Raw genomic sequence first — 115,343 nt, forward strand, 5'->3', positions numbered from 1 at the left:
TCGATTTCGTTTTTTGAAATCTTTCAGCAACTCATTTATCATAACTCATCGTTTGTTATTTGTCAACAACTTTTTTGAAGTTTTTTTCGATAGAATCAAGCTTCGCAAGCTGTTCTTTTTTAACGACTCAGTTATCTTATCATGCCGTTAGCAACATGTCAACAACTTTTTTGTTATGTTTTTGAAGAAATATTTCCTTCTGTCTTTTGGACAAGTAATAATATACCAACTAAATTTATCTTGGTCAACGAATTTTTTGTATTTTTTCAAGTTTTTTTCAATAAGCGATTATTCATTACTTTTCTTTCTTTATCGTTCGCTTTCGGCTCCATTAATGTCTGCAATATTTGATAACAGCTTTTGAACATTCGTTATTGTTTGTTGCTTTCTACATAGCAAAAGCTGCCTAAGGAGTCCCCTAGACAGCTTTTATTTGATTATCTCATTGTTGGGAATAGTAGAACGTCCCGAATGGATTGAGCGTCAGTTAGCAGCATCACTAATCTGTCAATCCCGATACCTAGACCACCTGTTGGCGGCATACCGTATTCTAATGCTTCCAAGAAGTCTTCGTCTACACCGTGAGCTTCATCGTTCCCTAGTTCACGTTCTTTTTCTTGTGCTTCAAATCGTTCTCTTTGATCAATTGGATCGTTTAGTTCTGTAAAGGCATTAGCAAATTCGCGTCCTACGATAAACAGTTCGAATCGGTCTGTGAATCGAGGATCTTCTGGATTTTTCTTCGCTAAAGGCGAAACTTCGACTGGATGTCCGTAAACAAATGTCGGTTGTGTCAACGTTTCTTCAACAAACGTTTCAAAGAATTCATTGATAACATGTCCGACTCCCATCGCTTCTGTTACTTCTACGTTATGCTTTTCAGCTAAGGCTAATGCTTCTTCCAATGTCATTTCTTTCCAGAAATCTACACCAGTTTGTTCTTTGATCGCATCTACCATATGGATACGTTTAAAGTCGCTTTCTAAGTCAACAGCTTGTCCATCATATGTGATTTTCGCTGTCCCTAGTACTTTTTCAGCTGCGTTACGGATAATACCTTCTGTCAGATTCATTACATCATTGAAATCAGTATATGCTGTGTATGCTTCTAACATCGTAAATTCTGGATTATGCGTAGTGTCAATCCCTTCATTACGGAAAACACGACCGATTTCATAAACTTTTTCCATTCCGCCGACAATTAGTCGTTTCAAATGAAGTTCCAACGCAATACGCAAATATAAATCAATATCCAGTGCATTATGGTGTGTGATGAATGGACGAGCAGCGGCTCCACCTGCCTCATTATGCAATACTGGCGTTTCTACTTCAATATAGCCATTGCCATCTAAATAACGACGGATCTCGCTGATAATTTGGCTTCGTTTCATAAATCGGTCAAAGCTTTCGCGATTACTGATCAAATCCAAGTAGCGTTGTCTGTAGCGTTGTTCAATATTCGTCAAGCCATGGTATTTATCTGGCAGTGGACGAAGTGCTTTTGACAAAATCGTGATTTCTGAAGCTTTGATAGAAACTTCGCCTGTGTCTGTTTTCATGATTTGTCCAGTTACACCAAAGAAATCTCCAAGGTCTGCATGTTTAAATACTTCATAGGCTTCATCACCTACTTGGTCTTTTCTTACATAAATTTGAATTTGGCCTTCTCGATCTTGTAGATGCGCAAACCCAGCTTTTCCTTTTCCTCGGCGAGTCATCATACGACCAGCTACACTAGCGGTCAATCCCATCTCTGCTAGTTCTTCTTTTGTTCTTGGATCAAATAGTTCATGCAATTCTTCTGAGTTATGTGTGCGTTCAAATCTTTTTCCAAATGGATCGATTCCATCTTCACGCAATTGTTCCATTTTTTGACGACGTACAAGCATTTGATCATTTAAATCTTCTACTTGATGTTGTTGTTCCTGTGTCACAAAAGTTCCTCCATTCTCATGTTAATCTCTTTCCTATAATGCCAATGAAACACAAAAAAAGCAAGCCGAACTTGGAATTTCAGCTTGAAAATTCACGAAAAACTTAGAAATCACAACGTTTGTTTCAATAGTACTTTTTCTGCTTTTTCTACAAATTGATCCAGCAGACCATTGATTTCTTGCTGATTTTCTGTCTGATTGATTGCTACTTTCACTTTTGCTGCTCGAGGAATCCCTTTTAAATAATAAGCCGCATGTGTTCTGAATTCTCTACATGCTACTTTTTCTCCTTTAAGATCTGCTAAGCGTTGTAAATGAAGTTTAGCTGTAGCAATCTTTTCGGCTGGTGTTGGCTCAGGAATCAGTTCTCCTGTTTCTAGATAATGCTGTGTACGATGAATCATCCATGGGTTTCCCAAAGCTGCCCGGCCAATCATCACACCGTCTGCACCAACATAATCAAGCATCCGTTTTGCATCTTCGGGTGTTTTGACATCCCCGTTCCCCATAAATGGGATGGTGAGATGTTTTTTTACTTCTTTTAATATTTCCCAATCTGCTTTTCCCTCATACATCTGAACCCGTGTACGTCCGTGCATAGCGATGGCACTTGCTCCAGCTGATTGTGCTGCTAATGCATTTTCTACAGCAAAGACGTGTTCTTCATCCCAACCGATACGCATCTTGACCGTTACAGGGATATCCACTGCTGAAGAAACAGCTTGGACCATTTCGTATACTTTCTCAGGATCTAAAAGCCACTTTGCCCCTGCTTCTGCTTTGATCACTTTGTTTACTGGACAGCCCATATTGATGTCTATTATATCTGCAGCTGTGTTTTCTTCGACAAATTGAGCAGCTTCAACTAGGCTGTCTTTGTTCCCGCCAAATATCTGTAAACTTAATGGATGTTCTGTTTCTTCAATGTGGAGCATCTCTAAAGTTTTTTTGTTTCTGAAATGGATACCTTGGTCACTGATCATTTCACATACGACTAAGCCTGCACCAAATTCTTTGACAGTGACTCGAAATGCTGAATTTGTTATTCCAGCCATCGGCGCAACAACGACACGATTAGGGATTTCAACATTGCCGATTTTCCATTTGTGTTCCACTTAAATTCCTCCTAAGGCTTCTTTCTTCAATCCAGCTAATTCTTCTTCACTATACTTGTATTTATTGTTACAGAAAGAGCATACCGCTTCTGCTCCATGATCTTCATCTATCATTGCTTGGATTTCTTCTGCACCTAGCGCAATAATTGCTTCTGCAAATTTTTCTTTCGAACAGTCACATTTGAATTGAACAGGCATTTTTTCTAAAACGTTCAGCTCTTCTGTATCAAGCAATCCCTTCAATATTTCTTCTGGTGTCTGTCCTTCATCTAAGAGAGTAGAGATTCTTGGTGTTGTTTTTAATTGTTCCTCAATCTTGCTGATTGTTTCTTCATCGGCACCTGGCATGATTTGAATCATGAATCCACCTGCTGTCTTGATACTGTCATCAGTATTGACCAGTACACTTAGTCCAACAGCTGAAGGAATTTGTTCTGAGATAGCGAGATAGTAAGTAAAATCTTCAGCGATTTCTCCAGAAACAATTGGCGTTTGTCCAGAAAAAGGCTCTTTTAATCCTAAATCTTTTGTGACAGTAAACATCCCTTGTGTCCCAACTGCTCCTCGCACATCGATTTTACCTTCACTATTCAAAGGAAGGCTGAGATGCGGATTTTTGATGTAGCCTTTCACATCTCCCTTCCCATTTGCATCTACTACGATTCCTGCTGCTGGACCATCGCCTTGGATTCGAACAGTTAGTTTATCTTCTCCTTTAAGTGTTGCACCAAGCAGCAGACTGCCCACTAATGTTCGTCCTAAAGCAGCTGAGGACGTATGCCAAGTATCATGACGTCTTTGTGCCTCCGCTACGGTATTTGTTGCTTGAACGGCGTATGCTCGTACGAATCCGTCGTGAGCAAGTGCCTTAACCAGATAATCTTTCATTTGTTATGTACTCCTTTTTCCGTTTTTAAACTCATAGTGAATCATACTAGCAACTCCTGCTTTTTTCAACTTTGGAATGCTTCTTTTAAAAATAATTCAGAATCATCTAGATAACAGGACATCATCCTATTTACATCTTAAATAAAGAAATCTCCCGAAAACCGGTTTTTGTTCCGGTTTTCGGGAGTCCTATCAGATCAATTGACCTATATTTTTTTATTTGTATTGATCGTCTGAATGATTATCTTCTGATCGTTGAGAATCTGAATCATGTTCTGCTTTATTTTCCTCATGCAGCTCATGTTTTGCTTCTTCAAAATCACGTTTTTCTTCTGCTTGTTTTTCAGCGTCTTTTTCTTCCAAAGCACGTTTTGCTTCTTCAAAAGTTTTCGCTTCTTTTTCGCTTGGATAATCATTTGACTCAGTACCTTCAGGCATCACACCGTGTTCGAATAACGATTTGATTGCTTTGGCATCCAATGTTTCGAATTCCAGAAGTTTTTCAGCAATCAATTTATGCTGCGCACGATGAGCTTCGATGATTTCATGAGCTTTGGCATGAGCTTCCATCAAAATCTTGCGTACTTCTTGATCAATTTCGAAAGCAACTTGTTCAGAGTAAGCTTTTGTTTGACCGTAGTCGCGGCCAACGAACACTTGATGATTTCCTTCATATTGAACGGGACCTAAACGATCGCTCATTCCATATTCTGTTACCATGCTTCGTGCTAAAGCTGTCGCTTGTTCAAAGTCATTGGAAGCCCCAGTTGATTGGACATTGAAGATGATTTCTTCAGCTGTACGTCCACCAAGCAAGCCTACGATTTGTTCAAACATATCTTCTTTTGTCATCAAGAACTGATCTTCTTTTGGTAAAGCGATCATATATCCACCGGCGCGTCCGCGAGGGATAATCGTTACTTTGTGGACGACCCGAGCGCGACTTAACACTAATCCGACAATCGTATGACCAGCTTCGTGATAAGCAACCATTTCGCGTTCTTTTTTGCTGATTACACGGTCTTTTTTAGCTGGACCTGCAATCACGCGATCTTCCGCTTCATCGATATCAGAAGCATCGATTTTCTTTTTATTTCTTCTAGCAGCTACTAGCGCCGCTTCATTCAAGACGTTTTCCAAATCTGCTCCGGCAAACCCTGGAGTCTGTTGAGCAACAACTTTCAAGTCAACATCATCGGCCATCGGTTTATTCCGTGCATGGACGCGCAAGATTGCTTCACGTCCTTTTACATCTGGACGGCCAACTAAAATTTGACGGTCAAAACGGCCGGGACGTAGTAACGCTGGATCTAGTACGTCAGAACGGTTAGTTGCAGCAATGACGATTACTCCTTCATTTCCGTCGAAACCATCCATTTCTACAAGCAATTGGTTCAATGTTTGTTCGCGTTCATCATGTCCGCCGCCCATACCGGCACCACGTTGACGACCTACTGCATCAATTTCATCGATGAAAATGATAGCCGGTGCGTTTTTCTTCGCTGTTTCAAACAAATCACGAACACGGCTTGCTCCGACGCCGACAAACATTTCTACGAAATCAGAACCTGAGATCGAATAAAATGGTACGCCAGCTTCTCCGGCAACAGCTTTTGCTAACAAGGTTTTACCTGTTCCTGGAGGTCCTTCTAAAAGTACACCTGCCGGGATACGGGCACCTAATTCAACAAATCGGCGAGGATCTTTCAGAAATTCAACAACTTCAACTAGTTCTTGTTTTTCTTCTTCCGCACCCGCTACATCAGAAAAACGTACGCGATTAGCTTTTTTGTCTGCTTCTTTGGCTTTTGATTTACCAAAGTTCATGACACGGCCGCCACCGCCACCACCGCCGCCTTGTTGTCCCATCATCATGTAGAAGAAAAAGATGATGATCACGATCGGCAAGAAGCTAAGCAATAACGAAACCCATACGCCGCTGCTTGATTCTTCTTTTACTGTTGTAGCAACTTTGTTTTCTTTTGCCAGTTCTGTTACTTGGCTCAATGTTGTATCATTTGGCAAAATGATTGTTGTGAAATGGGTAGTAGTCGTATCTGTTGAACCCAAGATAGCTAACCCGCCGCTGTTAGCGACTGTCTGCTGTTCCTTGTATTCACCAGTGATCTTATATACACCATTTGCAGGCTGCACTTCAAACTCTTTGATTTTGCCTGCTTGTAGTTGTTCTGTGAATTTTGAGTACTCGATATCTGACGATCGCTGGCCGTTATTACCAAAAATGAAATAAACGACCATTACCATCGCTAAGATTACGAGGACATAATACAAGGCATTTTTCATCATGCCATTGTTCTTTTTGTTCATAGTTGCCCTCCCTAAGCGTCAATTTAATTTAACAGTTTTTTATCAATCCTGACCATTCTATTGTACCATAATTTAATTGAGATACAGCATTAATTTGATTGATAAACAGTAGGTTTCAATACACCGATGTACGGAAGGTTACGATATGCTTCTGCATAATCCAAGCCATAACCGACAACAAATTCATTTGGTACGTTGAACCCAACATAATCTGCTTCGATGTTTACTACTCTTCCTTCGGGTTTGTCAAGCAGTGTAACGATTTTGACTGATTTTGCTTTGCGGTATTTGAAAAGATCCACTAAATAAGCAAGTGTTCTTCCGCTGTCAATGATATCTTCAACGATCAACAGATCGCGACCTTCTACATTTGTATCCAAGTCTTTGACGATTTTTACTTCCCCTGACGAGACTGTTGCATTCCCGTAGCTTGAAACATCCATGAAATCCAATTCCAAATACGTATCGATAGAACGAACGATATCTGCCATGAATGGTACCGCTCCTTTTAAGACACCTACTACTAGGGGATTGGTGTTTTGGTAAATTTCTGTTAACTCTTTGCCTAGTTCTTTGCAACGAACTTGTATCTCTTCTTGTGAGATCAAAATTCTCTCAATATCCTTTTCCAACATCAGGTTCTCCTTCCAATTGCTTCTTTTTGATATTTGTAAAGAAGTATGTAGTGTATTTTATCAGTTTCTTCACGAATACTCAAATATGAAAAGGCAAAAGGTATCAGGCTATATATATTTCTTTTGGCATCTGTAATGATCCAAGCATGCTGTCTTTGTGAATTAGGTACTTTCTGATCGATAAAATATCTAGATACTTTTTTTGTAAGTTTCTCCGTTAATTGAATACGGTCTCCTGCTTTTCTTTTTTCGACATATAGTTGCACATCGGCGGGAACCCAAATGTCATGAGAAAACAGAGACCATGAATCTGTTGTTTTGATGTCCTCTGAATGTTCAGGTTTGACCAGACCAATCCATTCTGTTTCGTTCAACTGTATCCCTTGTTCTGGAATAAGCAACAAGCGCTGATCTTCTGTCTGAGCAGTGGCTTGTTTTTCTTTTTTAGCGAGTATAACAAAATGATACTCTCTTTTCAGTACCCAGTTGTTGCCGATGCTAAGCTGCCATTGACTTTTTTTCTGTTGCCACTGATCTAAAATCGATGTCATTTGCTGCTCTTTCAAAATGACCCCTGTTTCTGAGAATACTTTGTCGAAGAAGGAGTGGAAAAAATAGTATCGTTCCGCTTCTTCCATTTTTTCTATCATTTCTGCTGAAAATTGAAATCGATCCTTTAACTGTTCGACTTCCTTTTCGATTAACTGCCCCATACATTTTTGAATGACTTGGTCTGCCCATTGAATCTGTTGCGAAAACTGTTGAAAATGTCTCATCACCTGGGTGTTTTCTTGTTTTAATTGAGGAACAACCAAATGGCGAAGCCGATTTCTTTGGACATCTAATAATTGGTTCGTCTGATCCTCAAAGTAAACAAGCTGTGATTCTGCTGCATAAGCATATAATTCTTCTTTACTGAAACTCAGCAATGGACGAACAAGTCTGCCCGTAGCAAATGGTTGTACTCCTTTGATTCCAGAAAAAGTACTTAACTGTCCTCCACGAATGATTTTCATCAACACCGTCTCGATTTGATCATCTCCATGATGAGCAGTCATCAACGTATCATATTGTCCTTCTTCCATCACTCGAGTGAATGCTTGATAACGAAAGTTACGAGCTGCTGTTTCTATGGCCGTTTTGGCCGGATTTTCCCAAACACTTACATATAAAGGTAGATTCTTCTTTTCACAATATGAGCGAAGATAAGCAGCTTCTTCTGCTGATTCTTCTCTCAATTGGTGATTGATATGGACGACGCCCAAAGAAAAACCGATTTGGCGTTGCGCTTGCAAAAGCAAATGGAGCAAAACCATCGAATCAACCCCACCTGATACCGCTGCTAAAATCCTTGATTCTTTTTGCCAGAATCCTTGTTCATTTCCGTGCCGAATAAATGACTGCTGCAATAGCGGTACTTTTTTACCGTCTTTTTCAACGTTCATTCTTTCCACACCCTTTCTTCCTAAAAAAAGAGAGCGGGAAAACGTCTAAAACGACAATTAACCTGCCCTCTGTTGATACTTTGACTAAAATAGTCGCATCATCATTATTTTCAGCTTTATTAGCTGCGGCGTCCGCCACGGCCACCGCGTTTTCCTTCTGTGTTTCGCTTCAATGAAGATAAGCGGTCATCGCTATCTTTCAAAAATGAACTCATCAATGAATCGAAGTCTTCTTTTTGAGCTGAAGGCTGACTGCGAGAAAAAGATTTTTTCTGTGCTGGACGATTGCGGTTGTCACGGGAATCTTTTTGTTGAAATTTTTTAGGACGGCTTTCTTCTCCAGATTCTACAGGTTGTTCCTGCGCTTTGCGGATAGATAGTCCGATTTTCCCATCATCATTTACTGAAATAACTTTGACTGTTACTTCATCTCCTACACTTAAAACATCATGGATGTCTTTTACATATCCATTTGACACTTCGCTAATATGAACTAGACCCGTTTTTCCAGCACCTAGATCAATAAACGCACCAAAATTTGTAATTCCTGATACTTTTCCTTGCAGTTTTGCTCCTACCTCGATTGACATAAAAAAAATGTTCCTCCTAATTATTTCCCTTTTTTATATTCCTGCTTATTTTGCAGTTGTAGAACTAGTTGATTGATCTGTTTCATTTGTCGAGCTGTCTGTGTTTGATTCTAATATAGGATAAACTTTTTCACCGTCTTTTGAGTAAAAGAATTTGCTTCTGGCAAGTTTAGCTACATATTCATCATCTTTCAGCAATGAAACATCTTGGTGCAGCTGATCAACGTCTGCGTTGACTTCTTTCATTTCAGTATTTGCTTCGACTCTCAATTCGTTCAATTGATGCATCCTTTGCATATCATGGAAAATCTGCACACCTATTATCGCGAAAATGACCAAAGCACCAACAAAAATTGCAGCCAGTCTGCGTCTTCGAAAAATCAGTTGTCGTTGTTGTTGCTGAAATTCAGCATACTTTTTCTTTGCATATTCCGTATCTAGCGCAGCGATTTTATTGCTTTTTTTCGTCACTTGGATTCGCTCCAATCTTTTTTGATTGTCTTTCTCATTATACCAATATCATGAAAGCTTGTCTAATCTATTTCTCTAGTGTTTCTGTGCGATTTTCAGAAATAATTTCGTACATTTTTTGTGCATCTTCTTTTTTGGTCGATTCATGTAATTCCGTAATTTTTACTTCCAACGTTTTATTGCCGAACTGGACTTTCAAAATGTCGCCTACTTTGACGTCACTGGAAGATTTCGCCAATTTTCCGTTGATTTGGATCCTTCCTTTATCAGCCACTTCTTTTGCTACTGATCGTCTTTTGATGATTCGGGATATTTTTAAAAATTTGTCTAATCGCATATCTTATTCCTCACTTTTTGATTTTTTTGTTTAATCGTAGAATTTTCTTACCAAATGGCAACATGAGCCACTCTCTTACTGTAAACAGACGGAGACGAATCACTGCATAAATGAACACAGATGCGCCAATCCCAACGCCTATCACACTGACAAAAAAAGCAGTGGAACGATGAGTTACAGGACCAAACACTATATTCAACACACCATAATACAGAAGCAAGACTGCTGTCATACAAAGAAGGCTGATAATCAACTTCCGCCCAAAATGTCGTTCCTTCCAAAAAGCATTTAGCTCTTTTGTTTCGATTCGGACAAAATACCAAAGCGTCACACCTAATCCTAAAAGGGTAGACAGGCTTGCTCCGGCTGTTCCTAATAAACCAGTTAGAAAAGAAGTAGTCAATCCTTTTACCAAGAGCCCCCATCCTGCTCCTTTTAAAGAAGGGCGAAAAGAGTTCTTGCTTTGAGCAATACTTTGATAGGCTTGGATGACTGCAGTAAAAGCAATGGAAAAAACAAACAATACAAGCGCTGCATTTCCTGCATAATCTTTAAACAACGCATAATTGATATAAGGAAGCAGTAAGGCTAATCCCAAAGATGCAGCTAATGCCAAAGCGGTCGTCAATCTAAGATAGATTTTGGCTGTCTGTAAAAACTGACGATAGATCCGGTTGGTCAAATGACGGGTCAATGCAGGCAGAAATGTCGCACTTAATGCGGTGGCGATCACTAAACCTAATTGAACCAAAGGCTGCCCTCGATCATAGACCCCTTTTGCTATCTTCGCACCATATTCCGATAGACCGTAAACTTCCAAAGCATTTTTTACAAAGAAAGAGTCGATCAGCTGAAAAAAGATGAGTAATCCGCTATAAATCGAAACCAGACCGCCTTCTACTAGAAAGCGCCGGATCAAAGATTTTGGTGGCTGTTTGAATAATGGGAACCGGCGGAAGCTTAATACTCCTCCATGAATCTTTTGTTCATAGTAGTGAAGGATCCCATATGCGCATAACCCGCCAAAAACGGCTCCACTCATCGCTGCCGTCCCCGTTTGGTACACCGTCCATCCGAGCTTTCTAAAAGCAAACGCACTACAGACGATTACAGAAACACGAACGAGCTGTTCAACAACTTGAGAAACTGCCGTTGGTTCCATCAAAAATCTTCCTTGAAAATTCCCTCGATAAAAAGATAAACCAGGCATCAGCAAAAAGGTAAAAGAAACTACTTGGATCAGTGGTTTCAATTGTATATCCCCCATCATCCAAGCAATCCAACTGCTAAATGAAAAGACAAACAACCACAGAAAGACACCTGTCCAAAACACCAAGGGATAAAGACTTTGCAAAGCTTGCTTTCGCTCGAAAGGATTCTTTCTTTCTGCAACGTACTTTGATATGAACTGCGGAAGACCTGATAAAGCTAAAGTCATTGCTATCCCATAAATTGGATAAACTTGCTGATAAACATAAAAACCTTCGTCGCCGACTAAGTTTTGGAGAGGAATTCGGTAAAGGGCACTTAATACTTTTGCTATGAAAGAAGCAATCGTCAGTACAAATGCTCCTTGCATGACGCGCCGCATTTCTTTATGATCCAAATCGTTGCTCCTTCCTACGCTGACAGATATTTTTGCTCACGCAATGCTTTGACAAACTTTTGGATTTCCTGAAGCCACACTGCTTCTTCCATTTGGTTTGGAATCGTCAAGCGTATTACCATCTGTTCTTTTTCAACGCCTAGACTGGCTTTTAGTTTCGTCGCCGTTAGTGCTTCGAATAATTGTTCCACGCTGTAGCGTTTCGTTCCAACTTTGCTTAGAGTAAAGACGATATGCGGCTCCTGTTTCCTTATCGTTTCCAAGAGCGCTCGATCGCCATCCATTTTAATCTGTCCGATTGTCAGGAGGTGTGCTACTTCTTCTGGGTATTCTCCAAAACGGTCGAGCAGATCATCTTCCAGTTCATCTAGCATTTCTTGCGAATCAAGTTCACGAATTCGTTTATAGATCTCGATTTTCTGCCGCTGATCTGCCACGTATGTTTCAGGTAGATACGCGTCAACACCGAGGTCGATCTCAACAGTGGTCTTCTCCACTTGACTATTCTTTCCTTGTTTACGAGACACTGCTTCGCTCAGCATTTGAGAATACATATCAAAACCGACTGCATCAATAAATCCATGTTGCTGAGCACCTAAGAGATTACCTGCACCGCGAATGGAAAGATCACGCATCGCAATTTTGAATCCAGATCCCAGTTCTGTAAAATCTTTGATTGCCTGAAGACGCTTTTCACTGACTTCATTAAGGATCTTCTGCTGCTCATACATAAAATAAGCATATGCGACGCGGCTACTTCTTCCTACCCGTCCGCGTAATTGATATAACGTGGATAAACCCATATAATCAGCGTTCTCAACAAACAATGTATTTGCGTTCGGGATATCCACTCCTGTTTCAATGATGGTCGTAGTGACAAGAACATCATACTGACCTTCAATAAATTCAAAGAGCGTATTTTCTAATTGCGCCTCTGTCATTTGTCCATGAGCATAGCCGATCCGCGCTTCCGGAACGAGTTCTTGGATTTCTTCTACTTTTTGTTCGATCGTTTCTACTCGATTATATAAATAGAATACTTGTCCACCTCGTCCCACTTCTCGATGGATTGCTTCGCGGATAGCCCCAGGATTTTTTTCCATAACATATGTTTGGATCGGATAACGATTCGCAGGCGGTGTTTCGATTACTGAAAGATCCCGCACGCCTAGCATCGACATATGCAAAGTTCTCGGAATCGGTGTTGCTGTCAGAGTCAAAACATCCACTTGTGCACGTAACTGTTTCAATCGTTCTTTATGTTTTACACCAAAACGTTGTTCTTCGTCAATAATCAATAAACCCAAATCGCTAAATTCAATATCTTTTGACAAGATTCGATGGGTTCCCACAACAATATCAACTTGACCTGTGCGCAGTTGTTCGATGGTTTCTTTTTGTTGCTTTCTTGTTCTGAAACGACTTAATAGCCCGATATTTACGGGGAAACCTTCAAATCTTTCCAGCATCGTTTCATAGTGCTGCTGTGCCAAGATCGTTGTTGGAACTAAAAAGGCTACTTGTTTGCTTTCCTTTATCGCTTTAAAGGCCGCTCGAAGCGCTACTTCTGTTTTCCCATAACCAACATCACCTACGAGTAGTCGATCCATTGGTTTTTCTTTTTCCATATCCCGCTTGATCTCCGCTGCACTTCTCAACTGGTCGTCTGTTTCAGAATAAGGGAAAGCATTTTCGAATTCTTTTTGGTAGGCGTCATCAGGACCAAAAGCATATCCTTTTTCTGATTCTCTTGCTGCGTATAATTTGATTAAATCGTCAGCGATATCTTCGATTTTCGAAGATACTTTTCGTTTAGTTTTCGTCCATTCACTTCCGCCTAGCTTATTGATGCGAGGTGCTTTGGCTTCCGAGGCGACATATTTTTGGATCAGATTCAGTTGAGTAACAGGAATAAACAGTTTGTCGTCGTTTTGATACAAAATAGTCATATAGTCTTGGTGAACGCCATCTACTTCTAGCGTTTCCATCCCAATGTATTTCCCGATACCATGATTGGCATGGACAACGTAATCTCCTGCTTTTAACTCATTGTAGCTTTTCAATCGCTCTGCGTTTGTTACTGTTTGACGTCTCGTTTGTTTTTTCGTCGTTTTTTGGAAAATTTCTTTTTCTGTGATAGCTACTATTTTTTCTTGAGGAAGTTCAAAACCGGCCTGCAAAGCTCCTTCAACTAATTGTACCTGTCCTCTGATCAATGCATTTTTTTCTGTTTCTACTACTAATATATCTTCATCTCGAAGCATTTGTTCTGCTTTACGTATTCTGTCCTTTGTCGGAATAAAGATCACAACAGTCTGTTTTTGCTTGCGCCAACGATCCATTTCTGTTTTCAGCAATGGCATTTGTCCGAAGAACTGTTGCATCGTCCGATATTGAAAATTATGGATTGCTTGGAAACGAAGATTTCCCATCCCTTTTTGGAAGAGTGAGAAAAAGGTTGTAGTAAATTTTTCCTTTTGAACGATTCTTTGTACATCTGCTGAAAATGACTGCTCAGAAAAAAACCGCAATTCGCTGATTTTTTGAGTATGCCATTCTGCCGCTTCCCTTTCGATTTCCCGATTTGTTTCCATGATCCGCTGGTAATCATCAACGACTAGTAGACTATTTGAAGGAAAATAATCCAAGATTGTTACAAATTCTTGGTAAAGAAGATCTGAGTAGAATTTTGCTTCTTCTGTCGGGATACCTGCTTGCCAGCTTGAAGTCATCTGACCGAAGTAATCTTGTAAAAACTCGCGGTCTGCTTCTTCTGTGGTCGCAGCAAGCCGTTTTTCTAGCATTTTTTGCATTTGCTCTATTCCATGTTCCAGATCCTCTGGTCCATAGACTTGTTCACTCGTTGGAGAAACCCAGATTTCTTCCGTTTTTTCGATTGAACGTTGTGTTTCTGCTTCAAAATACCGCATAGAATCTATCTCTACATCAAATAATTCTACACGAATAGGATAGTTTGTTGTTAATGGGTAAATATCGACGATGCTTCCTCGAATACTGAATTCTCCGGGTTTTGCGACCATTTCTTCTCGTACATAGCCCATCAAAGTCAATTGGCGAGGAAGATTTTCCACATCTATCTCATCACCAACATGCCAATTCAATTGCGCCTGTAGCCAAGTTTTCTTATTCGGCAGTCGCTTGTGCAAAGCTGCGACTGGCAACAAATAGATACCTGCTTTTTTTTCTTGAAGTGCGTTGAGCGTTGCGACTCTCTCGCCTCGCGCTTCTGGAGAAGAAAAGGCCATTTCAGCAGAAAGCACTTCATCCACTGGAAATAAATGGATCTGATCCTGCGGAATCACATGTTGCAGATCTTCTGCTAACTGATTGGCATAATACAAATTTGGCATCAGAATGATCATATTTTTATTTGTTTTCTTAAATGCTCGAGCAAATAGAAGCGTCTTCGCTGAGCCAGCTAATCCTGTGATTAGTTGTCTAGGCATTTTTTCTTCTAAATTGCTGATCCATTCTTTTACTTGCGGATCTTTTCCGACTAATTGAATGATATCCATTCCTTTTCCTCCTTTCTCAATTGAATTGATTCATCGCATCCACGAACGAATGCCCTTCTATGAGATATTCGACTGCTTTAACAGATTGAAATATGCTTTCTTCTATCAAAGGCTGGTTTTCTTTGCTGAAAGGACTAAGCACATGTTGGACCACTGTTTTTTTTCCTTCTGGTCTGCCGATTCCCACCTTGATTCGATCAAAGACATTCGTATTCAAATGGGAAATGATACTTTTGATACCATTATGCCCGCCGGCACTCCCTTTTTGACGGAGTCGGATCTTTCCTACTGCCAGATCCAAATCATCGTAGATGACGACTAATTCTTCTGGATAAATCCCAAAATAAGTCATTAACGGCCCGACTGCACGACCAGATTCATTCATAAATGTCTGTGGTTTGACTAGAAGGATCTTTTCTCCATTATGAAAAAATTCGGCAACTTCTGCTTCGAATGGATTTTTTTTGAAAGCAGCTTGATGTTCGCGTGCAATTTGATCCACGACCATAAAGCCGATATTGTGTTTAGTATATTGGTATTTGGTACCTGGGTTTCCTAACCCGACAATCATTTTCATTTTTGTTTTTCCACCTAATTCTAAAAACAGCACAAAAGGCTGGACTGCTAATTAGCGGTCCAGTCCATCGAGCTTTTTTTCTTTTTTATACTGTCAATGTATAGTATAACACAAAACAAAGCGTTTCGGCTAAAAGAGAATCGTTAATAAATGATAAAGAAATTAAAAATTTCTTCAAAGTTTAATGAAATAATTGAATTATAAAAATAGTGAAATAACACACATGTAAGCTTTTACATATAATACAACCTTGTTATCTGTTATATTTTATAGCCAAATAGCGTGACATGGGGCTTGAGAAATGTTAGCATAAGCATGGGAAAAAACAAATCAATGGAAGGATTGATACTAAATGACTGCAGCTGCAGAAAAAAAAGATCATCAAAAAGTTATTCTTGTTGGAGACGGCGCCGTAGGTTCTAGCTATGCCTTTGCTCTAGTTACTCAAAATATTGCTCAAGAAGTAGGTATCGTGGATATCAATACTGCTAAAACTGAAGGAGACGCAATTGACTTGTCTCACGCTTTGGCATTTACTTCACCTAAAAAAATCTACTCTGCTACTTACGCAGACGCACATGATGCTGACTTAGTTGTTATTACAGCTGGCGCACCACAAAAACCAGGTGAAACTCGTTTAGATTTAGTAAACAAAAACCTAAAAATCAACCGCGATGTTGTCACACAAATCGTTGAATCAGGATTTAACGGTATCTTTTTAGTTGCCGCTAACCCAGTAGATATTTTGACTTACTCAACTTGGAAATTCTCAGGTTTCCCTAAAGAACGCGTTATCGGTTCAGGTACGTCTCTTGACTCTGCTCGTTTCCGTCAAGCACTTGCGGAATTAGTTGACGTTGATGCGCGTAACGTCCATGCTTACATCTTAGGTGAACATGGAGATTCAGAATTCCCAGTTTGGTCACATGCAAATGTTGCCGGCTTGCAAATCTATGAATGGGTGAAAAACAACCCAGAAATCGATGAAGAAGCTATGGTTAACCTATTCTTCGGCGTACGTGACGCTGCTTACACAATTATCGAGAAAAAAGGTGCTACTTTCTATGGTATCGCAGTAGCATTAGCACGTATCACTCGTGCCATCTTAGACGATGAAAATGCTGTTCTTCCTTTATCAGTCTTCATGAATGGCGAATATGGATTGAACGACATCTACATTGGTGCACCTGCTGTTATCAACCGTCAAGGTATCCAAAAAGTAATCGAAATTCCTTTAAGCGACAGCGAACAAGACCGTATGGCTGCTTCTGCTAAACAATTAAAAGAAATTCTAGATGAAGCTTTTGCTAAACTAGACGCTGAATAATCTTTGAATATGACGGAAAACATCTAAACGGTGTTTTCCGTTTTTTTATTTTATCACTCTTATGGTTTCTAAATTTTTTCATAAAGAAGAGATAACCTTCGTCTTTTCGTCTAAATTATGCTATCATGAGACCGTTCCACCCTAAACTTTTACTTAAGGAGTTGTCGATATGACAAGATCTTCGCATCGAAAAAAATCGAAACATGTTGCTTTGCTTTCAGCTCTTGGTGTTCTCTTGGTGCTGATTAGCTTTTATACCTATCGCAGTACATACTACACAAAGCATTTTTTGCCGAATACGGAAATCAACGGAATAAATGTCAGCAATCTAACAGTCGAAAAAGCAAATGAAAAATTAAAAGAAGCTTATTCCGATAAAAAATTAGCTATTAAAGAAGATGGAAAAGTCTGGCAGGAAGTACCAAAATCTGAGCTCGGCTATAAAGATGATTTCACTTCTGAGCTTTCTCCGATCCTAAATGAACAAAACGGATGGACTTGGGGAATGACTTATGTTTCAGCAGCTGAAAAACAAGAAATCGATCCTATCAGTCAAGACCACCAGAAACTGGATACTACCGTTCAGACATTGACAACTAAACTGACTGATCTGAATAAAGACCGGACACCTACAACTGATGCAACAATTGAAAAATCAGGCGACTCTTTTGTTATCAAGCCTGAAGTCAATGGAAATACCATCAACGTCGATGCTGCGGTCAAACAAGTAAAAAGTGCAGTAAATTCCGGTAAAGATACGATTGAATTAACTGAGTTCAAAGAAAAACCAAAAGTAACCTCCGGAGACAGTTCACTGAAAGAACAGCTCGAATCCATGAATGCTATCGCAAAAGTAAAAGCTACTTACAGTATAAACGGGGAGACTTTCCAGATCCCATCAAGTGATATCATGAGCTGGCTGACCTACGACGGAAAAGTCGATTTAGATACAGAACAAGTACGTCAATATGTAACAGATTTAGGCACAAAGTATAACACAAGTACGAATGACACAAAATTTAAAAGTACAAAAAGAGGAGAAGTTACAGTCCCAGTTGGCACTTACAGCTGGACGATCCAAACAGATAGCGAGACAGAAGCGCTGAAAAAAGCTATTCTGACAGGCCAAGACTTTACTCGTTCTCCGATTGTGCAAGGTGGCACAACCGCTGATCATCCATTGATCGAAGATACGTATATCGAAGTTGATCTAGAGAACCAGCATATGTGGTATTATAAAGACGGAAAAGTAGCCCTTGAAACAGATATCGTTTCCGGAAAGCCATCTACACCTACACCTGCTGGGGTCTTCTATGTTTGGAATAAAGAAGAAGATGCAACTTTAAAAGGAACAAATGACGACGGAACACCTTACGAGAGTCCAGTAAATTACTGGATGCCGATTGACTGGACAGGTGTTGGTATCCACGATTCTGACTGGCAACCTGAATACGGCGGAGATTTATGGAAAACCCGCGGTTCACATGGCTGTATCAACACTCCGCCAAGTGTAATGAAGGAATTATTCGGGATGGTCGAAAAAGGAACACCTGTATTGGTCTTCTAACAAAAAAGAATTTATAAAAAGAACGCACCTGTACGAATCGTACAGGTGCGTTCTTACTTATTATCTCAACTATGCACTTGCTTACATTTCAGCAGCAGTAAAGACTTCTGAGACATCATCATCGTCTTCTAGCTTATCTACTAGACGTTCCAATTGCTCCCGTTGTTCCTCATTTAAATCGATCGTCGTTTGTGGGATCATCGTCAATTCTGCTTGCGCTAAAGTGAACTCTTTTTCCAGCTCATCTCGTACAGCAGCAAAATCTTCTGGTGCAGTATAAATCTCGAACACTTCAGGAGAAGTTTGCAGATATTCTGCCCCCGCCTCTAATACATCTTCAAACATCGTCTCTTCATCAACAGCCAACCCATCGCGTTCAATGACGATATACCCTTTACGATCAAACAAGTAACTGACTGAACCCGTTTCTCCCAGTGACCCACCGTTTCGAGTAAAAGCTACTCGGACATTTGTCGCTGTCCGATTACGGTTATCCGTCAATGCATGGACTAAGATTCCTACTCCACCCGGACCATATCCTTCATACGTGATTTCATCGTAATTCGTTTCATCTACGGCGCTGGTAGCCTTTTTAATTGCCCGTTCTACATTGTCGTTTGGCATATTTGCAGCTTTGGCTTTGTCCACAACAAGCCGCAGAGCTGGGTTCATGGATGGATCAGGACCGCCTGCTTTAGCTGCCATATAGATTTCACGAGAAAGTTTCTGAAAAACTTTTCCTCGTTTCGCATCTTGGGCATTTTTTCTTCCTTGGATATTATGCCACTTACTATGTCCTGACATGATTTTTCCTCCCTTGTTCTTTTGAGAATACACTTCTATTCTAGTACTATTTCACAAAAAAACAAAGCCACAGCCAATCTATAAACGCTTCTTGAATGTCGCAAAAAGCACACATAATACCACAGCAGTCAGAGCACCGATCGAATCCAGCATGACATCTTGGAACATAGGTGTTCGTCCACCGGTCAACATCTGATGGAATTCGTCCAAACCTGCGTACCCTGTTGCTGAAAGCCAAGCAAGGATCGCTGTCAGCCACCAAATCTTTAGTTTAGGGAAAACACCTAAAAACAAGCTGCCACCCAAAACAAAATAAGTACCAAAATGTGCGCCCTTTCTTAAAAAGAACTCTACAAATTTGGCGTAGCCCAGATGGTCGATACTCACGATACTTCCACCATAATTAAAACGTATACCTGCTAATGTGTCCTTAAATGGCTGATTAGGAAGCCAGCTTTCTAATCGCGAAACTTGTGATTGCTGTCCGTAAGTTTGAGAAGAACTGTAAAATAAGATGGCAACGACTATAAGTGCGATCACTAAATAAATATTTCCGTTTTTCAGTTGTTTTTTTGAAGAATTCATAAGTCACCTCTGTATTTATCTTAGACTTTTTTTGAAGAAACAACAATCATTTTCATAGAGACTTCTTCTATAAAAAAGTGCTATACTTAATTTTGTATTACAATATGAAGGGAGTTTTTTCATGAGTTATTCATTAAATTGGGATCTAGATTCTATTTTCCCCGGAGGAAGTCATTCTGATGCTTTGAACCAACGGATGAAGCAATTGGAAGACCAAACGAACGAATATTATCAACGTGTAACAAAATGGTCACCTAGTTCTGACAATGCAGAGCAGCTAAACGCGATTCTTCAATTGCAAGAAACGATTACGAACGGCTTTACCCAATGCAACAGCTATATTACTGCATTGCTTTCTGCCAATGTCAATGATTCAGATGCAAAGATCTTATCAGGGAAGCTTTACGCCATACTTCCTCGTCTACAATCAGCCGAAACAGTATTGTCGAAGAAATTTGCAGAAATATCTGACAATGATTGGAATCAGATGCTTTCCCAGGGTTCGTTTGAAACAATTGCGTTTCGTTTAAACGAGATCCGTCGTGACGGTTCACAATTATTATCAGAAGCTGAAGAGAACATTATCAACACGCTCTCATTAGATGGTCTAAATGCTTGGAGCAGTCATTATGATACGATTGTAGCCAGCATATCGATTCCCTTCGAACAAGATGGTCAAGTAGTCGAATTATCTGCTGGCCAAGCCTTCAATAAGATGATGGGCGATCGAGATCCAAAAATCAGAGAAGCACTTTTCGCAGCATGGGAAAAAGCATGGAAAGAAAAGGCCCCCCTCTTCACAGATACTTTGAATCATTTAGATGGTTTCAGACTTTCTAACTATGAACTCCATGGCATCACGGATTTTCTGCAAAAACCATTAGAATACAACCGTTTAAAAAAAGAAACATTGTCTGTCATGTGGGAGACGATCCAAAAAAACAAACAACCCCTTGTTGATTACTTGACTAGAAAAGCCAATCTTTTCGGTAAAGAAAAAATGGAATGGCAGGATCAAGATGCACCTATTATTTTAGGCGATTTGAAAGAAAAAACCTTTAGTTTTGACGAAGCAGCTACATTTATTATCGAAAACTTTAATAAATTCAGTCCAAAAATGGCTAAATTCGCACAATCTGCTTTTGAAAAGAGCTGGATTGAAGCAGAAGATCGTCCTGGAAAACGTCCTGGTGGTTATTGTACTGAGTTACCAGAAACAAAAGAATCGAGGATCTTTATGACCTACAGCAATTCTGTTAATGAGGTTGCGACACTTGCTCATGAATTGGGTCATGCTTTCCATAGCAGCACGATGTGGGACTTACCTTCTTTAAATCGTGAATACGCAATGAATGTCGCAGAAACAGCAAGTACATTCGCAGAACTGATCGTAGCCGATGCTACATTAAAAGCCGCAAAAACAAAAGAAGAAAAAATCAATTTGCTAGATACAAAACTGCAAAATGCTTTAGCTATGTTCATGAATATCCATTCTCGATTCATTTTTGAGAATCGATTCTATGAAGCACGGCAAGAAGGATTAGTCTCAGAAGATAAGATCACAGAGATGATGGTTGAAGCACAAAAAGAAGGCTACCAAGGAGCTTTAGCCACTTATCATCCATATTTCTGGGCTGCAAAATTACATTTCTTTATTGATGACGTACCGTTTTATAACTTCCCATACACCTTTGGCTACCTGTTTAGTTTAGGCATTTATGCTTACGCTAATCAAAAAGGGGCAAATTTCGAAGAAGAATATATCCATTTACTACGTGATACTGCTTCAATGACGACGGAAGATCTTGCAAAGAAACATTTGAATGTTGATCTCACTCAACCAGATTTTTGGCAAGCAGGTATCGATATGGTGATGGAAGATATCCAAACGTTCATGGAATTGACAGAAGAATTCATCTGATTTCTATTTTCTCTCAATAAAAAAGAGTTAGTCCAGAAAAGGGCTAACTCTTTTTGATTAATCATTCTTACATGCTGACAGCAAAGTCAGGTGCAAACCATTGAACTGAACCAACTTTTACGCTTTCGCCTGGTTGAGGAGCATGGATATATTGTCCTCCGCCTAAAGCAATCGCTACGTGGTAAGTTCCGCCTGGTGAACCCCAGAATAATAAGTCTCCAGCTTTTGCTTGAGAAACTGAGATTTTTGTTCCAGCTGATTCTTGAGGAACTGTCCAACCACCAATGTCACGACCAGTTACTTGCAAGTAAACATAGCGTGTGAATCCTGAGCAGTCAAATCCACTTGGATCTTTACCGCCCCAAACATATGGAGTACCAATATATTTGTAAGCTTCTGCTACGATTGCTGCACCATTCACACTTCCAGAAGGCGTTGGTGTTGGTGTTGTATTAGTTGTGTTATTAGTTGCATTACTACCAGTACTGTTCCCAGGATCAACACTTTGATCTGTTGATGGTGTTGTAGGCGCAGGTGTTGTTGATTCTTCTGTTGAAGTTTCAGGTACAGTTGTTGACTCTTCTGTTGTTGAAGATTCTGGTACAGTTGTTGACTCTTCTGTTGTTGAAGATTCAGGCACTGTTGTTGATTCTTCTGTTGTTGAAGATTCAGGCGCTGTTGTTGATTCTTCTGTTGTTGAAGATTCAGGCGCTGTTGTTGATTCTTCTGTTGTTGAAGATTGAGCAGCTGATGATGATTCTTCAGTCGTTGAAGATTGAGCAGCTGATGATTCTTCTGATGCTGAGCTTTGTGCAGTTGATGAAGCTTGAGTAGCTTGTGCTTCAGCTTCTGCTTCTGCTTGTTCGCGTGCTTCTTTTTCAGCTTTTTCTTGTGCTGCTTGTTGACGTGCTTGTTCTGCTAGACGTTGTTGTTCACGAATGCGTGCTTGTTCTGCTTCAGCTTCTGCTTTTTGGCGGTTCAAGTCAGCTTTCTTGTCTTCAGCAGTTGCTTGTTCAGCAGCTAATGAAGTTTTCAGTACGTTCAAATCAGCTTGTTTAGATAAAAGATCGCCCTTTTGAGATTCCAAAGCAGCTTGGTTTTCAGCTAATTCTTTTAGTTTAGCATCGTTTTCAGCTTTTTTGTCTTCTACAGCTTTTTTATCTTGTTTTTGTTGTTCCATCAAGTCGTTGTTTGCTTTTACCATCGTTGTCATTGCTTGAACGCGTCCGATAGCATCTGCTAATGAATCAGCATTCAATACAGCATCAATATAGTTTGAGCTTGTATTGCTTACTTGTGCTTCACGTGCTTGTTTTTGGATTGTATCTTCACGTTTTTCAATACGTTCTTGTAAATCTGCAATATCTTTTACTAATTGTGCAGATTCTTGACGCAATGTGTCTTGTTTTGCTAATAGATCTTGTGCTTGTGTGTTGATTTCAGAAACTTGGCTTTCTAGGGCATCGATTTGTGATTGTGCATCTGCTTGTTGGTTTTTCAAGTCTGCAATCTTTTGATCTTGTTGTTGTATCTGAGAATCAAAATCGTCCGCCGCGGCAGCGATCGGTGATGCTACGGCAGTCAAGGTCATTGAACATACCATTACTGCTGATATTAAACTCTTTTTCACTCTTCATTCCTCCGACTGGCTTAATTTAATAAATATCTAAATATATTTAAGTCTTTCTTAACGATATAAAAATTGTACCATAGCAGTATGTCAGCGATATAATAGTTATGTTACAAAAATGTTTCAAAACAACCTCTAAAAATGACAAAACTGTTCGTTTCAGAAAATGATCATGAAAAAGGCATGCTAAGACGGGCTTTTTTTAAGATAACAATAATTCTTTTTTACTTTCAGACGAAAAACAAAAAAAGAAATTATTCATCACTGAATAATTTCTTAAATGGAAAAATGAATAATACAAAAATAATCATGTTCAACAGTAGTGTAGGCCCTAAGAACCTTGTAATAAAATACGTGTTATTTACTACTGCTAGTTTAAAAATCAATTGGACCACCATCGTAAACAGTTCATAACCCGTGACAAAGATAATCATACTGAAAAATTCAGTAAAGATGTTGACGTGGATGACATCTTTCATTACGTACATCAACCATACGATTAAAGGGAGAGCTACTGCATAGATACCGATAACACCGATATAGTAAGCATCATAGACTGCACCGAGAACAATCGTGGTGATTAGCAAATAGCGTTTTTCAAATGCCATACTACAACATAACAATGCCAAAATCAGAAAGTGGGCATTTGACATATAGCTGCCTTTCGACCACTCTCCTAGCATTCTTGTTAAATGGCCATCTAGCAACATCAAAAAGAAAAGAACGATTGGCAGATAGTACTTCATTGTTTCTTTTTTCAACATGGACTAATCCTCCGCTAGCCGTTGGACAATCGTCACAACTGACACATCATACATTTCTGCATAAGGTTTCACATACACTTCCCGATCCAGACCATAACTGTCTGGTTTCGTTTTGATAACCGTACCGATCGGCAAGTTAGCTGGAGAATTTCCTCCAAGACCGGATGTCTGAACAACATCCCCTTCTTTGATATCCGTATCACCAGTCAATTGGGTCACCACTAATGCATGGAGTTTTTCATCATAGTTTTTAAGCAAACCGAATGCTTCGCCATTAGCCGAAGATACCCGTACTGGAAAATGATTGGAGCTTTCGTTAGAGGATGACAGTAATTCGATTTTAGACGAAGCTGTATTGACTTCGATCACTCGGCCAATCAATCCTTTTTGCGACATGACTGCCATATTTGCTTCGATACCGTCTTTAGAACCCTTGTCTACGATCAGCATGTCCTGCCAACTATCTGGTGAACGAGTAATGACATTTGCCGTTACTTTTTCGTAACTCGTCAGCGTTTGGTTCAAATCAAGTTCTTTTTTCAAAGATTCGATTTCTCTCTCGTAATTCTTGTTTTGCTGTGCAACGTCATCATAACTATCGATTTTTTCTTTTAGCCGCTCATTTTCGGCATAAGTTGAAAAAAGACTATGGACAGAATCTACTCCGTTTCTCACCCACCGTACTGGGGCAGAAATTGTTTTATCAACCATTGCAACACTGTCATTAACGATGGATTGGAAGAAATTAGGCTTTCCTTCATTCGCTCGCTGTGCAGCGGTCACACTTAGTATCGTCACCACGATGATAACAATAACCAAGGTAATAATAATATTTTTATTAGGATTGAACTTCTTCACAAAGACACCTCGAATTAATTAGACTCTTGTGTTCAATTTTATCACTAAATGCCGGGAAACAAAAGGCAAGTTGCTCCTCTTAAGCTTTTTTTTAGTAAATAATAGATTCTGTCATTTTTAGCCTGAAAGACAAAATTTTTCCTTTTGTTCATTGGTCAGTCTTTGCTTTGAATAACTGCAATCATACCATCTGAAAAAGAAAATTCAGCGGTATCTGAAAGAAACTCGTTACTTGCATAAGATGTCGGGTATTCAACTGCTTTATTTTCCAATACATACTTACTGCCTTTCAATGTAAGATCCGAGACGGGCGTCAAACAGCAATAAGCTAGATACTTCATACTTGGAACCTGTCTTACTATATGCTTTCCAGGCAAATAATAAGCCAAATAATTTTGACGATCTCTAATAATAAGCTGATGGGCAAACGGTTTGAAGCGAGGTTCCAGACCTAACCAGAGATTGGCTAAAAGATGATCCAATCTTCCGCCTGTGGCGCCGATCAAAGTGACTTCAGCTTGCGGATAACGTTCAAATGTCTTTAAGATCCCCAATTGTGTATCTGTATCGTCTTTTTCTGCGGGTGAACGGGCATACTCTTTGGCTTTTGCAAATACTTCCTCCTGCTCTTCGTTCGACAATGAATCAAAATCACCTACTGCCAGATCTACTGGGTAGCCTGCTTGAAGCAGATACAGCGCACCACGATCTATTCCGACATAGGCATCGTATTTGGTCAGTAAAGGCTGCGGCCAGTTTTCCGGATTACCTCCAGCAGCTAATAAAATTTTCATTTAATCTAATGCCTCTTTTAACCGTTCGATTTGTCCGACTGGATTTTCGGCTCCATAGATATATGATCCTGCAACAAAGACATCCGCCCCTGCATCTTTACAGACTTTTGCTGTTTCTGGAACGATTCCTCCATCTACTTCGATTGCATAAGACCAATTGTTCTCTTTACGTAGATCAGCGAGTTCTGCGATTTTTTCTACCGTTTCTTCAATAAAGCTTTGTCCGCCAAACCCCGGATTGACAGTCATGACTAGCACTTGATCAGCCAAAGGCAAAACATGTTTGATCATGGAGACTGGTGTCCCTGGATTAATAACTACTCCAGCTTTGACACCTAAGCTTTTTGTCATTTGGAGTGCCCGATGGATATGAGGAGTTGCTTCTACATGGACAGTAATGATATCTGCTCCAGCTTTCGCAAATGCTGGAATGTAATTTTCCGGATCAACGATCATCAGATGAACGTCTAGCGGTAATTTAGTGACAGGTCGGATTGCCTGAACAATATTTGGCCCTAACGTGATATTTGGGACAAATTGGCCATCCATGACATCTACGTGGATGTAATCTGCGCCTCCTTTTTCTACTAACTCAATATCTCTTTGTAAATTGGCAAAATCTGCGCTCAAAATGGATGGTGCTATTTTCATTCTTGGTTCCTCCTATTTTCGTTTACCTTCTTTTTTCGTATACATGGGTTTTCTTTTCTCGATTTCTTGTAAGAATTGCAAATAATTATCGTAACGTGTCTGTGCGATATCACCTGTTTCTACTCTTTGTTTCACTTCACAGCCAGGTTCTTTGGCATGCATGCACTCTCTAAATTTGCAATGGGCAGAAGCTTCCACAAATTCCGGAAATTGTCTTGGCAATTCTCCTGCTTCGATAGTCAAAAAGTCAATCGAGCTGAATCCTGGTGTGTCTGCTACTAATCCATCATAGATAGGGAGTAGCTCCACATGCCGTGTTGTATGCCGCCCTCTTCCAAGTGCATCAGAAATCTCTCCTGTTGCTAAATTCAGTTCTGGAGATATTTGATTCAGTAGTGTTGATTTTCCTGCTCCAGACTGTCCCATGAAGACCGATAGCCGTTCTGGAAAGTAACGAATCAATTCTGTCGTGTCACCCGCATGATTGGGTACAATCACTGGGTAGCCTATCTTAGTATAGGTTTGTTTGATTTCTTCGATTTTTTTCGGTTCGTCTAACAAGTCGGTCTTCGTCAAAAAAATGAGCGGTTCGATTGATTCATATTCCAAGGTAACTAGAAAGCGGTCAAGCAGATTATAAGAAAATGCAGGTTCCACGATACTTGTGACAATGATTCCAAGATCAACATTTGTGACTGGCGGGCGAACTAATTGATTTTTTCTCGGCAAGATTTCCAGAAGATAGCCGTCTGTTTGATTTTCACTCTCAAAGATTACCTGATCTCCGACAAGCGGCGTGATTTTCCGATTCCGGAAATTCCCTCTTCCTCTTGTTTGATAGGTCTCTCCGTCTGCGTATACATAGTAAAAACCGCTGATTGCTTTTCTGATTTGTCCTTTGATAAGTGCCACCTCCGTTTTTGTTTATTTTACCATATGAAAAGGAAAGTAGGTGTCGTTCCACGCAAACTTCTCAAAGTAAAAGGCTTGAAAACTAATCAAAAGGGATAGAAAACACAAAAAAGGAACTGTGACACAGTCCCTTTTTCCGAGTAAACGGTGTTCCAGAAGTAGCTTCTTCGAAAAATAAGCCGAAATTTCACAAAAATTTGAGAATCAATTTTCGTAAATTCCTTCTTATTTCTTGAAGCTGATCACTTCTGTCACAACCTCTTTGTTCTATTTTATTAAAAACTTACTTTGAGCTTTCTGAGGTACTATCTGATGAACTTGCGGTGCTGGAAGATTCTTCTTTGGAAGAGCTACTCGTACTGCTAGAGCTACTTGAGCTACTAGAACTGTCTGAAGAATCTTTCTCAGAACTAGAAGACACTGGGTCTGATCCTTTAGAGTAAATCACGTTTACAACCATTCCTTTGGTAATCGTCGTACCTGCCCCTGGCACTGTACGGATTACTTTGTCCTTATCCACCGTACTTGAATATTCAGAAGACTCATGACCGATATATTCTGCACCAATACTAGCCAAATAACTTTGTGCTTCGCTTTTTGTATAGCCGGAGATGTCATTCAGTTTAGGTTCTGTTCCTTGGCTTACGACAAAACTGATGTAAGTTTCTTCTGCTACAACTTCACCTGAGGCTGGATCCTGACTAATGATCGAACCCGATGGCACAGTGTCGCTATAGTCATAAGTAGCACTAATGTTATTGATATTGAATCCTTGTGTAACAAGCCAATTACGGACAGTTTCGTAGTTTTCTCCTACATGACTACTCAAAGTCACTGTTTCTGGTCCTTTGCTGACTGTGAAAGTAATCGTGTCTGTTTTAGGATCGACTTCTGTATCTTCTGATGGAGATTGCGAAATGATCATTCCGCTTTCTACCTCTGAACTGAATTCCTCTTCTTTTTGAATCAAATCAGCAGAAAATCCTAATTCTTTCAAACTTGCTTCAGCATCTTCATAACTTTTACCACTGTAATCATCTAATTTGATTTTTTTCGTGCCACTGCTGATATAAAGAGTGACTTCGCGTTTTTGCTTGACTGTGGTTCCCGCTGCAGGGTCTGTCTTCACCACATTGCCTTCTTCGATTTTGTCATCTGCAATTTCTTCTGTTTTTGTTGCTACTTCTAATTTCGCTTTTGCGAGTGTTTCTCTGGCAGAAGCTTCAGAAAGATCAGAAACATCAGGAACAACAACTTCTCCTCGTCCGCCAGAAGCAAAGAATACAGCTGTTCCGATTCCTAAAACAGCGAGGACAGCTAACAGGATCAGCCACCATTTTTTCTGTCCTTTCTTTTTAGGGTCAGGCAGATCTTCTTCCTCTTCCGGCAATGTTTCGTTTCTCGGTTCGTCTTTTGGCAGAGGCATAGATTTGAATGAATCCGGCATTGGTGTATCTGCTGCAAGCGGTGTGATAACTTTTGTTTCGTTATCCATCGCATGAGGTTGCCATTTTTCTTCGTTTGCACGAGCTGGTGATAATACTGTAGAAAGATCATCAGACATTTCTTCGGCTGACTTGTAACGGTCTGCAGGTTCTTTAGCCGTCGCCCGTAAAATCACATTTTCCAGTGCTTGCGGTACATTTGGATCAAGTGCCTTTATGGATGGAAGATCATCTTGGAAATGTTTTAAAGCAATCGTCACAGCAGATTCGCCATCAAACGGCACGCTACCTGTCAGCATCTCATAAAGAATGATCCCTAAAGCATAAATATCTGACTGCTTCGTTGCCATACTCCCTCTTGCTTGCTCAGGAGATAGGTAATGAACAGATCCCAACATCGTATTCGTCTGTGTGATCGATGTTTCAGATAAAGCAATAGCAATCCCGAAATCCGTGATTTTTACTACACCTTCGTTATCGATCAATACGTTTTGGGGTTTCAAATCTCGGTGGATGATTTGATGGTTATGAGCTAAAGAAATAGCAGAAAGAATCTGCTGCATAATATTTACTGCTGTTTCATAAGGAACAGGATAATGTGTTTGGATATATCGTTTCAAGTCCATTCCTTTGACGTATTCCATCACTAGATACTGCATATTGTCTTCTTCACCAACATCGTAAACACTGACAATATTTGGATGAACGAGTTCTGTTGCTGCTAAAGCTTCTCGCTGAAATCGTCGAATCGCGGTTTGATCATTTTGAAAGTCGAATCGTAAGACTTTGACTGCTACATCTCGATCCAAGATCAAATCGTGCGCCAAAAATACATTAGCCATCCCACCACTACCGATATTCCCCGTGATTTGATAACGGCCATTTAATTTTTTTCCCAACTCGATCATACACAGTCCTCCTTATATTCGATAAGAAGAACGGTGATATTATCCGCTCCGCCTGCTTCATTGGCACGATCAATCAGCTCAGTTACTTTATGGGATAACGGGCCTTCTTGATTAATGATCGTTCCTATTTCTTCTTCAGATAGCATATTCGTCAAGCCATCTGAACATAACAGCAAGCGATCTTTTAGCTGCCAAAGATGAGTAGAAACATCTACTTCGACTGTTCCTGGCATGCCGACAGAACGTGTTAAAATATTCTTTCTTGGATGGTTCACTGCCATTTCTTCGCTGATTTCCCCTGATTTGACTAGTTCGTTAACTAAAGAATGATCCTCTGTCAATTGCATGATTTTATCTTCGCGAATCAAATACGCTCTGCTGTCGCCAACATTCGCAATCGTGAACCAGTCATCTGACAGAGCTGCCGCTACGATTGTTGTTCCCATACCGTTATATTCCGGCTGTTCTTGTCCTCGCTGATAAATCAGCATATTTTCCTCTTGAATCGATTGAATGAACCACTGGGCGATTTTTTCATCGTCGGCAGCTTCTTGTTCTTCCCAAGCTTCGCCTAGATTTGTTACCGCCATTTGACTAGCAATGTCTCCAGCACGGTGCCCACCCATCCCATCTGCTAATACAGCAAGCTTGAGACCTGAACGGCTAGTAAATACACTGGCATAGTCTTGATTGGTGTTACGTCGTCTTCCTACATCTGATTGATATTCAATCTGCATTTTTTCACCTCATTACTTTTTGCGCAAACAACAAATGAAAAATCCATCTGTGTAAAACTGATGCGGATACAAAGTCAACATTTTCTCTACGATTGATGATTGTAGCATAGGATTGGTCAAAACATCAATCCTCTCAAAATCAGGGTGTCTTTCCAAGAAAGCAGAAACAACGTCTTGGTTTTCTTCTTTTAAGATCGTACAAGTACTATAAGTCAGAATACCGGAAGACTTTAAAGCTGGTGCGCAGCTTTCTAAAATTTCCAATTGGATTTTTGGTAAATTCGCTAATTCATCCGGCTGTTTTTTATAACGGATATCTGGTTTTCGCCGAAGGAGCCCGAGACCTGAACAAGGCGCGTCTACTAAAATCCGATCGAACTGCTCTGGTTCAAACTGCTTGCTGACTTCTCTAGCATCCATCTTTTGAGCGTAAACAGCAGAAGAGACACCCAGACGTGTTGCATTTTCTTCAATGAGTTTGACTTTGTGTTCATGTACATCTAAAGCAATCACTTCCCCACCGCATGAAGGATCCAAAAAAGAAGCAATATGTGTCGTCTTACCTCCGGGTGCTGCACAGGCATCTAAGACATGATGTTCAGGCTCGATTTGCATAGACGGCGCTACAAGCATCGAACTTTCATCTTGGATCGTCATGACGCCATCGTGGAACAATGAGCTAGAAGCTAAATGCCCTTTTTTCGCTACTATACCGTATGGACTGACTTGGCTTTTTTCAGCTGAGATCTCTTCTTCTTGCAAAACAGTGATGGCCTGATCTCTGGAAAGTCGGCGTGTATCTACTCGGGCACTAGCATGGCTAGGCTGATATAGCGATAAACCGAGCTTTTCAGTTTCTTCGTAACCGATTTGATCCACCAACCGTTTCGTCATCCATAGAGGCAGGCTGATTTTGACAGAAAGTCTTTCGATAGGATCAGCAATGCCTTGCAGATCTGGTGCTCCTTGACGCTGATAATTCCTCAAAACACCATTTACAAATTTTCCTGTTCCAGGATTTCCTTTTACTTTCGCGATTTCGACCGCCTCGTTTAAAATAGCATGTGCAGGGACTTTATCTAAAAATTCTAATTGATATACAGAAAGATACAGAAGCGTCTTGACCCAGTCATCCACTTTTTTTGCTTTAGCGATCAATGATGCAACGTAAAATTCCAATAGTCGCTGATGGCTAATCGTACCGTAGATCAATTCTGTAAATAGACCCACGTCTTTTTGATTTAGCTCGCTTTGTTTGATCATCTCATTCAGCAAAAGATTCGAGTAGGCGCCGCCCTTGTTCACTCGCTCTAATGTCAGTAATGCCATATATCGTACAGATTTTTTCATTTTTTTAGGGATTTTTTTCATTATTTCACCTGCTGACCAATCTGAACTTGCTGACCGCTTCCGTTAAGAAAATCGTGTACGGCTTGTTTTCCTTTACCAGCTGGCTGTAATTCATTGATGGCTAATACGGTCTGTTTGCCGCAAGCAATCCATAGATTTTTTTTGTCTTTTCGGATGATCGTGCCTGGTGCTTCGTCTGTACTTTCTGCCAGTACTTCAACCGATAATAATTTCCAGCGTGTACCTTCATAGGTCGTGAATGCAATCGGCCAAGGACGCATCCCGCGTACTTGGTTGTCGATTTCTTCTGCAGTTTTATGCCAATCGACCGCTTCTTGTTCACGTGTGATGTTTGGCGAAAAAGTGGCTTTTGACTCGTCTTGAGGGACTGGTTTTTGTCCATTCAAAATATTAGGCAATGTTTCTAATAATAGCTTTCTTCCTAAAAGGCTGAGCTTTTCAAACATCGTCCCCACATCATCTTGTTTAGTGATTGGCATGCTTTCTTGCGCATAGATTCCGCCTGCATCCATTTTTTTGATCATTTCCATGATCGTTACACCAGTTTCTTCCTCCCCATTCATGATGGCATAATGAACAGGCGCACCTCCCCGATATTTAGGAAGTAAAGAAGCATGGACATTGATTGCCCCTAATTTTGGCACTTGCAATAACTTTTCAGGCAAGAACTGGCCAAACGCCGCAGTGACGATCAAATCAGGTGCCAATTCAATGATTTCTTCCATTTCTGGCGAACCGGAGATTTTCTCTGGTTGCAACACACGGATACCGTGCTTTAGAGCAGCTTCTTTTACCGGTGTCGGCGTAATTACTCGTTTCCGCCCAACTGGACGGTCGGGCTGTGTGACTACTGCCTGGATCTCGTAGCCTGATTCTATCAGCCCTTCAAGAATTGGCACAGAAAAAGCAGGTGTGCCCATAAATACTAACTTAGTCATCAAGATGTTCCTCCATATATTCTTCAAGTTCTTCTTCCGGGATCTGCTGTACCATTTTCTCAATGAACAGAATACCGTCTAAGTGATCGATTTCATGCTGGAAGGCACGGGCTAAATAGCCGAAAGCTGTCACTTCTATCTCTTCTCCATCGCGGTCATAATAGCGTACAGTCACTTCATCTGCTCGCTTAACTGTTCCATAGACATGCGGGATACTGAGACAGCCTTCTACGTCCATGCTTTCACCTTTTGCTTCAATGATTTCTGGGTTTATCAGTTCGAATTTTTCGCCTTCATCTACTTCGATCACAGCGATTCTTTTGTTTTGTCCTACTTGAGGAGCAGCAATCCCTATTCCGTCATTCGCAATCATCGTCTCATATAAGTTGTCTAACAAAGCAATCGTTTCGTCCGTGATCACGTCGATTGGCTGAGCAGGTATTTTTAATTTATCATTAGGGTGGATCAATATAGGATAGCGCATAAGTTGGTCCTTTCTTAAATAAAGTTTAATGGTTCGTTGTCAATTGCCACAAAAAGACCTTGCCGCTGTTCTTTCTGGCTTCCATTCAAGATTTCATCCAAAACATGGGGCAGATTCGGTTCATGTTTATATTTGATGATCAGTTGATAATAGTATCGATTTTTCACTCTCAAAATCATGCTGGGTGTTGGTCCTAGTAACAAACTTTGAGGACTTAATACTTCTTTTAGTTGATTGGCAATCTGAAAGATTTTCTTTGCCGCCACTTGTTCTTCAGGATGGCTGGCAGTTATTTTCACAGTAAAGTAATAAGGAGGGTAGCCTCCTCGATGCCGTACATGCATTTCCTGCTGATAAAACTGTTCATAGTTTTGTTTTTTAGCCAATTCTATGGCGTAATGCTGAGGATTGAACGTTTGGATCACGACTTCGCCTGGTTTTTCCGCTCGTCCTGCTCGTCCTGAAACTTGGGTCAGCAATTGGAATGTATGCTCGCTAGAACGAAAATCCGGTAAATTCAGGGAGGTATCGGCATTCAACACGCCAACTAATGTGACTTCTGGAAAATCCAAGCCTTTAGCGATCATTTGTGTCCCTAATAAAATATCTGCTTCTTTTGCACCGAATTTTTGTAAAATCTGTTCGTGTGCCCCTTTTCTTCGGGTGGTATCTACATCCATACGCAAAATCCTAGCTTGCGGATAAAGTTCTCGGAGTTCCTCTTCTACTTTTTGGGTGCCTGTCCCATAGTAACGGATTTTGTTGCCCCTACAATTGGGACAGCGATTAGGAATAGGTTCTTCGTGTCCGCAATAATGACAGCGCATCGAACGTGTATCCATATGCAAGGTAAGAGAGATATCGCAATTAGGGCATGGGAGAACAAATCCGCAGTCTCTGCACATCACAAAAGACGAATATCCTCGACGATTGAGCAGTAGGACAGTTTGTTCTTTTTTGTCTAACCGATCTTGTATCTTTTCCTGCAAATTAGCAGAAAAAGTAGAGGTCCGATGATTCTGAAACTCTTCACGCATGTCTACGATCTCAATAGCTGGAAGTTGTGCAGCTACTTTGGCTCGGTGATTCAATTGCAATAACTGATAAACGCCTTTTTGAGCTCGTGCTCTTGATTCCAAAGAGGGCGTCGCACTTCCAAGGACTATTGGGCAATGATGGTACTTACTGCGCCAAATAGCTAAATCTCTCGCATGATAACGCGGCGTCTCATCTTGTTTATAACTTGATTCATGTTCTTCATCGATAATGATCAATCCTATATTTTTCAGCGGAGCAAAAATAGCAGAGCGTGCGCCTACTACTACTTGTGCTTCTTCACGCTCGATCTTGCGCCATTCATCATATTTTTCACCTTGGGAAAGTCCGCTATGTAAGACCGCAACAGATTCACCGAAGCGTCCTTTGAATCGCTCGACCATTTGCGGAGTCAATGCGATTTCAGGCACTAACATTATAGCCGTTTTATTTTCTGACAAAACATCAGCGATTGATTGAAGATATACTTCTGTTTTTCCACTACCGGTGATTCCCTCTAGCAAAAAGACCTGATCTTTTTGTTGCTGACCTGCTGTGATGATTTGTTCGACAGCATTTTTTTGTTCTGTATTCAGTTCCAATGCCGTCGTTTGGTCAAATACTCGGTCTTGATAAGGGTCGCGATAACGTTCTGATTCTACAAACTCCAGCCAGCCCTTTTCTTTTCCTTGATTCAAGACAGCAGTACTGATTTCTTTATCTTTGAAATAAGCGATTGGTTCTTCTTGGCTCAGTTCAGATAAACACAAAAGAAGCTCTTTTTGTTTCTTGGCATTTTGCCGTAATTTTGCCCATTCTTCTTCGATTTGCTTTTCAGTTAATAGGGAACGGACCAAACGAATTGTTTTTACTTTATTTCGTGTATGGACTTCGTATTTGATATCTACTAATTGCTCTTGGCGCCAACGAATCAATTGAGAAAGGCTGCCTTCTTCTTCTGCTTCTTTCCAGGAAATCACTTCCCGTTGACCAAACAATGCCTGAATTTCTGGTGTATCTGCCAAAGGATAGATCAATTTATCATATTCTGCTTTCATCACACTCGGAAGCATCGTTTGTAGACAAGTGATTTTGAATGCATAAGTGATTTTTTTCATGTAATCAGCTAATGAAAGTAATTCTTCATTGACCACCGGAGCAAGGTCCAGCAAACGGATCACTGCCTTCAACGATGGGTTAGCTGATTCTTCTGATTTTTGGATAGCCATAACAAATCCTTGGACATGACGATTGCCATTACCAAAAGGGACCTCTACCCGCATCCCGACTTGCAAAGCTGTTTCCATTTCAGAGGGAACCAGATAGGTGAATGGCTGATCGGTCTGCATAGTAGGTACGTCCACAATGACTTCAGCTGTTAATGTCATGGTTCGTTTCCTCCTTTTTTTGTCTTTTCATATCAAGCGACAAAAAGTTCCTTGCCTATTTTACTAGAGATCGCTGGATTTGTCTTATTTTCTGCCAAATCCTAACAAAAAATTAACAGCAGATAAGAAAAAAAAGAACTGTGTCAAAAAGTTCAGACACAGCCTTTTCTACCAGACAATAAGTGGCGAATGTTTGAAAAGGAAACAGCTGGGTTTGCTTTTCTTTTTAGATGTTCGCTCTACTTTTCTTTATTACATTTTTTGCTCTTCGCGGATACGTGATTCCAATTCGTGTTGTTCACGCTCTTTTTGAGCTTGACGTTCCTCTTCTTCCATCTTCAAACGTTCACGTTTTAATTCAGGATGAGGATCATTGACTACATTCCCTGCATCGATTTCTTCTAAAGCTTGACCAACGCTTTTTACTGAATCAAAAGAATCTAGTGTAGGTTGTGCACTTGCATCCAACTCATGTGCGCGTTTGCTTGCTAAAATTACTAGAGAATATTTTGAATTTACACGATCTAATAGTGAGTCAATTGAAGGTTTTAACATCATAAGACTACATCTCCTTTAACATTTTAATATATTTACCGATTACGCGATCTACTCGAAAATGTTCACTGGCAATAATGTGTTTGATTCGTTCAACTGCTAGCGGCACTTCATCATTTACAACAGCATAGTCGTAAAGAGCCATCATTTCGATTTCTTCTTTTGCAACTTTCATTCGTTCTTCGATTACTTCGTCTGCATCTGTTCCTCGGCCTACGATTCGTGATTTTAATTCCGCTAAATCTGGCGGAGTCAAAAAAATGAATACACCATCGGGCACTTTTTCTTTGACTTGTTTTGCTCCTTGGACTTCAATCTCCAAGAAAACATCTTTTCCTTCATCCAATGTCTTGTTGACATATGACAAAGGCGTTCCATAATAATTCCCGACATATTCTGCGTATTCCAGCATCTCTCCAGCTTCGATCATTGATTCAAACTCCTCTTTGCTTCGGAAGAAATAATCAATGCCTTCGACCTCCCCTTCACGCATTTTACGGGTAGTCATTGAGATTGAATACTGAAAATCATTATCCTCACTCTCAAAAATTGCTTTTCGTACTGTGCCTTTTCCTACACCGGATGGACCAGACAACACGATTAATAATCCACGCTCTGACATGACGACGTCCTTTCAACTAGTCTTTTTGTACTTATCGTTTATTTTGCACTTTTTTTCTGCAACTTTCAAGGTTATCTTTAATTATAGCTAGAAATTGGTAAAAAAGCTACCCTGTACCAAGAGGTCGTGAAAAAGCTGTCCTGCATCAAGTAATAAGAACGACCAAACATAAACAGCTTCTCATGTTTTTCGTTTGGTTGGGCTTATTACCGTAGATGCAAGCTTTTGAACGCCGTGTATGAGAGGTCGTGAAAAAGCTGCCCTGCATCAAGTAATAAGAACGACCAAACATAAACAGCTTGTCATGTTTTTCGTTTGGTTGGGCTTATTACCGCAGATGCAAGCTTTTGAACGCCGTGTATGAGAGGTCGTGAAAAAGCTGTCCTGCATCAAGTAATAAGAACAGCCAAACAAAAATGGCTTCTCATATTTTTGCATAAATTTGGCTCCATACCGAGAAAATGGTTTTTGAACATCACTTATTCAAAATAAAAAAAGGTTGTGACACGAATTTTGTCACAACCTTTAAATGTATTCCTAGAGCAAATAAGCTAAGCGAAGAAATTCAATTCTGATTATTTATTGTATTTCTTTGTTCAGCATCCTTGCTAAAAGCCCATATTGGACAAAGTATTCACTACACCCATGATCTCATCTTTTCGAGAACGTGCTTTTTCTGTCGGATCTTCTACCTCTTCTGTGTCGATTCGAACAATAAATTTCCGATTCATCGTCACGTAAGCACCGTCGTTGATCAAAATAAACAGTTCGTTCTCATTATAGTCTGCACAGGCATCTTTCCATACGTCAAAGCCGTTTTTTTCAGAAGGGATATCCCGTTTAACAACAGTTTTTCCACTTAATTCGTGGAACGTTACGTCATAGTATTTCATTGTCTCAACCTCTTTCGTCATTCAATATTTTGGACCTGTTCTCTGATTTTTTCTAAGATCGTCTTGGATTGGACGACTTGATTTTTAATTTCGATTGCGTTTGATTTGGAACCGATCGTGTTGATTTCCCGATTCATTTCCTGGATCAGAAAATCTAATTCCCGACCTACAGGACATTGGGCCTCGATAAGTTCATCTAGTTTTTGGACATGGATTGCCAAACGATCCAGTTCCTCGTGGATATCTCCACGTTCCAGCAAGATAGCCAACTCCGTCAGCAACCGTTGCTCATCCACTTTCGCTCCAAGAAATTCCTCCAGCTTTTTTTGATACCTTAATTGAAACTCCTGTTCATAGACGTCTACAAAACTATTGAGTTTTTTTAGTACTTGTTTGAATTCTTCCGTGTTCTTTTTCAGCACCGAAGCTAAGGCTTGTCCTTCTTTTTCTCGACTGGCTTCAATAGAATCAAGTGCACTTTTCAATGTATCTAGAGCTAACTGTGCCAATTCTTCCATGCTCTCTTCCGGTTTTTCTTCTACCGTTACGAAGTTTTCATCCAGCGCGAAGCGTTCCGCCAGCCGACGAATTGACACTTGATTTTGACTCCCGTATCGTTGTTGAATCCCGTCTGTCAATTGGGTGATAAGTGAATCAATCAATTCCCAATTGATGACGATCTGCTTTTCGTTTTTGCCAATATAAGCTAGATTCACAAATACCTCGATCCGTCCGCGGCTTAACTGCTGTTTGATAAGCTGCCGAAAATCGTTTTCAATAAAATTCAGGATTTTAGGACTTCGTATTTGGACATCTAGAAAACGCTGATTGACACTTTTTATTTCGATATCTAGCTGATATGCTTTTGTTTCGCGGATGGCTTTGCCAAAACCAGTCATACTTTTCATTCGACAGGGTCCTTCCTCATTACATATTTTCTATTGCTTTTTGCAGTTGTTCAAACTCTTCGTTCGTCAGTGTCAGCCCTTTCCCCATCTTTTCATGGTCGGGTGCCCAATCTCGAAGATCGAATTTCGGCGGACGACCATTCCAGCTGACTAAGTTCAGCTCTTTACGCCATCCTTTGTTGTTTTCTGATAAAACAGCGATTTCTTCTACGATTTCATATGAAAATTCTTGTGCCATGGTTGTTCCTCCTTGAGATAATATAAATATAGGATCAGTAATGTGTCAACTGGCTGTTCAAGCAGTTCACGCTGCAAACGATCCTTACATTTTTCTTGCAGCAGTTTTTCAAAATAAACGGCTTTCGTGCGTTCATTTTGTATTTTCTGCTGATATTTTCGATACCTCCGCCATTCTTCTGTACTTAATTGACCAACTTGTGCCAATAAATCGTCTGGCATACTTTTTCTATCTTGTTGGCAGATCATTTGAAACATCCAATCTACCTCATAGACTTTGTTTGGCAATAAAAAATGTTTTTTTGCTAAAAGTTCCAGCATCGCCAGTCCGCATGTTTCTGGTTCGACCCTGTTCTTATATATATTACGCAGTTTTTGCCAAAATTTTATGGTTTTGAAAAAAGATAGCTCTAACTGAAGTTCTTTTATTAAGTAAGATAAAAATCCACGCCAGCATGTTCCTGCTTGTTTGACAGAATCAAATGTATACCAATTCCCGTAATAACAGCCTAATCGTTTTTTCATTTCCAGATAGCCTAATTGTAAATTTAATTGGTTTCTTTGGCTATCAAAAAGCAGAAAGCTGCCAAGCGTCCACAATGTTTGACATCTCCAATGGATAAACGTATCTGGCACACGGATTCTTTTCACTGGCCCTGGTCCTTGCACATCCACGACAAACGCCTCTGTTGCGCCTTCGTTAATCGCGATGTCAATAGGGATTTTGTTACGAAATCCACCGTCTGCGTATTTATTTTTTCCGATCTTTCGGTAAGCCATAGCAGGATAAAATGAAGCAGAGGCAAGTATCCAATCTGGTATTTCTTCTGTTTCTGTCTGTTGGATAGCAGTCACTACTTCCGCTAGTTCCGGCAATTTAGTAGACACCGTGTATAAACGTATTTTGGAATTGTATTTGAGCAAAGACAAATCTAAATTTTCCTTGACCAGCTTTTCCAATGGCGCAGACGAAACCCCACCTTCAACTAGTGCCGTTTTCGTCATTTGGCGTCTTTCTTGATAGAAACGTTCACGCAAGTTTTCAACGGCAGCCATTTCTGGCAACGCAAGCACTTGTCTTGTTGATAGCTTTTTCCATAAACCCACAGCTTTTTCCATGTCTCCTTGTAAAATCAATGCGCCGTTCAGCGCACCTACCGAGGTCCCAGTAATGATTTCAAAGCGGATGTTATGTTCCTTCAGCGCCTGCCATACACCAATCTGATAGGCACCGTGTGCTCCCCCTCCTCCTAATACAAGTGCTGTGTGATAGACCAGCTTTTTATTTAGTTTCATGGTTCCTTGATAGCCGTTTTTATGAAAAATACGCAACCATTCTTCTGATAGAGGAGATTGAAATAAAAAACAACAGTTTTCTTTAATAAAAAAACGAGCACAAGCTTCCATATGCTGAAAAAGTTTTTGCCATTTAAAAGTTTCGCCTTCGATCAGCAAGTTATTAAAAATAACATCTTCTCTACTTTTATCAATAGTAAAATAGATGGTATATTTTTTTGATACTGCTTCAAAGGCACATTGCTTTTTTGCAGAACGCCAAAATGCTTCTCTACTTTCTTGATGGCTTTGAAAAAACGGAAGAGGTTGTTTTGCTTGGTTGATACGCGAATACAGCGACATTTTCTGTGAAAAGTAAACTTTTTTTATCTCCATCGCTTTCTCCTTTTTCTTCAAGTATACCAGTACGTCGAAAAAAGGTCATGAGTATCGTATTCGACTTTGGATATTCCATAAGAAAACAATTCATAAAACCTTCTTTAAATAAAAAATACAAAAATTAATTGAAAATGAGAGTATTTTCAATGAAAACGTGATTTTGTAATGGAATTTTAAAATAAAAGAAACAAGCTTTTTTTATGCAAATGTTGTAAAATAAAAGAGATTAAGAGGAAATAAGAGGAGGAACATGATGACTGAGTCAGTTTATGTACATATTGATACCACAAGTAATGCTGTTTTAACAAAAGGACTGACTGCTACTGATTTTGCAAACAGTATCGTGCATTTTCCTCAAAACTTGCTCTTACTCGATCCATCTGCTTCTGCTGGAGAATACGAATCTCATACAGGGCTGAAAGTAATCCGTGGTACAGAAAATATCCAGCGTTTCTTTTCCTCTTCTCGAAACAGGCGTGGATTCGATGAATTGAAGTGGATTGACTTTACTGATTTAACGATGCTGAAAGAATTGACACCTTTAGAAATTTCAGAATTGTTATATTTTGGCCATATGAAAACACATCTCCACTCACCATTTTTTTATAAGCTACAAAATAATTTCGTGTACTTCGACCTGAACGATCAATTGAACCGAATTTATTATCGCTATTTAGATGAATTTTACAGGATTTTTGCTAGTAAATTAAGTTCTATCCTGTCAGATAAGATCAATGTAAAAAAATCCTTTTTCAAAAAGGAAACACCTGTTGAAAAAATCAGTGTGGAATTATTGAAAGAAATGCGTAATTTAATGCAGGAAGGGATCATTTTTTCTTTTGATCAAGTTGGTTTGATCGATGACGAATACCGTATTCCTATTTATGTGATTGAGGACTATATTTGGAAATTGAAAGGTACTCGGTATCGGGAAGAAGAAGTCGTCGCTACTTTAATCTACTCTGTCAACGATCGGCGCTGGCAATTGGTAGAAGATGCCGGTCTTTCTTATCTGCCATTTAAGTGAATCTATTTCTTGCCGAAAAACAAAAAGGAAACAAGAAACTAGGACATGATTCTGTCTCAAGTTTTTTGTTTCCTTTTTATTTAAAGATTCTGTCGTTTATCTGGCACAAAAAGTGATGGAATCGTTTGTTGGATCCCTAATAAAACGATCATCGTCACAATCGCTGTGCTCAACCCGCTAGCACCATTCATTACGAAAGAAAAGAGCCAAGGATTCATTCCCCATAGTGCATAGGCTCCCCAGAAAACAACTCCCGCAATAAAATGCCAAAAATATCTGGAAAGTGCGCCAATCAATGCACCAAACACTATGTTTTTTCTGATTTGTTTCGTATTTCCATCTGCATAGCTTTTCTGGACATTTGAAGCCATGAGCCCTGCTGCACCTGCAAAAGTATAAGCAATCGGATACTCAATCAACACTTGAACGACACTTAAATAATAAACTTGTCCCAACGGAAAGTGTAAGATCCCCCAAATGAAACCTGCTAGCATACCTGCCTTTGTCCCTCTTCTTAATGCAAAAAGCGTCAACGGAATCTGCCCCAATGAAATAGAAAAACTGCTGCCAATCTGGATTGGTATCAATGACAGCACCATCGCTAACGCTGCAACAATCGTTCCTTCTACCCAAACTCTATTTTTTCCCATAAAAAAACTTCCTCCTTTGAATAAAAAAGTCACAAAGGAGGAAGCAGCTTTCGAAAAATTTCAAATAGCTGTTTTTTCACAATTCCTACGCTCGCATAACCGAAACAGGTACGAAGGGTTTAGAAATAGATTCAATCTCAGCCCAATTGGACTCCCCTTTGTGAGTTTATTTATTATTTATTTTTTGTTTCAAATAATGGACTAACTGGTTTGTTTTCATGGATACGTTTGATTGCATCTCCCATTAATCCGCCAACACTTACTTCATCGATTTTATCGATTTTACGATCTTCTGGAAGATAGATCGAGTCTGTGACAACTAGTCGCTCGATAGCTGAATCTTCTATTCTTTGTAAAGCAGGACCAGATAATACTGGATGGGTACATGAAGCATACACACTTGTTGCACCAGCTTCTTTCAAAGCATTGGCAGCCAATGTGATTGTACCTGCTGTATCGATCATATCGTCGATCAGTACACAAGTTTTACCTTTGACTTGTCCAATGATGTTCATTACTTCTGCAACATTTGCTTTCGGACGGCGTTTGTCGATGATCGCAATCGGAGATTTCAAGAATTCCGCTAATTTACGTGCTCGTGTAACGCCACCGTGGTCTGGTGAAACAACGACAACATCATCACCTTTGATTCCTTTTTCCAAGAAATAATTAGCAATAAGTGGTGCACCCATCAAATGATCGACTGGAATATCAAAGAAACCTTGGATTTGGACTGCATGAAGGTCCAAAGTCAGCATTCGTGTTGCACCGGCTTTTTGGATCATGTTTGCTACTAATTTCGCTGTGATTGGTTCCCGTGCACGTGCTTTACGATCTTGACGCGCATAACCATAATAAGGCATGACTACGTTGATTGTTTTCGCACTTGCTCGTTTCAGTGCATCAATCATGATCAGCAACTCCATCAAGTTATCATTGACTGGGCTGCTCGTTGATTGGATCACATAGACATGCGATCCACGAATACTTTCTTCAATGTTTACTTGAATTTCTCCATCACTAAATTGAGTAACAGATGATTTTCCTAACTCGACACCGACTGCTGCTGCAATTTTCTCTGCTAATGGGCGATTGGAATTTAACGCAAAAATTTTTAATCTTGGGTCAAAGTAATGTTTTGACATGGGGACCTCCACTTTCTTTTTCACAACTCTAGAATTCTACCTAATAAATAGTAGTCATATTTTTTAAATAAATCAAGTGATTTTGCAAAAGTCTTAGTTTAGATAAGGGAGTTTTTTTGCATATCCTTCTTTATTGACTTGTCTTGCTCTCGCAATTGCCAACGCATATTCTGGAATATTGTCTGTAATTGTTGACCCGGCAGCAATCGAACTGTTTTTAGCTACCTCGACAGGTCCGATGATATTCGTGCTAGAACCAATAAAGCTGTGGTCACCGACAGTCGTATGATGTTTGTTCTTTCCATCATAGTTGACGAAGACAACACCACATCCGACATTGATCTCTTCTCCCAACGTAGCATCACCAACATAAGTCAAGTGACCGACTTTCGTTCCTTTGCCGATTTGAGCATTTTTCACTTCCACAAAGTTTCCGATATGGACGTTTTCGCCAATTTCAGCTTTTGGTCGTAAATGTGCATAAGGTCCCACATCTGCATGTTTCTTGACATGGCTGCTTTCAATGACTGAGTTTTCAATGACGACGTGATCCTCAATCCTACTGTCTACGATTTTTGAATGTGCCCCGATGACACAATCAGAACCGATGACTGTATTGCCTTGGATTTGTACACCTGCTTCGATCAATGTGTCTGGACCAATCTCTACGCCTGCATCGATGTATGTCGTTGCTGAATCGACAAAGCTTACGCCATTGACCATATGCATCTGGTTGATCCGCTTTCTCATGATCTCATTTGCTTTAGCTAACGCGATTCGATCATTGACTCCCATTGATTCTTCGAAATCATCTGTTTGATAAGCAGCAACTGTATTGCCTTCTTCTTTTAAGATTTCGATGATATCGGTCAGATAGTATTCACCTTGAGCATTGTTTGTTCCGACTTTGCTTAACGCATCGAACAAAGCTTCGTTGTCAAAACAGTATGTTCCTGTATTGATTTCTTGTACAAGTGCTTCTTCTGGTGTTGCGTCTTTTTGTTCCACGATTTTTTCTACGATCCCAATATGATCACGAATGATCCGACCATATCCTGTTGGGTTTTCTGCTTGTGCCGTCAAGATTGTCGCACTTGCATTTTTTCCTTGGTGATATTCAAAAAGATTGTTCAGCGTTTCAGTAGTCAATAACGGTGTATCGCCACTGATAACTAACGTCGTTCCTTTTTTTCCTTCCAAGAAAGAAGCGGCTTGCAAAACAGCATGTCCTGTTCCCAATTGTTCTGCTTGTAACGCATATTTACTGCGTTCTCCTAGTTGTGCTTTAACTTGTTCTGCTCCGTGTCCAACGATCGTAATCACTTCATCTGGTTTCGTTTCACTGACCCGATTAATGATATGTTCTACCATAGGTTTACCAGAAACGGGATGTAAAACTTTATATAATTTTGACTTCATGCGGGTACCTTTCCCTGCCGCCAAAATAATTGCATAACGTGCGTCCAACTGCGTCACTCCTAAATATAGTTTGCTGATTTCAGTTTATCCCAGTATACCCATTTTTTCAACAAAACAAGTGATTTTCTTTTATCCCAGCGTTTTCTGGATAAAAAAATAGATAGACCATAACGGGCCTATCTATTTGGTAACCAGTGCTCTCCTGCCAACTCCTCGGTCACAAGTCACACTACTCATAAAACATGAAAAGCTGTTTTTTGAAATCGTTTCTTGTGACTTAGAGTTAAACGGTAGGCTTACAACCTCTTCATTAAACGGTTTTCAATCAGCTGACCTTCGGTATTAGCTCAATAAACGGCAAAATATGAGGAGCAATTTTTCCGTTTATTGAGCTAATACTCAGGACAGGACGCTGATTTCACAACCTCTAGATAAACGGTGTTCAAAAGCCAGTTTCTCGGTATTAAGCCAAATTTATGAAAAAATGTGGAAAGCCATTTTCACAAAATTTTTCTTACTACTCGAAACTAAGCGGCTTTTTCACAACCTCTTATTCTGAAAAATAATTTCCCGGCACAACCGTAATATTTTTCGTTTGAGTATCTACATCTTTGACATAAAGCAGTGACGTATAATCATCGATGGCGCGATGACCGTTGAATTTTGATTCGGCAAATACAGTGATGCCAACAAGTTCTGATTCGAATTCTTCAATCAAGCTCTTCATTCCGTTGACTGTTCCGCCGCCTTTCATGAAATCATCCACTACAAGGACACGTGAACCACGTTTCAAACTTCTCTTAGACAGTTCCATCTTTTCAATTCTTTCAGAAGATCCAGACACATAGTTGACACTTACTGTTGATCCTTCTGTTATTTTTGAGTCCCGGCGTACAATAACGAATGGCGCATTCAGATAATAGGACACAGCTTGGGCAATAGGTACGCCTTTTGTGGCTACAGTCATTACAGCATCGATTTTTTCACCAAGGTATTTAGAAGCAATGATTCTTCCAACTTGACGCAGCAGTTCAGGTTCTCCTAACAAATCAGAGAGATAAACATATCCTCCTGGAAGCAGACGGTCTTGTTCTGATAGACGTTCTGCTAGAGATTCAATATATTTTTTCGCCTCTTCATATGAAATTTCAGGGATGAACAATACACCACCTGCAGCACCTGGGATTGTTTCCAAGGTTCCATACCCTCGTTCTTTAAATGTTTTCTTGATGATTCCCAAATCTTCACTGATAGAAGATTTAGCAGATTCATAACGTTCGGCAAAGCTTGTTAAGGAAATCAATTCATGCGGGTGATTCAATAAATACTGTGTCATGTCAACTAGACGTTCACTGCGACGTACTTTCACCTATTCCAACTCCTTTTAAGAAATTTTATCGTTTTACATTATATAAGTTTTTCTTCAAAAATTCGAGCATTTTATGAAAAAATAAGAAAATAGTTCGGTATTTATTAAAATAAAAAGAAGCCTATAAAAAATTTTTCGTTTTTATAAGGCTTCTTTTCTTTATAATTTAGTTATTTTTTCTTCTGAAGGCAACCAATATTCGTTTGATGATATTGACAATCAGGAACAAAGCAATAAAGACTAATGTGATTGTTGCTCCTGGAGGTGTATCTAGATAAAACGAGCTAGTTAGTCCTGACAGCATCCCTAGAAATCCTACACAAACACTGATAGCAATCACGACATTGAAGCTTTTGCCTAATCGCATACCGATTGCTGCGGGAAGAACCATGATTGCGGATATCAAAAGTGCACCGGCAATCGGGATCATCACAGCAATAGCCACACCAGTAATCACATTGAACATCATCGACATCAAATGAACGGGTAGCCCATCCACGTGGGCAGTATCTTCATCAAAAGTCAGAACATACATCGGCCGTTTGAATAAAAAGAACAATATACCGATGGCAACGAATAAGATTCCTAAAAAGATGACTTGCTCCCATGTAATGGTCACGATCGAACCAAACAGATAGGATTGGATACTTGTTGCTGAATTCCCTCCGCTCAAATTCATCAATACTAACGCTAGCGCCAAACCACCAGCCATTAAAATGGCAATGGAGATTTCTGAATAGGTTCGGTAGATCGTTCGCAGATACTCCAATATCACAGCTGCTAATACAACGACTAGCATGGTCGTAAGTGTAGGATTAAGGTTCAAAAAGAATCCTAACGCTACCCCTGCTAAAGAGACATGAGAAAGCGTATCAGCCATCAGCGATTGTCTTCTGATCACTAAAAACACACCTAGCATCGGGGCGATTCCGGCAATGAAGATAGCGGCAAGAAACGCTCTTCTCATGAATTCATATGAAAGCAACGCCATTGAGAATCCTCCTTTCTCACCAGTCGGATCTGTCTGTCCGCATACTGTTTGATATCTTCATGATCATGGGTGATCATTAGAACTGATTTCCCATGGACATGCGCACTATGTCGGAGAAGACGATAAAATTCATTTCTGGATTCTTCATCCATACCTGTTGTTGGTTCATCAAGAACAAATAAGTCAGGGTCAGTAGCAAAAATACGCGCTAAACTGATTCGCTGCTTTTGTCCGCCAGACAATTCACCTATTCGCCGATTTCGCATATCCCACATCCCTACAGCTTCTAAAGCACGCTGTACATGTTGATGATCTTTTTCAGAGAGACGCTTGAACCAGCGGCCTCTTGGATATCTTCCTGAACGGACTAATTCGATCACCGTACTAGGAAAACCTGCATTGAAAGATGCAACTTGTTGAGGAATATAACCGATACTTAATTTTTTTCCTTCTTGATTTTTCTCAGCAATCTTTATCATTCCTTTTGAAGGTTTCAGTAATCCTAACGATGCTTTCACCAAGGTTGACTTGGCTGCTCCATTTTCTCCAGTTAAAATGACAAATTCACCCGCATCTACATGATAAGAGACATCTTCTAGTACAGGTTCATCATCATAGTAAAAGGTCAAATCAGATATTTCGATATAACGCACCTTACAACCTCCATTCTAAAACTTAATTGATACTTTCTTTTAAAGCTTTCAGATTTTTTTCCATGACAGAAATATAATTTTCGCCTGCTTTGATTTGTTCATTAGTCAAGCTTTCTAAAGGATTCAACACTTCTAGCTTCACTCCTGTTTCATTCGACAATGTCTCAGCTACCTTCGAAGAGGCATTTTCTTCAAAATAAATCACTTTGATGTTGTTTTTCTTCACAAATTCTTTTAGTTCAGCTAAGCGGCTTGGTGTGGGTTCCTGATCCGGTGAAACGCCCGAAATCGCTACTTGTTTTAAGTCGTATTGATTCGCTAAATAAGCAAAAGCAGCATGCTGAGTGACAAATGTGCGGTTTGTTGCATCTTTTAGCCCATCGGAGTATTTTTGATCCAGTGCTTCAAGCTTTTTGATATAAGCATCGGCATTCTTCGTAAAAGTTTCCTTTTTATCTGGATATTTTTCGCCTAATTCTTCAGCAATCGTTCTGACTTCTTTTATAGCTAATACCGGATCGAGCCAAACATGTGGATCGTATTCATGTGAATGACCATGCCCTTCTTCTGATTCTTCATGTTCGTCTGCTTCTTGCGATTCTAAACGGTCGATTCCTTTAGCTGCTTCGATCATCAAGGTCTGTTTGCTATCCACTGAATCCTTTAATGAATCCACGAAAAATTCCATGTCTGAACTATTATACACGAAAACATCTGCATCGGAAATTTCTGCTCTTTCTTTTGCACTTGGTTCGAAATCATGCGGCTCCGTTCCAGCAGGGATCAAAAGTTTCACGTTTCCTTCATCCCCTACGATTTCTTTTGTAAAATCATACATCGGATAAAAAGTCGTAACGATCGTCAAATCCTCTTTTTTGTCTGCTTCCTTGTTCATATTTCCACATGCTGCAAACAGTAAAGCACCTATCATTACCGTAGCTGTCAAAAGATATTTTTTCATTTATATGCTCCTTTCAATGAACAAATCGGAATTTTACGATTTATTAACGAGAACTAATGTATCAAAATAAAAAAACACAGTCAATAGAAATCCATCAATTTCTGATTTAAACATGTATATTCTTGATTAAATCGTAAAATGGATGAGTTGCTGCTCATATCTAGTCATTTCACTACAATAAAAAACTGAAGAATACCACTTTAGGATTCCTCAGTTTTTCATCACCTATTTTACTTTTTATGTTTTATTGCAGGGTTCGTACTAAATAAACTTCCTCACAAAAACCTTTTAACCCATTATATACTCTCTGCGCTCTTGAATAATGTTGACACAAGGCAAAAACGGTTGGTCCACTTCCACTCATTAATGCAGCATCTGCTCCGTACTTGATCATACGCTCTTTGATTTGATGGATGACTGGATGCCGCTTTCCCGTTATATCTTCTAAACTATTTCCCATTTTTTTGATCATCTGCTGATAATCTTGCTCTCGGATGGCTTCAACAAGTCCGTGGATGTCTTGATGTTGGATGGCTTGCGTATCTACTTCTCTAAACACTGTACGTGTAGAGACACTCATTCTTGGTTTGACCAACACAACCCAGCACTGTGGCATAGAAGGTAATACTTGGATTTCTTCCCCTTTGCCACCGACAAATGCCGTACTTCCGTAGACACAATAAGGAACATCTGTACCGACTTCCAAACCGATTTCTGCCAGTTCTTCTAACGAACAGCCCAAATTCCATAATTGGTTGATCCCTCTTAGAGCAGCTGCACAGTCTGTACTTCCTCCGCCTAATCCAGCTGCTACTGGAATATTCTTCTTAACAAAGATCTTGACACCGGTTTTGATATTGTATTTATTTTTTAACAATAAAGCAGCTTGATAAACATTGTTCCGTTCATCTACCGGTAAAAATGCTTTATTTGTTTCTACAATGATTTTGTCTTCTGTTATTTCTTCAAAAAATAGATGATCTGCCAAGTCTACGCTCGACATCACCATTTCCAACTCATGATACCCATCTTGCCGTCTATATAATACATCCAGTCCTAAATTTATCTTGGCTGGCGCTTTTTCAATCAATTCCATCCTCTCACCCATTCGAAAAGTCTAAGTCGCAAGTATTCTATCATAGGGAAAAATAAAAGTATAGCTTATGTCTGCCTAGTGGTTGATTTTGTCATCGTTTCAACAGCTCTCATAGAATTTTCTCTTCATAATCCAAATAAACTCTAGTGATTCTTATAATTCTGTGAGCACTTCTTCTGCCAAACTCGGCACATTTCCTTTTTCTTTCCCTATCAGACTGAGCAGCTGCATGGTAGCAAATCCGAAATTACTTCCTTTCCGATATGCAAAGTAGCGACCTTCCCAATGATCGACATATTTTAATTTCTTTTCATAAGCAGACTGGAAGGAATAGAAAAAATTACCATAATTATATACGATATGCATGACTTTTTCTTGAAAGAAAGAAAAATCTGTTTCTCCAACATTTGCTAAAGGGGCTAATCCTAGATTTGCTTCCAGATAGCCCATTTTCTCGTATACAATGAACAAATTAGCTAATAGATAATCCGCTAATTCTTCAGGCTCTTCAGGCAAGATTCGCAGTAAATCATACCCCGCTTGCTCCTTCGTCATCGGTTGAGCGGTGATGAAGCCCACGACTTTTTGCTCTTTACGGACAATACCGACGCCACTAGACAATACATAGGATTCATCGAATCGTCCCACAGAAAAGTATTTTTCTCGTGCACCGTGAAGCCATTTTTGTGAAACTTCATTTACAGCTTGATGTAATTCTTCTGGTAGTTGGTCATACCAAGTGAAATGGTATCCTTCTTTCATCAAACGTTGATATTCAAGTTGCTGACTCAGCCGAGACAAGTCTTCTGTCGCTAGATCAACAATTCCTGCTTCACCTACTTTCGTGAAATGAAAGCCCAATTCGTGAAGCATCACTACGTAGCTTTCTGATATCTTATAAAAAGCAAGCTGATAACCTAAACAATCTGCTCGTTTCATGAACTGATTCGTTGCTGCCTGCATCATTTTGGGATTACCAATTGGATCTCCTAAAACAAAGCATTTATTCCCTTTGATTTGATAGCCAAAAACGACTTGGTCATGGTCGTCTTTTTGGTAATAAAAATAACTGTATCCTGGCAAGCGAAGCTGATGGCTTGTAGCTGTGCCTCCATATGTTTCCAATAAACGGTCAAAACGTTCTTTTTCGTACTCACTGCCAAGCGTCGTAGTATCTTCTGCTAAGTATTGATAAAGCGCCACTAAAGCTAGCAATGAGATGCCCAAACCAATGAGCCCTGAGAACCACACATCATCTGAAGGAAACAAAATAAAATGGTTACCTGTTATCCGTCCAACTAAAAAGCGTCCACTATGATAACCTGCAATTGCGTAAACAATAAACAAGAAACCGAACAAGCTAGCATCAAATAGTATAGCTCCCCAAGAATAAACGAATTTTGTTCGATAAAATTCTTTTCTAGATAACCACACAGCTAATAGAATCAAGACATATACCAATAACAATTGCCAAGATAGTGTACGTGTGATCGTATTTAAAATACCAAAAGCTAGTAAAGCAATCGTAGGCAGAAATGCCTTTTTGACTTTTACTGAAAGCGCTCGAGCAAGACCGAGCAATAAAAAGCCCACTAATAGGTTCAATGTCTGGTCTAAAAAGTTGAACGAGAACGGCAATAACACCTGAAACAGCCGACTAATTGCAGACAGATTAGTGATCGTTGACAGGAGTACCATCATGATTCCTGCAAAATATACAGCACTTACGAGCACGATATGCGCAACCTTTTGGAAAAATAATCGCGGTATATTATCTAAAAATCGATTGATTTTGACTCCTGTATGTGTGATGAACAATAGAAGTCCCGTCAAAAAAGGCAGGACATAATAAAACAACCGATAATATAACAACCAAACTACTGCTACGTCTTGCCGAACAGACAATTGACTCATTCCTAAAATCATCAAAACATCAAAAGTCCCCATTCCACCTGGGACCATTGTCAACATTCCTATCAGCGTCGCAATCATGAACATAGGATAGATCGAAAACATGGAAATATCTATTCTCATCAACTTGCCGATAGTCAGAAATACCGCAAGTGCCCCTGTCCATTGTCCAAAAGATGCCAGTAGCAGACCAAACAAGCCTTTTGGATAAAACTCAGAGAACAAGGACTTTCTCTTTAGATAAGCAAAAAAGAAAATGACTGGCGCTAAAAAACTACCGCCGAAAAGCCAGATCCAATAGCTCCGAAAAATACTTTCTGACTGAATAAAAAAGACATCAATAAATGTAAGAAACGACCATACAGACAAACCAGTCAGCATAAATAGCGCGACTTTTGAAACAGTCACTAACACCATTTTCCTATTTGTCTGCTTTCCATAAAAACTAGCCCGAAGACTGGCTCCTACCACACCACCAAAACCGGCGAGATTGTTGATCGTGTTTGTTACCCACGCAGCAAGAAGGAACTCTTTTCTTTCCATTTTTGGTTTTCCTTGTTTTTCTAAGACTCTGATCGTCACCCAATCATACAACAACATCGGAGTGACACCCAGCAGTCCAGCCAGAATCATGAGTAGAATCGTCATGTGGCTTTGTTGTCCCATCCTTTGCCAAATATCTTGCCAACTCATGCCATTAGCAATATTTGCGACTTGATTTGCCACAAAGACTAACACGGAGCCGAAAAAAATCAATTTTAAAATCAGACTATGTTCCTTTATCCATTGCAGCATCAAGTATCGTTTATTTTTCACATTTTCCCATTCCTAACTTGTATACTTTTGTGTTATACCCCAATGTTATCTTATTTATTTTAATTTTTCCACTTTAGACCTGTTCTTTGCTTGCGATCATAGAAAAAGAAAGATATCCTAATGCTAAAGGAGAGGATAACATGAAAGTAGGATTTATCGGCACAGGGAATATGGCACAAGCTATTATTGATGGTTTATTGAAAACAGGAACAGTCTCGAAAGAAGAAGTGTTCGTTTCCAGTGGTCATTTTGAAAATGCACAAACATTCGCTGCTGAAACTGGCGTCCATGCGTGCAAAAGCAACCAAGAAGTTGCATCAAAATCAGATATCGTTCTTTTAGCCGTGAAACCAAAAATCATTGAAAAAGTATTGAAAGAACTAAAAGAATACAGCCAGAAGGTCTTATTCATTTCTATTGCTTCAGGAAAATCATTAACAGATTTAGAAACAGCGCTTGAAGATCCTCAGGCCTCCATCGTACGTGTGATGCCGAATGTCAATGTCAGCGTAGGAGCAGGCGTTTCTGCGATTTGCAAAAATGAAGCTGCCACGGAGGAACAGCTTCAACAAGCCACGATAATTTTTGAAGCAATTGGTAGCGTCTATCCCTTAGCAGAAGCAGATTTCAGTACATTCATCGGCCTTGCTGGCAGCTCGCCCGCATTCATTTATATGCTGATCGATGCGATGGGACGGACTGGTGTATTAAATGGTTTGTCCAAACAGACGGCCACTGAAATTGCTGCAAAAGCAATCATGGGTTCTTGTCAAAAATTCCTTTCAAGTGATAAAAATCCATGGGAACTTGTAGACCAAGTTTCTTCTCCTGGTGGTACGACCGTTGCCGGTGTAGTTGCCCTAGAAGAAGCAGGATTCATCCCAGCAATCATCAAAGGAATCAATACGACGATCGAGAAAGATCTTGAGATGTTGAATAAAAAATAATAATAGCAATGTTTTTTCGTACCTTACAAAAAAAGAAGAGCTGCGGCTTTTGCCGCGACTCTTCTTTTGTGTTTACTGTTATTTAGCATAATCAGTTGCGCGAGTTTCCCGAATAACGATTACTTTGATATGTCCAGGATAATCCAACTCTTCTTCGATTCGTTTACGGATATCGCGTACTAAACGAACAGCGTCCAGATCCGAGATTTCTTCTGGTTTGACCATTACCCGAACTTCGCGTCCAGCTTGAACTGCGTAACTTGATTCTACACCGGCGAAGCTGTTCGAAATATTTTCCAGACTTCTTAAACGACGGATGTAGTTTTCCAATGATTCACTTCGCGCACCAGGTCTTGCTGCTGAAAGCGCGTCTGCTGCAGCTACAAGGACAGAGATAACAGAAGTCGCTTCCACATCGCCATGGTGAGAAGCGATTGCGTTGATTACTACTGGGTTTTCTTTGTACTTGGCAGCTAATTCCGCACCGATCTCAACGTGAGATCCTTCAATCTCATGGTCAAGTGCTTTTCCAATATCATGAAGCAACCCGGCACGTTTTGCTAATTGGATATCTTCGCCAAGTTCTGCTGCTAAGATACCAGCTAATTTTGCAACTTCGACCGAATGCTTCAAGACGTTTTGTCCGTAACTAGTTCTGAATCTCAGACGTCCGATGATCTTGATTAGATCTGGATGAAGTGTATGGGCACCGACTTCAAATGCTGCTTCTTCCCCATATTCACGAATACGTTCATCCATTTCTTTACGAGATTTCTCGACCATTTCTTCAATTCGTGCTGGATGGATTCGTCCATCTTGTATCAGTTTTTCCAAGGTCATTCGTGCGATTTCTCTTCGGATTGGATCAAATCCGGAAAGAACAACTGCTTCAGGTGTGTCATCGATGATCAAATCGATACCAGTCAGCGTCTCAAGCGTTCGAATATTACGACCTTCTCGTCCAATGATACGACCTTTCATTTCATCATTCGGAAGGGTAACGACTGAAACAGTCGTTTCTGAAACTTGATCTGCTGCGCAGCGTTGAATCGCTAATGATAATAAGTTTTTCGCTTTGCGATCTGCTTCTTCTTTGGCACGCTGTTCAGATTCTTTTACCATTAGAGTTAACTCATGATTCAGCTCTTCTTCAGTCGATTTCATGATGACATCTCGTGCGTCCTCTTTTGATAAACCAGCAATTTTTTCTAGTTCTTTTTGTTGATCTTCAATCATTTTTTCAACGTCTTTTTCTCGCTCTTCAATTAATTGCTGTTTTGAACTAAGTGCTTCTTCTTTACTTTCAAGTGAGTTCTCGCGTTTTTCTAACGAGTCATCTTTACGATTCAGCGTTTGTTCGCGTTGAATCAAACGATTCTCTTGAGATTTTAATTCTAACTTACTTTCTCTCAGCTCACTTTCAACTTCAGAACGGTATTTCTGATTTTCTTCCTTAGCTTCTAACAATGCTTCTTTTTTTAGAGTTTCTGCTTCTTTCTTTGCACTATCGATGATCCCAGCAGCTGATGATTGTGCACCAGCTATTTCTTTCTCGTGACGTGACTTTGCGACCATAAACCCTAAACCAAGACCGACAATTAAACCGATGATAGCGAGGAGAATGTTGAATACCATAAAATCCACCTCCATACTATCTTTTTCATTTTTATCATCTATACAGCTTCTATGATAAATTATTCTAAACTTGTCAATATGCATCTTCGCATATATGTGTACAAAAAACATGCACAACTTTATTCTAATGTTTGTACCCCGTAGTGTCAACTTTAAATAAACAAAGAAACGGCTTTCCGTTCATTCATTAAACGGTGGTTTTTAGAATAAATGACACTAGTTTCATATAAGTAAACCTTTAAGTTGAGAAACTTTTTCACTAAATTACTTTTTGTAGTCGAATAGATATTTTTTATTTTATGTAGCTACTCGTATGATTAAATAACTCAAGATTTCTTTGTTCTTTATTCAATAAAAAACGGCAGATCAAGGAGAGTATCTACTCTTCAGACCAGCCGTTTTTGTTTATCATGATTTTTATTCTTCTAAAGGCAATTCTTCTTGTCCTTTTGTATCTTCTGGGACAGCCACTTCTTCACCAATGCCATAAGCTGCTCTAACTAGAGCAGAAACTTCTGCCATCATTTCAGGATGATTAGCCATATAGATTTTAGCATTTTCCCGTCCTTGACCAATCCGATCTTCTTTATAAGAATACCAAGCACCGCTTTTATCAACGATGTCTTTTTCTACTGCCATATCTAGAAGTTCTCCTTCTTGTGAGATCCCTAAACCATACATGACATCTACTTCAGCGATTTTGAAAGGAGGTGCTACTTTGTTTTTTACGACTTTGATCTTTGTACGGTTACCAACAATATCTGTACCTTGTTTCAATTGTTCTGCACGACGTACTTCTAAACGGATCGTTGCGTAGAATTTCAATGCGCGTCCTCCAGGAGTGATTTCTGGATTCCCAAACATTACGCCTACTTTTTCACGGATTTGGTTGATGAAAATAGCGATTGTTTTTGTTTTGTTGATCGAACCAGAGAGTTTACGCAATGCTTGAGACATCAAACGTGCTTGTAACCCGACATGTGAGTCACCCATTTCGCCGTCGATTTCTGCTCGTGGAACTAAAGCGGCAACTGAATCGACTACTACGATGTCTACAGCTCCACTTGATACTAAAGCATCAGCGATCTCCAGACCTTGTTCTCCTGTATCAGGCTGTGAAAGAAGTAGTTCATCGATATTCACACCTAATTTTTGTGCATATTGCGGATCTAACGCATGCTCAGCATCAATGAAAGCGGCCGTTCCGCCATTTTTTTGTACTTCTGCAATAGCGTGTAGCGCCACTGTTGTTTTACCTGAACTTTCAGGTCCGTATACTTCGATAATACGTCCACGGGGATAACCGCCGACACCTAAAGCGACATCTAACGCAAGAGAGCCACTTGGAATTGTAGAGATTTGTTGGTCGATTTTTTCGCCCAATTTCATAATAGAGCCTTTACCATAGCTCTTTTCAATTTTTTTCAGTGCAGCATCTAAGGCTGCTTTACGATCATCTGCCAATACGATAATCCTCCTTATATTTACAAATCAGAGCAACATTTCATTATCCTTATCATATCGTTTTTAGTAATAAAAAGCAAGAAAAAACCGAACAAATATTCGCATTTATCATTTTCTTAAAAGCTGTTTTCTCAAAAGATCAAATCCTTGCATAACCGTATTATATCTGATAGCCGCACGGTCTCTGGCAAAATGATATTTTTCTGAAACCACGCCATCTTTAGATGAAATAGCGATCCATACTGTTCCTGCAGGGTGACCTTCTAATGTGTCCGGTCCAGCCACTCCGGTGAAAGCTACACTGTAATCTGTTCTTGCTATCTCACGTGCTTGAATGGCCATCTGCTCCACACATTCTTTGCTGACTGTTCCATATTCTGCTAATAGCTCCGGATCAATCTCCAGAAAACCAGCTTTTGTTTGGAGCGAGTAGGTAACAAAGCCGCCTGGAAATACTTCAGATACACCAGCAATATCGCCCAATGCGGCTTGGAAGGCACCGGCTGTCAAGCTTTCCGCCGCTGTTACAGTCTGCTTGTTTTCTTTCAGCAGTTCCACTACGACTTTTGCTAACGAATTATCATCGCCATATCCATAAAAATATTCTCCTACTCGTTCTTGAATCTTTTCTTCCAATGCTAAAAGAGCTTGATTTCCTGCCTGAACATCCTTTGTTTTTACTGTTAGACGCAATGTCACTTCATTTGGTTTGGCATAAGGAGCGATCGTTGGATTAATCTGTGTCTCGATTAAATCTTTTAGTTCAGTGACCAGTCGCGATTCACCAATCCCATAAAAGCGCAAAACTTTAGAAATCAGTTTTTCTTCAGAAGGAAAACGTTCCTCTAGTAAAGGACGTACTTGTTCCACAAACATTGGTTTCAACTCATTAGGCGGACCGGGAAGAAGGATATATGCATGTGTATCTGTTTGATAAAAAGTCCCTAAAGCAAGCCCTGTACGATTTGGTAGAGGAACCCCACCTTCGATGATTTGAGACTGTTGCAGATTGTTTTTGGTCATTTTTCGATGGGTTGTTTCAAAATATGCCAATAATTTTTTGTATCCTTCCGTATTTTGTATGAGAGACTTACCGAGGTGAGCCGCAGTTGCTTCTTTTGTCAGATCATCTTCTGTCGGCCCTAATCCGCCACATAAGAGTATGAGTTCACTTCTTGTTTCAGCTAGAGCAATCAACTCTTCTAAACGCTGCTGATTATCTCCTACGACGGTCTGATAATAAACTTCGATACCTAGATCAGCTAGCTGTTCTGACAAGAAAGTGGCATTCGTATTCACGACTTGTCCTAGTAAAAGTTCTGTTCCGACAGCTATTATTTCTGCTTTCATTACTTCCCGCTCCCTTATATAGTATACGCTGTACTTATATATTTTTTTATTTAAAAAGAGGGCAAGGCTGATCCATGGACCAGCCTCTCCCCAGTTCTTTTTTCATTATATGATCAAATTATTTTCACTTTATCAAGAACCGACGAATCTGACCATCCACAAAACAAGACCTACATTGATCCTTTGAACACGCCGCTATTTTTGATGAAGTAATCCGCACCTGAATAGATAGTAAAAATCAGACAAGCATAGAGCATGATTTGGTCTACTGGAATACTAATCAGATTGAATGGGATATTATTGATAAACAGCAAGATAATAGCAACCATTTGTGTAGCCGTCTTGACTTTTCCCGGCCAAGCAGCAGCCATGACTTCTCCATGTTCGACAAGTAGTAAACGTAAGCCTGTGACGGCTAATTCGCGGCAGACAATAATCGCGACTACCCAACCTGGGGCCTTTCCTTGGTCAACCAACATGATAAAAGCGGTCATAACTAGCATTTTATCTGCCAGTGGGTCCGCAAATTTGCCAAAGTTAGTGACAAGACCTCGTGCACGGGCAATTTTTCCGTCTAACCAGTCTGTGATGCTGGCTAATGCAAAAATAACTGCGCCTACTAGCTGCGTGACAGCCAGTGTGGTGTCCCCTACGTTAAGTTGTCCCCAATCTAACGGTAATCCTACAACCAAAATGAAAATCGGGATCATACAAATTCTAAGTACAGTTAATTTATTTGGTAAATTCACATTATCGACTCCTTTCTTCCCTATTCTACGTGACTATCCGCGAAGTTTCCACCGATATTATTTACTTTTCCAAACGAATTTATTCAACGGAGCATTTTTATTGAAACTGATCTTTTTAAAATAATGAAGAAGGACCGCGACACAGATTTGTCACGATCCTTCTTTTTTATGCCACAAGTAAATAGATGAATAAACTCATTTGTACGATCACTCTGCGTATTGGAGAGTCAGGTTCACATTTTTAGGACTCTGATTGTTTTCCCCTGGATTAACTGGTACGGATTCTCCATTCGCTTTGATCGTCGCATTGCTTGCTGCACCGATCGTAATGGTCGCATTGGCCGCTGTTTCCGGTAACACGGTACTTTGTGTTTCATTTGCTGCCAGTGTTCCTTGATAAACATAAGCATTGTCTACTAGTACACCGATCCACACACGATTAACAGCGGTAAACTCAAGAGTGACAGGCTTGGTAGCATCTGTAATATTTACTGCGATGGCACTGCCGGAATCCTCTCCTGCAGCTATTGCCATTTTCTTTTCTTCACTTGATTCTGTTGTTGACTCTACTGTAGAAGACTCTTGGGTCTGCGTGCTTTGCTCTGAGGAAGAGGACTCCTCAACTGATCCTTCTACTTTGAGCGAAGAAGCTGTATCGCCGATTATTGGATCAGCTTGACGATCTTGCCAAGTCATATAGCCTACGACAACGACGATTGCCAAAGCGACCAATCCTAATAAAATGACAGGAAGACTTGTCCAAAAACGACTTGGATGCGATTCTTCTTGATGTATTGCTTTTCTGGAAGTACTTACTGTTTCAGGCTGCGGACGTTCAGGGACCGATCCTGTCAATTTGCTTTTTCCATCAAAAACATCGACTAAATGGTCTCCATCTTCTCCTACAGCTTCAGCGTATTGCCTAATAAACGCCCGTACGTAAAACTTACCAGGCAATTGATCAAAATCATCATTGTCGATTGCTTCCAAATAACGTTTTTGAATTTTTGTAATCTGCTGTAATTCATCTAAAGATATCTTTTTATTCAGGCGTGCTTGCCGTAATTTTTCTCCGATGGTTTCAAAAGCCACTCGTTCATCTTCTCCAGTCTGTTTGATTCTCCGAAGCATCTGCTGTTGCAACGAAAGACGTTATGTTTGGGGCTGTGACAAAAGTCATGTCACAGCTCCTTTTTCCGTATAAACGGCGTTCCAGAAGTAGCTTCTTCGGCAATAAGCCGAAATTTCACAAAAATTTGAGAAGCAATTTTCGTCAATTCCTTCTTATTTCTTGAAGCTGACCACTTCTGTCACAGCCTCTTTGATTACTTCGTTTAATTTTATTTTAATATAAGTTGATTAAAAGAGAGCATGATTTGTTTTATTTTCTCATTAATATTTCCAACACATCTAAGAATACCATAAAAGCTGGTTTTGGAGGAGGTTCTTGCTACAAGTCTAAAACGAAATTTAAGACTTTTCTCCATAAAACACTGGTTTATTTTGGTCTCATATAAAACTCACTGAAGGCCTCTTCACTTATAAATGCTTCTCCAGCTGCCAGTACGTCTTTCATTTGGATCGAATCGATGATTTCAGGAAGATCAAATAATGTTCGATCACCAAATAAACTTTGCGTAAATTGATTAGCAATATATTCGATTGAATTCAATGATTGGAAATACTGTCCAAGCATTTTCTTCTTCAGCAAATCGAGATTCATTTCTGACACTTCAGGATCATCAGCGAATCCAAGAACGATTTCTTTGATTTTTTCTGCTGCTTTCTCTGGTTCATCCGTATCTCCGCTGAAGTCCGCAAAGTGAAATTCACGATCCAAGCTGAATTCAAAACCAAAGCTGTCATCGATAATTCCTTGATTGTACATAGCTAAATAGTTTCGAGAAGTATTACCTAAAATCATTTGGAACAACAGATTGATAGCTGTTTTATAACGTAGTAGTTCTGTTCCTTCTTGCGGCAATGTGTCTAATCCTTTAATACCAAGTACAAATTTATTTCGTGTAATGGCTGCTTCCAATGCACTTTGTTTGATGATTTCTTTTGTGTTTTCTGGGAAATAACGTACAATTTCTTGCTTTGGCGGGAAATTTTTTTCTTCTTGGTTTTCCCGAATAAGTTTCATCAATTTCTCAGGCTCCATCTTACCAACTACAAATAAAACCATATTGCTTGGCTGATAAAACGTCCGATAGCACGTATACAAATCTTGAGCTGTGATTTTGTCGATACTTTCAACCGTGCCCGCAATATCGATATGCAACGGGTGTGTAGGATACAAGTTATTTAGGATACCAAAAAACATCCGCCAGTTAGGGTCGTCTTCATACATTTGGATTTCCTGACCAATGATTCCTTTCTCCTTGTTTACAGTTTCTTCTGTAAAGTAAGGTGCTTGTACAAAGTCGATCAGGGTCGTCAGATTCTTTTCTACCTGATCAGTCGTAGAGAACAGGTAACTAGTTTTCGTGAAACTCGTGAAAGCATTAGCGGAAGCACCTTGCTGTCCAAATAATTGAAAGACATCACCGTCTTCTTTTTCAAACAGCTTGTGTTCTAAGAAATGAGCGATGCCATCTGGGACTTTCACTTTTTCTTTTTCACCATAAGGAATAAATTCGTTATCGATCGAACCATAATTCGTACTGAACAAACCATATGTCTTGTGATAGTCGTTTTTAGGTAACAAATACACGGTCAAACCGTTTGGCAGTACTTCATGATAAAGCGTTTCATTGATTTGCTCATATTCTGTTTTATTCATTTGCATTTCCTCCTGCTAAAAAGAAGATTGCTTGCAATTCGATTTGCTCAGCTACTTGTTGTATCTCTTTGATCGTTACACTCTCCATACGTTTCAACCATTCTTCATCAGATAATTTTGTTTCCGGCAGCCAGCTGTCCAAAAAAGAAGCTTCGATTGCCGCTTGCGGAGAGTCTAGAGAAAGCAGGTATTGGTTTCTTAGCATCGCTTTTGTCTGAGCTAGTTCCAAATCTGTTATTTCACCGTTTCGCAAACTTTCTAATTGCTCGTGAATCAGGCGAAGTACTTGATTTCGTTTTTTTTCGTCGATACCAGTCTGGACACTCATGAACCCTCGGAATGTATCCACGCTGCTAGAGGCATAATAAGCTAGACTTTCTTTCTCTCTCACATTCATGAACAGTTTGGAGTGAGGAAACCCGCCAAATAAACCGTTGAAGACCATTAGCGCAAAACGTTCTGGCTCATCATAATACACATTTGTCTGATAAGCTAGATTCAGCTTTGCTTGAACGATTGGCTCACGGACTTGTCGTTCCTTGACGATATTCACTTGAGGCTGAGTATAAAACAATTCTGGATGAGCTGTTTCACGCGGCTCAAATGGTAATTGCCCAACAACTTCGGCTGCTTTGTCCGGATCAACATCGCCGACAACAAAAATGTCAATTTGATCGTTCGCCATCATTTCTTGATAGTAAGCCGCTAGTGAGCGAGCAGTGATCTTGTCTAGTTCTTCCACTACGCCTAAACTTGGGATTTTTTGTTCCGGGCTGTTTTCAAAATAAAGTTCTTGCAGTGCATAGGAAGCAAAAGTTTGTTTATCTTCCTTCAAACTTTCCAAATAGAGACGCAGATTGTTCTTTTCCAAGTCAAACGTCAACTGATCAAACTGTTGATTTTTGATATTTGGATAAAATAAAACCTCTTTTAAAAAATCCACCGCTTGAGAGAAAAGGTTAGGATCATTGACATATTCGCCGTTCACAAAGCTGATTCCTGCGTTTAGCCAATGCAAGTTCCCTTTTTTTCTTACTGATAGTCCGAAGCTTGCACCATAAAGCTCAGCAAGTTTCGCACTTAACTTTGTCTGATCCGGATAATTCAAACTATTTGATTCCAGCATACTGCTGAGTAGTGAACGTTTTGTAATGACTTCTTGTTGCAGACGTGCCGTAAAACGGATAAAAATCCGAATCGTTTTATATTGTTTTGTTGGTAAGACATGAAGATTCACGCCTTCTGCCAATTGATACACCATATTTATATGCTCCTTTTCATAGATGATTGCCCCTTACTCTTTTAGTAGGACAATCGGCCTTTTTTACTTATGCATCTGCTTGAAATATATATAAGTTCAGACAATTCGCCGATTTTTCTAAATGATGTTACACTTTATAGTATAGCATAGAAGTTTTTTATCAAAAGGGACAGACAGCTAAAAGCGTATATCGTTTTTTTATTTTTTATTTTTCGATATACTAAAGACATACAAAAGAAGGGAGGGTCATTCATGATAAAAGAATTCAGAGAGTTCATCATGCGTGGAGATGTCTTGGATCTTGCTGTCGGTGTTGTTATCGGGAGTGCGTTTACAAGTATCGTAAACCAAGTGGTGCAAGGATTAATCACTCCGCTAATTGGTTGGATTGTCGCTATGATCACAGGAACTTCTGATTTAGAAGGAGCACTTTCAATTCTTGACTGGTCGCCGACAAAAGGTGTCACATTTGCGTTTGGTAACGTTATTAGTGCTATCATTACATTCCTGATTACTGGTTTTGTCTTATTCTTAGTTGTCAAAGCGGCAAACCGTGCGAAGAATTTACGCGCCAAAGAAGCAGAAGAAGAAGTGGAAGAAGCACCTACTGCAGAAGATTATCTTAGTGACATACGCGATCTTCTTGCCAAACAAGTGGCAGAAGACAATACGCATCCGGTAGAGCAAACAAATCTTTCAGATACTTCTATTTCAGATACTTCTAAATAATGAAGAATCTAAAAAAAGAAAGCCGATTTTCAGTGTCGGCTTTCTTTTTTTAGATTCTTAACTTGTTACCTGTTCTTTTTTCATGTCTATATGCGGAATATCATCTTCCAAATACACATCTGAGATTGCCTTGAATCCAAAAGACTCATAAAAGGCCTGTAGATATTCTTGTGCACCAATCACAATTGGTTTTTCTGGAAATTTTTTCTGGATCATGTTGATCGTTTCTTGGACAATCTTTCTTCCTAAGCCGTCTTTACGGTTATTTTGATGAACAAGAACGCGACCAAAATGGATGCTGTCTACTTCTTCATATACCCGCGTGTAGGCAAGGATCTTCCCATCAGTATCTTGGAAATACGTATGCCAAGCTTGTCCATCGATATCATCAACTTCTTGATAAGGGCACTGTTGCTCCACAACAAAGACTGCAATCCGTTCTTTGACGATTGCATAAAACTCTGCTGTCGACAATTCTTCAAATTTCTTTACCTGATATTCCACTAAGTAAACGCCTCCTACTTTTTTATTATTAGCATACCGATTCATACACAAAAAAGCAAACGAACCTTACGAATCTCAGGCTCGTTTGCTTTTTAAACTGCTTCAGTTAAAAATTCGATCTCAACTGTTCGAGTAAGTACATCTGAATAGCTGTAAGATACTCGTTCAAAAGAATTTTCTTCAGGATCCAAGTCAACAACGAATACTGAAGGATAGGTTTCTGTTAAAACGCCGCGGCGTTCTGTTTGACGCTTTCTTCCTGTCTGAGCAACCAACATGATTGGGCTGCCGATACGGCCTTCTAAGTCTTTCTTGATTGAAGCTAAAGTTGTTGGCATACAGTTCACCTCTACTACCAACTATACCACATATTTTTAAAATTTTCAAGTTTACCATAAAAAAAAAAGAAATGCAATAAAAATAAATAAGAAGCTCATTAAGATTTTTCTAAATTATTCCTCATTATAAAATTTCAAGTGTTTTTTTATTTTGAGTTTTACCCTTCCATATGCACTCATCACTTGCTTGTGATCCATTGACAACCATTCAGCCATCTCCGCAAAATCAACCCCTTGCATGTAATAATGAAAAATTTGTGCTTCTTTTTTTGAAAATCGGATCTCGCAATTTTCGATTGCTTCTTTTAACAAAAGATGCTGAATCGCTAAAGGTTCCTGCAAGGTAATCTCTGCTAAAAAATCTGGTCCTTCTGTCTCTATTTTTTGGTCGATCGAGACTTCATCTTTTTGGTCACGGCGCTTCAGCGCGTTCTGTTTTCTCAATAAAGAATAAATTTGATTGCTTATAATACTTTTATAATAACTTCCAAAGCTAACTCCTTTGCTTTTTTCGTAAGTTCTCAATGCCTGATATAAAGCGATCCTCGCTTCTTGTTCCCAATCCTCAGTAACATAATTTCTTAAATAATAAGTGTTTTTCAAACGTAGTAAGAGTGGAAAATATTTTTGATACAGGGCAGCAAATGCTTCTTCGTCACCATTACGTGCAGCGCGCAATAACTCCTCAGACATAAAATAATTCCTCCATAAATTCGTTTATGGAGGAATCTTATCATCAATGATTCATCGAACTGATTAGAACGATATGTTATTTATTTTTTCTCATTAAATCGTCCAATTTTTGGGACAATTTTTTTAACTGCTCTTCATTCCACGGAGAATTACGTCGGAAATCAACAAAATGCATATCTTTATTTTCTTGGGCTATTGTTTTTTCCGTTTTTTTAATCGTTTTATATAATTCATAAGCAGAAGTCCGCAACGCCCCCTGAGAAAAAATCATCCACTGTTCTGCTAGATCGCTTGTCGCCACTGTTACTTGTGTCAAACGATCATTCAGCTGCCCAGCGATTCTTTCGATATAACTGTCAGCCGTTTCATCTTCTTTCGTAAAAACAACATCCAACTGATATTTCCTATAATTTTGCTGGATGCCCGGTACTAATTGAGCATCGAAGACAACGATGACTTCCAGTCCTTCATATTTCGCATAATTTGATAAACGATGCAAAAGAGCTTCTCTTGCATCTGCCATTTTGTCCTGCTTTTTAAGCTGGACCAGTTCCGGCCACGAACCGATCATGTTGTAGCCATCTACAATCAACAGCTGTTTTTTCATGACCTACTCCCCCTGACGTTGGGAAAAAGCCTGATACATCAGCAATCCAGCGGCAACACTGGCATTTAAACTTTGGACGTGCCCAGTCATTGGAATCGTCAGTAATTCATCCATTTCTTTTTTCAATCCTGGACTCATTCCTTTGCCTTCATTACCAATGACTAAAGCAATGGATCCTTTGGCATTCCATTTTTGGAAGTTTGTGCCAGTCATATCTGTGCCAAATACCCAAAATCCTGTCTCTTTGAGCTGTTGCACAGCTTGTACCAAATTCGTCACACGTGCAACAGGCACATATTCCACTGCACCAGTGGAAGTCTTTGTTACGATAGGCGTGATTCCAACTGCTCGGTGTTTTGGTATGATCACACCATCGACGCCACTTGCGTCTGCTGTCCGTAAAATCGACCCAAAATTGTGTGGATCTTCGATGCTATCCAAAATCAAAAAGAAGGGGGCTTCTTTTTTCTCTTTTGTTCGTTCAATCAGTTGGTCAAGGGATAAATATTCATAAGGTGTAATCGCAAGAACGACTCCTTGATGCACGCCATGATCGCTCAAAGTTTCTAACTTTTGTTTAGGGACCCATTTGACCGGTACAGCTTGCTCACGTGCGATTTCTTTCAGTTCTTCTACTTTTTCTCCTCGTGAATCTTCTTGAAGAAAGAGTTTATTCCCTCGCCCTTGTTGTAGCGCTTCTACTGCGGCGTGGTGTCCAAAGACGAAATTATCTTCTAATGCTTCTTCGTTTTGATCAGAAACTGACTGATTTCGTCCAGTTCGCTTTTTATTTGGATATCTATTTTGTTTTTTGTCTTCAAATCCACGTTTCGATTGATGTTTGTTTGTTCTTTCTTTACCCATTTTTTTCACCAACTTTCTGAATACACCAGCGGATCAATTCTTCCATCCGCTCGGTTTGTTTTGTCAAATGCAGATAGCCCATCAGTGCTTCGAATCCTGTTGCGACCCGGTAAGTCGTAACATCAGCATTTTTTGCACTCGTATGGCTTTTGGCATTTCTTCCTCTGCGATAATAAAGCTCTTCTTCTTCTGTCAAAAGATGTTCCTCCAGCATTTGCTGAATCAAAAAAGCTTGTGCATTTGCAGAGACATAATTCGTTGCCGCACGATGCAACTTATTGGGTTTTGTTTCTCCTTGATTGATCAGGTGGTCACGAACATAGATTTCGTAAATCGCATCTCCCACGTAAGCCAGGGCTAAACCGTTCAATTGTGTGTAATCTCTCATGCTTCTCTTCTCCATCGGGTTCCTTGGGGTGTATCTTCTAATAAGATCCCTTTTTCTTTCAACAAATCACGGATTTCGTCGCTTCGGGCAAAATCACGATTGCTTCTTGCTTGATTTCGTTCTTCGATCAATTGTTCAATCTCTTCATCCAATAATTCTTCTGCTGTAAATAAAATACCGAAGATCGAAAGCCATTGCGAGAATAAAGCTTCTCCCTGTGCCAAGACAGCGGCAGAAACTTCCGCTTGGTCTAGATAAGTGTTCAGCCATTTAGCAAGCTCATAGACCACTGTGATCCCATTTGCTGCATTAAAATCATCATCCATTTCTTTGATGAATCGCTGTTCCAAATTTTCTAACAAAGTGATTTTATCCGCATCATCTGCCAAATTCTCTGAGGCAGTTTCTTGGCGGAATTTCAAATTGTCAAACGTATTCTTCAGTCGTTGTAAATTGGTGGCTGCTTCTTTCATCGTCGTTTCACTGTAACGGATCGGACGACGGTATTGTGTGGTCGCCATGAAGAAACGCAAGACTTGTGGATCAACGTTTTGGATCATTTCATGTACAGTGATGAAATTCCCTAGAGATTTACTCATTTTTTCATCGTCTTCGCCAATCGTTACATAGCCATTGTGCATCCAGTAATTAGCGAATTTTTTCCCTGTTTTCGCTTCACTTTGTGCGATTTCATTTTCGTGATGAGGAAATTCCAAATCTTGCCCACCACCATGGATATCGATTGTTTCGCCTAAATGTTTTGTCGCCATGACGGAACATTCGATGTGCCAACCGGGACGCCCTTTGCCCCATGGTGAATCCCAAGAAATCTCGCCAGGTTTTGCTTGTTTCCATAAAGCGAAATCTAATGGGTCTTCTTTTTGCTGCTGTTCTTCACCAGTACGCTGACTTGCGCCGACTTCCAATTCATCGATGGATTGGTCACTTAATTTCCCATAGTTTTCAAATTTACGGGTACGGTAATACACATCACCTGAAGATTCATAAGCATAGCCTTTTTCAACCAACACTTGAATAAATGCTAAAATATCTGGCATATGGTCCATGACTCTTGGATGCAGTGTAGCAGGCTCGACATTCAACGCTTTCGTATCTTCTTCAAATGCTCGGATGAAACGATCAGCGACTTCTGGTGCTGTGATGCCTAATTCGTTTGCTGTACGGATGATTTTATCGTCTACATCCGTGAAATTCGATACGAAATCGACTTTATAGCCTCGATATTCAAAATAGCGTCGAATCGTATCGAAAGCAATGGTGCTACGAGCATTTCCAATATGGATATAGTTATACACAGTCGGTCCGCAGACATACATACCGACATGTCCCTTTTGTATAGGGATGAATTCTTCTTTTTTTCTGGTCAATGTATTGTAGATTTTTATCATTCTGATCTCCTCACTTTTTCTCCTTTGATTCGAACGACTTTTGCTGGTACTCCTACGGCTGTAGCGTCGTCTGGAACATCTTTCAACACAACGGCACCTGCGCCGATTTTTGCGTTTTTTCCGATCGTTACCGGTCCTAATATCTGCGCATTCGCAGAGAGCATGGCTCCTTGTTTGACCGTTGGGTGTCTTTTACCTGTTTCTTTTCCCGTACCGCCTAATGTTACGCCATGGAACAAAATCACATCATCCTCGATTTCTGCGGTTTCGCCAATGACGATCCCCATTCCATGGTCGATGAACACACCTGTTCCAATCGTTGCTCCTGGATGGATTTCAACACCTGTCAGGAAACGCCAAAATTGAGCATTGATCTTCGCCAATAAAAAGAGCCGATGCTGATATAAAAAATGAGAGAAACGATGCCAAAACAAGGCATGAAAACCGGGATAGGTCAAAACGATCTCCGCTGTCGAACGTGCAGCCGGATCGTTTCTCTTTGCTGCATCAATCGCTCGGGCAAACCAACTCATGACTTTCCACTCCTTTCGTAAGTATTTTATGTAGGAAAACAGCTTATAAAGAAAAGAAGCGCCTTTTAAATAAGTTTCCTTATCAAAAGACGCTTTCCGCGTGGTTCCACTTTTCTTCATAATCAACGATTATCTCTGACAGCTAACGCCTGTTATACGTTCTTGGCTACTTCGTTTCCTGTAAAACAGTTTTTCCTGTTTTCTGTGTTTTCGCCAAGACCACTCCCAGAGGCATTTCGGCAACTATTCATTGACGCCTTGCACCACCCGGCATCTCTCTTGTAATGATCAGCTGCTTACTTTTTTCTGTTCATCGTGTTTAGTTCAGTACTTGATTTAAATGTGCTAATGATTTTTCACGACCAAGCAATTCGATCGTTTCAGGCAATTCTGGGCCATGCATTTGTCCTGATACAGCTACACGGATCGGCATGAAAAGATTTTTCCCTTTTACGCCAGTTTCTTTTTGAACAGCTTTGATGGCAGCTTTTACAGTTGGAGCATCTACTACTTCCATTTGTTCTAGCTGTGCTTTAAATGCGTGGAGAACAGTAGGAACTGTTTCACCAGCAAGTACTTCTTTTGCTGCTTCATTCAATACAGGATGTTCATTGAAAAATAGCGTAGACAGATCAACGATTTCTGCAGCATAGCTCATTTGAGGTTGATACAGGCTAACGATCTTCTTCACCCATTCGATTGTCTTTTCATCTGGGTTTTCTGCTACACGTCCGTCAGCGATTAGATAAGGCAGACACATGTCAGTAAATGCATCTAGATCCATTGCTTTGATGTAATGGTTGTTTACCCATTGCAGTTTTTTCGCATCGAAAGCTGCGGGTGATTTACTTAGGCGTTTTGGATCGAACATTTTGATCAATTCTTGGTGTTCGAAGATTTCGTCTTCGCCCACAGGTGACCAGCCCAATAATGCAATAAAGTTGAACATTGCATCTGGTAGATAACCTAATTCGCGATATTGTTCGATAAATTGTAAGATTGATTCGTCACGTTTGCTTAGTTTTTTGCCTGTTTCACTGTTGATGATCAACGTCATATGTCCGAATGTTGGTGGCGTCCAGCCAAATGCTTCATAGATCATCAGTTGTTTTGGTGTATTGGCAATATGGTCATCTCCACGTAAAACGTGAGTGATTTTCATCAAATGGTCATCGACCGCAACAGCAAAGTTATAGGTTGGCATACCATCGCGTTTTTGGATGACAAAGTCGCCGCCGATATTATCGGATTCGAACGAAATAGCGCCTTTTACCATATCTGTAAATGCGTATTCTGTATTGCGAGGCACACGGAAACGTACAACAGATTCTAGACCTTGTGCTTCTTTTTCTGCTTGTTCTTCAGGTGTCAAGTTCGCACATGTTCCTGCGTAATGAGGCATTTCTCCTCTTGCGCGTTGTGCTTCCCGTTCTGCTTCTAATTCTTCTTCTGTGCAATAGCATTTGTATGCTCGATTGCTAGCAAGCAGCTGATCAATCAGCGGTTGATAGATTTCTTTACGTTCAGATTGACGGTAAGGGCCGTATTCTCCAGGATTTTCAGGAGATTCATCCCAATCCATTCCCAACCAAGCAAGGTTTTCCAACTGGCTTTTTTCGCCATCTTCGATATTACGTTTTTGGTCAGTATCCTCAATACGAATAATAAAGTCTCCATCATTGTGGCGGGCAAACAAATAATTGAACAATGCAGTTCTTGCATTTCCAATATGCAGGTGCCCAGTTGGACTTGGTGCATAGCGTACGCGTACTTTCGTCATTTTCTTCCTCTTCTTTCAAACTAGACTTTGACTAACAGTAAAAATTCCGTCAGTTACGGCTTCTCAAATATCATTTATTTAAAGCCACTCAGCACAAATTTTACCTTTTCTAAGGTAAATAGTAAAGCCAACTGGTTGAATTTCCTTACCAGTTGGCTGAATTTCTTTTTTATTTTGATTGTTTTGTCTTTTTCTCTGTCTCTTTTTTATTGTCGATCCCTCGTCCTGCATGGGCAGGTTTAGCAAAGATCATGCGTCCAGCAGCTGTTTGAAGAGCGCTTGTCACAACAACTTCGATACGTTCATTCATGTAATGCTGTCCATCTTCTACGACAACCATCGTGCCATCATCAAGATAGGCTACCCCTTGTTGGCGTTCTGTTCCGGCTTTTACTACTAGAACATTCATCGTTTCGCCAGGAATGACGACTGGTTTCACGGCATTTGCCAACGCATTGATATTAAGAACAGGTACATTTTGGAATTCAGAGACTTTATTCAAGTTATAGTCATTGGTTACGATGACACCGTCTAAAAGCTTGGCTAATTTAATCAACTTGCTGTCTACTTCGCTGATATCTTCAAAGTCTCCATCGTACATTTCGACAGATATACCTTCTTCTTTTTGCAAAGCATTTAGGATATCTAATCCGCGACGACCACGCACACGTTTCAAACTATCCCCTGAGTCCGCGATGTATTGTAGTTCGTAAAGAACAAAATTAGGGATCATCAAGGTTCCTTCTAAAAATCCAGTCTTTGTAATATCATAAATCCGACCATCAATAATCACACTTGTATCCAAGATTTTATATTTATGGAAATTTTCTCCTGATTTTCGTTCTAACAGTTGGCTCTCCACTTGGCTAGCTGTTTCTTGCTCGATTTTTTTGCTTCGTGAACCAAAGACTTTCTTCCATTCTTCGATTCGTGTCGTTCCCATTCTCAATCCCAAATAACCTAAGATGATCATCAGTAAAATCGGCAATACACTATTGACGAATGGAATTTCCATATTGTAAAGAGGGGTTGAGATCACAACGCCTAAAGTCAATCCGATGATCGCACCGATCGCACCGAAGAGAAGATAAGTCAAGCTGACCTCGCTTAGTTTTTGTTCTACTTGTTTGATAATAGCTGAGATATGTTTGGCCAACAGCAAAGATAATAAAAAGAAAATAAGTGCGCCTAACAAACTGTTGGTAAATGTATTATTCAGCCACCCATTTGACTGTTGACCGATTGCCTGCCAAGCTGAGGGTAAAAATGAAATACCCAAGCTTGCGCCGACAATGATCATCAGCAACGTAATGACACGTTTTTGCATCGTTTTTCCTCCGTTTCGACAATCATTTATTATTTAGTGGAACACACGCTTCAACGTTTCAGCCAAAGTTGCTACTCCAACGATCTCGATTCCTTTTGGCGCTTCCCAGTTGCCTAAGTTGTTTTTAGGCAGGTAAACTTTTGTGAAGCCGAGTTTTTGGACTTCTTTGACCCGTTGTTCAATATGACTGACACGTCTGATTTCTCCAGTCAGTCCGATTTCACCGATGAAACATTCCGTCGGCTGTGTTCCTTTTTCTTTGTAGCTTGAAGCAATACTGACAGCGATAGCTAAATCAATCGCTGGTTCATTTAATTTTACCCCACCTGCAGCTTTTAAGTAAGCATCTTGATTCTGAAGAAGTAGTCCAGCTCTTTTTTCCAGCACTGCCATGATTAGAGATACACGATTGAAATCAAGACCTGTTGTTGTTCGCTTAGCATTTCCGAACATAGTAGGTGTGACTAATGCTTGGATCTCTACCAAAATTGGGCGTGTTCCTTCCATTGCTACAACGATAGCAGAGCCAGTCGCACCGTCTAGGCGTTCCTCCAAGAAAATCTGTGAAGGGTTAGCGACTTCTTCCAATCCATGCTCATGCATTTCAAAAATCCCAATCTCGTTCGTTGAGCCAAATCGGTTTTTTACCGCTCGTAAAATTCGGAAACTATGATGTTGTTCACCTTCAAAATATAACACTGTATCCACCATATGCTCTAACATTCTTGGACCGGCGATCGAACCTTCTTTCGTAACATGACCGACGATAAAAATGGCAATTCCATTCGTTTTAGCGATTTTGAGTAATTCTGCAGTGGTTTCTCTTACTTGGCTGACGCTTCCTGCCACACTTGTGATGTCTGGCTGCGTCATCGTTTGGATGGAATCAATAATAACATAATCAGGGGAGATATGTTCGATGGCACGACTGATTTCATTCATATCTGTTTCAGCGTATAGATAAAATTCTGTGTTGATACTTCCGAGGCGCTCCGCGCGTAATTTTATCTGTTCTGCGCTTTCTTCGCCGGATACATACAAGACTTTCCCGCCTATGGCTGCTAATTGTTGAGAAACTTGTAACAGCAAAGTAGATTTACCAATACCTGGATCTCCACCAATCAAGACCATGGATCCCGGAACCACGCCTCCACCTAGCACACGGTTCAGTTCTTCTAATTTCGTTTTGACCCGAGGTTCTTTTTTAGGGACGACGTCTGCGATTTTTGTTGGTTTCGCTTTTTCTCCTGTCAAACTTGTCCGCGTTCTGCGGTCTGTTGTATCTTGTTCGATTTCTTCGACCATCGTATTCCATTTTCCGCAATTTGGGCAGCGTCCCAAGAACTTAGGCGACACATACCCGCAATTTTGGCAAACAAATTGTACTTTTGATTTTTTTGCCATTGTACCGCCTCCTCTTATTCTAACCATGAGACATTAAATCAAGCTTAAATTTCTTTATCGTTTTATTTACTGGAAGAACCAAATCCGCCTTGACGTTGAGCAGTCGTTTGATCTTGATCTGCTTTTAAAAATGGCAAGAAGATCCCTTGACCGATACGCTCACCTTTCTTGATCACTACATCCTTGAAACCAAAGTTGGTGAATTGGAACATGATATGTCCTTCATTTGCCTCATTATTGTAATAATCACTGTCAATCACACCTACGCCGTTCGTCAACACTAAAAACCGCTTCAACGGATTGCTTGAACGGTTAGCAAGCTGCAAAAATTCATCTTCTCCCATGTAGGCTTTGACCCCAGTAGGCACAAGGATCGGTTTTAACTGTTTTTCATTTTCTGATACGTCTTTTTTCAATGCATCTGCGATTGTTTCCAATCCTTTTTTCCAGCCTGCTTTCCAGATACTTGGAATCACGACCTCTTCTGCTGCTTCAAAATCATAGCCAGCAGCATGATGTGTAGCGCGCTGCGGTAGATTGATATTTTGCTCTTTATATTTAGAAATAACTTCAAATCCTCTTTTTCTCACCGGTTTTCCTCCCTAAATAAACTACTCCTATTCTAACATATTCGAGGCTATAAAAGACTCTCTTTACAAATTCTTCAAGAAATTCTGCTATCCTAAAGTCAACCATTAACGCGTTCTTTTACCGAACAACTGCAAGTTGTACAAAAAAACTATTTTTTACATGACTTTACTCGTCAAAACAAGTAGAATAGAACGAAATTAATGAGTGGATATTTGATTGAGGTGTCACATGCGTAAAGAAATAAAAAATGCAAAACGAATTATTGTCAAAGTAGGAACAAGTACATTGATCTATCCCAATGGAAACATCAATCTTGCAGCGATCGATCAGTTAGCTTTTGTCCTTTCCGATCTTAGAAATCGTGGAAAGGAAGTGATCCTAGTCTCATCAGGGGCTGTAGGCGTCGGTATGCATAAATTACATTTGTCAGAACGTCCGACTTTGATCCCTGAACAGCAAGCGGCGGCGGCTGTTGGCCAAGCCGAATTGATGAATATCTATAATCAAAGATTCAGTGTATATAATCAGCAGACAGCACAAATCCTCGTGACAAGAGATGTGGTAGATTACCCTGAAAGTCGTAAAAATGTGAGGAATACATTGGAACAGCTTTTGATCATGGATACGATTCCTATTGTGAACGAAAACGATACTGTCGCAGTAGATGAATTAGATCATCTGACCAAATTTGGTGATAATGATCAGCTGTCAGCAATCATGGCAAAACTTGTCGCGGCAGACCTTTTGATCGTTCTTTCTGATATCGACGGTTTTTATTCAGATAATCCGGCTACAAATCCCGAGGCTCAGATGTATCGCTATATCGATAAAATCGATGAAAAGATTCTGGCACAAGCAGGTGGTGCAGGTAGCACCTTTGGAACAGGCGGTATGCAAAGTAAATTAAAAGCAGCTTCTAGGATATTTGAAGCAAACAGTGCAATGATTCTAGCAAATGGGAAAAATCCGGCAATCATTTTTGATATTCTTGCAGGAAAAGAAGTAGGTACTTTATTTAAGGAGGACTTGAAATGACTGATTTGATGCAATTAGGGCAACAGGCAAAAGATAGTGCGCAACAACTAGCACTTATGCCTACAAACCGTAAAAATGAGCTACTTGTTCAGATGGCGAAAACCATCAAAAAGAATCAACAGGCAATCATCGAAGCAAATCATAAGGACTTAGAAAAAGCAGTCGAAAACAATATCAGTGAAACGATGCAAGACCGCTTACAACTGACACCTGAGCGAATCAATGCCATGGTTGCAGAGATCGAAAAGATTGCTTCGTTAGACGATCCTATTGGAAAAGTAGATGAGATGTGGACGAACACCGACGGATTGAGAATCGGCAAAAAGCGCGTGCCCCTCGGCGTGATCGGTATCATTTACGAATCTCGTCCAAATGTCACGACTGATGCAGCCAGTCTAGCGTTCAAATCAGGAAATGCCGTTATCCTTCGCGGTGGCAAAGAAGCATTCTTCTCGAATCAATTACTGGTCCAACTATTGCAGCAAGTACTGCTTAGTGCTGGCGAATCTCCTTATGCCATCCAGTTTGTTGATGATACTTCTCATGAAACTGCAGAACAGTTGATGCGATTGACAGAATACTTAGATGTGCTGATTCCTCGAGGCGGAGCAAAATTGATTCAACGAGTCAAAGAACAGGCAACGGTACCTATCATTGAAACAGGTACAGGAAATAATCACGTATACATCGATAAAGAAGCACAGTTGTCTATGGCAGTGAAAATCATTGTCAATGCAAAAGCTTCCCGTCCTTCTGTCTGCAACGCGGCAGAAACATTACTGATCCATTCTGAGATCGCCCCCTTTTTCTTACCGGCCATTGAAAAAGAACTGGTAGAACACGGCGTCTCTTTACGTGCGGATGCTCGTGCGTTAGAATATCTAGAGACAGCTGCTTTAGCAGAAGAGGCAGATTGGGATACTGAATATCTGGATTATATCCTTGCCGTCAAAGTAGTCGATTCTTTAAGCGAAGCAATTGCGCATATCAACCGACATAACACCAAGCATTCAGAAACAATCGTGACAGATAGCTATTCGGCTAGTCAACGTTTCTTGAATGAAGTGGACGCGGCGGCTGTCTATGTCAATGCCTCCACTCGTTTTACAGACGGATCGGTATTTGGTTTTGGTGCAGAGATCGGTATCTCTACTCAAAAGTTGCATGCCCGTGGTCCAATGGGGTTAAATGAATTGACTTCCACAAAATATATCATTTATGGCGATGGACAAATCCGCGAATAATGTTTCGTGTGAAACATTATTCCCGCCTTTTGCCTTTTTACTGTAAAGGTTCTATCCAATTAGAAAGGTGTCAATATGTTTGAAATTTTAATGATTTTTTTTATTTACCTTATTTCTCTGAATATCGCTGCTTTTCTAGGAGTCGGTATTTTATCCCTTTTTTTTCAGTTCAAGAAACGAAGCATAGGGGGGCAACGGGAAAAATGGGCGCAGTATTTTGACAAAATTGGTCCAAAAGGTTTGGTTGCTCGCTTACACATCAGCTACATGGTTGCATTATGCCTGTTAGCTGGAGTCAATTACTATTCTTTTTTCGATCATTCAATTGCCTATACGATTACGTTGCTGATTGCTGGGATCTTTCACTTATCTTATAAATATCAGCTGAATAAAAACCACTTGAATCGGACTTTCCGCTAAAAAATGTCCGTATGATAAGTAGGGTGCCTTGAACACCGGCAAAAAACTGCCGAACTTTTTAGGGGCTTTGACAAAGATTTTGTCAAAGCCCCTTTTCCCATATAAACGGTGTTCTCCTACCAGCTGCCTGGTAAATCTGTTTCCTCTTCGTTAAGAAGCGAAAATCCGTCAAATGTTTCGCCATCATAATAACGAAGCAGCTCATCCATGGACAAGTCCATCGTTTTTTCTTTTTCTTCTTCCGCTGATTCTGCCAATAGCTGTTCCCGATACATCTGATATATACCAGCTATTTTTTGCTGCATCGCTTTTCTAGTTTCACCTTCCGCGTTGATCATTGGCAATTCTTTGATATAGCCACGATAAATCAACCGATCATCTAAAAATTCAATGGGTAATTCAACGAGTGTCAACCCGACTTCCTGAAAATATTCTTCCAGCATCTATTATCCCCCCATTCTTTTTCTTAAATGAATTTTAGCTTACCTACTAAAAATTTTCCAGTTACATTATTTTGAGAAAAAAAAGGAATGTGACACGATTTTTGTCACATTCCCTTTTTCCAAATAAACGGTGTTCAAAAGCCAGTTTCTCGGTATTAAGCCAAATTTATGCAAAAATGTAGAAAGCCATTTTCACAAAATTTTTCTTAATACTTGAAACTAAACGACTTTTTCACAACCTCTTCCTTAAACGGTGTTCGCCTGCCAACTCCTCGGTCACAAGTCACGATATTCAACAAACATGAGAAACTGTTTTTTGAAATTGTTCCTTGTGACTCGGAGCTGAACGGCAGCCTTACGACCTCTTGATAAACGGTGTTCAAAAGATTGCATCTGCGGTAATAAGTCCAACCAAACGAAAAATAGGAGGAGCTGTTTTTGTTTGGCTGTTCTTATGATTTGAGGCAGGACAGCTTTTTCACAACCTTTAGTTTCTTATTTTTCTTCATTTGTAGCAAAATAATTACGGTGATAAATGATACAACATACACTGATAAGAACAATGGCACCTGCAAAATAAAACGCATAGCTTTCACCAATATGTTCGCCGATCACACCTGCAATAAATGGTGCTAAAGCTCCACCGAAAAAACGGACAAAACTATAGCTGGAAGAAGCAACGTTTCGTTGCAGACCGGGTATTTCCATAGCAATCGTCGTCAACAATGTATTAATGATCCCTTGGAAAAATCCTGCTAACACAATACTGATTGGTACAAGGACTGGCATAGAAGTACCAGCTCCTAATAACAGCAAACAAATAATGAATAAGACAAATGCAGCTAAAATCGTCCGATAAGTCGTAAACTTCCGCTCAAGAGCCGGTGCAACGAAAATCGAAGCAATAGCCAGAAGCACACCCCAGCCAAAAAATACAAAACCGACCTCTAATTCAGAATAGCCAATCAATAAAAATGGCGCATATGCAAGTAAAGTAAAGAATCCGAAATTATATAACAATGCGATCAGTCCAACTGAACGAAGTTTATGATTGCTTAACGCTTTGACACCTTCCCAAAGGCCTACTTTTCTCTTTGGTTTCTCAGTTTCAGGTAAAAGTACCGCTAGGGCTATAAAACCGCAAAACATCAAAAATGCTACCCCAAAAAATGGATAACGCCATGAACCACTGCCCAAGACTCCACCGACTAGAGGACCAACTGCCATTCCGCAGCCAAGTGCTGCTTCATACATCATGATTGCTTTTTCTGTGTTACCGACTAAAATACTGACGATCGTTGCTAGAGCAGTAGAGACAAATAAAGCATTCCCGACACCCCAGCCAGCACGTAACCCAATCAACATACCGATATTGCCAGATAATCCACCAAGACCAGCGAATACAACGATGATAAACAATCCGGTCATCAATGTTTTTTTCAAGCCAATCCGACTAGATAAGAAACCTGTAAATAGCATCACCACACCAGTGACTAGCATGTAACTAGTAAATAACAGGGTCGTTTCAGCTGGCGTAGCGTTTAACTGTGCAGCAATCGTTTTTAAAATCGGGTCTACCAGGCCCACTCCCATAAAAGCGATCATACAGGTAGCTGCTACAACTAGCGCCGAACTTTTCCCCTTTGTTTCTTCATTTGTTTGTTCTTGTATATCTATTTGATTCTCCAATATTTCCATCCCTTTCTCTCTATTAGCATCATACATGATTTATTTTACATGTCAATATGCACATGTAAAACATGGAAACTTTACTGTGATATAATAAAGAAAATAAGACGAGAGGTAGGATTTTTATGAATACTTTAGCCTATATATTATTATGCGTGCTTTTATCCAAACCGCGTTCTGGGTATGAATTGAAGCAGCTGATCACGATTTTTTGGGAAGCTCATCACAGTCAAATCTATACGACGCTTGCTAAGTTAGACCAACAGGGTTATGTGACCGTTTTGGACAAAGACGAGCATTCTCAAAAAAAGATCTACCACTTGACTGATGAAGGACGTGCCCTTGTAGAGGAATGGATCAAAGAGGAGACCCCAGCTCCTACGCAAAAAGATGAATTTTTAGCAAAAATCTATGCTTTTTCGACACTCGACAAAACAACAGCTACTGGACTGCTATTCACTAGAGAACAACAACTGAACAAAATCATGCAAAAAAATCAAAAAAAATTGAATGACCTCTCGCTAGACAAGAGACAAGAATTTGGACGTTATGTTGTGATCCAGCGTCGAATCATGCTTTGTCAGCAGGAACTCCAATGGTGTCAGCAAGTAAGAGAACAAATGCAGCCGTTTTTTGAGTAATGGATAAACAGAACCTTTCTAGATTTATCTATTAAGCAACGAATCATCTTCACTAAAAGAACGATACAGCTGAAAAAGAAAAACGATCCGAAAGACAGGCAAAAACCTATCGTTCGGATCATTTTTCTTTCTAGAACTGCATTGAAGGAACTGTGACAAAAAGCAGGTCACAACCTTTTTTTCAAATAAACAGTGTTCCATTATTCATTGCTTTGAATGGCTTTCAACACACTTCTTGAAAGTGGGCCAACGATAATCAACTGCAACGGTAAAGCGGCAATCACATTCATTTTCCAAGCATTCATATAAGCAGAGAATAATTGATCAGGTATTCCTTGTTCCATGATCACACCAAACAAAGACATACATGTGACCATTCCTAAAACCATCAAGCAGGAAATAGTTAAGATCATTTGGATCTTGCTTTCTGGATTTACTGGTAGTTTAAAGGCAATTTTTTTCGCCAGCACACCGATGATGAAGACATCCAAAATGAAAGCCACCACGAATCCAGGCACTAGACCAATCAATAAACTTGATAAATGAAGATCTTGATGCAACCATAAATTATACGCGCTCATTCCCAAGACCATCAAAAAACACATCATTGTTGTAAAAATTATTCCTTCTTTTTTATTTGTAGGCAATCTGTACCACTCCTTTAAATTTGTCACGAAAATCATCGTAGCACATTTAAAAATTTCTCGTAAGTACTTTTTTTATTTTCTGCCCTTTTATTTCATAAACTTCATCAGCCGTACGCTCGACAAAGTAGGAATCATGTGAAGTAAACAAAATCGTTCCCGGATATACTTGCATCAGCTGCTCTAAAGCTTCGATCGTTGCCACATCAATGAAATTAGTCGGTTCATCTAACAGCAACACATTACTTGGCTTAGTAAAAAGCAAAGCAATCGTCAAACGAGTCGCTTCTCCCCCACTTAACGTACACAACGGTTTCGTCAGAGTTTCCTGAGCAAACCCTAAATGATTCAACAAACTGCGGACAAGTGATTCCGAAAACTCTGTTTGTCTCATGACAAAACGAATGACGGATTCTTCAGATGTCATTTGATAATCCTTTTGCTGATATACTTGAAAGCTTACTTTCGGAGAGAGAAGGATTCCTTCTCCTTGTTTGCGGATATGTTACAATAAAGTTGTCTTACCTGATCCATTTTCGCCGACAATCGCGATTTTTTTACCTAAAGAAAATTGAAAATCGCTATTTATCAGTAATGTTCTTCCGCTTCTTTCCAATTGGATATTTTGTCCCATGATTGGATAACGATTGTGGAGTTCAAGAGATTTTGGTACTGGAAAACGGATTTGTTTCATCTGTTGCGGTTTGGTTGTTTCTCCTATTTTTTGGAGTCTTCTCTCTAATGTTTTCGCATTCTTTTGGATAGATTTTTGTACACTGTCTTTTTGTTTAGAGGAAGACAACCGATCCGGTCTGATTTGTTGCTTTTTCTTTTTACTAGACACTTTTTCTAACTTTTCCGCTTGTTTTTTCTTTTCTTGGATCGATTTTTCCAATCGTTTTTTCTCTTTCATGATCGACTCTGCTTCTCGTAGCTGAGTCTTTTTCTCCAATTCCCTTTGAGTGAGATAGGCACTATAATTCCCCGGAAACTCTCGGATTTCTCCGTCTTTTACTTCCCAGATTTTCGTTGCCAACTCATCTAGAAAATAGCGGTCATGACTAACAAAAATCTGCGTGCCATAATAATAACGAAGCTCTTCAATTAGTCGATCCATACTTTTTCTATCTAGATGGGTTGTCGGCTCGTCTAGAAGCATCCCTTGTTCATAAGAAGAAAGAAGACGTATCAACTCGATCTTTCGTTCTTCCCCTCCACTCCATTTCCGTTCCGAAGTTTCTTCCAGTTTCAACTGGAAATGACTGGCTAATTCCAAATTTAGGTCCTTTGCCTCAGCAAGATAGGTTAATTGAGGCAGATAGTTGAAAGTGATCTCTGTTTGGATTTTCCCTTGATTGGGGATAAGTTCACCGGCTATCAGTTTCAGCAACGTTGTTTTACCGACTCCATTTTCCCCTATTATTCCTATCCGATCTTGCTGATAGACACGAAGAGAATCAATAGATAATTCTAACTGGTTACCAAAACGAACTTGCAGGTTTGTTATATTTACTGCTAAATTTTCCATATGTTTTACACTCCTATTTCATGTAAAACAACAATATCGATACTAAAAAAGAGCAGAAAAATCTGTTTACAAAAAAACTGCATAACATCTTTTCCTACTCTGAACGAAATAACTATGACTAAATCATCAAATCTGTCATAGCTTTCACCTATTCTACTGTCGTTCGAAAAAATGGACATACTCCACCCATGAAATTGTTGTTTATACATGTCTTTTGAATTTATTTAGTTGTTATTCAAAAGTTCAAAACGTAATTTCATCGATGCAGTCATTTTTCCGACCTCCTTTTTTATTAGGTTACCACACACGATTCAAAAAAAGCAATAGCTACTGAACAGTAACTGAAAACCTTTTATTTGAACGTAGTGATCTTTTCTGGTGCTAAACGTACAGACTCGTAACCTTCTTCTACCGCTTTTCCTATTGATAAAATAATAACTGGAACATAGCGGTCTTTATCCAAACCAAATGCCTCTGCCAACTGATCTGCTTCGAAGCCACCAATTGGATTTGTTTCATAGCCATGATCACGTGCAACTAACATGAATTGCATAGCCGCTAAGCTAGAATCGACTTTGACTACATCGTTCATTTCTTCTCTTGAAAAACTCTTGTAATAAGGAATGATCGCAGCTAATTGTTGATCTCTGACTTCTTTTGGCATCTTCCCTGATTCGTAAGCTTGGTTATAGATTTCTTCGCCATATTCATAACATTGCATATCGCCAAAAATCATGACCATTGCAGAAGAAGTATCATTTTGTCTCGTATTGAAACGGATCAAAGGACGCAAGATTTTTTTTGCTTCCTCGCTTTCTGCGACTACAAAGCGCCATGGTTGCATATTGACAGAAGAAGGAGCAGTCGTCGCTTCTTTGATCATTTCCAGCATTTCTTCGTGTGGGATTTTGTATGTTTCATCATATACGCGAACGGATCTTCTACCAGTCATAATTGTTGAAAAATCATTTTTTTGTTCCATTATTATTAACCTCTTTCGTTTCTGTTGTTATATTGCAAAGTTGGGTATTCAATTTATCTAAAAGTGTTAGGAATTGTTTCATCTCTACATCGCTGAAAGCTGGGGACAGCACGGAACCTGTATCTTTATGCTCCATTTCACAATGCTCGATTTTCTGCTGGGCTTTTTCTGTCAGTGCTACGTAAACTTCCCGGTTGTTCTGAGGATTTCTCTGACGCGAAACATACCCGTTTGCTTCTAAAACCTTCAGATGACGAGTAACTGCTCCTTGATCAATCTGCAACTTTTCTTGCAAACTGCTTTGCAGCAATGGATTTTCTTCTTTCAGTCTCATCATGATCTCGTATCTAGTAAGACTTATACCGATATTTTCCTCAAAGATCTGGACGATTTTTTGATCGGCTAATTTGATTTGATATAAAAGGTGGCTAATCTCTTCTAAAGACATAATTTCCTCCTCTCCAATAATTGACTAGTCAACGATTGACTTGTCAATAATAGAATAAAAAAAGAAAAAAGTCAAAGAATCAGCTGTGAAATTAAAAAACAAAGGCTTTCAATAGAAATGAGTGTAAATAAAAGAAATCTCTTGTAGAATGAAAAGAAAGAACAATAAAAAAGAAAGAGAGGACAATGATATGAGAAAAAGAAGATTAGCCGCAGTATTTCTCTTAGTGAATGCGACATTGTTACCTAATAGTCTCGTATTTGCTGATACCGTTTTGTCAAATGTTCAAACAACAGAAACATCTGCCCTATCAGAAGATGAAAGCGCACCATCCCAATCAAGCCTATCTGGAGAGAATTCCTATCAAAATCTAGAAGACAGCTCTTCTGCAGTAGAAAATTTCACACCGCCGAAAATCTCTGGAAATCCCTCTTTGCAAGGAGCAAATGGTAGATTTGAACAAATGAAACCTGATAAAATCCACCTTTCAGCTTCAAAACAAACAAAGGAATCGTTCATTCAGCAGCAATCTACTCATAGCTACATTGATGCGCAAGGTGTGTATGAGATTGTCTCTACTGATGTCCAGCTACCCGATGGACAATGTGTGGATAAAGGAACGATCCAACTAGTCATACCAACAGAGCCAACAGAACAAGTCACCAATTATCTGGCCTATTATGTAGCAAAAAAAATCAAAACCTATTCTTTACCCTTGGAAAAATCAGCTGATTTCTTGATGTTTGACGATTCGATCACTCTAGACAAGGAGCATTTTCTTTCTTCCGTACGTGCGTATTACTCGGAAGTTTCAGCTGATCCTATCATTCAAACACATATAAGTATGACAGAAACCTATACGACTCTGAATGAAACAGATATTTATCCTACCTTCTATCGCCAAGAAGAACATCAAAAAATATCTGGACCAGCCCTCATCACAGATAAAGTAGCGTTATCTGATCAAACGACTTGGGTACATATCCAAACAGCAAACTATGAAGGATGGGTAGCAGCGAACTCTGTAACTGCTCATGAGCCAAAAACAGTTCCAGTTGAAGCATCACAAGGTCAGCTTTCTGAATCAACTGTTGCCTCTCTGTCCCTTGATCAAGCTTGGCTAGAACAATCAGAGGAAACCATTTCACATTCAGAAAGTTATCACGTACAAAGAGCAGTCCAAATCAGCAATCAAGTGTTTTATGTGCTGACAGCAAAGGATTCTTCAATCGTTTTTGTCCCACAGAAAGAATTCCAACCAGAGGGTTCAGTATCAGCAGAGACTGATTCCTCAAATGAACAGATAGGAACAGCTGAAAGTACAGCATCTGATTCAAAAGAAACAACTGATTCTTCTTTCCAGCCGCAAAACAAAGTGCCACAGACAGATGAATCTACCTTGCGTACTGCACGTCCATCTATTACTTATAGTACACATGTCAAAAATCGTGGTTGGCTGCCAAATGTTTCTAGCGGTCAACTTTCAGGAACAACAGGTCAATCTTTACAAGTAGAAGCTTTTCGTATCCATCTTTCATCCTCCCTCTCTGGTGCTATTGAATACACCTCTTATGTCCAAGGTTCAGGATGGCAAAATTGGGTAGCTAACGGCGCTATTTCTGGAACGACTGGACAAGTCAAACAGATTGAAGGAATCAATATTCGATTAACTGGACAATTAGCAGCAACTTACAATGTTTATTATAGAGTCCATGTACGAAATTTTGGCTGGCTTCCTTGGACAATGAACGGAAATCCTTCCGGAACACTTGGATACGGTCATCAAATCGAAGCAATTGAAATCCAATTATTGGACAAAAACAGTTCCGGCCCTGCTACCAACGGTATTTCTTATATCGAAAAGGAACCATCCGTATTGGCGAATACTCACGTAACTAACAGAGGTTGGTTAGGCCAGACAGATGCTGCTAATCAAGCTGGTACGACTGGCCAACGGTTAAGTCTTCAAGCAATGCAACTGCGTTTATCTGAAAATACAATTGGTGGCGGTATCACTTATCAATCCCATATCGCTAACAAAGGTTGGGAAACCAACTGGGCACAAAATGGCACGATTTCTGGTACGACTGGACAAAATCTGCCTATTGAGGCGATCCGCATCAATCTGACTGGCACAATCAGCACCCGATATGACGTTTATTATCGTGTACATGCACAAGAATTCGGCTGGATGAACTGGGCAAAGAACGGTGAATCAGCTGGTACACAAGGCTATGCTTACCGTGCAGAAGCGATTCAAATTGTATTAGTAAGGAAAGGTGGAGCCGCACCTGGTGCAACTACTCGCGCCTTTCGTATAGCTCCACCTAGAATCACGTTGCAAGGACATGTATCGAATATTGGCTGGGTAAGCCAAACGAGCCTGAACAACTCGATCAGCTACGCAAATCAAGGAAGACAATTTGAAGCGATTCGCGCAAATTTAGGAACATCAAGGTATACTGGCGGTATCCAATATGATTCACACCTAGCTGACAGCGGTTGGACCAGAACTGTAGCCAATGGAGCAATCTCAGGAACGACTGGACAAAATCGCTCTCTTCAAGCCTTTTCCTTTCAGTTGACAGGAGAACTTGCTGAAAACTATGATATTTATTATCGTGCCTTTGTTCGTTCCAGAGGCTGGTTAGGCTGGGCATCAAATGGACAAAAAGCAGGCTCTGTCAGAATGAATTTGCCTGTTGAAGGTATCCAGCTAACCATTGTTGAAAACGACCGGCGGCCAAGCGGCTATCAGCCAAACCAACTGACGATTCTAGGACAAGTGAACGATCAGACACCTCAGGGAAGATTCATCAATTCCGTCAGCCAAAGTGCGAATCGTATCGCGCCTGCTCATGGCTTGTATACTTCTGTCATGTTGGCTCAAGCAATCCTAGAAACAGGATATGGCACAAGCTATCTAGCTCAGCACGCGAATAACTTCTTTGGGATGAAATTCAAAGACGGCGAAGATGAAGGAAAGTATGGCTATATCTGGCATATATCTAACGAAGTGATCAATGGTGTCGTTGTCCCTGTCAATTCAAAATTTCGGGTCTATCAGTCCACTGACCAATCCTTCTTAGATAATGCCTTAAAATTAAGATATGGTGTTTCTTGGGATCCAAACCGATATGCGGGGACATGGAAAGTCAATGCACGTTCTTATAGAGATGCTACCCGTGCATTAACAGGAACATACGCGACAGATCCTGATTACGGTCAAAAATTGAATAATCTGATCGAATATTGGAAGCTGGATCAATTTGATTGAACGGGCATAAAAAAAGGTTGTGACAAGAATGTTGTCACAACCTCTTTTTAATAACCATAAAATCCTATTCCTTCATATCTCCAGCCCATTGGCGTTAGCCAATCTCTTTCTTTCGCACTTAAGGTATAGTGATGGGTACCAGTTTTTTCATTTGGATTGAATAGTCGATAGATTGGCTTGGAACCACCAGAATAAAAACTTAGACCTTCATAGCGCCAACCGATTTTTGTTAAAGAGTTGATCTCAGATTGCGCCATTGTGTAATGATGGTCTCCGCTGTAAGGATTGTATAAACGGTAGACAGGCTGTCCACTGTTTGGTGCTTGCCAAGCAATTCCTTCATATTCCCAGCCTACAGTTGGCAGATAATTTTTTTCGCCGGCATTCAATGTATACAAATGCTCTCCTGTATGACGATTATATAAACGATACATTGGAGAAGTTGAAGTTGGTGCTGTATCATACTGCGTCAGATTGTAAGTCTCGATTACATTGTTTAGTGTAGCACCATAATTAGGCGCAGTGGCATAACGACCGGTCAACCAAGCTGTAGCATCCTTGTAAGAGTTCGTATTGCTTTTCCATGCACCAGAATAGTAATACACGCCCGGCTGGAAAGAAGTCGTCTTCAATACCGTCACATTATCTTGTAATGATTCTTTGTACGAAGGATATTTTCTAAAAGCAGCATTTACCGTGATCCATTGTCCATTTACATATTCCGAAGTAGGCATCGTAACAGATTGGCCATTATAGCTTCCTTTGATTCCAAATAGATTGTAATTAGGAGCAGAAGCCAAGGCACTGTTCCCCCAGCCGCTTTCAACGATTGCTTGTGCAATCATGACTGATGCGTATAAGTCATTGGCACTTGCCAAGCTTTGTGCAGTGGACGCAATACTATCAATGAATGCTTGTTGAGAATTAGCAGATGAGCGGGCAGAAAAAGCGTAGCCAGTATAGTTTTCGAATTCAGACAAATCTGCTTGATGAGTATGTGTCAATGTTTGTCCATCTGTCAATTGGTTCGTGATTTCTTCCGCATTCTCTGGATTTTTCTGAGCTTCTGCTGATGTGCTTTCTTCCGTTTGCGGTTGTTCTGTTGTCCCTGTTGTTGATTCTTCAGTTGAAACCGTATTTTCGGAGACAGTAGCTGACTGCAACGTACTTTCTGTATCGTTTTCAATTCCTATTTCTGAAGAACCCGTTGCCTGAGCTGTGACTGTTCCTGTCGTTTCTTCAGCTAGCACGGTTGTGTTGGCAACTGCTAGATTTCCTAAAAGAATAACGCTAAATAATAAATTTCTTGCTTTCATTCTTTTTCTCCTTTAAATATGAAACTTTTCCTAAATAACAGTGTAACTAAAAAAGTAAAAGTAAGTCAATGCTCATAATTAAATAACATACGTTTCTTTATTTTGTGCTCTCAATGATCCTCATATATTCCATTAAATTACTATAATTATAAAAAAAGAATTGACAAAACATAACTGTCTATATAAAATGATTACGTTAACAATAATTCGTTTCATGTGACTAGATCATACTAGGCATGAAAAATCTCTGAGGAACATGGTTTCCCTAGGAGGTTTTTCGTGTCTATTTTTGTTTGGCTGCAATCAACTGGTCTAGCAAACATGAAAACCAAATCTTCAAAAAGGGTGCGCGCATGAAAATCAAAAAGATCTTTAATCAAAATGCAGTATTGGTAGATGACGGTGGGCAGGAAAAAGTAGCTATTGGAAAAGGAATTGGATTTGACAGAAAAAGAAATGATTTGATCTTTGATCGTGATATTGAACGGATATTCGTCATGGAGCCAGAAGGACAAATCAAATTGCAAAATCTACTCAATCAGATCGATGAACGCTTTTTGTTTGCAGCAGAAACAATCATCGATCATGCGGAAACTGTCTTGATGGAGAAACTGAATGAACATGTGTTGATCGCTTTGACCGACCACATTGCTTTTTCTGCGGAGAACATCAATAACGGTATCGTCATCCGCAACAAGCTTTTGAGAGAAATCGAAGTGCTTTACAGTGATGAATTCAGTATTGCTCAATGGGCAGTAGAATATCTGACAAAAGAGCTTGGGATTCCATACACTTATGACGAAGCAGGATATATCGCAATCCACATCCACAGCGGACGAAGCGGTCGAAATAATAACCATCGCAGTATCCGTGAAGTGACGATTGTATCTGATATCATCCATTTAGTGGAATCAGAATTGGAAACAGATATCCATTCAGAACCATTTTCACTGAATTATTCAAGACTGGTGAATCATTTACGACTGCTTCTACAACGAACCCATGCGCAACAATATGCTGTCTTAGATACGGAAATCGTAGAAATGGTCAAACGAAAATACCCAGAAAGCTATAAGATTTCTAAAAAAATCCGTGTGTTGCTGACCAAAGAATACCAGCTCGCGATCACGAAAGAAGAACTGGGTTACTTGGCCATCCATATCGAGCGTTTAAGAAGCGCAATCGTACAAACAAATGTTAACAATCATGAGGAGGAAAAAAATTGAAAGCATATCTACAACGAATGGGACGTTCCCTTCAACTCCCAGTTGCGGTCTTACCTGCTGCTGCTTTACTAGTAGGGATCGGAAACTGGTGGGCATCTTATAGTAACGACATTGTCGCTCATTTTTTACAAGCTGGCGGTAACGCAGTTTTAGGTCAATTACCTTTGCTGTTTGCCGTTGGGTTAGCACTAGGGATGTCAGTGGACAAATCAGGTGCTGCTGCCTTGGCAGGTTTGGTTGCATTTGAAGTTCCAGTAAATGTTTTAAAAACTGATTCAGTAGCTACTTTATTGAATATCAAACCAGAATCAGTTGATCCATCTTTTGCTCAGATCAGTAACGTATTTATTGGTATTATTGCCGGATTGATTGCGGCAGCTCTTTATAATCGTTTCCACGAAGCAAAATTACCGATGGCTTTATCTTTCTTTAGCGGCAAGCGTTTAGTGCCAATCTTGGCTGCCTTCGTCATGCTGCTGATCAGTGCAGTGCTACTGTTCGTATGGCCTCCGGTTTACTCTGCTTTAGTTTCTTTTGCTAAATTCATTTTGAGTTTAGGTTGGGTTGGTGCAGGTCTTTATGGCTTCTTCAACCGTTTACTGATCCCTACAGGATTGCATCAAGCAATGAACTCCGTGTTCTGGTTTGACGTAGCTGGAATCAATGATATCGGTAAATTCTTGGCTTCTGAAGGAACAAAAGGAGTAACAGGAATGTATCAAGCTGGATTTTTCCCAATCATGATGTTCGGGCTTCCAGCAGGAGCATATGCTATTTACAGAAATGCCCGTCCAGAAAACAAAGCAAAAACAGCTTCATTGATGTTAGCAGCAGCTTTTGCTTCATTCTTTACTGGTGTAACAGAACCACTTGAATTCTCATTTATGTTCGTTGCTTGGCCATTATATGTCTTGCATGCAATTTTCACTGGGATTTCTTTAGCAGTGAGTGCATTCTTCCATTGGACAGCAGGATTTGCCTTTAGTGCCGGATTTGTCGATTACTTCCTATCTTTTAAAAATCCGATTGCGAATCAGCCTTTGATGTTGATCGTCCAAGGGTTAGTAACAGCAGTGATCTACTACTTTGGCTTTAACTTTGCTATCAAAAAATTCCATCTGATGACTCCTGGCCGCGAGGAAGCAGATCTTTCAGATGACGATACTGCAACGACTAATTCAGACAATAAATATGCTGCACAAGCAAACAAAATCTACGCTGCATTAGGCGGAGCTGACAATGTAACTTCAATCGACAACTGTACTACACGTCTTCGTTTGCAAGTCAAAGATACAGGCCTGATCGATCAAAACAAAATCAAAGCCACTGGCGTACCTGGAATGAAAATCATTGATGGGAAAAACGCACAAGTTATTGTAGGAACAGAAGTACAATTCGTCGCAGATGAGATGGCAAAACTACATGGTGGTGCTGCAGCACGACCTGCACAAACAAACACCGTGGTTAAAACAGAAACATTTGCCGGTGGAACGATCGAACAAGATATTTACGCTATCGCAAATGGGAAACTGATTCCAATCACTGAAGTTTCAGATGATGTATTCGCAGAAAAAATGATGGGTGACGGCTATGCTGTATTACCAGAAAATGGAGAAATCTTCTCTCCAATCGCTGGTACGATCACAAACATTTTCCCAACGAAACATGCCGTTGGCATCCAAACTGATTCTGGTATCGAAGTCTTGCTTCATATGGGCATCAACACTGTTGACTTAAAAGGCGAACCATTCACTTTATATGTAGAAGAAGGTCAAAAAGTCGCAAGAGGTCAATTGATTGCTTTAGTTGATCTTGCTGCTATTCAATCTGCAGGCAAAAACACGGATATGGTCGTTGTATTCACAAATGGCGACAAAGTCCAAAGCTTAGAAATCGAACCCGCACGTGATGTAAAAGCAAATGATAAAATCGGCTCTGTTTCCAATAAAGCCTGATCCATCGTCTTCCCCAGACTTTTTTATTGATAAACAAAAGAAGCTGAGACAAAAATCTTGTCTCAGCTTCTTTTTCTGAATAAAAACGGCGTTCTCCTGCCAACTCCGCGGTAATAAGTCCAGCCAAACGAAACATATGAAGAGCTATTTTTATTTGACTCTTCTTATTACTTGATGCAGAACAGCTTTTTTACAACCTCTGGTAAACGGTGTTCAAAAACCAGTTTATCGGTATGAAATCAAATTTATGCAAAAATGTGGTAAGCCATTTTCATAAAATTTTTCTTCATACTCAAAACTAAGCGGCTTTTTCACAACCTCTTTTATCATCCATTATTCCTGATCCAATATTTCTTTCAATGCTGCTTCAAGAGAGACTAATGGTTTTTCCAAAACTTTTTCTAAATCATCAGAAGAAACAGCTAACTGACCCTTTTTGATATCATGTTGGATCGCTAAAAACATGTCAGCTGCTTCTTGAGGGAATCCGGCTTCTTTTAGATTTTCGACAAACGCTGCATCACTTGCTTCAATAATTTCTAACTCTTTACCTGTCGCACGCGCTAATGCCTTGGCTAATTCTTCATAGTCAGTTAGATGGCCGGATAATTCTAAGATTTCTGGGGAGTCATTCTCTACTAGTACTTTTGCTGCGGCTTCTGCATATTCACGTTTCAATGCCCAACCTGTTTTTCCATTTCCTGCAGCATAAATGAATTGACCAGTTTTTAAAGCTTGCCCAATGATAGGTAATTCATTCTCTACATACCAATTGTTCCGTAAAAATGTATGGGGAATACCTGAATCCTTAATCGTTTTTTCAGTGAATTGGTGATCTGGCGCTAATACACTGATTGAGTGATCGGCATCTGCAAAACTTGTATAAGCGATATAAGATACCCCAGCTGCTTGTGCTGCTTTCACTACATTCTCATGTTCGGCTTGGCGATTTCCTGGAACGCCAGAAACAAAAAGCAATCGATCTATTCCTTTCAATGCTTCTTTCAGTGAATCTAAATCACCATAATCACCAATACGTATATTAAATCCAGCTTCTTTTAGTGCTTCTCCTTTTTCTTCACTACGTACTAGTGCATAAATTTCATTTTGTGGAACCATCTTTTTTAAGAATTCCAGCGCATAACCACCAAAACCTCCAGTTGCTCCTGTTACTAAATAATGCATATTTCCCACTCCTTATTCTTTTTATTTGTTAAGATTTATAGCTGTACATTTATAAATTACACCTTTATCATAAAGAGTGTGGTAAGATAAGTCAAGCAAAAAAAATGAAAGGATGACAATTGATGAAGTATTCTCTGCAATTTAGTGATGCAATCCATGTACTTGCCTATATTGAAATGTTTCAAGATACCCGATTGCTTTCTAGTGAGATGATTGCCAGTAGTATCGAAACAAATGCAGCAAATGTACGTAAAATCATGAGTCAGCTCAAAAAATCCGGCTTGATCCTTACAAAAACCGGAAAACCGCAACCTTCCCTTGCCAAAAGACCAGATCAGATTTCTTTATTAGATGTCTATCGTAGCATTGAAGGTAATACACAGCTTATCCAAGTCGATCCAAAAACAAACCCAAATTGCGTCGTTGGTGCAAATATCCAAGAAGCTTTAGAAGAAAGCTACGTTCGGCTGCAGAAAAAAGCAGAAGAAGAAATGGCTAAGATCACACTTGATAGTCTGATACATAAAATAGCCGTTTTGGAAAAAGAAAAAAGACCAGAAAACACAGGCCTCGTAGAGAGATTTTTATAATTCTCTCTATTGGGCCTGCATTTTTCTGATCGGAATCGTCTACATAAATTCTTTTATTCTCTGGGGGACAAAAGCCTTGTCATGCCTCTTTTCCTCTCTAATGCTCAGGTCAAAGCGCTGAAGTCATGACGTCTTGATAAACGGTGTTCAAGTAGCTGACCCTCGGCATTAGTTCTGAAAAATACAAAATATGGAAAGCTATTTTCCATTTTTCCTCTCTAATGCTCAGGTCAAAACGCTACTTTCACGACCTCTATATTATCATGGTTTGTTGACTACCGGTATCCAGATTTCTCCAATGTATTTCCCATCGGCAACACCCATTTCGACGACAGCATTCGGTCCCCCAACATAGGCGTAATCTTCTACTTCTCTTAAAACATGTCCAAAGGCCGTATTCGTCAAATCATTCCTTAGTTCTTCAGGCGACTCAGATGAATCGCTTACAACGAGATAGGTTCCTTTTGGAAATGGGATGATTCTCGTAGTGTTAGGAACATCTTGGCTCGTTTGAACACCGACATAGTACATCATTTTCCCGTCATAGGGTTCGTTGACTGTAAAGAAATAATGATTTTCAGCAGCTTTTTTCAAGGTGTCTATTGTTCCGTCACTGATGACTTTTTGCTCAAAGGCTTGCTTCTCTGCTGCCAAACCGACAAAATCTGTATTGCTACTTTTCAATTCCACACCAATACCTGTCACTGCAAACTCTGGTTTTTCTTCAATCTTATACTTTGCCATTTCTCCCACCCTTTCTATTATGTTAAGTTCATCTTACATAAAATTAAAGAGAAATGACACGATTACGCTCTTCTTGTAGGGATACTTTCATTTTTTAACTATTTTTTTGCTTTCACTGCAATCCAAATCTCGCTGTAAACATGACTGAAGTCCTCTCCCCATTTTGTAAAAGAGATCTCGGGAGCTTCAACTAACTCATAATCTGAAGAAGGAAGCCATTCTGCATAGATTTTCCCCCAAGTGTCTTGTAAAGTTTGAGGAAATGGTCCTTTATTAGGAAAAATGGCCCAAGTATGTTCTTCTATAGCAAGCATTTCTAAATCGGCGTACGGATTTTCTTTTGTTGTAGCAAAGCCGATCATGTGCATTAAACTACCCTTTTCTTCCAAGCGGTCTCCATCAAATCCATAAGAAACGTTGATTACTTGATGTGGATATAAATCTCCTAACTTGTGCATCTCTTCCCTTTGAGTCTCCGTAATCGTCTGCACTAACTTTTGTATTTCTTGATTGACTCCTTCAAATTGGACAGGGACTTTTTTCGCCACACCTACCACATAAAACTGTTCTTTCTTTTCGATACGAAATTCCATCGATTTTCCTCCTCTGACATCAATAAAAAATGTCAAGCGTGGAAAAGATTTTTGTATGCCATATCTGCTGATTTCTGAAGGCAGATAACCTGACCAATCACGAAAAGCTCTTGAAAAACCCTCGACTGTTTCATATCCATATCTAAACGCCGTTTCTGTTACTTTTTCCCCACCTAGAAGATCGCGATTAGCCAAAGCCAATCTACGGTTTTTGATATAGTCCATCAGAGACATCCCTGCAATAAACGTAAAGATGCGCTTTAACTGATATTCAGAGATTCCTGTATTTTCGGCTATTTTTTTATAGGTAAGACTTTCTGTCAAATGTTCTTCGATGTAATCAATCAATTGGTTCAGATCTTTAAGCGTGTTTATCTTCCTCCTTGCTTGCATTTTTATCATATTATCAAAGAAAGTCAATTACTTGATGAATCAGGAACCAATTTAGTCGGGTATAGAAAAATTTGTATGGATTTAAAGAAAAATCTCAAGCAGCGTTTTGTAACGGATAATTGGTAGTATCTGCCTACTTATGTTTTACCTTTAGAAAAAATGAATTTTGGGGAAGACACATTCTAAGTTAACAAAGCAGGAAAAATATCTTTTATCCCCTTCGTTAAACCGCTTACTATCTACTGTACAAAGCAAGTGGCGATTCGGACTGTTGATACGAACGCTGCTTGAATCTTTCTTTGCGTTACATCATACCTCTTTTATCAATTGGAACAATTATTTATTTCCAACAAAATTCCTTCATTTTTGCCAGATAAATAAAAAAACAAAAAGTTCCATTTTTAAAATACGCTATTTTTTTACTTTTTCTCCCATTATCTAAGAAAAGGAACGCAGAATTAATTTTTGACAATTCGAGAAAAAGTTGCTTCACAGATATAGTAAAATCAGCTACTTTTTTCTTTGACGATTCTTTATACTAAATATAAACAAGTGTTTCATGAAAGGAGAACTATATGAATAATTGGCTTGAGCTTTTTCCTGAAAACATTTTGGAACGCAGGTATAGCTATCATCTGCACGGGTTTGTCAGTCATTTGAACTATACGAGCAAACACTTGACTGCAACAGTTTCTGGCACGGAAGATTATAAGGTAGTGATCACATGGGATGAAAAGATGAATATGACTTGCGATTGTTTATATGCCATAGAAGGAAAAAACTGCAAGCACATGGCCGCTGTCTTATTCGCTTACGAAGAACAACCCATAAAAAAATCCAACTACTCGCTTTCCGAACTCTCTTCCCTTGTTTCTTCCGCTAGTTCCTCTCTTGTACGGGAACTTTTAACAGAGATTCTTATAGAACATCCGCAATTTATCGAACGCTTCAAAGAGAAAATCCCGCTCCATGCAATAAACTACACAGATAAATTAGCAACGATCGCCCACAAATACGATCATCCTATCGGAAAAAATAAAAACAGGAAAACAGCGAAGTTCATCATGGAGATGCGAAAGTTCATCCAAGAAGCTGTTGAGTCGCTTATACAGCAAAATGCCTATCTTCCCGCATTCGAATTGATCAATGAAGTGATTGCTACTCTTGAAACATGCTATTTGGAGCCTGCGGACGAACGATCACTTCTTCTGATAGAGGACTGTTATTATTTATGGAAAGAATTATTAGCAGAAGTACCCCGTGCAGAAAAAAGGCAAATGTTCTCTTGGTTCGTCTGCCAAGTCGATCATACTGACGCCTCTTATTCAAAAAACTACTCCATAAAAATCCTGAAAGAAGAATTTCAGGAAAAAGAGTTTGCTAGCCAAAAGAAAAAAATAGCCAAAAAACGAAAAGAATCTGTAAAAAAAGGCGAGCTCCACAAAAAAGAACAAACACACGCGGACAAGCAGTCTAAATCCATCAAAAAAACAACTGGCTCTACTTTAAAAAATACGGATGATACAAGTAAAATAGAAAATTTGAAAAAACGTTTATTAGCATCTGACAGTATCCACTTCCCTACATTGGAAAAACTAAAAAACGCATGTCCACCTGAAACATGGCCGATCATACGTAATGAACTGTTTTCAGCTCTTAAATATCATAAAAATGTGGATCGTTTTTATGCAGCAGAAGGTTGTTATGATTTATTGTGGGATTATGTAAAAAGTACAGACAGATTGATCATGGTCGATCAGTACTTTGATATCTTGAAAAACTATTGTCCTAAACAGTTATTACAAAAATATGAATTTGAATTACGTCAAAACGTAGCTAATTTTGCGACAAAATTGGAATACCAAAAACTTGGCAACCAAATAGAAAAAATGGCTAGCTTGCCAAACGGACTTGTGACAGCTAAATTGTTGACCAAAGAACTTCGAGAAAAATATCCGCGCAGAAAAGCATTGATTGCTGAGATGAAAAGAATCGAACCAAGGTTGAAATAAAGAAGATGGAAGAGGTTGTGACAGAAGTGGTCAGATTCAAGAAAGAAGAAGAGACTGTGACAAAACTTTTGTCACAGCCCTTCTGTTTTATAAATTATAAGTTATGACAGATTTCCTTCGTTGCTGGATAGATTTTTCGGTATTGTTGATAGATTTTACGATACTTTTCTACATTTTGTGAGAGAGGTTCCACTGCATCTGTATATTGGATAAAAGTCTGACAACAGCTTTCAGGTGTATCGAACCACCCTAATCCTAGTGCAGCAATCATTGTTGCGCCTAATGCAGGTCCTTCCTCCACACTTAAACAATAGACCGTTGCATCAAAAATATCTGCTTGGATTTGTAGCCATGCAAGATTTTTTGCGCCTCCTCCCACCGAAACAATACGTGTAAATCTGCGACTCGCTAGTTCTTCCATCAACTGTTGCGAATCTTTCAATGAAAAGGTGATTCCTTCCAACACCGCTCGGGTAAAATGGCTAAGTGTATGTCGAGTATCCATACCAATGAAACTCCCCCGTATCTGACTATCGGCGTACGGTGTTCGTTCTCCTGAGAGATAGGGTGTGAACAATAATCCATTTGAACCTGGCTCGATCTTTTCAATTCCTTGCAGCAGTTCGTCAAAAGAAAGTCCTTTGGCAAAAGTCTTTTTGAACCAATTGAGACTGTGTCCCGCAGCTAATGTCACTCCCATAGAATAATAAGCATCATTTATTGCATGATGGAATAAATGGAGTTTGCCTTCATAAGACTTTTGGTTATTTTTCTCATAAGACAAAAATACTCCTGAGGTTCCAATACTGACCATAGCTGCGCCATCTTGGATGATCCCAGCACCTAAAGCAGCACATGCATTGTCTGCTCCGCCAGCAAATACCTTTACTTCTTTGTGAAAACCAAATTGTTCTGCTAGTTCTTTGCGTACCGATCCAATGCAAGTAGTAGAAGATACAAGCGGAGGCAGTATTTTAGGAGAGATATGGAAAGTCTGTAAGAGATCCTCAGACCATGTTTTTCTTTCCATATCAAGTAATAACGTACCTGCAGCATCTGAATAATCCATCTGCTGGTTTCCTGTCAGCCAAAATCCAAGGTAATCTTTCGGCAATAAAACATGACGAACATTTGACCATAATTCCGGCTCATTTTCTTGAAGCCATAGCATTTTAGGCAACGTAAAACCTTCTAATGCGCGATTATTGGTAATCTCAAGTAATCGATCACCAAAGTTTTCCATTATTTCTTCACACTCTTTGGTTGTACGCACATCATTCCATAAAATCGCATTTCTTAACGGTTGGTTTGCTTCATCTAGTACGACTAAACTGTGCATTTGACCAGAAAAACTGATTCCTTCTAATTTTTGAGTAAAATCAGGCACTTTTTCAGCTAATTCTTCGATCACTTGACCACAAGCTTGGATCCAGTCTTTAGGATCTTGTTCACTAAATCCAGCTTCTGGTTGTAGCAACGGATAGTCTTCGCTCGCCGCACCCTGGATCGTCCCATTCCTATCCATTACTAATCCCTTCAATGAACTAGTTCCTAGATCAATACCTAAAATATACATTTAACCACCTGCCTTGTTTTTATTATAAATATCAAAAGCGACTGCTGACAATGTCTGTTTTTCCTATTCTTTGATCCCACCTGCAGTCACGCCACCTATAATGTACTTCGATAAAAACAGATAAATCAGCAGAAGCGGTGCGATACTGAGAGAAATCCCTAGATACATACTGCCGAATTCTGTACGATAGACATCGGTTTTTAACAGCTGGATCAACATCGGCAAGGTAAATTTGTCAGTATCGTTGATCAAGATCAGCGGCATCAAAAAATTGTTCCAAGTAGTCACGAATGAAAATATAGCCATCGTCGCTAATCCCGGTTTCATCAAAGGAAGCATCACTTTATGGAAAATCTTCAGCTCTCCTGCACCATCTAAACGCGCTGAATCTGCCAAATCGGAATGATAGACAGTCTCCAGATATTGTTTCAAAAAGAAGACAGTCGTAGGCGATGCAATCGCTGGAAAGATCAATGGAATATAGCTATTCAGCAAATCCAACCGATTCATAAATTGATAAAAACCAATCATGCTGATCTGCTGAGGAATCATGATCAATCCAAGAATAACGGCAAAAGCAAGTCTTTTTCCTTTGAAGCGATAAGCAATCAATCCGTACGCAGTCAAGGCAGAGAAATAAACATTCAATAACGTAGCACCAGCTGAGATCACCAAACTATTTTGGAATCCGTTGAACACATCGAATCCTTTATTCCTCAAAACATGCCAATTCGCTGCTAACTGTGTTCCCGGAAGTAAGGATAGCCCTTGTTGTATTTGCTCTGCTGAACGTGTGGAATTCATCAGAACGACCCAAAAGGGAAAAATACTCAAAAACGTCAGTAACAACATGAATCCATAAATCAGCAGACGTTGCAACCGATAGTGTTTATCCATTTCTTCCCCTCACTTTGCTCTTTTCTTGGAAAAACCGGAAAAGCAATGTACTCAAAAGAATCGACATCCCTAACAAAATGACAGAGGCTGTCGCAGCAATCTGAAAATTCCGACTACCAGTAAACGCTTGTTTGTAGATGAACATCGTGATCGTATTGACACTATTGTCAGGATTTCCGTTAGTCAATAAAAACGGGATATCGAACATCTGCAGACCCCCAATCAATGACGTCACTAAAGTATACAGCATGATAGGTTTCAATAACGGCAACGTAATCTTTCGAAAAATCTGAGCATCACTTGCACCATCAACCATAGCAGATTCGAAAAGCGACTGATCGATACTTAATATCCCTGAAACAAGCACGATCGTTGTCTGTCCATACCACATCCAAAACTGAATAAAAGAGACAATCAAGCGTGTACTTGCCACACTTCGGAAAAAATCAAACGGTCGCTCCAACACGCCTAAATGAGTCAGGACCAAATTCATCGGCCCCATCGGAAAGCTGAACAACGCAAAAAATAGAACGGCTACAGACGCTGCTGTAATAATGTTTGGCAAATAGAAAATGATTTTAAAGAAACCAGTCCCTTTCAACTTCAATTTGAGATTTGTAAACCAAGCAGCCAAAAGGAGCGCCAACGTAATCTGAGGGACAAAATTCACACCCCAAAGAATCAACGTGTTTCTGATTGATTGAAGGAACAATGCATTGTTCAAAAGATTGACATAGTTTTCGAAACCGACGATCGAGGCTTCTGTACTCCATCCTTTCAAATCTGTGAAGCTTAAAAAAATAGTATAGAAGATTGGATAAAGCTGAAATACTAGAAATGCTAAGAAAAATGGGGCAATGAATAATAAACCATAACGATTGTAGCGCTCAAATCTAGCTTTTTTCACTCGAATCTCCTTTCTTGTACCTTTTAGACAACTGTCCCAGCTAATCGATTTCTAAATCAGGATAAGCATTTGCTACGGCATCTTTGAAATTTTGGATAGCCGATTCTTTGTCCGTCTCTCCTTTAGAATAAGGTGTCAAGCAATGGTCGATAAACAACGTTTCGATTGTTTGATCATATTCAGTCAGAATTTTTGCATTGATTGATTGGACCATTTCAGAAAACTCATTATAATGGTTTTGCCCGCCCAGAAAGTCTTCTTGGTAAGACGATTTGATTGCTTCTACTACCCGTTCATTCGATACGAAGTCTCCCGTATCTTTTGCCCATTGTTCCAAAAATTCTGGGTCAGTAGTTAGATATTGGATCAGCGCTGCCGCTTCTTCTTTCATTTCTGAGGTGTCCGTGGCACCGATCCATGTACCACCCCAAAACCAAGAAGAAGGTCCTTGGATCATCCGCCAATCCCCTTCTGTTGTTCTAGAGCCGTCTGCAGAAGTAGCATTTTGTTTCAACCAATAATGTAATCCCCATGTAGGCGGACTATATCCAAAGTCTGTCTCGCCATTCATTCCAGCAAACCATGCTTCTGATTGACCTTCTGTATCTTTCGTCAAATCTTCTTCAACAAATCGCCGTGAAATATCCATTAATTCATGAAGTTTATCATCGATGATTAGCTTTTCATCTTCCACCCATCCTGATTCCCGCATACCAAAAAATGGTTTTGCTAAGTCTTGGACACTGGAGATCATCTGGACAGTCCCGCCACTGTTTTCTTTGACTTCTTTTGCCACTTCATAAAATTTCTCGTAATCAGCTATTTGCTCTTGCATCTGGTCTGCATCTGTAATCCCTAAAAGTGATTCTGCTAGAGAAGCACGATAATAAAATCCGCCAGGCGCTGCTTGCCAAGCTAAAGCATGTAAAGTCCCTTCTCTGCTAGTTCCGACATCCTTGACATATAAGTAGGTATCACTTGCTGCTTCTTCCAGACCGTATTCTCCTAGATCAGCCATCAATCCTGATTCGACATATTTTTTTACGAACGCAGATTCTAAGGCAATGACATCAGGTGCATTTCTTGTTCCTAACACTGGATCTAATTTTGTCTCAAACTGATCAGAAGGAATCTCTACGATCTTTATCTCGTAATCCAAAGATTCATGAGCTGGCAAATAATACTCATTGATCATCGTCGAAAGTTCGTCTGTGAACGTCCACACAGTCAATTCTAAATTGTCTTCTGAAGAACGTTCAGATCCCGTTCCACAAGCAGTTAGTACGCCTATCAGACTGACTCCTAATAGAGCGACACTCAGCTTCTTCCATTGTTTCATGGCTTCCCTCCTTTTTCTTCATACGAAAAGAAATCAAAATCTGCAGCCAGTCTTGTGCCGGAAGTATCGATGGCAAACATACCAACAAATGCTCCCGTGAAAAATCCTTCTTGGGTTTCAGCAGTATAATCATCGGAAAGTTTTAAGCTATCAAAAGTATGACCAACGTCTATCCATACTTTCCCGTCGAATGAATAAGAATAACGATATGTCTCATAAGAAACAATAGTTTTTAAATATACAGCGCTTACATTATCAGGTGTGGGGATGATTCCGACTGGTTCACATAATTGTCCATTGACACAATCTAAAAGAGCGATGACCCTTCCCTTCTCTTCATCATGTGTAAGATGGATGCTTGACCAGTTCTTAGTATTGTAATAATTCGTCATTCCTGCTAGTTGCATAAAATTCTCAGGTGAACATTCTACTTTCGTCACGGCTTCAAATGAAAAATGCTGCCATCGTCTAGCAACTAAAGATTTGGTGAACAGCGAATGGAATGATTCTCGACCAAACAGTCTCAAATAACCTTTTCGCTCAGTCAAACTACCGATTTCTTCGGTAAAGGGAATCCTTAATGTTTGAAAATGCAGAGGGAGCTGTTCTTGATCGAATGATTCTTTGATAGGTGTTTTTTCCCACATCTGTTCTGGTATGGACGGGCTTTCCACTCTATTTTTTGGAAAATTCCCTCCAGTTATATACGGCCATCCCCCTTTCCACTCTATTTTCTGGATCGCAGTTTCCCTTCCTAAGGGGCAATACCCTCTGTTTTCTAAAAGCGGTGTTTCTTTGTATTTTAGTGGTCTAGCTGTCAAATGGACAAAATACCATTCATCTGTATGTGTCTGAACGAATGACCCATGACCTGCTTTTTGCAAAGGCAGTTCGGGAGATGACCAAGAAGTAATCAACGGATTCTCTGGATGGATCTCGTACGGACCCTCGATTTTCTTTGATCGGGCAATGGTTGCCGCATGTTCATACTTCGTCCCACCTTCTGCAGTCAGCAAATAGTAATAACCGTTGATTTTATAAAGATGAGGTGCTTCTGTCAATTTTCGATTCGTCCCTTTAAAGATGATCTTTGATGGACCAATCAATTTTCTTTCTTCGGGTGAATATTCTTGAAGGGCGATTCCATAGAAAGAATGACGAGTAGGACGATAATCCCAAACCATATTGACCAAGTACTTTTTCCCATCTTCCTCATGGAACAAGGAAGGATCGAATCCTGAGCTATTCAAATAGATTGGATCTGTCCATTTTCCGTCGATGGTATCACATGTAATCAAATAATTGTTCACGTCTTTCCAACTACAACTCAATTCCTTGACATCGGAATAGATCAGCCAGAATTTCCCATCGTGATAACTCAAAGCAGGAGCCCAGACACCTCCAGAATCCGGGTTCCCTAACATATTCAGCTGACTTGTTCGGTTGACAGGCGTACTTACCAAGTGCCAATGTTTTAAATCCTTTGAATGATAGATCATGACACCTGGGAACCATTCAAAAGTAGAAACAGCGATATAATAATCTTTCCCAACACGACAAACACTAGGATCTGGATGGAATCCAGTTAAAATCGGGTTATTTATCATAAAGAATTCCTTTCTATACTAGGTAATCGTTCAAACGCGACTTGATCCATTCTAAGTGACTTGATTCATTCTTTATTTGGTCATGTGCTAAAGCATACTCTGTCAGTGATTCAAGATCTTCCTGATCCATGACGATCCGTTCTCCCACACCTGATTTATAGCTTGCATAACGTTTTTCTTTGATTGTTTCGAAAAACTCCTCTTCTATCAATCGTGCGGCAGCTTTCAATCCTCGTGCAAAGGTATCCATTCCAGCAATATGCGCAAGTAATAGATCTTCCATCTCAAAGGAAGAACGTCGTACTTTCGAATCAAAGTTGATTCCTCCTGGTGCGATCCCGCCATTTTTCAAAATTTCGTACATGGCTAGCGTCGTGTCATAAATATTGGTTGGAAATTCATCTGTATCCCACCCTAGAAGAAGATCCCCTTGATTGGCATCGATTGATCCCAAAGCATCATAGCATCGGGCAACAGTCAATTCATGTTCAAAGGTGTGGCCTGCCAAAGTCGCATGATTTGCTTCAAGATTGAGCTTGAAGTCTCCTGATAAATCATATTTCTGGATAAATGCCATTGTCGTAGCAGCGTCAAAGTCATATTGATGTTTCGAAGGTTCTTTGGGCTTAGGTTCGATCAAAAATTGCGGTTTATGTTCGATTTTTTCACCATATGCCACCGCCATTTTGAATAACCGCGCAATATTGTCCTGTTCGAATCTCATATCGGTGTTCAGCAAAGACTCATAACCTTCTCGTCCGCCCCAGAAGACGTAGTTCTTTCCATTTAGCTTTTTACTGACATCTAATCCTTTCTTTACTTGAGCTGCAGCGTAGGCAAAAACTTCTCCGTTGCTTGACGAAGCTGCTCCATGGACAAAACGCGGATGAGAAAATAAATTGGCGGTATTCCAAAGCAACTTGATCCCAGTCTGTTCCATTTTTTCTTTGATCAAATCTGTGATGGTATCTATGTTTTGGAAAAATTCTTCTAAAGAATCCCCAGCTGGAGCAATGTCTACATCATGGAAACAGAAATATTCGATATGCAATTTTTCAAGAAGTTCAAAAAATGCTTCTACTCGGTTCTTCGCTGTTTCTAATGGATTTTCGCCTTCCCAAGAGCGAATATTCACAGGGTTGCCGAATGGATCAGATCCGTCTTGCGTCATCGTGTGCCAGTAAGCAGCTGCAAATCGTAAATGTTCTTTCATTGGTTTCCCCAAGATTTCTTGTTCAGGATCATAATGTCGATAAGCAAATGGATTTTCTGTTCTTGGCCCTTCATACTTTACTTCTTTGATCATCGGAAAATAACTCATCTTGTTCCTCCTTGTTTTTAGTTGATTAGTACACTAAACTAATTTACAATTGCATCATAAGCGACTTTCTTTATCTTTGTCAAGCGCTTTCAAAAAATTCATTTGTCATTTAATTGATTCTAATTTTATAACAAATGTTTCATTGTCGAATGGAATAAGACACGCTATACTTTAACATATAACGTTGGTTTTACTAGCAGAGGACCAAGAAAGGAACTTCTATGATCTCAAGTAAATACACGATTCGCGAATTGAACCAAGCAACGCTTTTAAAAACGATTATTGAAAAAAAAGAAGTATTTCGCGCAGAATTAGCCGCTGCAACAGGGTTGAACAAAGCATCTGTGTCAGACATCACTAAAAAACTTCTAGATGATCAGCTGATTGTTGAAACCCGTGTCGGAGATGCCTCCACTGCAGGAGGAAGAAAGCCGATCATGTTGACTTTCAATCCCCAATCTGCCACAGCTCTTTCTTTTGATATTGGCTATAATTATTTAGAAGGAATGCTTTCTTATATTGACGGCACTGTCCTATCTTCGATCTCTAAGCGTCGGATCTCGATTGATGCCACAAACGTGTTTGATCACATTCAAGAGTCAATCCATCAATTGATAAGAGACTTGCCAGAAACGCCACATGGAATTGTCGGGATGACGATTGGTATACACGGCGTAGTTTTCGAAGACCACCCAATTTTTACGCCCTATTATGATCTGCACAAAATCGATTTACAAAAAGAATTAGCTGATCATTATGACTTTCCTATTTACCTACATAACGAAGCAAACTTGGCGGCTTTGGGAGAATATACCTTCTCTTCCCATTATCAAAACCTTGTAAGTATTAGTATACACAGTGGTATTGGTTGCGGGATTGTAGCATCTGGGAAATTGCAAGTCGGCAAACATGGAAAGGCTGGGGAACTTGGTCACTCGATTTTATACCCTGATGGTCGACCTTGTCCTTGTGGGAATTCAGGATGCTTGGAACAATATGCTTCCAGCAAAGCTGTTTATGAAGAATTTGCCCGGTTAAAAGGGTTAGACTATGTCAACTCAGATATCTTGACTGATTATGTCAAAAAGGGAGACACAGATGCCACAGATCTACTCAAAAAAAATGCTGCCCTGTTAAGCATTGGGATCAATAATATCATCATGATGTATGACCCAGATGTGATCGTCATCAATAGTAAGCTTTACGAAAAAAATCCGCAAATGATCGAACAAATCCATGCGAACTTGACAAGCCAGTTTACGAAAGACATTTTGGTACGCAACACCCGTTTGAAAGGCAATGCGATTTTATACGGTGCCTTGGCAGTCACTGCTCAGCACTTCTTGAATATACGGAAGTTGAAGTTGGGAAAAGATTAAAATGGAAAGATAATCTTTTTTATATAAATTATTATTTTCCTATATAGCTCGTTGGTTAAATAACTTTTAACTATTATGTATTTTGTCCAATCACATATGAAAAAGAGCGTGGGACAAAAGTAAAGAACACTTTTGTCTCACCCTCTAAACGCATATAAACGGCGGAAGCAGAAGCAACTCCTTCGGAAATAAGCTGAAATTCACAAAAATTTGAAAAGTAATTTTCGTGAATTCCTTCTTATTACTTGGAGTTAAACGCTTCTGTCCCAGCCTCTTTTTCTATATTTTATCGTAACAACTTTAAGAAATTCATAGATTTCAACTCTTCAATTAAATTTAAATTGTGTAACTTATATCTTCAAAAATATCGTATTCTACAGCAATTAACTTCACAATTGAAAGTATTGTTTCAGCACTAAAATTTGTTTCAATGCTATCTCCATTTGATAGCATTCCAGGGTTTCTCATTTCCTCTATATCAAACAATCGTTTAAGTGCTTCCTTCTTTTTTAAATTAGCAAACGTCCGACTATCAACTTCCCATACGAAATCCAAAAATGTAAGTAATAATTTTTTCCAACTATCTACTTTAAATTCTTTTTCATCGATAGATAACAATTTAGGTTTATTTCCTGTGATATTTATATCTTCATCTAGATAGTGTTCGCCTGCTATAGATGGTAGGACCTCTACATCTGTTTTAATTGGAAATTTCCATATTGATAATGCTTCACTACTCAATTCTTTTGCTCTGGCAGTAATTGATTGTTCGTCCCACTTCATATATTTATCCACTAACTCACGTGTCAATGTTATATTTGATCGTCTATACATAGATTTTTTCTCAGTGAAAAGTTTATTTGATAGTTCTGCATTGTATCCAGTCAAACAGCAATTGGCTCATCTACTATACGAGCAATCAGTAATTTACATAAACTAGCTAGATGTCTCTCCTTTTGAGTGATGTCTCCTTTTTCTTCGCACAGGCTGATCAAATGTTGTAATTCTTCTTTATCTTGATTCATAAATGCTAAAACCATTTCTTTCATCATCCGGTCCATGTTTGCCACTTCCGGCGGATAATCGAATATCCTAAGTTCATCATAACCAAGATTGAGTTTTTGTAAAAAATATGAAAATTTGCTAACTGTCGTGTCTGCTTGATTTTTTACAAACCGTTCGTAAACGGATCGGCTGACTTCCTTTCCGCATAATTCTGCTACGGAGATACCTTTTTGCTTTCGAACAAATTCGATGATCTCCCATACTTCCATTTTGCCAACTCCTTTATAAATATGGCTCTCCTTCAGTTGAAAACAATCGCAACATGATTTTGTATGAAATAACATATACCAATCCATCTGATCTTCATTTTTCATTTCTAAAAATCATTTTTTCGTAAGACGTTCCTTGTTTTTCATGATATCATCGCTGTTAAAACCAATTGTTCATTTACCAGTATTTTTAAAAAAACTTAATCATAATAGTTGTTTTATAATTTTAAAATCCATTAAGGGATAAGGAATAAGCGGTAAAATTATACATATAATACGTTATTTTATTTTTACTATATGAAATATACTCATTTTTATTTTTTCTAGTAGAATTTTATCTTCTAAGTATTCCCCCGTATGAACTATTTACCATTGACAAACGTTGAACAAAAATTTAGAATATTCACAAGTTTGACGACAATTATGAAAATTTATGTCGTGCTAAAGGAGTTTTGTTATTGGATGAAAAATTAGATATAAAAACTGCGATCAAAGACACGTTACCTACCGTTTTTGGTTATATCGGTATTGGACTTGCATTTGGTATCGTTGGGAAAGCTGCCGGGTTTCATCCGCTAGTCGTCACGTTGATGTCCCTGCTGATCTATGCTGGTTCCGCCCAATTTATCACAGTCAGCATGCTTGCTAGCCATAGTCCGTTGCTTTCCATCGTTCTCTCGACCTTTCTAGTCAATTCCCGAATGATTTTGATGAGTATGACGATTGCCCCTTATTTCAAGAAAAATCGGCTACTTCAAAATCTGCTGATTGGCACATTGCTGACAGATGAAAGTTTCGCACTGGGAATGAATAAATTGAACTATACTGGACAAAAGTTAAACTTTCGTTGGATGAATACAGCTAATTGGATTTCTTATTTGACGTGGGTGGGTTCTTCTCTTGTTGGCGCATTTTTAGGTAATTTTATTACTGATCCGAAACAGTTTGGTTTGGATTTCGCCATCGTCGCTATGTTTATCGGCTTACTTTATCTTCAAGTCATTTCTGATAGAAACACCTCTAAACGATTACAGTTGATCCTGATTGGTCTCACTTTGATTCTGGTATATGTCGGACTGATTTTTATCCCAAGCAACTTAGTGATCGTAGTTGTAACATTGATTGGGTGCGGATTGGGGGTGTGGATCAAACATGCCTTCTTTTGAATTTACATTGCTGACTATTTTAGGTTGTACTCTAGCGACTTGGCTTTCTAGGGTCCTACCGTTTGTCTTACTGAAAAAATTCGACTTACCGCGACCGTTGCTTGAGTATTTAAGTTTTGTCCCAATCGTCATTATGTCTGCTTTATGGTTCAGCAGTCTATTTACCCAAAACATCGGACATCTGCCGCAGATTAATCTCGAAAATGCTTTGGCTTCAGTTCCTACGCTTTTAGCTGCTATTCTTTCAAAAAGCTTATTGGTGATCGTCTTGGTAGGTATTCTTTCCCTTTCATTGATTCGCTTATTATAAATAAAAAAACAGGAGCTTATGGCAAATTACTGTCATGAGCTCTTGTTTTTATTTATGATAAGAAGAAAATCGGCGTATTCCTACTTATCCGTTGAACGGACCACTAACAACGACTTTTCCTAACATATGTCCTGTTTCTACGTCTTTGGTTGCTTGTTTCAAGTTCTTCGCATTGATCCCATCTGAATAGACCTTGCTCAATGTACTACGGATAATCCCTTCGTTTGCTAAAGCAGCAATGTGCGCTAAAGCTTCTCCTTGCGTTTCGATTTCATAGTTATAGTCTGTTTTAGCGAACATGTACTCCCAGTCGAAACTGATAGATTGGTTTTTCCAAACACCTATGTCTAACGGCTCTTTGATTCCTACGATCGTTCCCACATGTCCAAATGGTCGGACAAGGTGCTTGATCTGATCAAAGTAGCGGGTAATATCAAATAATACAGCGACATACTCTACTTGATCGATTCCTAATTCACGAAAACTTTTACTTAAGTCTTGATGATAATCAATTGGATAGTCTACACCTGTTTTTTTCAGCCATTCAAAATTCTTCGGACTTGCAGTCGCATAGACTTCTAGACCAGCCCAATGCGCTAGTTGATTCAAAATCGAACCGACGCCCCCAGCTCCGTTGATCACTAAGATTTTTTTCCCGCGGTTGGCATTTTCTTCTGGAATCAGACCAAATTTTTCAAATAACAATTCATAAGCGGTCAATGAAGTCAATGGCAACGCTGCGGCTTCTTCATCTGACAGATTTTTCGGTGCAAGAGCGGCAATACGTTCGTCAACCAGTTGGTATTCTTGATTGCTTCCTGCTCTTGTTGTTGTACCTGCATAAAACACGCGATCCCCGACAGAAAATTTTTGCACTTCATCGCCTACAGCAACGACTTTCCCGACCCCATCAAACCCTAAGATACGCAAAGCATTTCTTATCCCATTATCTTGGCGAAGTTTCGTATCGACAGGATTGACAGATACTGCGTTGACTTTTACCAGAAGATCCTGTGGACTGGGTACAGGTACCTGTTCTTTTTCATCCATAAAGCTTTTGGGATCATCGATCGGCAACCCTTCATAAAAACCGACTACCTTCATTAATTCCTTTTCTGACATACGAATTCCTCCTTAGCTTCATCAAGTTGGAGCATCCATACAGTGTTCATTTCAATATATATAGTATGTTATTTGTTCCACCTTTTTTATCCATCATAATTATTCTCTTACTTAAAGTAAACTATTTGCACTTTTTTGGTTAAAAAAGAGGTTGCGACAAGACTTTTGTCACAACCTCTTATAAACGGTGTTCTCCTACCAACTCTTCGGTCACAAGTTACAATATTCATAAAATATGAGGAGCTATTTTTTGAAATTGCTCCTTGTAACTCAGAGTTAAACGGCAGGCTCACAACCTCTGATTCGCGGTGTTCAAGCAAGAAATCATTGTCCACTGAAAAGCGTTGGATGTTCTTTTTCAAAGGTGTCTAAGATCTCTCGTACTTCATCGGTAGATTTCGTATTCATCAACTGAACACGCAAGTCATTTGCTCCAGGAAATCCTTTGATATAGATTTTAAAGAAACGATGCAGTCCTGTGATCGAACGCGGGATGATTTCTGAATAATGATCTTGCAGATCTAGTTGCAGACGAAGTAGGCCAATCAGTTCTTTTTCTGTATGTTCCCTCGGTTCTTTTTCAAATGCATAAGGATTCTTGAAAATCCCCCGGCCAATCATGATGCCATCTACGCCATATTTTTCAGCCAATTCTTCTCCTGTCCGGCGATCGGGGATATCTCCATTGATCGTGATTAGTGTTTGCGGAGCGATTTGGTCACGTAAAGCAATGATTTTAGGAATGACTTCCCAATGTGCATCTACTTTACTCATCTCTTTACGCGTACGCAAATGGACAGAAAGATTGGCTATATCTTGATGAAGCAGGTGACTGATCCATTCTTCCATCTCAGACATTTCCGTATAGCCGATACGCGTCTTGACGCTGACAGGCAAACCACCAGTTTTAGCCGCTTCAATCAATTGTGCCGCTACTTCTGGACGAAGGATCAAGCCACTGCCTTTTCCACGTTCTGCTACATTAGGAACTGGGCAGCCCATGTTGATATCGATTCCTTGGAAGCCCATTTCTGCCATAGCAATGCTCATTTCTCGGAAAAATTCTGGCTTGTCTCCCCAAATATGGGCAACCATCGGCTGTTCATCTTCTGTAAAGGTCAATCTTCCTCGTACACTGTCTTTTCCATCTGGATGACAGAAACTGTCTGAGTTTGTAAACTCAGTAAAGAAGACATCTGGTGCTGCTGCATGCTTTACGACATGGCGAAATACAACATCTGTTACATCTTCCATTGGTGCTAAAACAAAAAAAGGCTTTGGCAGCTCTTTCCAAAAATTAGTAGTCATTTATTTGTTACTCTCCATTCTATCAAGCAGTGAAGTCGCAATCTTTCTCAAAAACATTGTCATTATACTAGGAAACAAAAAAAGAAGCAAAGTGAACAGCTTAAAAGATGTTTCTGATTGAACAAAAAAGACTGTGACAAAAATCTTATCACAGTCCATTTTCCGGAATAAATGGTGTTCTCCTGCCAACTCCTCGGTATTCGCTCAACAAACGACAAAATATGAAGAGCTATTTTCCCGTTTATTTCTCTAATACTCAGATCAAAACGCTGATTTCACAACCTCTTTCTAACTTCTCAATCCTCTTCCTTTATTGATCAAATACCAAGTAACAGCGTACAAAACAACGATGAATAACACAAGTACGATCATCGATGTTGCTACTGGCACATCGATCGTTCCAAGGAATCCGTAACGGAAACCGGAGATCATATAAACAATCGGATTGACTTTCGATACAGCTTGCCAAAATGGCGGCAACATAGAGATGGCATAGAAAACGCCACCTAGATAAGTTAACGGCTGCAAGACAAATGTAGGCACGATTGATACATCATCATAAGACTGAGCAAAAATCCCGTTGAGCAGTCCTGCTAACGAAAACAAGATTGCCGTCATCAATAATGTAATGATGACCATGAACCATGAATACACATGAAGTGGTACAAAGAACAAGGAAATGATCGTTACGAGAGAGCCGACGAGAATACTGCGACCCACTCCGCCAATCACAAAGCCCCAAATAATCACATGCGTAGGAACAGGTGCTACCAAGATTTCTTCGATATTTTTCTGGAATTTTTGAGAGAAGAAGGACGAAGAAACGTTGGCATACGAACTAGTGATAGCAGACATCATAATCAAACCAGGCACGATAAATTCCATATATGAAAAACCACCCATGTCACCGATCCGACCACCGATCATTTTTCCGAAAATAACAAAATACAAGGATGTCGTGATCACTGGTGGAACCAGTGTTTGGACCCATATACGCAAATAGCGGTTCGTTTCCTTGATAGCTAAACTTTTTAATGCAGTAAAATAAAGATTAAACATTTTTCTCCTCCGTATGATCATTTTCTTCTGTGATTTTCAAGAACAGTTCTTCTAAACGATTCGACTTATTCCTCATAGAAAGAACTTTGATTCCTTGTCTTGTCAGCTGATCGAAGATTCCGTTCACCCCTTGATTTCGTTCAACTTCGACAGCGATTGTCTGTTCATCTTCAAATGTACAAGCGTATCCTTCAATCACAGGTTTGGTCTCATATGGCGCTAAATCAAAGATAAATGTTTCAAATTGAAGTTTGGATAGAAGCTCTTTCATACTAGTATTCTCGATTAGTTCACCTGATTGGATGATCCCGATGTTACGACAAAGCATTTCAGCTTCTTCTAAATAATGCGTCGTCAAAATGATCGTTGTACCATTTTCGTTCAATTCTCGTAGAAACTCCCACATCTCGCGTCTCAATTCAATATCGACTCCTGCTGTTGGTTCATCCAAGATCAGCAAACGTGGTTCATGCATCAATGCCCTAGCAATCATCAGTCTTCGCTTCATTCCCCCGGAAAGCATACGTGCACGGACATTTCTCTTTTCCCAGAGATTGGACTGCTTCAAATATTTTTCGCTACGTTTCATCGCTTCTTTGCGAGAGACACCGTAGTAACCTGCTTGATTCACGACGATTTGCTGGACCGTTTCAAAGGGATTGAAATTGAACTCTTGCGGGACTAATCCAATCTGTTGCTTTGCTCGGACTAGATCCGTATCCAGATCATAACCGAAGACCTTCACTTTTCCAGATGTTTTATTGACTAAAGAAGTAATGATTCCGATCGTTGTAGACTTTCCAGCTCCATTTGGTCCTAATAGCGCATAGAAATCTCCTTCTTTCACGGAAAGATCGATTCCTCGCAATGCTTCGATCCCACTTCCATAAACCTTTTTCAAATTATTTATTTCAAGCGCATTTGCCATTTATTTCCTATCTCCTTATAGACATGATTCTTTATTGTATCATGGAATACAGCAGATGAAAAAACAACTTGGTTCCAGAGAAAAATCAGGTTGCTGGGCTCAGGAAAATCTCCTAATGAAAGACATCAATCGGACGAAGTCAGACAACCTTTTCAGAAAAAACAAATCGAAGATAAAGGATTACTATTCATATATGCAACAAAAGGAGCGTGAGACAAAAGTAAAGAACACTTTTGTCTCACGCTCTAAACACGTATAAACGGCAGAAGCAAAATCCATGATTTTTGATCCAATAAATACTTTCGATCACTTCGCCTATCCCAATACATGCCACTGCCGCTTTTCATCAAATGACGCGGCTTCCGTTTTTGCGATTTCTACTAAAGTCTCTGGGTAATCCAAAACTTTCAGCAAAGCAATCGCATTTCGGGTCCTTGAAGGTCCTTCTTTTAATTTGAAATCAAAACTGATTCCTTTTCCTTCTGTTACTTGTTCTTCAAAGTGGACATTCTCACAATAATTCTTTAAAATCTCTGTCAATTCGATATCATGTGTGGCGACAAATGCTAAAGATGGATACTCCGCAAGCCACCGAACGACTGAAGCGGAAGAAGCAATCCGTTCAATCGTATTTGTCCCTTTTAAAATCTCATCTACGAAGCAGTAGCAGCGTTCTTTGGAAGCCACTTGATCCAACAAACGTTTGATCGATTTGATTTCTGAAACAAAATAACTGTCGCCTTCAAATAAATCATCTTCGATTGCCATGGAAGTCAACACATGTCCAGATTGCAGGGTAAACTGTTCTGCAATTGCTGTTTGGATCGTCTGTGCTAGAATACAGCTGATAGCTATACTTTTGACATACGTAGATTTTCCTGATGCATTGGAACCCGTGACTAATGTATTCTTCTGCCAGTTGACTGGATTCACTACCGCTTCTTTTAACAATGGATGATAGATATCTTTCGCTGTCACACCGCCCTCAGTAAATTCCGGACGGCAAGTGATGGGCATATAAGTACGGTAATTCAATATTGCAGCGGCTACTTCCAGTTCTCCCAGCAATTCCCACAGCTTGATGGCTTCAGTTGAATGCTTTTCTAATTTAGTGAGAACGAAATGATAGGAGATAAATGGCAGCATGAACATGATGTTGACATATTCAAAAATCAACTCTGCTTCACTCCCGCTCTTCATACGAAATGAAAAACCTAATTTAGGGATGTCTCTTAATGGTTTAGTTTGCTGTTTCAGCTCTTCTTGAAGTGGTGTCGGCAGTTTTGCTAACTGATTGGCGGCTGAAATCGTTGAAACCAAATAACTCATGCTATTCAGCTCTGTTTCTAGCGTTTGTTTCTTCACTAGATAATAGACCGTATTGAATACTAACCCACCGATTGCCAAATAGATTCCTAGTACTTGACCTAAAAGAAGCAAACCTACACCCACCAGCGGAAGCAAGCCAAGAAAAATAAATAAACCTACGCGTCCAATCTTTTTACTTTTTCCATCCGCTAGATATTGTTTTGCAAAATTATGATCTTTTTTTCCTAAACGAGCGAATTGATATTGGATTTTTTCTCTCAGTTGAGGATTTTCCTGATAAAAAGCAATCAGTTTTTCTAACTGCTGATCTTCGCCAAAATCAAAGCTGCGTAAACGTTGATACAACGCTTCTGAACCTACACTAGAATAGGTACTGTTGATTCCTTCGAATACTTCGAACATATCCAGGTCATACCAAGTAAGATCATCGATTTCGCTATCCCATGAACGGAACTTCTTCTCCGTGAGCCATGCTTCCTTCAAGCTTTCTTCTTTATCAAATCTCGGTTGATAAGGAATTTTCCCCCATTTGCTACGAACTGTTTCCTTTAATTTCAAACGTGAAAAAATGTCTAAAGCAACTAATAAAATAACAGCTGCAACAATAATTAAAACGATAAATTCTCTTTGATTCATATCCCTCTCCGTTCCTTTATTTGTTAGCTTTAGTATAGCACTGTTGCGCTATTTGAAAAGGGGGTAAAAAAACACCTTTCAAAATAAAAGGTGTTTTTTTCTTGTATATTACATATTTATCTCTCATTTATCAAAATTGACAAATAATCATAGGGAGGAATTGTTGTTAATTCTTGTTTATTCTCCAGTGCATTGACAACTGTCCCAAGGGAAAGGATAGCCTCAGGTACTATTTTTTCTTGTTCTGTTGGATTAGCTAAGCGAAGAACAAATCCTTGTTCATGAAAATAAGAAGGATAAATCGATGATACAATTAAGTCTTCAGGTAATTCAATCAATGAAAATTTACGAGGAACATCAAGTTCGTTTTGTAATGGCCAAATCTTGTTATCTAACCTGTGAATAAATACATTCAGTTTCTGCTTTTGATAAGAAATAGATTGTTCTAACCGTTTTTCTGCCTGTTTTGCCACTTTGAACTCATTAAATCTTCCTTCTTCTACATTAAATCCAAAAGTGACTTTATACTCACCTATTTCTTGAGCTAGCGGTGTTTCCATCATGACATGCCCTTCATTTGTCGTATCTCCTGAAGCTCGCCCAGGTCGCCAAGCAAGATTAGGTTTTCCAAGTTCCCCTGTTGTTGAAAATAAGGTTATGATCAATTGATTTTCTATACGTTCATACTCTTTTAAACCATCTGCATAAAACGTAAAATAATGATCATTTTCTGCCACAGAGACACTCTTATCGAATATTTCTAAACTAACAGGTTTCTCTACCATAGTTTCTGACCAATTCGGAGGAATGACATCAGGGGTATTTTCAATAAATCCGTTTTGAATTTGTGCAATTGATTTTTCAGATTTATCTAAAACATTAATTGCTAAGCGCATGCGATGCGAGTAAACAGTATTATGAATTTTGAGTGTGCCTTCAACGATTTGACTTTCT

100 protein-coding genes, 2 pseudogenes, 1 riboswitch and 1 other annotated feature (1 of these 104 running past the window's edge) are annotated in these 115,343 nt (G+C 39.6%); of the genes and pseudogenes, 18 read left to right on the forward strand and 84 right to left on the reverse strand.

All coding sequences use genetic code 11. From position 1 onward, the window contains the following. Positions 1-437: 437 nt before the first annotated feature. The 12 genes from lysS to pth all read right to left on the reverse strand — a co-directional run bounded on the left by lysS (position 438) and on the right by pth (position 15,462). A complete protein-coding gene (gene lysS, locus AB3I27_RS10375) occupies positions 438-1,934 on the reverse strand; it encodes a lysine--tRNA ligase (protein ID WP_002310399.1) in 1,497 nt (498 codons plus the stop codon). Positions 1,935-2,044: 110 nt separating this feature from the next. Next, positions 2,045-3,049: a tRNA dihydrouridine synthase DusB gene (dusB, locus tag AB3I27_RS10380; RefSeq protein WP_002310400.1), complete on the reverse strand. Its 1,005-nt coding sequence runs from the start codon at positions 3,047-3,049 to the stop codon at positions 2,045-2,047. Further along, complete coding sequence (gene hslO, locus AB3I27_RS10385) at positions 3,050-3,937, reverse strand: Hsp33 family molecular chaperone HslO (RefSeq protein ID WP_002310401.1); 888 nt, start codon at positions 3,935-3,937, stop codon at positions 3,050-3,052. Positions 3,938-4,153: 216 nt separating this feature from the next. Continuing rightward, complete coding sequence (gene ftsH / locus AB3I27_RS10390) at positions 4,154-6,265, reverse strand: ATP-dependent zinc metalloprotease FtsH (protein ID WP_002310402.1); 2,112 nt, start codon at positions 6,263-6,265, stop codon at positions 4,154-4,156. Between the two features lie 89 nt (positions 6,266-6,354). Next, on the reverse strand, positions 6,355-6,900 hold the full coding sequence (hpt, locus tag AB3I27_RS10395) for a hypoxanthine phosphoribosyltransferase (RefSeq protein ID WP_002310403.1): 546 nt from the start codon (positions 6,898-6,900) through the stop codon (positions 6,355-6,357). Next, positions 6,900-8,345 (reverse strand): tRNA lysidine(34) synthetase TilS, encoded by a 1,446-nt coding sequence (gene tilS, locus AB3I27_RS10400; RefSeq protein ID WP_002314340.1) that lies wholly within the window; start codon positions 8,343-8,345, stop codon positions 6,900-6,902. Before tilS ends, hpt begins: the two co-directional genes overlap by 1 nt. Before the next feature lie 119 nt (positions 8,346-8,464). Continuing rightward, positions 8,465-8,935, reverse strand: a complete 471-nt coding sequence (locus tag AB3I27_RS10405; protein WP_002290937.1) for a S1 domain-containing RNA-binding protein — start codon at positions 8,933-8,935, stop codon at positions 8,465-8,467. A 45-nt stretch (positions 8,936-8,980) separates the two neighbouring features. Further along, positions 8,981-9,406, reverse strand: a complete 426-nt coding sequence (locus AB3I27_RS10410; RefSeq protein WP_002287409.1) for a septum formation initiator family protein — start codon at positions 9,404-9,406, stop codon at positions 8,981-8,983. 67 nt (positions 9,407-9,473) lie between these two features. Further along, positions 9,474-9,743 carry an RNA-binding S4 domain-containing protein gene (locus AB3I27_RS10415; protein ID WP_002287407.1) on the reverse strand — a complete coding sequence of 90 codons (270 nt, stop codon included), beginning with the start codon at positions 9,741-9,743 and terminating at the stop codon, positions 9,474-9,476. A 10-nt stretch (positions 9,744-9,753) separates the two neighbouring features. After that, positions 9,754-11,349, reverse strand: coding sequence for a polysaccharide biosynthesis protein (locus AB3I27_RS10420; RefSeq protein ID WP_002310406.1), 1,596 nt, complete (start codon positions 11,347-11,349; stop codon positions 9,754-9,756). Between the two features lie 14 nt (positions 11,350-11,363). Then, on the reverse strand, positions 11,364-14,885 hold the full coding sequence (mfd, locus tag AB3I27_RS10425) for a transcription-repair coupling factor (protein WP_104760131.1): 3,522 nt from the start codon (positions 14,883-14,885) through the stop codon (positions 11,364-11,366). 16 nt (positions 14,886-14,901) lie between these two features. Continuing rightward, positions 14,902-15,462, reverse strand: a complete 561-nt coding sequence (pth, locus tag AB3I27_RS10430) for an aminoacyl-tRNA hydrolase (RefSeq protein ID WP_002310408.1) — start codon at positions 15,460-15,462, stop codon at positions 14,902-14,904. A 352-nt stretch (positions 15,463-15,814) separates the two neighbouring features. On the opposite strand from pth, the gene AB3I27_RS10435 reads away from it, so the two are divergent. Together AB3I27_RS10435 and AB3I27_RS10440 are read left to right on the forward strand one after the other, a co-directional pair. Further along, entirely contained in the window at positions 15,815-16,789 is a 975-nt protein-coding gene (locus tag AB3I27_RS10435; RefSeq protein ID WP_002287399.1) for an L-lactate dehydrogenase, read from the forward strand. Between the two features lie 169 nt (positions 16,790-16,958). Beyond that, positions 16,959-18,356, forward strand: coding sequence for a L,D-transpeptidase family protein (locus AB3I27_RS10440; RefSeq protein ID WP_002316851.1), 1,398 nt, complete (start codon positions 16,959-16,961; stop codon positions 18,354-18,356). A gap of 81 nt (positions 18,357-18,437) precedes the next feature. On the opposite strand, the gene AB3I27_RS10445 is transcribed toward AB3I27_RS10440, so the two are convergent. Together AB3I27_RS10445 and AB3I27_RS10450 are read right to left on the reverse strand one after the other, a co-directional pair. Continuing rightward, entirely contained in the window at positions 18,438-19,160 is a 723-nt protein-coding gene (locus AB3I27_RS10445) for a YebC/PmpR family DNA-binding transcriptional regulator (RefSeq protein ID WP_368022991.1), read from the reverse strand. Positions 19,161-19,238: 78 nt separating this feature from the next. After that, positions 19,239-19,745, reverse strand: a complete 507-nt coding sequence (locus AB3I27_RS10450) for a VanZ family protein (protein WP_002310414.1) — start codon at positions 19,743-19,745, stop codon at positions 19,239-19,241. A gap of 121 nt (positions 19,746-19,866) precedes the next feature. On the opposite strand from AB3I27_RS10450, the gene AB3I27_RS10455 reads away from it, so the two are divergent. Further along, on the forward strand, positions 19,867-21,666 hold the full coding sequence (locus AB3I27_RS10455; RefSeq protein WP_002310415.1) for a M3 family oligoendopeptidase: 1,800 nt from the start codon (positions 19,867-19,869) through the stop codon (positions 21,664-21,666). Between the two features lie 67 nt (positions 21,667-21,733). Here the strand turns inward: AB3I27_RS10455 and AB3I27_RS10460 are convergent, their stop codons facing one another. The 18 genes from AB3I27_RS10460 to AB3I27_RS10545 form a co-directional block, all read right to left on the reverse strand. Next, positions 21,734-23,296: an NlpC/P60 family protein gene (locus tag AB3I27_RS10460; protein ID WP_325908072.1), complete on the reverse strand. Its 1,563-nt coding sequence runs from the start codon at positions 23,294-23,296 to the stop codon at positions 21,734-21,736. Positions 23,297-23,550: 254 nt separating this feature from the next. Further along, on the reverse strand, positions 23,551-24,060 hold the full coding sequence (mreD, locus tag AB3I27_RS10465; RefSeq protein WP_002310417.1) for a rod shape-determining protein MreD: 510 nt from the start codon (positions 24,058-24,060) through the stop codon (positions 23,551-23,553). A 3-nt stretch (positions 24,061-24,063) separates the two neighbouring features. Continuing rightward, positions 24,064-24,918 (reverse strand): rod shape-determining protein MreC, encoded by an 855-nt coding sequence (gene mreC / locus AB3I27_RS10470; protein WP_002316855.1) that lies wholly within the window; start codon positions 24,916-24,918, stop codon positions 24,064-24,066. Positions 24,919-25,073: 155 nt separating this feature from the next. Next, a complete protein-coding gene (locus AB3I27_RS10475) occupies positions 25,074-25,712 on the reverse strand; it encodes a thiamine diphosphokinase (protein WP_002335302.1) in 639 nt (212 codons plus the stop codon). Next, positions 25,713-26,363 (reverse strand): ribulose-phosphate 3-epimerase, encoded by a 651-nt coding sequence (rpe, locus tag AB3I27_RS10480; protein ID WP_002310420.1) that lies wholly within the window; start codon positions 26,361-26,363, stop codon positions 25,713-25,715. Positions 26,364-26,375: 12 nt separating this feature from the next. Further along, positions 26,376-27,275 (reverse strand): ribosome small subunit-dependent GTPase A, encoded by a 900-nt coding sequence (gene rsgA / locus AB3I27_RS10485; RefSeq protein WP_104760129.1) that lies wholly within the window; start codon positions 27,273-27,275, stop codon positions 26,376-26,378. Positions 27,276-27,558: 283 nt separating this feature from the next. Continuing rightward, positions 27,559-29,628 carry a Stk1 family PASTA domain-containing Ser/Thr kinase gene (gene pknB / locus AB3I27_RS10490; protein WP_002344843.1) on the reverse strand — a complete coding sequence of 690 codons (2,070 nt, stop codon included), beginning with the start codon at positions 29,626-29,628 and terminating at the stop codon, positions 27,559-27,561. Continuing rightward, positions 29,625-30,365 carry a Stp1/IreP family PP2C-type Ser/Thr phosphatase gene (locus tag AB3I27_RS10495; RefSeq protein ID WP_002310425.1) on the reverse strand — a complete coding sequence of 247 codons (741 nt, stop codon included), beginning with the start codon at positions 30,363-30,365 and terminating at the stop codon, positions 29,625-29,627. The genes pknB and AB3I27_RS10495 overlap by 4 nt, the downstream gene beginning before the upstream one ends. Before the next feature lie 12 nt (positions 30,366-30,377). Continuing rightward, positions 30,378-31,736, reverse strand: a complete 1,359-nt coding sequence (gene rsmB, locus AB3I27_RS10500; protein ID WP_002314334.1) for a 16S rRNA (cytosine(967)-C(5))-methyltransferase RsmB — start codon at positions 31,734-31,736, stop codon at positions 30,378-30,380. Continuing rightward, positions 31,736-32,674, reverse strand: a complete 939-nt coding sequence (fmt, locus tag AB3I27_RS10505) for a methionyl-tRNA formyltransferase (protein ID WP_002310428.1) — start codon at positions 32,672-32,674, stop codon at positions 31,736-31,738. The genes rsmB and fmt overlap by 1 nt, the downstream gene beginning before the upstream one ends. Further along, complete coding sequence (def, locus tag AB3I27_RS10510; RefSeq protein ID WP_002310429.1) at positions 32,667-33,158, reverse strand: peptide deformylase; 492 nt, start codon at positions 33,156-33,158, stop codon at positions 32,667-32,669. The genes fmt and def overlap by 8 nt, the downstream gene beginning before the upstream one ends. A 14-nt stretch (positions 33,159-33,172) precedes the next feature. Then, positions 33,173-35,581: a primosomal protein N' gene (priA, locus tag AB3I27_RS10515; RefSeq protein ID WP_002310430.1), complete on the reverse strand. Its 2,409-nt coding sequence runs from the start codon at positions 35,579-35,581 to the stop codon at positions 33,173-33,175. 252 nt (positions 35,582-35,833) lie between these two features. Then, positions 35,834-36,139 (reverse strand): DNA-directed RNA polymerase subunit omega, encoded by a 306-nt coding sequence (gene rpoZ, locus AB3I27_RS10520; protein WP_002287365.1) that lies wholly within the window; start codon positions 36,137-36,139, stop codon positions 35,834-35,836. A gap of 4 nt (positions 36,140-36,143) precedes the next feature. Next, the gene (gene gmk, locus AB3I27_RS10525) at positions 36,144-36,758 is read right to left on the reverse strand and encodes a guanylate kinase (RefSeq protein ID WP_002310431.1); all 615 of its coding nucleotides are present in this window, start codon (positions 36,756-36,758) and stop codon (positions 36,144-36,146) included. 608 nt (positions 36,759-37,366) lie between these two features. Then, a complete protein-coding gene (locus AB3I27_RS10530; RefSeq protein ID WP_002287356.1) occupies positions 37,367-37,651 on the reverse strand; it encodes a hypothetical protein in 285 nt (94 codons plus the stop codon). 17 nt (positions 37,652-37,668) lie between these two features. Further along, positions 37,669-38,559 carry a YicC/YloC family endoribonuclease gene (locus tag AB3I27_RS10535; RefSeq protein ID WP_002293063.1) on the reverse strand — a complete coding sequence of 297 codons (891 nt, stop codon included), beginning with the start codon at positions 38,557-38,559 and terminating at the stop codon, positions 37,669-37,671. 19 nt (positions 38,560-38,578) lie between these two features. Then, complete coding sequence (locus AB3I27_RS10540; RefSeq protein ID WP_002293064.1) at positions 38,579-38,797, reverse strand: YdbC family protein; 219 nt, start codon at positions 38,795-38,797, stop codon at positions 38,579-38,581. Then, complete coding sequence (locus AB3I27_RS10545; protein ID WP_104760128.1) at positions 38,767-40,467, reverse strand: patatin-like phospholipase family protein; 1,701 nt, start codon at positions 40,465-40,467, stop codon at positions 38,767-38,769. Before AB3I27_RS10545 ends, AB3I27_RS10540 begins: the two co-directional genes overlap by 31 nt. Before the next feature lie 256 nt (positions 40,468-40,723). Between AB3I27_RS10545 and AB3I27_RS10550 the strand changes: the two genes are divergently transcribed. Further along, on the forward strand, positions 40,724-41,497 hold the full coding sequence (locus AB3I27_RS10550) for a hypothetical protein (protein ID WP_104771599.1): 774 nt from the start codon (positions 40,724-40,726) through the stop codon (positions 41,495-41,497). Between the two features lie 80 nt (positions 41,498-41,577). On the opposite strand, the gene thiT is transcribed toward AB3I27_RS10550, so the two are convergent. From thiT to mprF, 9 genes are all read right to left on the reverse strand, one after another. After that, positions 41,578-42,147, reverse strand: coding sequence for an energy-coupled thiamine transporter ThiT (gene thiT, locus AB3I27_RS10555; RefSeq protein ID WP_002293068.1), 570 nt, complete (start codon positions 42,145-42,147; stop codon positions 41,578-41,580). A 65-nt stretch (positions 42,148-42,212) separates the two neighbouring features. Then, a riboswitch (TPP riboswitch) is annotated at positions 42,213-42,315 on the reverse strand. Between the two features lie 5 nt (positions 42,316-42,320). Further along, complete coding sequence (locus tag AB3I27_RS10560; RefSeq protein ID WP_002287347.1) at positions 42,321-43,292, reverse strand: ribose-phosphate diphosphokinase; 972 nt, start codon at positions 43,290-43,292, stop codon at positions 42,321-42,323. Positions 43,293-43,385: 93 nt separating this feature from the next. Next, positions 43,386-44,759 carry a bifunctional UDP-N-acetylglucosamine diphosphorylase/glucosamine-1-phosphate N-acetyltransferase GlmU gene (glmU, locus tag AB3I27_RS10565; RefSeq protein ID WP_002298200.1) on the reverse strand — a complete coding sequence of 458 codons (1,374 nt, stop codon included), beginning with the start codon at positions 44,757-44,759 and terminating at the stop codon, positions 43,386-43,388. A 502-nt stretch (positions 44,760-45,261) separates the two neighbouring features. Then, entirely contained in the window at positions 45,262-46,080 is an 819-nt protein-coding gene (gene purR, locus AB3I27_RS10570; protein WP_002287345.1) for a pur operon repressor, read from the reverse strand. A 166-nt stretch (positions 46,081-46,246) separates the two neighbouring features. Continuing rightward, positions 46,247-47,071: a metal ABC transporter permease gene (locus tag AB3I27_RS10575; protein WP_002287344.1), complete on the reverse strand. Its 825-nt coding sequence runs from the start codon at positions 47,069-47,071 to the stop codon at positions 46,247-46,249. Then, complete coding sequence (locus AB3I27_RS10580) at positions 47,044-47,724, reverse strand: metal ABC transporter ATP-binding protein (RefSeq protein ID WP_002287343.1); 681 nt, start codon at positions 47,722-47,724, stop codon at positions 47,044-47,046. Before AB3I27_RS10580 ends, AB3I27_RS10575 begins: the two co-directional genes overlap by 28 nt. 22 nt (positions 47,725-47,746) lie before the next feature. Beyond that, positions 47,747-48,685 (reverse strand): metal ABC transporter substrate-binding protein, encoded by a 939-nt coding sequence (locus tag AB3I27_RS10585; protein ID WP_002345655.1) that lies wholly within the window; start codon positions 48,683-48,685, stop codon positions 47,747-47,749. Positions 48,686-48,929: 244 nt separating this feature from the next. Next, positions 48,930-49,781 carry a 4-(cytidine 5'-diphospho)-2-C-methyl-D-erythritol kinase gene (gene ispE / locus AB3I27_RS10590; protein ID WP_002307715.1) on the reverse strand — a complete coding sequence of 284 codons (852 nt, stop codon included), beginning with the start codon at positions 49,779-49,781 and terminating at the stop codon, positions 48,930-48,932. A 153-nt stretch (positions 49,782-49,934) separates the two neighbouring features. Further along, on the reverse strand, positions 49,935-52,508 hold the full coding sequence (gene mprF, locus AB3I27_RS10595; RefSeq protein ID WP_002310438.1) for a bifunctional lysylphosphatidylglycerol flippase/synthetase MprF: 2,574 nt from the start codon (positions 52,506-52,508) through the stop codon (positions 49,935-49,937). A gap of 140 nt (positions 52,509-52,648) precedes the next feature. On the opposite strand from mprF, the gene proC reads away from it, so the two are divergent. Continuing rightward, positions 52,649-53,455, forward strand: coding sequence for a pyrroline-5-carboxylate reductase (proC, locus tag AB3I27_RS10600; RefSeq protein WP_002310439.1), 807 nt, complete (start codon positions 52,649-52,651; stop codon positions 53,453-53,455). Between the two features lie 78 nt (positions 53,456-53,533). On the opposite strand, the gene rny is transcribed toward proC, so the two are convergent. The 7 genes from rny to AB3I27_RS10635 all read right to left on the reverse strand — a co-directional run bounded on the left by rny (position 53,534) and on the right by AB3I27_RS10635 (position 62,699). Continuing rightward, a complete protein-coding gene (gene rny, locus AB3I27_RS10605; RefSeq protein WP_002287336.1) occupies positions 53,534-55,090 on the reverse strand; it encodes a ribonuclease Y in 1,557 nt (518 codons plus the stop codon). Between the two features lie 417 nt (positions 55,091-55,507). After that, complete coding sequence (gene recA / locus AB3I27_RS10610) at positions 55,508-56,554, reverse strand: recombinase RecA (RefSeq protein WP_002310440.1); 1,047 nt, start codon at positions 56,552-56,554, stop codon at positions 55,508-55,510. A 108-nt stretch (positions 56,555-56,662) separates the two neighbouring features. Further along, the gene (locus AB3I27_RS10615) at positions 56,663-57,904 is read right to left on the reverse strand and encodes a competence/damage-inducible protein A (RefSeq protein ID WP_002310441.1); all 1,242 of its coding nucleotides are present in this window, start codon (positions 57,902-57,904) and stop codon (positions 56,663-56,665) included. Between the two features lie 170 nt (positions 57,905-58,074). Further along, positions 58,075-58,653 carry a CDP-diacylglycerol--glycerol-3-phosphate 3-phosphatidyltransferase gene (gene pgsA, locus AB3I27_RS10620; RefSeq protein ID WP_002310442.1) on the reverse strand — a complete coding sequence of 193 codons (579 nt, stop codon included), beginning with the start codon at positions 58,651-58,653 and terminating at the stop codon, positions 58,075-58,077. Positions 58,654-58,860: 207 nt separating this feature from the next. Further along, entirely contained in the window at positions 58,861-59,784 is a 924-nt protein-coding gene (locus AB3I27_RS10625) for a RodZ domain-containing protein (RefSeq protein ID WP_002310444.1), read from the reverse strand. 367 nt (positions 59,785-60,151) lie between these two features. Then, the gene (locus tag AB3I27_RS10630) at positions 60,152-61,438 is read right to left on the reverse strand and encodes a pitrilysin family protein (protein WP_104760126.1); all 1,287 of its coding nucleotides are present in this window, start codon (positions 61,436-61,438) and stop codon (positions 60,152-60,154) included. Beyond that, positions 61,431-62,699, reverse strand: coding sequence for a pitrilysin family protein (locus tag AB3I27_RS10635; RefSeq protein WP_104760125.1), 1,269 nt, complete (start codon positions 62,697-62,699; stop codon positions 61,431-61,433). The genes AB3I27_RS10630 and AB3I27_RS10635 overlap by 8 nt, the downstream gene beginning before the upstream one ends. 252 nt (positions 62,700-62,951) lie before the next feature. Between AB3I27_RS10635 and mscL the strand changes: the two genes are divergently transcribed. After that, on the forward strand, positions 62,952-63,428 hold the full coding sequence (mscL, locus tag AB3I27_RS10640; protein WP_104771636.1) for a large conductance mechanosensitive channel protein MscL: 477 nt from the start codon (positions 62,952-62,954) through the stop codon (positions 63,426-63,428). A 57-nt stretch (positions 63,429-63,485) separates the two neighbouring features. On the opposite strand, the gene AB3I27_RS10645 is transcribed toward mscL, so the two are convergent. The 12 genes from AB3I27_RS10645 to AB3I27_RS10700 form a co-directional block, all read right to left on the reverse strand. After that, complete coding sequence (locus tag AB3I27_RS10645; protein ID WP_104760255.1) at positions 63,486-63,932, reverse strand: GNAT family N-acetyltransferase; 447 nt, start codon at positions 63,930-63,932, stop codon at positions 63,486-63,488. 92 nt (positions 63,933-64,024) lie between these two features. Beyond that, a complete protein-coding gene (locus AB3I27_RS10650) occupies positions 64,025-64,270 on the reverse strand; it encodes a Veg family protein (RefSeq protein WP_002287434.1) in 246 nt (81 codons plus the stop codon). A 114-nt stretch (positions 64,271-64,384) separates the two neighbouring features. Beyond that, positions 64,385-64,963 (reverse strand): sigma-70 family RNA polymerase sigma factor, encoded by a 579-nt coding sequence (locus tag AB3I27_RS10655; protein WP_002310450.1) that lies wholly within the window; start codon positions 64,961-64,963, stop codon positions 64,385-64,387. 76 nt (positions 64,964-65,039) lie between these two features. After that, positions 65,040-65,570: an NYN domain-containing protein gene (locus AB3I27_RS10660; protein ID WP_002293089.1), complete on the reverse strand. Its 531-nt coding sequence runs from the start codon at positions 65,568-65,570 to the stop codon at positions 65,040-65,042. A gap of 3 nt (positions 65,571-65,573) precedes the next feature. Beyond that, a complete protein-coding gene (gene rlmB, locus AB3I27_RS10665; RefSeq protein WP_086309874.1) occupies positions 65,574-66,434 on the reverse strand; it encodes a 23S rRNA (guanosine(2251)-2'-O)-methyltransferase RlmB in 861 nt (286 codons plus the stop codon). Next, complete coding sequence (locus AB3I27_RS10670; RefSeq protein ID WP_002316867.1) at positions 66,427-66,822, reverse strand: Mini-ribonuclease 3; 396 nt, start codon at positions 66,820-66,822, stop codon at positions 66,427-66,429. Before AB3I27_RS10670 ends, rlmB begins: the two co-directional genes overlap by 8 nt. Beyond that, positions 66,819-68,231, reverse strand: a complete 1,413-nt coding sequence (gene cysS, locus AB3I27_RS10675; protein ID WP_104760254.1) for a cysteine--tRNA ligase — start codon at positions 68,229-68,231, stop codon at positions 66,819-66,821. Before cysS ends, AB3I27_RS10670 begins: the two co-directional genes overlap by 4 nt. Further along, positions 68,228-68,764 carry a serine O-acetyltransferase EpsC gene (gene epsC, locus AB3I27_RS10680; protein WP_002293094.1) on the reverse strand — a complete coding sequence of 179 codons (537 nt, stop codon included), beginning with the start codon at positions 68,762-68,764 and terminating at the stop codon, positions 68,228-68,230. The genes cysS and epsC overlap by 4 nt, the downstream gene beginning before the upstream one ends. Before the next feature lie 82 nt (positions 68,765-68,846). Next, positions 68,847-69,087, reverse strand: a binding site (T-box leader). After that, the gene (gene gltX, locus AB3I27_RS10685; protein ID WP_002293095.1) at positions 69,084-70,544 is read right to left on the reverse strand and encodes a glutamate--tRNA ligase; all 1,461 of its coding nucleotides are present in this window, start codon (positions 70,542-70,544) and stop codon (positions 69,084-69,086) included. (Overlaps the previous feature by 4 nt.) Positions 70,545-70,713: 169 nt before the next feature. Beyond that, positions 70,714-71,871, reverse strand: a complete 1,158-nt coding sequence (locus AB3I27_RS10690; RefSeq protein WP_002287448.1) for a PIN/TRAM domain-containing protein — start codon at positions 71,869-71,871, stop codon at positions 70,714-70,716. A 33-nt stretch (positions 71,872-71,904) separates the two neighbouring features. Next, positions 71,905-73,275, reverse strand: a complete 1,371-nt coding sequence (radA, locus tag AB3I27_RS10695; RefSeq protein WP_002310456.1) for a DNA repair protein RadA — start codon at positions 73,273-73,275, stop codon at positions 71,905-71,907. Between the two features lie 62 nt (positions 73,276-73,337). Then, the gene (locus AB3I27_RS10700; protein ID WP_002310457.1) at positions 73,338-73,865 is read right to left on the reverse strand and encodes a dUTP diphosphatase; all 528 of its coding nucleotides are present in this window, start codon (positions 73,863-73,865) and stop codon (positions 73,338-73,340) included. A 229-nt stretch (positions 73,866-74,094) separates the two neighbouring features. Between AB3I27_RS10700 and proB the strand changes: the two genes are divergently transcribed. From proB to AB3I27_RS10715, 3 genes are all read left to right on the forward strand, one after another. Then, positions 74,095-74,901, forward strand: a complete 807-nt coding sequence (gene proB, locus AB3I27_RS10705) for a glutamate 5-kinase (protein ID WP_002344833.1) — start codon at positions 74,095-74,097, stop codon at positions 74,899-74,901. Then, positions 74,898-76,145, forward strand: coding sequence for a glutamate-5-semialdehyde dehydrogenase (locus AB3I27_RS10710; protein WP_002310461.1), 1,248 nt, complete (start codon positions 74,898-74,900; stop codon positions 76,143-76,145). The genes proB and AB3I27_RS10710 overlap by 4 nt, the downstream gene beginning before the upstream one ends. 75 nt (positions 76,146-76,220) lie before the next feature. After that, positions 76,221-76,565, forward strand: a complete 345-nt coding sequence (locus AB3I27_RS10715) for a hypothetical protein (RefSeq protein WP_002310463.1) — start codon at positions 76,221-76,223, stop codon at positions 76,563-76,565. Positions 76,566-76,681: 116 nt separating this feature from the next. Here the strand turns inward: AB3I27_RS10715 and AB3I27_RS10720 are convergent, their stop codons facing one another. Both AB3I27_RS10720 and AB3I27_RS10725 read right to left on the reverse strand, forming a co-directional pair. Continuing rightward, a complete protein-coding gene (locus AB3I27_RS10720) occupies positions 76,682-77,008 on the reverse strand; it encodes a hypothetical protein (protein WP_002310464.1) in 327 nt (108 codons plus the stop codon). Between the two features lie 495 nt (positions 77,009-77,503). Next, positions 77,504-78,706 carry an MFS transporter gene (locus tag AB3I27_RS10725; protein WP_002320448.1) on the reverse strand — a complete coding sequence of 401 codons (1,203 nt, stop codon included), beginning with the start codon at positions 78,704-78,706 and terminating at the stop codon, positions 77,504-77,506. 116 nt (positions 78,707-78,822) lie between these two features. Between AB3I27_RS10725 and AB3I27_RS10730 the strand changes: the two genes are divergently transcribed. Next, positions 78,823-79,338: a PadR family transcriptional regulator gene (locus AB3I27_RS10730; RefSeq protein ID WP_002310468.1), complete on the forward strand. Its 516-nt coding sequence runs from the start codon at positions 78,823-78,825 to the stop codon at positions 79,336-79,338. Positions 79,339-79,538: 200 nt separating this feature from the next. Here the strand turns inward: AB3I27_RS10730 and AB3I27_RS10735 are convergent, their stop codons facing one another. The 4 genes and pseudogenes from AB3I27_RS10735 to AB3I27_RS10750 form a co-directional block, all read right to left on the reverse strand. Further along, entirely contained in the window at positions 79,539-79,985 is a 447-nt protein-coding gene (locus AB3I27_RS10735; RefSeq protein ID WP_002310470.1) for a DUF2798 domain-containing protein, read from the reverse strand. Positions 79,986-80,031: 46 nt separating this feature from the next. Further along, positions 80,032-81,510, reverse strand: a pseudogene (gene msr(C) / locus AB3I27_RS10740) (ABC-F type ribosomal protection protein Msr(C)). A gap of 352 nt (positions 81,511-81,862) precedes the next feature. Continuing rightward, positions 81,863-82,492, reverse strand: coding sequence for a nitroreductase family protein (locus AB3I27_RS10745; protein WP_104760252.1), 630 nt, complete (start codon positions 82,490-82,492; stop codon positions 81,863-81,865). Beyond that, positions 82,476-82,940, reverse strand: coding sequence for a MarR family winged helix-turn-helix transcriptional regulator (locus tag AB3I27_RS10750; protein WP_104760251.1), 465 nt, complete (start codon positions 82,938-82,940; stop codon positions 82,476-82,478). The genes AB3I27_RS10745 and AB3I27_RS10750 overlap by 17 nt, the downstream gene beginning before the upstream one ends. 148 nt (positions 82,941-83,088) lie before the next feature. Between AB3I27_RS10750 and AB3I27_RS10755 the strand changes: the two genes are divergently transcribed. After that, entirely contained in the window at positions 83,089-86,217 is a 3,129-nt protein-coding gene (locus AB3I27_RS10755; RefSeq protein ID WP_002320449.1) for a glucosaminidase domain-containing protein, read from the forward strand. A gap of 47 nt (positions 86,218-86,264) precedes the next feature. Here the strand turns inward: AB3I27_RS10755 and AB3I27_RS10760 are convergent, their stop codons facing one another. Further along, on the reverse strand, positions 86,265-87,533 hold the full coding sequence (locus AB3I27_RS10760; protein WP_104760250.1) for a glycoside hydrolase family 73 protein: 1,269 nt from the start codon (positions 87,531-87,533) through the stop codon (positions 86,265-86,267). A gap of 353 nt (positions 87,534-87,886) precedes the next feature. Here AB3I27_RS10760 and AB3I27_RS10765 point away from each other — a divergent pair, with 353 nt between their 5' ends. Both AB3I27_RS10765 and nagE read left to right on the forward strand, forming a co-directional pair. Beyond that, on the forward strand, positions 87,887-88,759 hold the full coding sequence (locus tag AB3I27_RS10765; RefSeq protein ID WP_002310480.1) for a PRD domain-containing protein: 873 nt from the start codon (positions 87,887-87,889) through the stop codon (positions 88,757-88,759). Then, positions 88,756-90,714, forward strand: a complete 1,959-nt coding sequence (gene nagE, locus AB3I27_RS10770; RefSeq protein WP_368022992.1) for an N-acetylglucosamine-specific PTS transporter subunit IIBC — start codon at positions 88,756-88,758, stop codon at positions 90,712-90,714. Before AB3I27_RS10765 ends, nagE begins: the two co-directional genes overlap by 4 nt. 333 nt (positions 90,715-91,047) lie before the next feature. On the opposite strand, the gene AB3I27_RS10775 is transcribed toward nagE, so the two are convergent. Beyond that, on the reverse strand, positions 91,048-91,899 hold the full coding sequence (locus AB3I27_RS10775) for an SDR family oxidoreductase (protein ID WP_104760248.1): 852 nt from the start codon (positions 91,897-91,899) through the stop codon (positions 91,048-91,050). Positions 91,900-92,021: 122 nt separating this feature from the next. Here AB3I27_RS10775 and AB3I27_RS10780 point away from each other — a divergent pair, with 122 nt between their 5' ends. Continuing rightward, positions 92,022-92,489, forward strand: coding sequence for an Rrf2 family transcriptional regulator (locus tag AB3I27_RS10780; RefSeq protein WP_104760247.1), 468 nt, complete (start codon positions 92,022-92,024; stop codon positions 92,487-92,489). A 261-nt stretch (positions 92,490-92,750) separates the two neighbouring features. Here the strand turns inward: AB3I27_RS10780 and AB3I27_RS10785 are convergent, their stop codons facing one another. Both AB3I27_RS10785 and AB3I27_RS10790 read right to left on the reverse strand, forming a co-directional pair. Then, the gene (locus AB3I27_RS10785) at positions 92,751-93,233 is read right to left on the reverse strand and encodes a GyrI-like domain-containing protein (RefSeq protein WP_002310484.1); all 483 of its coding nucleotides are present in this window, start codon (positions 93,231-93,233) and stop codon (positions 92,751-92,753) included. A 98-nt stretch (positions 93,234-93,331) separates the two neighbouring features. Continuing rightward, positions 93,332-94,228 carry an AraC family transcriptional regulator gene (locus tag AB3I27_RS10790; protein WP_104760246.1) on the reverse strand — a complete coding sequence of 299 codons (897 nt, stop codon included), beginning with the start codon at positions 94,226-94,228 and terminating at the stop codon, positions 93,332-93,334. A gap of 566 nt (positions 94,229-94,794) precedes the next feature. Between AB3I27_RS10790 and AB3I27_RS10795 the strand changes: the two are divergent. Next, positions 94,795-95,637: pseudogene (locus AB3I27_RS10795) on the forward strand (SWIM zinc finger domain-containing protein); the annotation flags it as partial. 688 nt (positions 95,638-96,325) lie between these two features. Here AB3I27_RS10795 and xylB read toward each other — a convergent pair. From xylB to xylA, 6 genes are all read right to left on the reverse strand, one after another. Then, positions 96,326-97,807, reverse strand: a complete 1,482-nt coding sequence (gene xylB, locus AB3I27_RS10800) for a xylulokinase (protein WP_104760244.1) — start codon at positions 97,805-97,807, stop codon at positions 96,326-96,328. Between the two features lie 63 nt (positions 97,808-97,870). Then, complete coding sequence (locus AB3I27_RS10805; RefSeq protein ID WP_002320451.1) at positions 97,871-98,704, reverse strand: carbohydrate ABC transporter permease; 834 nt, start codon at positions 98,702-98,704, stop codon at positions 97,871-97,873. Beyond that, on the reverse strand, positions 98,697-99,611 hold the full coding sequence (locus tag AB3I27_RS10810; RefSeq protein ID WP_002346264.1) for a carbohydrate ABC transporter permease: 915 nt from the start codon (positions 99,609-99,611) through the stop codon (positions 98,697-98,699). Before AB3I27_RS10810 ends, AB3I27_RS10805 begins: the two co-directional genes overlap by 8 nt. Before the next feature lie 40 nt (positions 99,612-99,651). Next, complete coding sequence (locus AB3I27_RS10815; protein WP_104760243.1) at positions 99,652-100,950, reverse strand: ABC transporter substrate-binding protein; 1,299 nt, start codon at positions 100,948-100,950, stop codon at positions 99,652-99,654. Further along, positions 100,947-102,557 (reverse strand): glycoside hydrolase family 43 protein, encoded by a 1,611-nt coding sequence (locus AB3I27_RS10820; RefSeq protein ID WP_104760242.1) that lies wholly within the window; start codon positions 102,555-102,557, stop codon positions 100,947-100,949. The genes AB3I27_RS10815 and AB3I27_RS10820 overlap by 4 nt, the downstream gene beginning before the upstream one ends. Positions 102,558-102,570: 13 nt before the next feature. Then, positions 102,571-103,878: a xylose isomerase gene (gene xylA / locus AB3I27_RS10825; protein ID WP_104760241.1), complete on the reverse strand. Its 1,308-nt coding sequence runs from the start codon at positions 103,876-103,878 to the stop codon at positions 102,571-102,573. A 221-nt stretch (positions 103,879-104,099) separates the two neighbouring features. Between xylA and AB3I27_RS10830 the strand changes: the two genes are divergently transcribed. Beyond that, positions 104,100-105,257, forward strand: a complete 1,158-nt coding sequence (locus AB3I27_RS10830) for an ROK family protein (RefSeq protein WP_368022995.1) — start codon at positions 104,100-104,102, stop codon at positions 105,255-105,257. A gap of 336 nt (positions 105,258-105,593) precedes the next feature. Here AB3I27_RS10830 and AB3I27_RS10835 read toward each other — a convergent pair whose 3' ends face one another. Together AB3I27_RS10835 and AB3I27_RS10840 are read right to left on the reverse strand one after the other, a co-directional pair. Then, complete coding sequence (locus AB3I27_RS10835) at positions 105,594-106,145, reverse strand: DUF1524 domain-containing protein (protein ID WP_104760239.1); 552 nt, start codon at positions 106,143-106,145, stop codon at positions 105,594-105,596. Continuing rightward, a complete protein-coding gene (locus AB3I27_RS10840; protein ID WP_235688759.1) occupies positions 106,142-106,531 on the reverse strand; it encodes a helix-turn-helix transcriptional regulator in 390 nt (129 codons plus the stop codon). The genes AB3I27_RS10835 and AB3I27_RS10840 overlap by 4 nt, the downstream gene beginning before the upstream one ends. 458 nt (positions 106,532-106,989) lie before the next feature. On the opposite strand from AB3I27_RS10840, the gene AB3I27_RS10845 reads away from it, so the two are divergent. Beyond that, complete coding sequence (locus tag AB3I27_RS10845) at positions 106,990-107,697, forward strand: AzlC family ABC transporter permease (RefSeq protein ID WP_002314305.1); 708 nt, start codon at positions 106,990-106,992, stop codon at positions 107,695-107,697. Beyond that, positions 107,684-108,007, forward strand: a complete 324-nt coding sequence (locus AB3I27_RS10850) for an AzlD domain-containing protein (protein ID WP_002310520.1) — start codon at positions 107,684-107,686, stop codon at positions 108,005-108,007. Before AB3I27_RS10845 ends, AB3I27_RS10850 begins: the two co-directional genes overlap by 14 nt. Before the next feature lie 84 nt (positions 108,008-108,091). Here the strand turns inward: AB3I27_RS10850 and AB3I27_RS10855 are convergent, their stop codons facing one another. The 6 genes from AB3I27_RS10855 to AB3I27_RS10880 all read right to left on the reverse strand — a co-directional run. Further along, entirely contained in the window at positions 108,092-109,129 is a 1,038-nt protein-coding gene (locus tag AB3I27_RS10855; RefSeq protein ID WP_002316877.1) for a zinc-binding alcohol dehydrogenase family protein, read from the reverse strand. Positions 109,130-109,453: 324 nt separating this feature from the next. After that, the gene (locus tag AB3I27_RS10860) at positions 109,454-110,437 is read right to left on the reverse strand and encodes a tRNA-dihydrouridine synthase (RefSeq protein ID WP_104760238.1); all 984 of its coding nucleotides are present in this window, start codon (positions 110,435-110,437) and stop codon (positions 109,454-109,456) included. Between the two features lie 288 nt (positions 110,438-110,725). Next, a complete protein-coding gene (locus AB3I27_RS10865; RefSeq protein ID WP_002287492.1) occupies positions 110,726-111,496 on the reverse strand; it encodes an ABC transporter permease in 771 nt (256 codons plus the stop codon). Beyond that, complete coding sequence (locus tag AB3I27_RS10870) at positions 111,489-112,424, reverse strand: ABC transporter ATP-binding protein (RefSeq protein WP_002344817.1); 936 nt, start codon at positions 112,422-112,424, stop codon at positions 111,489-111,491. Before AB3I27_RS10870 ends, AB3I27_RS10865 begins: the two co-directional genes overlap by 8 nt. Before the next feature lie 315 nt (positions 112,425-112,739). Further along, positions 112,740-114,389: a DNA mismatch repair protein MutS gene (locus AB3I27_RS10875; protein ID WP_104760237.1), complete on the reverse strand. Its 1,650-nt coding sequence runs from the start codon at positions 114,387-114,389 to the stop codon at positions 112,740-112,742. A gap of 116 nt (positions 114,390-114,505) precedes the next feature. Then, positions 114,506-115,343, reverse strand: partial view of an alpha-mannosidase gene (locus AB3I27_RS10880; protein ID WP_222896942.1) — the final stretch only. Its footprint extends 1,766 nt past the window's final position; only the last 838 of its 2,604 coding nucleotides appear in the window; its start codon lies off the right edge, out of view; it ends in the stop codon at positions 114,506-114,508.

This window comes from Enterococcus sp. C46, from assembly GCF_040887565.1.
GTDB lineage: Bacteria > Bacillota > Bacilli > Lactobacillales > Enterococcaceae > Enterococcus_B > Enterococcus_B lactis.

Coding starts and splice junctions, on each gene's coding strand:
- AB3I27_RS10445 (WP_368022991.1), bottom strand. CDS start 19,160: ATGTCAGGACATAGTAAGTGGCATAATATCCAAGGAAGAAAAAATGCC.
- hpt (WP_002310403.1), bottom strand. CDS start 6,900: ATGTTGGAAAAGGATATTGAGAGAATTTTGATCTCACAAGAAGAGATA.
- AB3I27_RS10815 (WP_104760243.1), bottom strand. CDS start 100,950: ATGAAACAATGGAAGAAGCTGAGTGTCGCTCTATTAGGAGTCAGTCTG.
- AB3I27_RS10625 (WP_002310444.1), bottom strand. CDS start 59,784: ATGCTTCGGAGAATCAAACAGACTGGAGAAGATGAACGAGTGGCTTTT.
- AB3I27_RS10855 (WP_002316877.1), bottom strand. CDS start 109,129: ATGTCAGAAAAGGAATTAATGAAGGTAGTCGGTTTTTATGAAGGGTTG.
- AB3I27_RS10650 (WP_002287434.1), bottom strand. CDS start 64,270: ATGCCAACAACTTTAGCTTCAATCAAGAAAGACTTAGAAGGCCGTATC.
- AB3I27_RS10730 (WP_002310468.1), top strand. CDS start 78,823: ATGAATACTTTAGCCTATATATTATTATGCGTGCTTTTATCCAAACCG.
- gltX (WP_002293095.1), bottom strand. CDS start 70,544: ATGACGAAAGTACGCGTACGCTATGCACCAAGTCCAACTGGGCACCTG.
- mreD (WP_002310417.1), bottom strand. CDS start 24,060: ATGTTGAAAAAAGAAACAATGAAGTACTATCTGCCAATCGTTCTTTTC.
- AB3I27_RS10530 (WP_002287356.1), bottom strand. CDS start 37,651: ATGAAATACTATGACGTAACGTTCCACGAATTAAGTGGAAAAACTGTT.
- AB3I27_RS10850 (WP_002310520.1), top strand. CDS start 107,684: ATGCCTTCTTTTGAATTTACATTGCTGACTATTTTAGGTTGTACTCTA.
- xylB (WP_104760244.1), bottom strand. CDS start 97,807: ATGTATATTTTAGGTATTGATCTAGGAACTAGTTCATTGAAGGGATTA.
- thiT (WP_002293068.1), bottom strand. CDS start 42,147: ATGGGAAAAAATAGAGTTTGGGTAGAAGGAACGATTGTTGCAGCGTTA.
- rny (WP_002287336.1), bottom strand. CDS start 55,090: ATGGTATTCAACATTCTCCTCGCTATCATCGGTTTAATTGTCGGTCTT.
- AB3I27_RS10405 (WP_002290937.1), bottom strand. CDS start 8,935: ATGTCAATCGAGGTAGGAGCAAAACTGCAAGGAAAAGTATCAGGAATT.
- epsC (WP_002293094.1), bottom strand. CDS start 68,764: ATGAGTTGGTTTGCCCGAGCGATTGATGCAGCAAAGAGAAACGATCCG.
- tilS (WP_002314340.1), bottom strand. CDS start 8,345: ATGAACGTTGAAAAAGACGGTAAAAAAGTACCGCTATTGCAGCAGTCA.
- AB3I27_RS10710 (WP_002310461.1), top strand. CDS start 74,898: ATGACTGATTTGATGCAATTAGGGCAACAGGCAAAAGATAGTGCGCAA.
- AB3I27_RS10745 (WP_104760252.1), bottom strand. CDS start 82,492: ATGGAACAAAAAAATGATTTTTCAACAATTATGACTGGTAGAAGATCC.
- AB3I27_RS10560 (WP_002287347.1), bottom strand. CDS start 43,292: ATGTCAAAACATTACTTTGACCCAAGATTAAAAATTTTTGCGTTAAAT.
- AB3I27_RS10615 (WP_002310441.1), bottom strand. CDS start 57,904: ATGAAAGCAGAAATAATAGCTGTCGGAACAGAACTTTTACTAGGACAA.
- AB3I27_RS10495 (WP_002310425.1), bottom strand. CDS start 30,365: ATGCAGATTGAATATCAATCAGATGTAGGAAGACGACGTAACACCAAT.
- AB3I27_RS10630 (WP_104760126.1), bottom strand. CDS start 61,438: ATGAATAAAACAGAATATGAGCAAATCAATGAAACGCTTTATCATGAA.
- def (WP_002310429.1), bottom strand. CDS start 33,158: ATGCGCTATCCTATATTGATCCACCCTAATGATAAATTAAAAATACCT.
- fmt (WP_002310428.1), bottom strand. CDS start 32,674: ATGACTAAGTTAGTATTTATGGGCACACCTGCTTTTTCTGTGCCAATT.
- AB3I27_RS10455 (WP_002310415.1), top strand. CDS start 19,867: ATGAGTTATTCATTAAATTGGGATCTAGATTCTATTTTCCCCGGAGGA.
- hslO (WP_002310401.1), bottom strand. CDS start 3,937: ATGAAAGATTATCTGGTTAAGGCACTTGCTCACGACGGATTCGTACGA.
- mscL (WP_104771636.1), top strand. CDS start 62,952: ATGATAAAAGAATTCAGAGAGTTCATCATGCGTGGAGATGTCTTGGAT.
- AB3I27_RS10805 (WP_002320451.1), bottom strand. CDS start 98,704: ATGGATAAACACTATCGGTTGCAACGTCTGCTGATTTATGGATTCATG.
- AB3I27_RS10765 (WP_002310480.1), top strand. CDS start 87,887: ATGAAAATCAAAAAGATCTTTAATCAAAATGCAGTATTGGTAGATGAC.
- gmk (WP_002310431.1), bottom strand. CDS start 36,758: ATGTCAGAGCGTGGATTATTAATCGTGTTGTCTGGTCCATCCGGTGTA.
- AB3I27_RS10750 (WP_104760251.1), bottom strand. CDS start 82,940: ATGTCTTTAGAAGAGATTAGCCACCTTTTATATCAAATCAAATTAGCC.
- AB3I27_RS10760 (WP_104760250.1), bottom strand. CDS start 87,533: ATGAAAGCAAGAAATTTATTATTTAGCGTTATTCTTTTAGGAAATCTA.
- AB3I27_RS10575 (WP_002287344.1), bottom strand. CDS start 47,071: ATGGCGTTGCTTTCATATGAATTCATGAGAAGAGCGTTTCTTGCCGCT.
- AB3I27_RS10780 (WP_104760247.1), top strand. CDS start 92,022: ATGAAGTATTCTCTGCAATTTAGTGATGCAATCCATGTACTTGCCTAT.
- AB3I27_RS10655 (WP_002310450.1), bottom strand. CDS start 64,963: ATGTCTGAGGAGTTATTGCGCGCTGCACGTAATGGTGACGAAGAAGCA.
- AB3I27_RS10725 (WP_002320448.1), bottom strand. CDS start 78,706: ATGGAAATATTGGAGAATCAAATAGATATACAAGAACAAACAAATGAA.
- AB3I27_RS10865 (WP_002287492.1), bottom strand. CDS start 111,496: ATGTTTAATCTTTATTTTACTGCATTAAAAAGTTTAGCTATCAAGGAA.
- AB3I27_RS10840 (WP_235688759.1), bottom strand. CDS start 106,531: ATGGAAGTATGGGAGATCATCGAATTTGTTCGAAAGCAAAAAGGTATC.
- AB3I27_RS10720 (WP_002310464.1), bottom strand. CDS start 77,008: ATGCTGGAAGAATATTTTCAGGAAGTCGGGTTGACACTCGTTGAATTA.
- ispE (WP_002307715.1), bottom strand. CDS start 49,781: ATGGAATTGATTGAAAAAGCGCCAGCCAAGATAAATTTAGGACTGGAT.
- AB3I27_RS10820 (WP_104760242.1), bottom strand. CDS start 102,557: ATGATAAATAACCCGATTTTAACTGGATTCCATCCAGATCCTAGTGTT.
- rsmB (WP_002314334.1), bottom strand. CDS start 31,736: ATGAAAAAAATCCCTAAAAAAATGAAAAAATCTGTACGATATATGGCA.
- AB3I27_RS10775 (WP_104760248.1), bottom strand. CDS start 91,899: ATGCATTATTTAGTAACAGGAGCAACTGGAGGTTTTGGTGGTTATGCG.
- radA (WP_002310456.1), bottom strand. CDS start 73,275: ATGGCAAAAAAATCAAAAGTACAATTTGTTTGCCAAAATTGCGGGTAT.
- AB3I27_RS10875 (WP_104760237.1), bottom strand. CDS start 114,389: ATGAATCAAAGAGAATTTATCGTTTTAATTATTGTTGCAGCTGTTATT.
- AB3I27_RS10550 (WP_104771599.1), top strand. CDS start 40,724: ATGACTGAGTCAGTTTATGTACATATTGATACCACAAGTAATGCTGTT.
- AB3I27_RS10755 (WP_002320449.1), top strand. CDS start 83,089: ATGAAAAGAAAGAACAATAAAAAAGAAAGAGAGGACAATGATATGAGA.
- AB3I27_RS10690 (WP_002287448.1), bottom strand. CDS start 71,871: ATGCAAAAACGTGTCATTACGTTGCTGATGATCATTGTCGGCGCAAGC.
- AB3I27_RS10535 (WP_002293063.1), bottom strand. CDS start 38,559: ATGAAAAGTATGACTGGTTTTGGCAAAGCCATCCGCGAAACAAAAGCA.
- ftsH (WP_002310402.1), bottom strand. CDS start 6,265: ATGAACAAAAAGAACAATGGCATGATGAAAAATGCCTTGTATTATGTC.
- AB3I27_RS10860 (WP_104760238.1), bottom strand. CDS start 110,437: ATGACTACTAATTTTTGGAAAGAGCTGCCAAAGCCTTTTTTTGTTTTA.
- AB3I27_RS10545 (WP_104760128.1), bottom strand. CDS start 40,467: ATGGAGATAAAAAAAGTTTACTTTTCACAGAAAATGTCGCTGTATTCG.
- AB3I27_RS10450 (WP_002310414.1), bottom strand. CDS start 19,745: ATGAATTCTTCAAAAAAACAACTGAAAAACGGAAATATTTATTTAGTG.
- rpe (WP_002310420.1), bottom strand. CDS start 26,363: ATGAAAATAGCACCATCCATTTTGAGCGCAGATTTTGCCAATTTACAA.
- AB3I27_RS10585 (WP_002345655.1), bottom strand. CDS start 48,685: ATGAAAAAATATCTTTTGACAGCTACGGTAATGATAGGTGCTTTACTG.
- pth (WP_002310408.1), bottom strand. CDS start 15,462: ATGAAAATGATTGTCGGGTTAGGAAACCCAGGTACCAAATACCAATAT.
- AB3I27_RS10635 (WP_104760125.1), bottom strand. CDS start 62,699: ATGGTGTATCAATTGGCAGAAGGCGTGAATCTTCATGTCTTACCAACA.
- AB3I27_RS10660 (WP_002293089.1), bottom strand. CDS start 65,570: ATGAAAAAACAGCTGTTGATTGTAGATGGCTACAACATGATCGGTTCG.
- AB3I27_RS10435 (WP_002287399.1), top strand. CDS start 15,815: ATGACTGCAGCTGCAGAAAAAAAAGATCATCAAAAAGTTATTCTTGTT.
- proC (WP_002310439.1), top strand. CDS start 52,649: ATGAAAGTAGGATTTATCGGCACAGGGAATATGGCACAAGCTATTATT.
- mfd (WP_104760131.1), bottom strand. CDS start 14,885: ATGGATATCATTCAATTAGTCGGAAAAGATCCGCAAGTAAAAGAATGG.
- proB (WP_002344833.1), top strand. CDS start 74,095: ATGCGTAAAGAAATAAAAAATGCAAAACGAATTATTGTCAAAGTAGGA.
- AB3I27_RS10440 (WP_002316851.1), top strand. CDS start 16,959: ATGACAAGATCTTCGCATCGAAAAAAATCGAAACATGTTGCTTTGCTT.
- AB3I27_RS10415 (WP_002287407.1), bottom strand. CDS start 9,743: ATGCGATTAGACAAATTTTTAAAAATATCCCGAATCATCAAAAGACGA.
- priA (WP_002310430.1), bottom strand. CDS start 35,581: ATGACATTAACAGCTGAAGTCATTGTGGACGTACCTACTATGCAGACC.
- rpoZ (WP_002287365.1), bottom strand. CDS start 36,139: ATGATGTTAAAACCTTCAATTGACTCACTATTAGATCGTGTAAATTCA.
- pknB (WP_002344843.1), bottom strand. CDS start 29,628: ATGATCGAGTTGGGAAAAAAATTAAATGGCCGTTATCAAATCACGGGG.
- AB3I27_RS10870 (WP_002344817.1), bottom strand. CDS start 112,424: ATGGCAAATGCGCTTGAAATAAATAATTTGAAAAAGGTTTATGGAAGT.
- AB3I27_RS10540 (WP_002293064.1), bottom strand. CDS start 38,797: ATGGCACAAGAATTTTCATATGAAATCGTAGAAGAAATCGCTGTTTTA.
- AB3I27_RS10475 (WP_002335302.1), bottom strand. CDS start 25,712: ATGAAAATTTTATTAGCTGCTGGAGGTAATCCGGAAAACTGGCCGCAG.
- rlmB (WP_086309874.1), bottom strand. CDS start 66,434: ATGGGTAAAGAAAGAACAAACAAACATCAATCGAAACGTGGATTTGAA.
- AB3I27_RS10670 (WP_002316867.1), bottom strand. CDS start 66,822: ATGAGAGATTACACACAATTGAACGGTTTAGCCCTGGCTTACGTGGGA.
- cysS (WP_104760254.1), bottom strand. CDS start 68,231: ATGATAAAAATCTACAATACATTGACCAGAAAAAAAGAAGAATTCATC.
- AB3I27_RS10830 (WP_368022995.1), top strand. CDS start 104,100: ATGATCTCAAGTAAATACACGATTCGCGAATTGAACCAAGCAACGCTT.
- AB3I27_RS10785 (WP_002310484.1), bottom strand. CDS start 93,233: ATGGCAAAGTATAAGATTGAAGAAAAACCAGAGTTTGCAGTGACAGGT.
- AB3I27_RS10715 (WP_002310463.1), top strand. CDS start 76,221: ATGTTTGAAATTTTAATGATTTTTTTTATTTACCTTATTTCTCTGAAT.
- xylA (WP_104760241.1), bottom strand. CDS start 103,878: ATGAGTTATTTTCCGATGATCAAAGAAGTAAAGTATGAAGGGCCAAGA.
- AB3I27_RS10790 (WP_104760246.1), bottom strand. CDS start 94,228: ATGATAAAAATGCAAGCAAGGAGGAAGATAAACACGCTTAAAGATCTG.